This window comes from Embleya sp. NPDC050493 (assembly GCF_044458105.1).
GTDB lineage: Bacteria > Actinomycetota > Actinomycetes > Streptomycetales > Streptomycetaceae > Embleya.
In genome coordinates this window covers 123,224-238,288 of sequence record NZ_JBITHP010000013.1, presented here as the reverse complement: position 1 = coordinate 238,288, position 115,065 = coordinate 123,224, and the positions used below count along the sequence as shown (strand labels likewise).

General features: G+C 72.0%; 96 protein-coding genes and 3 pseudogenes. 44 read left to right on the top strand and 55 right to left on the bottom strand.

Annotated elements, in window-relative coordinates; translation table 11 throughout:
* Positions 1-264: 264 nt before the first annotated feature.
* Complete coding sequence (locus ACIBM5_RS25145) at positions 265-678, bottom strand: PPOX class F420-dependent oxidoreductase (RefSeq protein WP_396008880.1); 414 nt, start codon at positions 676-678, stop codon at positions 265-267.
* The gene (locus ACIBM5_RS25140) at positions 564-1,289 is read right to left on the bottom strand and encodes a YitT family protein (protein WP_396008879.1); all 726 of its coding nucleotides are present in this window, start codon (positions 1,287-1,289) and stop codon (positions 564-566) included. The genes ACIBM5_RS25145 and ACIBM5_RS25140 overlap by 115 nt, the downstream gene beginning before the upstream one ends.
* A gap of 143 nt (positions 1,290-1,432) precedes the next feature.
* Between ACIBM5_RS25140 and ACIBM5_RS25135 the strand changes: the two genes are divergently transcribed.
* A complete protein-coding gene (locus tag ACIBM5_RS25135; protein ID WP_396008878.1) occupies positions 1,433-1,903 on the top strand; it encodes a MarR family winged helix-turn-helix transcriptional regulator in 471 nt (156 codons plus the stop codon).
* Positions 1,904-2,077: 174 nt separating this feature from the next.
* On the opposite strand, the gene ACIBM5_RS25130 is transcribed toward ACIBM5_RS25135, so the two are convergent.
* Together ACIBM5_RS25130 and ACIBM5_RS25125 are read right to left on the bottom strand one after the other, a co-directional pair.
* Positions 2,078-2,509 (bottom strand): nuclear transport factor 2 family protein, encoded by a 432-nt coding sequence (locus ACIBM5_RS25130; protein WP_396008877.1) that lies wholly within the window; start codon positions 2,507-2,509, stop codon positions 2,078-2,080.
* Positions 2,510-2,583: 74 nt separating this feature from the next.
* Positions 2,584-3,129, bottom strand: a complete 546-nt coding sequence (locus tag ACIBM5_RS25125; protein ID WP_396008876.1) for a GNAT family N-acetyltransferase — start codon at positions 3,127-3,129, stop codon at positions 2,584-2,586.
* 149 nt (positions 3,130-3,278) lie between these two features.
* Here ACIBM5_RS25125 and ACIBM5_RS25120 point away from each other — a divergent pair, with 149 nt between their 5' ends.
* The 4 genes from ACIBM5_RS25120 (at position 3,279) to ligD (ACIBM5_RS25105) (ending at position 6,532) form a co-directional block, all read left to right on the top strand.
* Positions 3,279-4,778 (top strand): pyridoxal phosphate-dependent decarboxylase family protein, encoded by a 1,500-nt coding sequence (locus ACIBM5_RS25120; RefSeq protein WP_396008875.1) that lies wholly within the window; start codon positions 3,279-3,281, stop codon positions 4,776-4,778.
* A gap of 64 nt (positions 4,779-4,842) precedes the next feature.
* Positions 4,843-5,013 (top strand): DUF5670 family protein, encoded by a 171-nt coding sequence (locus ACIBM5_RS25115; RefSeq protein WP_391587688.1) that lies wholly within the window; start codon positions 4,843-4,845, stop codon positions 5,011-5,013.
* A 258-nt stretch (positions 5,014-5,271) separates the two neighbouring features.
* On the top strand, positions 5,272-5,550 hold the full coding sequence (locus tag ACIBM5_RS25110; protein ID WP_396008874.1) for a hypothetical protein: 279 nt from the start codon (positions 5,272-5,274) through the stop codon (positions 5,548-5,550).
* Positions 5,551-5,650: 100 nt separating this feature from the next.
* On the top strand, positions 5,651-6,532 hold the full coding sequence (gene ligD, locus ACIBM5_RS25105; RefSeq protein ID WP_396008873.1) for a non-homologous end-joining DNA ligase: 882 nt from the start codon (positions 5,651-5,653) through the stop codon (positions 6,530-6,532).
* 136 nt (positions 6,533-6,668) lie between these two features.
* On the opposite strand, the gene ligD (ACIBM5_RS25100) is transcribed toward ligD (ACIBM5_RS25105), so the two are convergent.
* Positions 6,669-7,619 (bottom strand): non-homologous end-joining DNA ligase, encoded by a 951-nt coding sequence (gene ligD / locus ACIBM5_RS25100; RefSeq protein WP_396008872.1) that lies wholly within the window; start codon positions 7,617-7,619, stop codon positions 6,669-6,671.
* Between the two features lie 173 nt (positions 7,620-7,792).
* A complete protein-coding gene (locus tag ACIBM5_RS25095) occupies positions 7,793-12,457 on the bottom strand; it encodes a hypothetical protein (protein ID WP_396008871.1) in 4,665 nt (1,554 codons plus the stop codon).
* 357 nt (positions 12,458-12,814) lie between these two features.
* On the opposite strand from ACIBM5_RS25095, the gene ACIBM5_RS25090 reads away from it, so the two are divergent.
* From ACIBM5_RS25090 to ACIBM5_RS25080, 3 genes are all read left to right on the top strand, one after another.
* A complete protein-coding gene (locus ACIBM5_RS25090; protein ID WP_396008870.1) occupies positions 12,815-13,924 on the top strand; it encodes a glutamate--cysteine ligase in 1,110 nt (369 codons plus the stop codon).
* An 89-nt stretch (positions 13,925-14,013) separates the two neighbouring features.
* A complete protein-coding gene (locus tag ACIBM5_RS25085) occupies positions 14,014-15,843 on the top strand; it encodes an NAD-binding protein (protein ID WP_396008869.1) in 1,830 nt (609 codons plus the stop codon).
* 221 nt (positions 15,844-16,064) lie between these two features.
* Positions 16,065-17,858 (top strand): amidohydrolase, encoded by a 1,794-nt coding sequence (locus tag ACIBM5_RS25080; protein ID WP_396008868.1) that lies wholly within the window; start codon positions 16,065-16,067, stop codon positions 17,856-17,858.
* Positions 17,859-17,912: 54 nt separating this feature from the next.
* Here ACIBM5_RS25080 and ACIBM5_RS25075 read toward each other — a convergent pair whose 3' ends face one another.
* Positions 17,913-18,458 carry a YbaK/EbsC family protein gene (locus ACIBM5_RS25075; protein WP_396008867.1) on the bottom strand — a complete coding sequence of 182 codons (546 nt, stop codon included), beginning with the start codon at positions 18,456-18,458 and terminating at the stop codon, positions 17,913-17,915.
* A gap of 175 nt (positions 18,459-18,633) precedes the next feature.
* Positions 18,634-19,311 (bottom strand): hemerythrin domain-containing protein, encoded by a 678-nt coding sequence (locus ACIBM5_RS25070; protein WP_396008866.1) that lies wholly within the window; start codon positions 19,309-19,311, stop codon positions 18,634-18,636.
* Positions 19,312-19,484: 173 nt separating this feature from the next.
* Between ACIBM5_RS25070 and ACIBM5_RS25065 the strand changes: the two genes are divergently transcribed.
* The gene (locus tag ACIBM5_RS25065) at positions 19,485-22,994 is read left to right on the top strand and encodes a BTAD domain-containing putative transcriptional regulator (protein WP_396008865.1); all 3,510 of its coding nucleotides are present in this window, start codon (positions 19,485-19,487) and stop codon (positions 22,992-22,994) included.
* Between the two features lie 222 nt (positions 22,995-23,216).
* Here ACIBM5_RS25065 and ACIBM5_RS25060 read toward each other — a convergent pair whose 3' ends face one another.
* The 5 genes from ACIBM5_RS25060 to ACIBM5_RS25040 form a co-directional block, all read right to left on the bottom strand.
* A complete protein-coding gene (locus ACIBM5_RS25060) occupies positions 23,217-24,959 on the bottom strand; it encodes a GMC oxidoreductase (RefSeq protein ID WP_396008864.1) in 1,743 nt (580 codons plus the stop codon).
* 139 nt (positions 24,960-25,098) lie between these two features.
* Complete coding sequence (locus ACIBM5_RS25055) at positions 25,099-25,329, bottom strand: DUF5302 domain-containing protein (protein ID WP_355547702.1); 231 nt, start codon at positions 25,327-25,329, stop codon at positions 25,099-25,101.
* A gap of 180 nt (positions 25,330-25,509) precedes the next feature.
* Positions 25,510-26,154 carry a TetR/AcrR family transcriptional regulator gene (locus ACIBM5_RS25050; protein ID WP_396008863.1) on the bottom strand — a complete coding sequence of 215 codons (645 nt, stop codon included), beginning with the start codon at positions 26,152-26,154 and terminating at the stop codon, positions 25,510-25,512.
* A 134-nt stretch (positions 26,155-26,288) separates the two neighbouring features.
* Positions 26,289-27,893, bottom strand: a complete 1,605-nt coding sequence (locus tag ACIBM5_RS25045; protein ID WP_396008862.1) for a DHA2 family efflux MFS transporter permease subunit — start codon at positions 27,891-27,893, stop codon at positions 26,289-26,291.
* 107 nt (positions 27,894-28,000) lie between these two features.
* On the bottom strand, positions 28,001-28,450 hold the full coding sequence (locus ACIBM5_RS25040; RefSeq protein ID WP_396008861.1) for a MarR family winged helix-turn-helix transcriptional regulator: 450 nt from the start codon (positions 28,448-28,450) through the stop codon (positions 28,001-28,003).
* Between the two features lie 104 nt (positions 28,451-28,554).
* On the opposite strand from ACIBM5_RS25040, the gene ACIBM5_RS25035 reads away from it, so the two are divergent.
* Entirely contained in the window at positions 28,555-28,947 is a 393-nt protein-coding gene (locus tag ACIBM5_RS25035; protein WP_396008860.1) for a nuclear transport factor 2 family protein, read from the top strand.
* Between the two features lie 42 nt (positions 28,948-28,989).
* Here ACIBM5_RS25035 and ACIBM5_RS25030 read toward each other — a convergent pair whose 3' ends face one another.
* Positions 28,990-29,694, bottom strand: coding sequence for a hypothetical protein (locus ACIBM5_RS25030; protein ID WP_396008859.1), 705 nt, complete (start codon positions 29,692-29,694; stop codon positions 28,990-28,992).
* A gap of 373 nt (positions 29,695-30,067) precedes the next feature.
* On the opposite strand from ACIBM5_RS25030, the gene ACIBM5_RS25025 reads away from it, so the two are divergent.
* The 3 genes from ACIBM5_RS25025 to ACIBM5_RS25015 all read left to right on the top strand — a co-directional run bounded on the left by ACIBM5_RS25025 (position 30,068) and on the right by ACIBM5_RS25015 (position 34,328).
* Positions 30,068-30,289, top strand: a complete 222-nt coding sequence (locus tag ACIBM5_RS25025) for a hypothetical protein (protein WP_391587705.1) — start codon at positions 30,068-30,070, stop codon at positions 30,287-30,289.
* 383 nt (positions 30,290-30,672) lie between these two features.
* The gene (gene leuA / locus ACIBM5_RS25020) at positions 30,673-32,592 is read left to right on the top strand and encodes a 2-isopropylmalate synthase (protein ID WP_396008858.1); all 1,920 of its coding nucleotides are present in this window, start codon (positions 30,673-30,675) and stop codon (positions 32,590-32,592) included.
* Between the two features lie 323 nt (positions 32,593-32,915).
* Positions 32,916-34,328, top strand: coding sequence for an erythromycin esterase family protein (locus tag ACIBM5_RS25015; protein WP_396008857.1), 1,413 nt, complete (start codon positions 32,916-32,918; stop codon positions 34,326-34,328).
* On the opposite strand, the pseudogene ACIBM5_RS25010 reads toward ACIBM5_RS25015, so the two are convergent.
* Positions 34,321-34,892: pseudogene (locus ACIBM5_RS25010) on the bottom strand (IS5 family transposase); the annotation flags it as partial. The gene ACIBM5_RS25015 and the pseudogene ACIBM5_RS25010 overlap by 8 nt on opposite strands.
* Before the next feature lie 126 nt (positions 34,893-35,018).
* On the opposite strand from ACIBM5_RS25010, the gene ACIBM5_RS25005 reads away from it, so the two are divergent.
* The 3 genes from ACIBM5_RS25005 to ACIBM5_RS24995 all read left to right on the top strand — a co-directional run bounded on the left by ACIBM5_RS25005 (position 35,019) and on the right by ACIBM5_RS24995 (position 38,446).
* Complete coding sequence (locus ACIBM5_RS25005) at positions 35,019-35,711, top strand: FadR/GntR family transcriptional regulator (RefSeq protein ID WP_391587707.1); 693 nt, start codon at positions 35,019-35,021, stop codon at positions 35,709-35,711.
* Between the two features lie 840 nt (positions 35,712-36,551).
* A complete protein-coding gene (locus ACIBM5_RS25000; protein ID WP_396008856.1) occupies positions 36,552-37,670 on the top strand; it encodes an LLM class flavin-dependent oxidoreductase in 1,119 nt (372 codons plus the stop codon).
* A gap of 137 nt (positions 37,671-37,807) precedes the next feature.
* Entirely contained in the window at positions 37,808-38,446 is a 639-nt protein-coding gene (locus tag ACIBM5_RS24995; protein WP_396008855.1) for an FMN reductase, read from the top strand.
* Positions 38,447-38,567: 121 nt separating this feature from the next.
* Here ACIBM5_RS24995 and ACIBM5_RS24990 read toward each other — a convergent pair whose 3' ends face one another.
* The 4 genes from ACIBM5_RS24990 to ACIBM5_RS24975 form a co-directional block, all read right to left on the bottom strand.
* Positions 38,568-39,533, bottom strand: a complete 966-nt coding sequence (locus tag ACIBM5_RS24990; RefSeq protein WP_396008854.1) for a phosphotriesterase — start codon at positions 39,531-39,533, stop codon at positions 38,568-38,570.
* A gap of 86 nt (positions 39,534-39,619) precedes the next feature.
* Entirely contained in the window at positions 39,620-40,423 is an 804-nt protein-coding gene (locus ACIBM5_RS24985; RefSeq protein WP_396008853.1) for an SDR family oxidoreductase, read from the bottom strand.
* Positions 40,420-41,175, bottom strand: a complete 756-nt coding sequence (locus tag ACIBM5_RS24980; protein ID WP_396008852.1) for an SDR family oxidoreductase — start codon at positions 41,173-41,175, stop codon at positions 40,420-40,422. The genes ACIBM5_RS24985 and ACIBM5_RS24980 overlap by 4 nt, the downstream gene beginning before the upstream one ends.
* Positions 41,172-42,398 (bottom strand): acyl-CoA dehydrogenase family protein, encoded by a 1,227-nt coding sequence (locus ACIBM5_RS24975; RefSeq protein WP_396008851.1) that lies wholly within the window; start codon positions 42,396-42,398, stop codon positions 41,172-41,174. Before ACIBM5_RS24975 ends, ACIBM5_RS24980 begins: the two co-directional genes overlap by 4 nt.
* 161 nt (positions 42,399-42,559) lie before the next feature.
* Here ACIBM5_RS24975 and ACIBM5_RS24970 point away from each other — a divergent pair, with 161 nt between their 5' ends.
* Positions 42,560-43,195: a TetR/AcrR family transcriptional regulator gene (locus ACIBM5_RS24970; RefSeq protein ID WP_396008850.1), complete on the top strand. Its 636-nt coding sequence runs from the start codon at positions 42,560-42,562 to the stop codon at positions 43,193-43,195.
* 70 nt (positions 43,196-43,265) lie between these two features.
* Positions 43,266-43,916, top strand: a complete 651-nt coding sequence (locus ACIBM5_RS24965; RefSeq protein WP_396008849.1) for a GNAT family N-acetyltransferase — start codon at positions 43,266-43,268, stop codon at positions 43,914-43,916.
* A 23-nt stretch (positions 43,917-43,939) separates the two neighbouring features.
* Here the strand turns inward: ACIBM5_RS24965 and ACIBM5_RS24960 are convergent.
* Both ACIBM5_RS24960 and ACIBM5_RS24955 read right to left on the bottom strand, forming a co-directional pair.
* Positions 43,940-44,092 (bottom strand): annotated as a pseudogene (locus ACIBM5_RS24960) (Scr1 family TA system antitoxin-like transcriptional regulator); the annotation flags it as partial.
* Positions 44,093-44,131: 39 nt separating this feature from the next.
* Positions 44,132-45,037: a LysR family transcriptional regulator gene (locus ACIBM5_RS24955; protein ID WP_396008848.1), complete on the bottom strand. Its 906-nt coding sequence runs from the start codon at positions 45,035-45,037 to the stop codon at positions 44,132-44,134.
* A 154-nt stretch (positions 45,038-45,191) separates the two neighbouring features.
* Here ACIBM5_RS24955 and ACIBM5_RS24950 point away from each other — a divergent pair, with 154 nt between their 5' ends.
* On the top strand, positions 45,192-45,737 hold the full coding sequence (locus tag ACIBM5_RS24950; protein WP_396008847.1) for a dihydrofolate reductase family protein: 546 nt from the start codon (positions 45,192-45,194) through the stop codon (positions 45,735-45,737).
* Between the two features lie 382 nt (positions 45,738-46,119).
* Here the strand turns inward: ACIBM5_RS24950 and ACIBM5_RS24945 are convergent, their stop codons facing one another.
* The 3 genes from ACIBM5_RS24945 to ACIBM5_RS24935 all read right to left on the bottom strand — a co-directional run bounded on the left by ACIBM5_RS24945 (position 46,120) and on the right by ACIBM5_RS24935 (position 48,753).
* Positions 46,120-47,007: a S8/S53 family peptidase gene (locus ACIBM5_RS24945; RefSeq protein ID WP_396008846.1), complete on the bottom strand. Its 888-nt coding sequence runs from the start codon at positions 47,005-47,007 to the stop codon at positions 46,120-46,122.
* A 420-nt stretch (positions 47,008-47,427) separates the two neighbouring features.
* Positions 47,428-48,387, bottom strand: coding sequence for a hypothetical protein (locus ACIBM5_RS24940; protein ID WP_396008845.1), 960 nt, complete (start codon positions 48,385-48,387; stop codon positions 47,428-47,430).
* A 114-nt stretch (positions 48,388-48,501) separates the two neighbouring features.
* A complete protein-coding gene (locus tag ACIBM5_RS24935; RefSeq protein ID WP_396008844.1) occupies positions 48,502-48,753 on the bottom strand; it encodes a hypothetical protein in 252 nt (83 codons plus the stop codon).
* 858 nt (positions 48,754-49,611) lie between these two features.
* Between ACIBM5_RS24935 and ACIBM5_RS24930 the strand changes: the two genes are divergently transcribed.
* The gene (locus ACIBM5_RS24930) at positions 49,612-49,887 is read left to right on the top strand and encodes a hypothetical protein (protein WP_396008843.1); all 276 of its coding nucleotides are present in this window, start codon (positions 49,612-49,614) and stop codon (positions 49,885-49,887) included.
* A 79-nt stretch (positions 49,888-49,966) separates the two neighbouring features.
* Here ACIBM5_RS24930 and ACIBM5_RS24925 read toward each other — a convergent pair whose 3' ends face one another.
* Both ACIBM5_RS24925 and ACIBM5_RS24920 read right to left on the bottom strand, forming a co-directional pair.
* Positions 49,967-50,401 carry an ester cyclase gene (locus ACIBM5_RS24925; RefSeq protein ID WP_396008842.1) on the bottom strand — a complete coding sequence of 145 codons (435 nt, stop codon included), beginning with the start codon at positions 50,399-50,401 and terminating at the stop codon, positions 49,967-49,969.
* Positions 50,402-50,760: 359 nt separating this feature from the next.
* Positions 50,761-50,958: a DUF397 domain-containing protein gene (locus ACIBM5_RS24920; protein WP_396008841.1), complete on the bottom strand. Its 198-nt coding sequence runs from the start codon at positions 50,956-50,958 to the stop codon at positions 50,761-50,763.
* 169 nt (positions 50,959-51,127) lie between these two features.
* On the opposite strand from ACIBM5_RS24920, the gene ACIBM5_RS24915 reads away from it, so the two are divergent.
* Entirely contained in the window at positions 51,128-52,339 is a 1,212-nt protein-coding gene (locus ACIBM5_RS24915) for a helix-turn-helix domain-containing protein (RefSeq protein WP_396008840.1), read from the top strand.
* 23 nt (positions 52,340-52,362) lie between these two features.
* Here the strand turns inward: ACIBM5_RS24915 and ACIBM5_RS24910 are convergent, their stop codons facing one another.
* Positions 52,363-52,560, bottom strand: coding sequence for a DUF397 domain-containing protein (locus ACIBM5_RS24910; protein WP_396008839.1), 198 nt, complete (start codon positions 52,558-52,560; stop codon positions 52,363-52,365).
* A 35-nt stretch (positions 52,561-52,595) separates the two neighbouring features.
* A pseudogene (locus ACIBM5_RS24905) lies at positions 52,596-53,105 on the bottom strand (DUF5753 domain-containing protein); the annotation flags it as partial.
* A gap of 761 nt (positions 53,106-53,866) precedes the next feature.
* On the opposite strand from ACIBM5_RS24905, the gene ACIBM5_RS24900 reads away from it, so the two are divergent.
* From ACIBM5_RS24900 to ACIBM5_RS24885, 4 genes are all read left to right on the top strand, one after another.
* Positions 53,867-54,322 carry a hypothetical protein gene (locus ACIBM5_RS24900; RefSeq protein WP_396008838.1) on the top strand — a complete coding sequence of 152 codons (456 nt, stop codon included), beginning with the start codon at positions 53,867-53,869 and terminating at the stop codon, positions 54,320-54,322.
* Positions 54,323-54,393: 71 nt separating this feature from the next.
* Positions 54,394-54,519, top strand: coding sequence for a hypothetical protein (locus tag ACIBM5_RS24895; RefSeq protein ID WP_396008837.1), 126 nt, complete (start codon positions 54,394-54,396; stop codon positions 54,517-54,519).
* The gene (locus ACIBM5_RS24890; protein ID WP_396008836.1) at positions 54,516-55,643 is read left to right on the top strand and encodes a hypothetical protein; all 1,128 of its coding nucleotides are present in this window, start codon (positions 54,516-54,518) and stop codon (positions 55,641-55,643) included. The genes ACIBM5_RS24895 and ACIBM5_RS24890 overlap by 4 nt, the downstream gene beginning before the upstream one ends.
* A 250-nt stretch (positions 55,644-55,893) precedes the next feature.
* A complete protein-coding gene (locus ACIBM5_RS24885) occupies positions 55,894-56,610 on the top strand; it encodes a hypothetical protein (protein ID WP_396008835.1) in 717 nt (238 codons plus the stop codon).
* A 79-nt stretch (positions 56,611-56,689) separates the two neighbouring features.
* Here the strand turns inward: ACIBM5_RS24885 and ACIBM5_RS24880 are convergent, their stop codons facing one another.
* From ACIBM5_RS24880 to ACIBM5_RS24855, 6 genes are all read right to left on the bottom strand, one after another.
* On the bottom strand, positions 56,690-57,844 hold the full coding sequence (locus ACIBM5_RS24880) for a hypothetical protein (RefSeq protein WP_396008834.1): 1,155 nt from the start codon (positions 57,842-57,844) through the stop codon (positions 56,690-56,692).
* Positions 57,845-57,883: 39 nt separating this feature from the next.
* The gene (locus ACIBM5_RS24875) at positions 57,884-59,224 is read right to left on the bottom strand and encodes a class I SAM-dependent methyltransferase (protein WP_396008833.1); all 1,341 of its coding nucleotides are present in this window, start codon (positions 59,222-59,224) and stop codon (positions 57,884-57,886) included.
* A gap of 149 nt (positions 59,225-59,373) precedes the next feature.
* Complete coding sequence (locus tag ACIBM5_RS24870; protein WP_396008832.1) at positions 59,374-60,180, bottom strand: amino acid ABC transporter ATP-binding protein; 807 nt, start codon at positions 60,178-60,180, stop codon at positions 59,374-59,376.
* Positions 60,177-61,094, bottom strand: coding sequence for an amino acid ABC transporter permease (locus tag ACIBM5_RS24865; RefSeq protein ID WP_396008831.1), 918 nt, complete (start codon positions 61,092-61,094; stop codon positions 60,177-60,179). The genes ACIBM5_RS24870 and ACIBM5_RS24865 overlap by 4 nt, the downstream gene beginning before the upstream one ends.
* Positions 61,095-61,209: 115 nt before the next feature.
* Positions 61,210-62,115, bottom strand: a complete 906-nt coding sequence (locus ACIBM5_RS24860) for an ABC transporter substrate-binding protein (RefSeq protein WP_391587726.1) — start codon at positions 62,113-62,115, stop codon at positions 61,210-61,212.
* A gap of 264 nt (positions 62,116-62,379) precedes the next feature.
* On the bottom strand, positions 62,380-63,303 hold the full coding sequence (locus ACIBM5_RS24855; RefSeq protein ID WP_396008830.1) for a UbiA family prenyltransferase: 924 nt from the start codon (positions 63,301-63,303) through the stop codon (positions 62,380-62,382).
* Positions 63,304-63,494: 191 nt separating this feature from the next.
* Here ACIBM5_RS24855 and ACIBM5_RS24850 point away from each other — a divergent pair, with 191 nt between their 5' ends.
* The 3 genes from ACIBM5_RS24850 to ACIBM5_RS24840 are packed head-to-tail and all read left to right on the top strand — an operon-like array spanning position 63,495 to position 66,084.
* Positions 63,495-64,550, top strand: a complete 1,056-nt coding sequence (locus ACIBM5_RS24850; RefSeq protein ID WP_396008829.1) for a type III polyketide synthase — start codon at positions 63,495-63,497, stop codon at positions 64,548-64,550.
* Positions 64,551-64,555: 5 nt separating this feature from the next.
* On the top strand, positions 64,556-65,074 hold the full coding sequence (locus tag ACIBM5_RS24845) for an isoprenylcysteine carboxyl methyltransferase family protein (RefSeq protein WP_396008828.1): 519 nt from the start codon (positions 64,556-64,558) through the stop codon (positions 65,072-65,074).
* On the top strand, positions 65,071-66,084 hold the full coding sequence (locus tag ACIBM5_RS24840) for an NAD(P)/FAD-dependent oxidoreductase (RefSeq protein WP_396008827.1): 1,014 nt from the start codon (positions 65,071-65,073) through the stop codon (positions 66,082-66,084). Before ACIBM5_RS24845 ends, ACIBM5_RS24840 begins: the two co-directional genes overlap by 4 nt.
* Here ACIBM5_RS24840 and ACIBM5_RS24835 read toward each other — a convergent pair.
* Positions 66,068-67,567: a PLP-dependent aminotransferase family protein gene (locus ACIBM5_RS24835; RefSeq protein WP_396008826.1), complete on the bottom strand. Its 1,500-nt coding sequence runs from the start codon at positions 67,565-67,567 to the stop codon at positions 66,068-66,070. The two genes, ACIBM5_RS24840 and ACIBM5_RS24835, sit on opposite strands and share 17 nt — an antisense overlap.
* A 127-nt stretch (positions 67,568-67,694) precedes the next feature.
* Here ACIBM5_RS24835 and ACIBM5_RS24830 point away from each other — a divergent pair, with 127 nt between their 5' ends.
* Complete coding sequence (locus tag ACIBM5_RS24830; RefSeq protein WP_396008825.1) at positions 67,695-69,188, top strand: MFS transporter; 1,494 nt, start codon at positions 67,695-67,697, stop codon at positions 69,186-69,188.
* Between the two features lie 140 nt (positions 69,189-69,328).
* Here ACIBM5_RS24830 and ACIBM5_RS24825 read toward each other — a convergent pair whose 3' ends face one another.
* On the bottom strand, positions 69,329-70,168 hold the full coding sequence (locus ACIBM5_RS24825) for an SAM-dependent methyltransferase (RefSeq protein WP_396008824.1): 840 nt from the start codon (positions 70,166-70,168) through the stop codon (positions 69,329-69,331).
* 354 nt (positions 70,169-70,522) lie between these two features.
* On the opposite strand from ACIBM5_RS24825, the gene aspS reads away from it, so the two are divergent.
* Entirely contained in the window at positions 70,523-71,830 is a 1,308-nt protein-coding gene (aspS, locus tag ACIBM5_RS24820; RefSeq protein WP_396008823.1) for an aspartate--tRNA(Asn) ligase, read from the top strand.
* A gap of 79 nt (positions 71,831-71,909) precedes the next feature.
* Here the strand turns inward: aspS and ACIBM5_RS24815 are convergent, their stop codons facing one another.
* The 4 genes from ACIBM5_RS24815 to ACIBM5_RS24800 all read right to left on the bottom strand — a co-directional run bounded on the left by ACIBM5_RS24815 (position 71,910) and on the right by ACIBM5_RS24800 (position 77,970).
* Complete coding sequence (locus tag ACIBM5_RS24815) at positions 71,910-73,427, bottom strand: RNA polymerase sigma factor (RefSeq protein ID WP_355548087.1); 1,518 nt, start codon at positions 73,425-73,427, stop codon at positions 71,910-71,912.
* 1,011 nt (positions 73,428-74,438) lie between these two features.
* Positions 74,439-75,293 (bottom strand): NAD(P)H-binding protein, encoded by an 855-nt coding sequence (locus ACIBM5_RS24810; protein WP_396008822.1) that lies wholly within the window; start codon positions 75,291-75,293, stop codon positions 74,439-74,441.
* Positions 75,294-75,546: 253 nt separating this feature from the next.
* Positions 75,547-76,416 (bottom strand): AraC family transcriptional regulator, encoded by an 870-nt coding sequence (locus ACIBM5_RS24805; protein ID WP_396008821.1) that lies wholly within the window; start codon positions 76,414-76,416, stop codon positions 75,547-75,549.
* A 9-nt stretch (positions 76,417-76,425) separates the two neighbouring features.
* A complete protein-coding gene (locus tag ACIBM5_RS24800; RefSeq protein WP_396008820.1) occupies positions 76,426-77,970 on the bottom strand; it encodes an acyl-CoA carboxylase subunit beta in 1,545 nt (514 codons plus the stop codon).
* 428 nt (positions 77,971-78,398) lie between these two features.
* Between ACIBM5_RS24800 and ACIBM5_RS24795 the strand changes: the two genes are divergently transcribed.
* The 3 genes from ACIBM5_RS24795 to ACIBM5_RS24785 all read left to right on the top strand — a co-directional run bounded on the left by ACIBM5_RS24795 (position 78,399) and on the right by ACIBM5_RS24785 (position 81,253).
* Complete coding sequence (locus tag ACIBM5_RS24795; protein WP_396008912.1) at positions 78,399-79,280, top strand: SIS domain-containing protein; 882 nt, start codon at positions 78,399-78,401, stop codon at positions 79,278-79,280.
* Between the two features lie 67 nt (positions 79,281-79,347).
* Entirely contained in the window at positions 79,348-80,280 is a 933-nt protein-coding gene (locus tag ACIBM5_RS24790) for a 1-phosphofructokinase family hexose kinase (protein ID WP_396008819.1), read from the top strand.
* A 115-nt stretch (positions 80,281-80,395) separates the two neighbouring features.
* On the top strand, positions 80,396-81,253 hold the full coding sequence (locus ACIBM5_RS24785; protein WP_396008818.1) for a class II fructose-bisphosphate aldolase: 858 nt from the start codon (positions 80,396-80,398) through the stop codon (positions 81,251-81,253).
* A gap of 252 nt (positions 81,254-81,505) precedes the next feature.
* On the opposite strand, the gene ACIBM5_RS24780 is transcribed toward ACIBM5_RS24785, so the two are convergent.
* The 7 genes from ACIBM5_RS24780 to ACIBM5_RS24750 form a co-directional block, all read right to left on the bottom strand.
* Positions 81,506-82,885, bottom strand: coding sequence for a cytochrome P450 (locus ACIBM5_RS24780; RefSeq protein WP_396008817.1), 1,380 nt, complete (start codon positions 82,883-82,885; stop codon positions 81,506-81,508).
* Positions 82,882-83,502, bottom strand: coding sequence for a GTP-binding protein (locus ACIBM5_RS24775; protein WP_396008816.1), 621 nt, complete (start codon positions 83,500-83,502; stop codon positions 82,882-82,884). The genes ACIBM5_RS24780 and ACIBM5_RS24775 overlap by 4 nt, the downstream gene beginning before the upstream one ends.
* Positions 83,483-83,833 (bottom strand): DUF742 domain-containing protein, encoded by a 351-nt coding sequence (locus ACIBM5_RS24770; protein WP_396008815.1) that lies wholly within the window; start codon positions 83,831-83,833, stop codon positions 83,483-83,485. Before ACIBM5_RS24770 ends, ACIBM5_RS24775 begins: the two co-directional genes overlap by 20 nt.
* Positions 83,830-84,216, bottom strand: coding sequence for a roadblock/LC7 domain-containing protein (locus ACIBM5_RS24765; protein WP_391587741.1), 387 nt, complete (start codon positions 84,214-84,216; stop codon positions 83,830-83,832). Before ACIBM5_RS24765 ends, ACIBM5_RS24770 begins: the two co-directional genes overlap by 4 nt.
* A gap of 17 nt (positions 84,217-84,233) precedes the next feature.
* Entirely contained in the window at positions 84,234-85,703 is a 1,470-nt protein-coding gene (locus ACIBM5_RS24760; protein ID WP_396008814.1) for a sensor histidine kinase, read from the bottom strand.
* A 953-nt stretch (positions 85,704-86,656) separates the two neighbouring features.
* Entirely contained in the window at positions 86,657-88,594 is a 1,938-nt protein-coding gene (locus tag ACIBM5_RS24755) for a phosphocholine-specific phospholipase C (protein WP_396008813.1), read from the bottom strand.
* Between the two features lie 359 nt (positions 88,595-88,953).
* A complete protein-coding gene (locus tag ACIBM5_RS24750; protein WP_396008812.1) occupies positions 88,954-89,553 on the bottom strand; it encodes a CGNR zinc finger domain-containing protein in 600 nt (199 codons plus the stop codon).
* A 442-nt stretch (positions 89,554-89,995) separates the two neighbouring features.
* Between ACIBM5_RS24750 and ACIBM5_RS24745 the strand changes: the two genes are divergently transcribed.
* Positions 89,996-90,523, top strand: a complete 528-nt coding sequence (locus ACIBM5_RS24745; protein ID WP_396008811.1) for a hypothetical protein — start codon at positions 89,996-89,998, stop codon at positions 90,521-90,523.
* A 251-nt stretch (positions 90,524-90,774) separates the two neighbouring features.
* On the opposite strand, the gene ACIBM5_RS24740 is transcribed toward ACIBM5_RS24745, so the two are convergent.
* Positions 90,775-91,593 (bottom strand): IclR family transcriptional regulator, encoded by an 819-nt coding sequence (locus ACIBM5_RS24740; RefSeq protein WP_396008810.1) that lies wholly within the window; start codon positions 91,591-91,593, stop codon positions 90,775-90,777.
* A 288-nt stretch (positions 91,594-91,881) separates the two neighbouring features.
* Here ACIBM5_RS24740 and ACIBM5_RS24735 point away from each other — a divergent pair, with 288 nt between their 5' ends.
* The 7 genes from ACIBM5_RS24735 (at position 91,882) to ACIBM5_RS24705 (ending at position 98,256) form a co-directional block, all read left to right on the top strand.
* Positions 91,882-91,989 (top strand): putative leader peptide, encoded by a 108-nt coding sequence (locus ACIBM5_RS24735; protein ID WP_391587748.1) that lies wholly within the window; start codon positions 91,882-91,884, stop codon positions 91,987-91,989.
* Positions 91,990-92,333: 344 nt separating this feature from the next.
* The gene (locus tag ACIBM5_RS24730) at positions 92,334-93,512 is read left to right on the top strand and encodes an ABC transporter substrate-binding protein (RefSeq protein ID WP_396008809.1); all 1,179 of its coding nucleotides are present in this window, start codon (positions 92,334-92,336) and stop codon (positions 93,510-93,512) included.
* Complete coding sequence (locus tag ACIBM5_RS24725; protein WP_396008808.1) at positions 93,505-94,545, top strand: ABC transporter substrate-binding protein; 1,041 nt, start codon at positions 93,505-93,507, stop codon at positions 94,543-94,545. Before ACIBM5_RS24730 ends, ACIBM5_RS24725 begins: the two co-directional genes overlap by 8 nt.
* Positions 94,542-95,402 carry an ABC transporter permease gene (locus ACIBM5_RS24720; protein ID WP_396008807.1) on the top strand — a complete coding sequence of 287 codons (861 nt, stop codon included), beginning with the start codon at positions 94,542-94,544 and terminating at the stop codon, positions 95,400-95,402. The genes ACIBM5_RS24725 and ACIBM5_RS24720 overlap by 4 nt, the downstream gene beginning before the upstream one ends.
* Positions 95,399-96,265 carry an ABC transporter ATP-binding protein gene (locus tag ACIBM5_RS24715; RefSeq protein ID WP_396008806.1) on the top strand — a complete coding sequence of 289 codons (867 nt, stop codon included), beginning with the start codon at positions 95,399-95,401 and terminating at the stop codon, positions 96,263-96,265. Before ACIBM5_RS24720 ends, ACIBM5_RS24715 begins: the two co-directional genes overlap by 4 nt.
* A complete protein-coding gene (locus ACIBM5_RS24710) occupies positions 96,266-97,180 on the top strand; it encodes an ABC transporter substrate-binding protein (protein WP_396008805.1) in 915 nt (304 codons plus the stop codon).
* Positions 97,177-98,256 (top strand): LLM class flavin-dependent oxidoreductase, encoded by a 1,080-nt coding sequence (locus ACIBM5_RS24705; RefSeq protein WP_396008804.1) that lies wholly within the window; start codon positions 97,177-97,179, stop codon positions 98,254-98,256. The genes ACIBM5_RS24710 and ACIBM5_RS24705 overlap by 4 nt, the downstream gene beginning before the upstream one ends.
* Positions 98,257-98,377: 121 nt before the next feature.
* Here the strand turns inward: ACIBM5_RS24705 and ACIBM5_RS24700 are convergent, their stop codons facing one another.
* Positions 98,378-99,169, bottom strand: coding sequence for an SDR family oxidoreductase (locus ACIBM5_RS24700; protein WP_396008803.1), 792 nt, complete (start codon positions 99,167-99,169; stop codon positions 98,378-98,380).
* A 226-nt stretch (positions 99,170-99,395) separates the two neighbouring features.
* Here ACIBM5_RS24700 and ACIBM5_RS24695 point away from each other — a divergent pair, with 226 nt between their 5' ends.
* The gene (locus ACIBM5_RS24695) at positions 99,396-100,001 is read left to right on the top strand and encodes a TetR/AcrR family transcriptional regulator (RefSeq protein ID WP_396008802.1); all 606 of its coding nucleotides are present in this window, start codon (positions 99,396-99,398) and stop codon (positions 99,999-100,001) included.
* Between the two features lie 61 nt (positions 100,002-100,062).
* Positions 100,063-100,758 carry a glycerophosphodiester phosphodiesterase gene (locus ACIBM5_RS24690; protein ID WP_396008801.1) on the top strand — a complete coding sequence of 232 codons (696 nt, stop codon included), beginning with the start codon at positions 100,063-100,065 and terminating at the stop codon, positions 100,756-100,758.
* Between the two features lie 72 nt (positions 100,759-100,830).
* Here the strand turns inward: ACIBM5_RS24690 and ACIBM5_RS24685 are convergent, their stop codons facing one another.
* The 3 genes from ACIBM5_RS24685 to ACIBM5_RS24675 all read right to left on the bottom strand — a co-directional run bounded on the left by ACIBM5_RS24685 (position 100,831) and on the right by ACIBM5_RS24675 (position 104,594).
* Positions 100,831-102,330: an MFS transporter gene (locus tag ACIBM5_RS24685; protein WP_396008800.1), complete on the bottom strand. Its 1,500-nt coding sequence runs from the start codon at positions 102,328-102,330 to the stop codon at positions 100,831-100,833.
* A 53-nt stretch (positions 102,331-102,383) separates the two neighbouring features.
* Complete coding sequence (locus tag ACIBM5_RS24680; protein ID WP_396008799.1) at positions 102,384-102,998, bottom strand: TetR/AcrR family transcriptional regulator; 615 nt, start codon at positions 102,996-102,998, stop codon at positions 102,384-102,386.
* A 102-nt stretch (positions 102,999-103,100) separates the two neighbouring features.
* Positions 103,101-104,594, bottom strand: coding sequence for an MFS transporter (locus ACIBM5_RS24675; protein ID WP_396008798.1), 1,494 nt, complete (start codon positions 104,592-104,594; stop codon positions 103,101-103,103).
* Between the two features lie 257 nt (positions 104,595-104,851).
* Here ACIBM5_RS24675 and ACIBM5_RS24670 point away from each other — a divergent pair, with 257 nt between their 5' ends.
* Positions 104,852-106,672, top strand: a complete 1,821-nt coding sequence (locus ACIBM5_RS24670) for a serine/threonine-protein kinase (RefSeq protein WP_396008797.1) — start codon at positions 104,852-104,854, stop codon at positions 106,670-106,672.
* Positions 106,673-106,789: 117 nt separating this feature from the next.
* Here ACIBM5_RS24670 and ACIBM5_RS24665 read toward each other — a convergent pair whose 3' ends face one another.
* The 3 genes from ACIBM5_RS24665 to ACIBM5_RS24655 all read right to left on the bottom strand — a co-directional run.
* Positions 106,790-107,956 (bottom strand): hypothetical protein, encoded by a 1,167-nt coding sequence (locus ACIBM5_RS24665; protein ID WP_391587762.1) that lies wholly within the window; start codon positions 107,954-107,956, stop codon positions 106,790-106,792.
* A gap of 29 nt (positions 107,957-107,985) precedes the next feature.
* Positions 107,986-110,589 carry a right-handed parallel beta-helix repeat-containing protein gene (locus tag ACIBM5_RS24660; RefSeq protein ID WP_396008796.1) on the bottom strand — a complete coding sequence of 868 codons (2,604 nt, stop codon included), beginning with the start codon at positions 110,587-110,589 and terminating at the stop codon, positions 107,986-107,988.
* The coding region (locus ACIBM5_RS24655; protein WP_396008795.1) for a hypothetical protein at positions 110,582-115,065 on the bottom strand (4,484 nt) is incomplete at its 5' end. The genes ACIBM5_RS24660 and ACIBM5_RS24655, both read right to left, overlap by 8 nt.

Genomic DNA, 115,065 nt, shown 5'->3' with positions numbered 1-115,065 from the left:
TCCTGTGTTCGCCGCCACCACAAAACCCCGGCGAAACTCTACGTCGTGCCGGGACCTGGACCAATTCCCGCGCCCGCGGGCCCGGGTGCGCCGGCGTTCGGGCACTCGCGCATCACGCACCGCCACGGCGCCGGTGCGGGCGGCGCGCGCCACGGCTTGCCGGCCCCGCGCGGTGCCGGCGCGTCGGCGCGGACCCCTCGACCGCGCGAGTCGCGCCCCCGGACCCCCCGTGTGGCCCGGGGGCGCGACGTTCTCGGGCGTGGCTCAGGTGCGGGACCAGCCGTAGGTGCGCTCGACGGTGATGCGGATGACGACGCGGTGCTCCGCGGCCATCACGGCGCGGTACTCGGTCCAGTCCGGGTGCTCGCCGACGATCCGGCGGTAGACCTCGACCAGTTCGTCGGCCGTCGGATCGTCGGGGGAGCGGCATTCGGCGCCGATCTCGGCGAGGCCCTCGGCGACCAGGTAGCCGGCGTAGTCGGGAGCGGTGACCAGGAAGCTCGCGCGCGGGTCGCGGGCCAGGTTGCGGGTCTTGGCCCGGTCCGCGGTGGCCGAGATGCGGATCAACCGGCGGTCCGGCTCCCAGAGGTAGGAGACCGGGGAGAGCTGGGGGCGGCCGTCCCGCTTGAGGGTGGTGAGGACGCCGCGTCGGTCGGTGCCGAGGAGTTCCGTGTCCATGGGTGCGGGCTCGCCTTCGTTACGGGCCTCAGCGTCAGCCGGGGCAGGAACCAGTGGGCCAGTGGCCCGATGGAGAGGGTGAACACGACCGTGCCGATGCCGACCGTCCCGCCCAGCAGCACACCCGCCAGCAGGACGCTCGCCTCGATCACGGTGCGGCCCACCCGGATCGAATGGCCGCGGGCGGCCCACCCGGTCATCAGCCCGTCGCGCGGGCCCGGGCCCAGGCCGGCGCCGATGTACAACCCGGTGGCGATCGCGGTCACCAGGACGCCGGCGACCAGCAGCGCCGCCCGCACCGGCAGGTTCTCCGGCGCCGGCAGCAGCCCCAGCAGCGCGTCCACCACCAGGCCGACCACCACGACGTTGGCGATCGTGCCGATCCCGGGTCGTTGCCGCAGCGGGATCCACAACAGCAGCACCAGGACGGCGGTGCCGATCACGATCCGCCCGAACGGCAGCCCGGTGCGCTCCGCGACGCCTTCGTGCAGCACGTTCCAGGCGTCCAGGCCCAGCCGTGCCCGCACCATCAGCGCGATGCCGACACCGAACAGGGCCAGGCCGAGAAACAGCCGGACCAAGCGATTCGGCAGGCGATCGAGTGTGCTCACGGAGCATCCGGCCTTCCTGGGCACACCGCCGGCGCCGACGTCACGGACATCGGGGACGTCGAGTCGGCGGAAGTAGTTGATGTGTCATGTAGATCGTCCCGGGCAGGTACATGACATGTCAAGTAGCTGCTAGATTGGCGGCCATGGCCCGTATCGAGGAGACACCCTGGCTCGACCCGGGGCAGCAGCGCGCGTGGCGGGGATATCGCCGATTGCGGCTGCTCGTGGACACCCGGGTGGCTCGTGATCTGGCCGTCGACTCGGGTCTGTCCGATCCCGACTACGACGTGCTGTCCGAACTCTCCGAGGCGGCCGGACATCGGCGCAGGCTGGGCGAGTTGGCGGAGCGCATGTTGTGGTCGCAGAGCCGGATGTCGCACCACGTCAAGCGCATGCAGCAGCGCGGCCTGGTCCGGCGCGAGGAGTGCGCGCGGGACGGGCGCGGCGCCGAGGTCGTGCTGACCGCCGAGGGACTGCGGGTGATCGAGGAGGCCGCGCCGCGGCACGTCGCCTCGGTCCGACGGAACCTGATCGACCTGCTCAGCGCGGAGCAGATCGCGATGCTGGAGCAGATCGCCGACACCGTGGTCGAGCGCATCGAACCCCGCACCTGACCCGCGGCCCGGACGCCCGCCGGCACCCGGGACGCCCACCCGCGGCCCGCACGGGCGCGAGCCGCCCGCGACCGAGGGCGTGGGCGGCGCGCGGGAGACGGCCTCCGCCCGGGAATGCCTCGACGGTGACCGTGTTGCCGCGCGACCCGATCTCCCCGGCGCGGGCGACGCCCGTCAGGCGCCCTGCGCGTAACCCTTGGCGACGTGTTCGAGCCACCACTGCGGCGCGGCGTTCATCAGCGTGCCGAAGTCCCAGTAGTCGTGCCAGCGCACGATCTTCCCGTCCCGGAACTCGTGGATCGACACGAACGGCAGGACCACCTGCTCGCCGCTCTCCCAGTGCCACTCCTCCGCGTGTTCGGTGACCACCAGATCGCCTTCCGCGACGGTGCTCCTGTGGTGATGGATGTAGCCGGTGAGCATCTCCAGGCCCAGCCGCAACCGGGCCTCGACGGCGGCCGGCCCGGTCGCGCCGGGTCCGGGCGCAGCGACGTCCGTGTAGTGGCCGTCGGCGGCGAAATAGGCCGCGACCTTGGCGAAGTCGCGGGCGTACAGGTCCTGCCAGAACTGCTCGATCAGCCGCTTGTTCGCGGTCGCGTCACTCATGGCGCGCACCCTACGCACGGGCGCCGAAACTAAACAGAGGCAAGCTTCTCGGTGGCAGGCTTCTCGGCGCGGGGTCAGCTCCGGTCGAGCAGCAGCGCGGTGAGCAGCGGCGCGTCCGGCCAGGCCGGACGCAGGTCGCCGAGCACCCGGTAGCCCCACCGCTCGTAGAGCGCCAGCACCCTCGGGTGGGTCGGATCCACCAGCAGGGTCACCCGCTGCTCGGTCCGGGCCGCCAGCAGCGTGTCGTGAATGGTGCGGGCCGCGCCCGAACCGCGCCACGGTTCGCGGACCATCAGCTCGTTGAGCGCGAACGTGCGCCGACCGTCCTCCTCGATGTCCACCGCGGGTACCGGATCGGTCAGTCCGATCCACCAGCGCGCACCGGCCTGGAGTGTGTAGCCGAACGCGTAGCCTACGGGGACGTCCCGGCTCCAGCCCACCACGCACTCGAAGCCCGGTGCGGCGGCGTAGCCGGCCAACCGCTCCGCGAAGCTGTGCACCGAGTGGAAGGGGCGGTCCAGATCGGCCGCGTACACCTCCGCGTAGACGTCGAGCAGCACCTGCCGGATCTCGTCGAGGTCGCCGCCCCGGTGATGGGTCCGCTCGATCTCGGTAGCCACGCTTCCTCCAGGTAGAGGTCATCGGCCCCCGGGCGGATCTTCCCCCGCCCCGCGCACGCCCACGCTCCGACGCCCTGATGAACCGTCAACGACCTTGCCCGGTACGGAAATACTCGACGCGGACCGGGTTCGCATGATCCCCTGCCGGTATGGCTGACCCCCTCCACGAACGCGACCTCGCCCGGCCCGCCCTCGACCTGGTGGCCAGGGCCGCCGGGCCCTATCTGGAGGCGCTTCCCGAGCTGCCGGTCCGGGATCCGGCCGCCGACGTGCTCTTCGACCGGCTGGGTGGACCGCTGCCCGAGCGCGGCGACGGCACGCTGGCCGGCGTCGAGGAACTGCTCGACATCGGCACCCGCGCCGCGATGCAGTCCTCGGGGCCCCGGTTCTTCCACTTCGTCGTCGGCGGCGCCACGCCCGCCGCCCAGGCCGGCGACTGGATCACCGCGCTGCTGGACCAGGCGGGCGGGCTGTGGGCCGCGTCGCCGCTCGCGACCGAGGCCGAGACGGTGGTGCTCGGCTGGCTCAAGGACCTGTTCGGGCTGCCCGACGCGTACGGCGGCGTGCTCACCCCGAGCGCCACCCTCGCCAATCTGACCGCGCTCACCTGCGCGCGCCACTGGTGGGCCGGGCAGCACGGCGTCGACGTGAGCGCCGACGGGCTCGCCGGACTGCCGACCATGCCGGTGCTGGCGAGCGGATACGTGCATCCCAGCAACCGCAAGGCCTTGCAGATCCTGGGCTGCGGGCGGGACACGCTGCGGGTGTGCGCGCGTGATGCCGCGGGCCGGGTGGACATCGACGCGATGGAGCGGGCGCTGATCGAGATCGACGGACCCGCGGTGCTGATCGCCACCGCGGGCGAGGTCGACACCGGCGACTTCGACCCGATCGACGCGCTCGCCGACCTGGCCCGGCGCTACGGCGCGTGGCTGCACGTGGACGGCGCGTTCGGCCTGTTCGCCGGCGTCTCGCCACGGCTGCGCCATCTGGTCCGCGGCGTCGAGCGGGCGCACTCGGTGGCCTCCGACGGGCACAAGTGGCTCAATGTGCCCTACGAGAGCGGCTTCGCCTTCGTGCGCGACGCCGAGCTGATGGGCAGGGCGTTCGGCGCGTGGAACGCCCCGTACCTGCCCGGTGCCGGCGACACGCACCTCAACTACGCCGCACTCGGGCCGGAATCCTCGCGCCGGGCCCGGGCGTTGCCGATCTGGGCCACGCTGCGCGCGTACGGCAGGTCCGGATACCGGGCGATGATCGAGCGGCACCACGACCTGGCGACCCACCTCGGCACGCTGGTCGAGCAGGCCCCGGATCTGGAACTGCTGGCCCCGGTCCGGCTGTGCGTGGTGTGCCTGCGCTACCGCCCGGACGCGGCGCTCGGCGAGGCCGAACTCGACGAGCTGAACCGCCGGCTCGGCGCCGAACTCAACGAGGACGGTCGGGTGTACGCCGGCACCACCGTGTACGAGGGCCGGGTCGCGCTGCGACCGGCGATCGTGAACTGGCGAACCACCGCGCCGGACGTCGAACTGTTCGCGCACGTGGTCCGGGAGATCGGTGCGCGGGTGACGGCGGACCTGCGTGCGGGTGTGCCGGCGCGCGCCGAGGAGCCGGCCCCGAGCGGCGACGCAGGCGCCCTCGAATAACTTTGCGACCGCACCGCGTGAACCGAGACTTCCGGGGCAGACGTCCGGGCGGAGGTGGTTCAAGATGATTCCGCTGCTTGTAGTGCTTTTGCTCGCTTTGATCCTGTTCGGTGCAGGATTCGCCCTCAAGGCTCTCTGGTGGATAGCCATCATCGTATTGGTGCTGTGGGCCCTCGGGTTCGTCTTCCGCAGCGCCGGCGCGGGTGGTCGTCGCGGGCGTTGGTACCGCTGGTAGCCGACGCGTCGCCGAACCACCGGAGACGGGGCCCGTCCAGGCGGCGGGCCCCGTCGCCGCGCCCGGAATCGGTCGATGCGCCGCGTGCCCCATCGGGCACGACGTGCCGTCGAAACGATGTTGCGCAAGGGTCTGGACGGCGGAACGGTAGGAGTACTTTGGGGAGACCGAGGGCACCTCGTATGCCGTCATCCATGGCGGCGTCGTCTGCGGCGATCCGGACATCCGCGCACCAGACCGACCAGAGGATTCGAACCCATGTACTCACAGCACTCGATCGCGGGACACCGCCGAAGCGCTCGACCGGAGACCACGGTCGAGATGACCTACGGCCTGGCCTGCACGATGTGCGGCCGCGACCTGCGGGCCACGGCGGAGCGACCCGCGCACGACGCGGTGCCGGTCGGACACGTGGAGGGGCGGCAGACCTTCGCGTGCCGAGGAGTGTGCGCCCGGTTCGCGAGCGGTTCGGCGGACGGGATCGCCGAGGAACCGGTGCCCCTGGACGAGCGGGTGGCGGCCTTCCCGACCGAGTGAGGTCCGCGAGGCCGACCCGGCGACCGCCCGATCCCGTGCGGCGAATCGGCGATCGGTCGACCCGATGCATCGAAACACGGCATCGGGGGACCTTTCCGATATGCCGGACCGCATCGCCACGACAGTCGAGGGACGCTCGCTGACGCTCACCCACCTGGACAAGGTGTGGTGGCCCCAGACCGGATACACCAAGGGCCAGGCGCTGGACTACTACGCCAGGCTCGCCCCGGTCCTGCTCCCGCACGTCGCCGGACGCCCGGCCACGTTCATCCGCTATCCGCACGGCGTGGACGGCGGCGGCCGCTTCTACAACAAGAACGTGCCGGCGGGCGCGCCCGACTGGGTGCGCACGATCGAGGTGATCGGCCGGGACGAGAACAGGCGGCACGTCGACGTCGACTCGCTGCCCACCCTGATGTGGGTGGCCAATCTGTCCGCGATCGAGCTCCACGTGCCGCAGTGGGGCGCCGACCCGGACGGCCACGACCGGCTCGTGCTCGATCTGGACCCCGGGCCCGGCGCGGGTCTGCCCGAGTGCCGCCGGGTCGCGCTGCTGGCCCGCGACCTGCTCGCGGCGGACGGGCTGACCTGCGTGGTCAAGACCTCGGGCAGCAAGGGGCTGCACCTGTACGCGGCCCTGGAACCGACACCGGAGGCGGCGGTCGGCGCGTACGCCAAGGCGCTCGCGGTGCGCCTGGAGCGGGAGCATCCCGAACTGGTCGTGCATCGGATGGCCAAGAACCTGCGCACGAACCACGTGTTCGTGGACTGGAGTCAGAACGCGAGCGCGAAGACCACCGCCGCGCCGTACACGCTGCGCGCGCAGCCCGAACCGACCGTGTCCACGCCGGTGTCCTGGGCCGAGATCGAGTCGGACGCGGACCTGGTGTTCGGCCCGGCGCAGGTGCTGGAGCGGGTGGAGCGGGACGGCGACGGATTCGCGCCGTTGCTCGCCGCGGAGACGACCGGCCGGCTGCCGTAGGCGTCACCGGGCGCGGGGTTCGCGGCGGAGGGGCGTCCGCGGGCGCCCGCGGGGCTTCTCCGGGGATTCCACCGGGCAAGCGGCTCGCGGACCCCGGTACGCCGGGCGCGGGGCCGCTCGGCCGGTCGGGTGTGATTCAGTCCTCGGCCAGGTCCGGGCGCAGGCGGTGCCAGGAGGGATGGCGCAACAGGCCCGCGCGGGTGCGCATCGCGTACCGGACCTCGCCGACCAGCCGCGGCAACACCCAGTGCGCGCCGACCACCGGCGGGCGCGGTGTGAACGGACACGTGTCGGTCGCGGACACCCGCAGGAACTCGCCGAGCACCTCCCGGTCCCGATCGCCGAAGCCGGTGCCCACCGCGCCGACGTAGCGCAACAGCCCCTCCTCGCGCACCCCCACCAGCAGCGCGCCGGGCAACCCGGTGAGCCGACCGCGCCCGGGCAGCCAGCCGCCCACGATCACGTCCAGGGTCTGCACGTGCCGGATCTTCACCCAGTTCGACGAGCGCCGGCCGGGTGTGTACACCGAGTCCAGGCGCTTGCAGACCAGCCCCTCCAGTCCCTCCGCCCGGGTCGCCGCGAGCGCCGTTTCGCCGTGGCCGACCAGCGCGGCCGGCGTCGACCAGTGCGGGCCGCGTAGATCGAGCCCTTCGAGCGCCCGGCGCCGATCGGCGTACGGGCGGTGGATCAGCGACCTGCCGGCCAGGAACAACACGTCGAACAGCAGCAGCCGCACGGGCACCCGATCGCGCATCCGAGCGGCCTCGGCCGGGTGATCGACCAGTGCCATCCGGGGCTGTAGGCGTTCGAAGTCGCTGTGTCCGCGCTCGTCCAAGGCGACCACCTCGCCGTCCAGCACGGCCGAGCGGGTACCGAGCACCGTGCGCAGTGCGTGCAACTCGGGATAGGCCGCGGTGATGTCCGCTCCCGAGCGCGAGCGCAACACCACCGTGCCGTCCCCCGGGAGGTAGCCGACACACCGTTGACCGTCCAACTTCGTCTCGTACGCCCAGCGATCGTCCTCGGCGGCCGGCGGCAGCCCGCCCGTGGTGGCGAGCATGGGCGGATACACCGGCAGATCGGCCATGGGGTGAACGTGGTCGGCACGGCCGCCCGGTACACGCCGGGTCCCCCGAACGGTCCAGGTGCCGCCCGGCGGGGTGCGCCGGACGGAACGCGGACCGCGCGGGCCGGGCCGGGCCGAGACCGGGTCCGCGCTCGGCCGCCCCCGGCGGATCGGCGGGCCGGCGGGTCGATGGGTCAGCGGGTCAATAGGGCCTCGATGGTGGAGCCCGGGGTTTCCGGGGACCAGGTGGGGTCGCAGCCGGCGAGGGCGGCGAATATTCGGGTCCATCGGGTCGGGTCGGTGCCCGGGTGGGCTTCGAGCAGTGCGGCGATCTCCGCGCGGGCCTCGTCCGCAGCGGCGCGGATGGCGGGTTCGACGCCGATGCGGTGGCCGGCCTCGGCGATCCAGCGCAGCACCGAGCCGGCGGCGCGGGCGACATGGACCAGGTCGTGGCCGGTCAGCAGACCGGCCGTGACCAGGTCGTCCAGGTGGGTGTACCAGGTGGCGTCGCCCGGGTCGCTGCCCCCGAAGGCCACCGAGGCCCGTGCCTGCTCCGGGGCCAGGGTCGCGGCGCTGCGGGCCACCTGGTAGTGCAACGGGCCCAGTTCCATCAGTCGCGCGGGCGAGTCCGGCTGGAGCACGAGGCGGTTCAGCACCGCCGCCGGGAACGGCTCCCGCTCGTGCTCGGCGACGATCAGGTCCCAGTCGCGCAGATACGGCAGGTCGAGCACCTCGTTGGTCTCGGCTGCCCCGGAGCACCTGCGCAGCTTGGCCACCAGTTTGTCGCCGGCCCGCTCGCGGTCGATCCGCTCGGTGAGCGCCGCGTCCGGATCGGCCGTCGCGAGTGCCTTGAGCACCACCCGGCCGGCGGTCGCGCCGAGCACGCCCTGCTCCACCAGGTCGCCGATCCGGTCCGTGCCGCCGTACCGCAACAGGCCTCGCAGGCCCAGGAGTCGGTCCAGCAGCGACGCCTTCTTGCCCAACTGGCGCAGCGCGTGCTCGATCAGCTCCGGGTCGGCCGCCTCGACCTTGATCCGCAGCGCCGGCAGCACCGACGCGGTGGGTCGATGGTCGGCCGACAACCGCTCGCGCAACGCCGGATCCAGCGGGAGCAGATCCGTGGGCCCGTTCGCGGGCCGACCCTGCGGCACCCGGGACAACACCGCGCGGCGCACCGCGACGTCCTCGCGCACCAGCGGTGACCCGTACAGGTCCGCGTTCAACCGCGGGTCGTCCAGCCGCAACAGCCGGTTCCGGACCACCGGATCGCGGTGCCGGGCCGCCAGGATCCGCAGCCCGGCCCGGTCGTTCGCCAGGAACGGGTACTCGTCCAGCGCGGGCGCGTGGTGCTCGACGTGGCGTGCGTACGCCGTCAGCGTCGGATAGGCGTGCTCGCCGAAGCGGGGCAGCAGGACCGCGAGCGCCTCGGGTGACGCACGCAGCAGCAGGTCGCCCGCCGGCCACCGCCAACCGCGCCAGATCCGCCAGGAGTTCTCGTGGGCCGCGGCGAACTCGATGGTGATCGGCGACCGGACCGGCTCCCAATCGCCGGCCCCGTCGTCACCGCCGTCGACCGTCGACTTCACGGCCGCGTCCAGGAGTTCGGGCAACGAGCGGTCGCCGGCCGAACCCATCGCGGTCAGCGCGGCCAGCCAGCGGTCCGGGTCGACGCCCAGCCGCTCGGCGACCAGCGCATCGATCGCCCGGTTCAGCGGACCCGCCAGGACCCGCGATCGCCACCTCCTGGGCAGCGGGGTCAGGGTCCGCGCGGGCAGCACGCCGAGCAGCTCGATCGGCCCGACGATGCCGTGCCGGTAGACACCCTCGGCCAGGAAGTCGCCGCCGCCACGCTTTGCTTCGTAGTACTCGCCGACCCAACTCAGAAACGAAGCGGGGTCGGCCGGGCTCGGCCAGGTGTCCCTGGTCGGGTACTGCTCCGGGCGTTCGGCGGGGGTGCCGGCCAGGATCGAGGCGATGCGATCCCTCGTCGGCTCCTCCAGGTCCTTGTTCTCGGCCATCGCCGCCAACACCTCGGGCTCGCCGAGGTCGATCAGGTCGTTGGCCACCGACTCGTCGAACACCCGGCGCCCCAGGGCCACCCGCGGCTCCACCGAATCGCTGCCGAAGCACGCCTCGTAGAGCCAACTCGGGTATTCGAAGCCCGGCGCGTCGATGATCCGCACCGACGCCAGTGCCGCGAGTACGCTCGGATCCGTCGGCACCGGAACCGACTCCGGCCCCGATTCCGGCCCCGAACCGGCACCCGCCGCCATCGTGCGCAGCAGATGCACCGCCACCAGCCGGGACGTGCGATCCTGCTCGACGGCCCGGACCGCACGGCGGCGGACCGTCGGCTCCGGCGCGGACACCGGCTCCTCGCTCGCGGTCTCGGCCGCCTCGCGCCGCGCGATCTCCAGCGCGACGGCGTCCGCGCGAGCGAGTTCCTCGGCCCCGGGACGCGGACCCGCGGCCTGGCCGGCCAGCACGATCAGCTCGGCGAGCGACCCGGCGAACCCGTCGACCATGGCGACCGCGACGGCCAACGCGTCGGTGTGGCCCGCGAGATGCTCCCGGCTCAGCTCGGCCAGTCGGGCCCGCAGCGGAGCCAGCACGGTCTCCGGGTTCAGCCCGTGCGCGGACGACACCACGGCCTGCGCCGGGTGGGCCACGTCGACCAGCCGGACCGGATCCAGCAGACCGTGCTCCACCGCCTCGTTCACCCAGCGCTCGTCCCGGTCGAAGGGCTCGGTGCGCAACCACTCCAGCGGCGGGGTGTCGATCGCCCGGCGCACGTGCGTGCGCAGGGCGTTGACCATCGCCAGGCGCAGGTACGCCCGATCCTCGTCGGTGGCGTGCTCGTGTCGGATCAGGTCGTCGATCGCTTCGTAGGCGAACGGCTGCTCGCGGTTGGCCGCCATCAGCAGCGGGAAATCGTGCGCGTACGGCTCGTGCACCAGGTCGCGGACCGTGGTGCGACTGGTCCGGGTCTGGAAGCGGTGCGGCAACGTGGCCGGATCCTCGTAGGGTTCGCCGCTCGCGCGCAGGTCGGCCAGGCCGTCCTCGGCCTTGAGCGCGGCCTCCACCCGCTTGCGGATCTGCGCCGCGGTGCCGGTCCCGGTGGTGTCCAGGAGCGTGCGTACGCCGGCCGGGCCGTGGCGCTCCCACACCTTGATGTAGGCGTACTGCTGGGCGACCTTGCGGCAGCCGAACCCCAGCGCCCGCGCGGCCAGTTCCGGTTCGCCGCAGGCCACCAGCGGAAGCAGGGTGCGCCGGTCGCCGTGCGCGAGCAGATCGCCGCGCAGGCCCGGGTCCAGCGGTGTGCGTCGGGCGATGGTGCGGCGCATCGACGGGGTCGAGCGCATGCCGAGATACGCGGCGGCGTCCACGGCCGGGACCCGCTTGGCGACCAGGCGGTCGAGTTCGCGGATGTCCAGGCCGATATTGCGGGCCAGCGCCTCCCACGCGCGCGGGTCGGTCGAGGTGATCGCCGCCTCGCGCACGTGCTGTGGGAGCACGCCGCTGGAGAGCAGGTCGCGCACCAGGCCGTCGGCCAGGTCGGGCAACAACGCGCGCAGGTCGTCCGGGTCGGCCGAGACGAGCAGGTGCCGAAACGGCTTGGTCAGCGTCGGGGGCGGGCCGCCGACCTGCTCCGGCGGCCCGGTGACGGTGCCTGCCGCGATGCCCGCGAGCAGGGTCGGCAGCGCGTCGCGGTGCCGGGGCAACACCGCACGCAGGGTGTTCCAGCGGTCCGCGCGGGTGCCCAGGTGCCGGTGCAACAACTCGCGCAATTCGGCGCAGTCCGGGAGTTCGACCAGCGTGGCGACCGCCGTCCGGGCGGGGCTCACCTCGTTGAGCACCCGGGCCACGTCGGCGGGCTCGGCCAGGTCGCGGGTGAGCGCGGCGATCCGGGTCAGCGCGGGGTGCCGGGGAGTGCCGATCGCCGCCCGCAGCACCGCGAGCGTCGGCCGGGCCACCGGGCCCACCGCCGTCGGATGCGCGGTGTACAGCGCGACGAGCAGGTCGTCGGGGCAGTCCGGGTCGGCGGCCAGGAGTGCGGCGGTGGCCTCCGGCAGCGGCTCGCGCCGGTGCTCGTTCCGCAGCGCGGCCCAGTCGATCTCCCGACGCCAGGGCGACGGATGAACCCCGGCGCGCAATTCGGCGATCAGCCCGGCGGGACCCTCGGCCTCGGCCACCGCGGCGGCAAGCCGGGCGACCTGCGCCTCGGTTGTGCCGTCGGCGGCCTCCGTCGTCTCGGCCGGCCGGCCGGCGAGCGCGGCCACCTCGGGCCGCACGTGGCGCAGCGCCTCGGGCAGCAGGTCGGCGCCGCCGTGCCGGCTCAGCGACAACAGGCCGCGCAGTTCCTCGGCGGCGGTCAGGGTGCCGGCGCACGCGCGCAGCGCGGGCGCGACCAGATCGGGTCGTTCGGCGACCACGGCGGCGGCCGGCCCGCGCGGCGGCTGCCCCGCCGCGGACTGTGCGAGCAACTCCTCGTGCAGTGCGGTCAACGGATGCGGGGTCTCGGTGTAGCGGCCGGGGGCGAGCACGGCCCGGCGCATCCAGCCGGTGGCCTCGGGATGTGCGTAGACGATCCGGTCGACCACCGGGTCCGGTTGCTCCAGGAGCGCGGCCAGGTCGGCCGGGGTGAGCAACCCGCCGTTGCGCGCGAGACTGCGGCGTACCCACGGGTCGGGGTCACGGGCGGCGAGCGCCCGCACGCCCGGTGTCGGCCGGTCGCCCAGGAGTGCGCCGATCACGTCGTCGCCGACGCGATGGCGGATCCGGCCGAGGTCGCCGACGGCGGCGCCCTCGAACAGCAGTCCGATCAGAAGGGCCTTGTTCGCGACCTGTACCCGTGACACCACTCACCCCGTACTCGCCCGTTCCGCTTGCGGGTTACACCCCATCACAGCGTCCGGACATCGGGCGCGCCGGCCCCGCCGCGTGGCCGCCCGGTCCGGACGCGGACCCGGGTCGACGTGTCGACCTGCGGTGGTTACGGGTACAACCGATCGAGTCCTCCCGAGTAGTACGGCCTGTCCGGATCTTGGTCGAGCACGTACTGCGTCGCGATCCGCCCTGCCTGGTGGGGTTCCGGGGCATTCCCGGGGCCGATGGGTGGCAGGGCACGGTCGGGGCGCATTACCGGCCGTGGACGGGTCATGTCCAGGCGGAGGCCATGCCCGGCGGGTTCGCCCGCTCGAAAGGACGGTTCGGTGATGACCACTCTGGGTGTCGAGGAGGAGTACCTGCTCGTGGACCCGGTCAGCGGGCTGCCGGTACCGGCGGCCGAGCGGGTCCGGGCCGAGGTGGGTCTGCGGCCCGGGTTCGACCTCGGCGACGTGCAGCCCGAGTTACTGAAGGCGCAGTTGGAGGTGGCGACGCCGGTGTGCTCCTCGCTCGACGAGATCGGCGGGCACCTGTACCGGATGCGGCACGAACTGTCGGCGGCGGCCGAGCGGATCGGTTGTCGGATGGTCGCCTGCGGTACCGCGCCCGCGGGCAACGGGAAGCCGATGGAGATCAGCGAGCATCCGCGCTATCTCGCGATCGCGGAGAACGCCCGGCGCCTGGCCGACGTGCAACTCATCCACGGCATGCATGTGCATGTGGCGGTGCCGGACCGGGAGACGGGGGTTCAGGTCGTCAACCGGATCCGGCCGTGGTTGCCGCTGCTGGTCGCGATGGGCGCCAACTCGCCGCTCTGGCAGGGGGTGGACACCGGTTTCGCGAGTTGGCGCACGATCCACTACGCACGCTGGCCGGTCGAGGGGCAACCCCCGGTGTTCGTGGACCTGGAGGAGTACGAACGCAGGGTGGACGCGCTGCTCGCGGTGGGGGTGATGCTGGACCGCGGTCAGGTGTACTGGCAGGTGCGGCTGTCCGAACGTTTTCCCACCATCGAGATCCGCTGCCCGGACGTGCAGTTGCGGGCGGACGATGCGGTGATGCTGGCCGGACTGGTCCGGGCGCTGGTGGTCACCGCACTGCACCAGCACGACGAGAAGGCGCCGTACGCCGCACCCGACCAGGAACTGCTGCGCGCCGCCTGCTGGTTGGCGGCCCGGGACGGACTGGACGGGGATCTGTTCGGGCCGGTGGGGCCGGCGGGAGCGGCCCGGCGGATGCAGGCCGGTGATCTGGTCGGCGAACTGCTCGCGCACGTCACCCCGGTGCTGGACGAATTGGGGGACACCACGCGGGTGTTCGCCCTGGTGGATCGGATGATCGTGCAGGGTACGGGGGCCGATCGGCAGCGTGAGGCGTTCGTGGCCGGGGGGTTGCCGAGCGTGCTGGACCTGCTGATTTCGGATACTTCGGCGACGTAGGCGACGGTCGGCGGTGACGGGGTGCCTGTTCGGGGAGGACGGGCGGACAGGGGCTGACGGGGGGAGGGCCCGGCAGGCAGGGTGGGGGTGTGTCGACACTTCCGCATCACCCGACTCCTCCGCCTCGGGCCGGCCACCTCGTGGTGTGCGGCGACGATGCGCTCGCCCAGCGGCTGTCGTACGAACTCGCGCACGTCTACGGGGAACATGTGACGGTGCTGCTGCCCTCGGTGCACCGCAACCACGGTCCACAGATCGATGATCTGGCGCGCGGCGGCGGACTTTCGGTGTCCGTGGTCGAGGCCGCCGAGCCGACCGACGACGCGCTGCGTTCGGCGGGCGTGTCGGGCGCGTCGGCGCTCGCGCTGGTCTATCGCGACGACCGGGCCAACATCCACGCGGCGTTGCGGGCCCGGCGGATCAACCCGCGGATCCGGCTCGTGGTGCGGCTGTACAACCGCAAGCTCGGTCGGCATCTGCAGGAACTGCTCGACCGGGCGGTGGCGGCCCGGGTCGGCGACGGCTCGGCCGGGGAGGTGACCACGACCGTGCTCTCCGACGCGGACACCGCCGCCCCGGCCCTGGTCGCCGCCGCGATCGCCGGTGCGGGCAAGGTCGTCCAGGCCGACGGGCTGTTGCTGCGCGCGGCCGAGCGACCCGCCGACGAGCGCGACCCCGCGCCGTACCTGTACACGCTCGCGCTGGCCTCGGACGAGCCGGGCGGCAGCCCGGAGTTGTTGCCCGACGACGCCGCGGCTGCCGCCGGCCGGGCCACCCGGGGCCGTACCGTCCTGGAGACGATCAGCCTGGAGGAGAGCCCCGCGACGCCGGTCAACCGGCCCCGATTGCCGCCGGGACTGCCGGTCGCCACGCTGTTCCCGCGGCGATTGCGCTACGCGATCCTCGGCCTGATCGCGCTGCTCTTCGTCTTCGCCGGGCTGACCTGGTGGGTCACCGGGGACCCACCGCTGCGGGCCGCCTATCGCTCGATCCTGGACGTCTTCGGGATGGGCGAACCGGCGCTCGGCGAGGGCACCGGGCGCCAGATCGTCCAGGTGTTGTCCGGACTCGCCGGACTGGCCCTGCTGCCGGTGCTGTTCGCGGTGGTGCTGGAGAGCCTGGGCACCTTCCGGACCGCGACCACCCAGCGTCCGCCGCCGCGGGCGATCGCCGACCACGTGGTGCTGCTGGGTCTGGGCAAGATCGGCACGCGCGTGTTGGATCGACTGTGCGACCTGGGCGTTCGGGTCGTGTGCGTGGAACGCGACCCACAGGCGCTGGGCATCACCACCGCGCATGCGCGCCGGGTGCCGGTGGTGATCGGCGACGTCACCCGCGAGGGCGTCCTGGAGGCCGCGCACATCGGCACCAGCCGGGCACTGCTGGCTCTGACCAGCGACGACGCGATCAACCTGGAGGCGGCCCTGTACGCCCGCGAGGTGGATCCGGAACTGCGGGTGGTGTTACGGCTGTTCGACGACGACTTCGCCAGGACGGTGTACGGGACGCTGCGCGAGTCCTACCCGAACGCGCTCACCCGCAGCCGCAGCGTGTCCTCGCTCTCTGCGCCGGCCTTCGCCGGCGCCGTGATGGGTCGGCAGATCCTGGGCGCGATCTCGGTGGAGCGCGAGGTGCTGCTGTTCGCGGCGATCGAAGTCGCGGGCCGCCCGGAATTGCAGGGCCGCACGGTGGCGGAATCGTTTCGGGCCGGGATGTGGCGGGTGCTCGCGCTGGACGTGGCCGATCCGGCGGACCGCCGGGCCGATCTGGGCACCGACGCGGCGCCGCAGCGCGATCTGGTGTGGGAACTGCACCCGGGCTACCTCCTCCGGTCGACCGACCGGGTGGTGCTGGCGGCGACCCGGCAGGGGTTGGCGGAGTTGTTGCGCGGGGATCGCGGCGGCATGCCGACGGGGTAGCGGCGCCGGCCCGGTCGGTCGCCCGCGTCGCCCCGCGGTCGGCCCGCGTCGGCCCGGCGCCGCTCCCGCCCCTGGCTCGCCCGGTCGGCCCGCCGGTCGGCCATCCGGGTCCTCCCGACAAGCACAGGATGTCCGAATTTCGCCTTCGATGTGACGGTCCGTCGCCGACAGACTGCGTAGCGACACGATCGTCGATGCAACGAAGGACAGGGTGAGCGGCGATGTCCGAGGGATTCGCGCCGGAAACGGACGCGGAAGCGGGTACGGGAGCCGGATCCGGCCCGGCCGAGGTGATCTTCCACGGCGGCGAAATCGAGACGGTGGCGGGCGGGCCCGGCCCGAGGGAGATCGTGGGGGAGGTCGGTGCGCGACCCGAGGCGGTCGCCGTCAAGGACGGCCGCATCGCCTTCGTCGGCGACCTGGACGAGGCGCTCGCGCAGTGGCGGGGCCCCACGACCCGGCTGTACGACCTGGCCGGCCGGGCGCTGCTGCCGGGCTTCGTCGACCCGCACGGCCACGTGGTGGGCACCGGCCTCCAGGAGACGATCGCCGACCTGCTTCCCGAACCGGACGGCGATGTCGGGGACATCGACACGATCGTGCGCAAGCTGCGCCGGTTCGCCGACGGCGAGGTCGGCCGGCGATCCGAGTGGATCGTCGGCTTCGGCTACGACGACGCGCTGCTGGACGGCGAGTCGCATCCGACCCGGGAGGACCTGGACCGGGTCTCCATGGAGCGGCCGGTGCTGGCCATCCACCAGTCGTTCCACCTGGGCGCGGTGAACAGCAAGGGGCTGGAGGTGCTGGAGTACAGCGCCGCCACGAAGGATCCCAAGGGCGGGCGGATCCGACGCGGCGACGAGTCGGTGCTGCCGTTCGGCGAGCCGGACGGGGTGTTGGAGGAGACCGCGTTCTTCCCCGCCTCCGGCCGCGCGATCATGGGCATCGCCGAGCAGGACCGGGCGCGCTTCCTGGACAAGGGCCTGAAGGCGGCGGCGAGTTACGGCTTCACGACCGTGCAGGAGGGCGCCGCGGAGTTGGCGGTGCTGGGTGACCTGCGGGCACTGGCCGCGGCCAAGGCGCTGCCCCTGGACGTCGTCGTCTACGTGAAGGCGGCCGACGCGATCAAGGCCCCACATCTGGTGGAGGCGAGCGCGGAGTACCTGAACGGTCTGCGGGCGGCCGGGATCAAGCTGCATCTGGACGGCTCGCCACAGGGCCGGACGGCCTGGCTGCGCAAGCCGTACAAGACTCCGCCGGGGGACTTGGGCGACGACTACTGCGGCTACCCGACCCTGGAGGAGGAGGTCGCCCTCGACCAGGTCCGGGCCGGCTTCGCACACGGCTGGCAGGTGATCGCGCACGTCAACGGCGACGAGGCGATCGCCCAGCTGATCCGCTGTGTGCAGACCGCCACCAAGGAGGCGAGGCCGGCCGATCGGCGCACCGTGGGCATCCACTGTCAGACGGCGGGTGAGGACCAGATCGAGGAGTTCCGCCGCTTGGGCATCATCCCGTCGTTCTTCTCGATGCACACGTTCTACTGGGGCGACTGGTACTACGAGACGGTGCTCGGTGAGGAACGCGCCGTCGACATCTCGCCCGCGGGATGGGCCCTGGCCCGCGGCATGGTCTACACCTCGCACCACGACGCGCCGGTGGCCCGGCCGAGTTCGCTCGCGATCCTGTCCAGCCAGGTCACCCGGAAGACCCGCAGGGGCATGACGCTCGGCAAGCACCAGTGCGTGTCGGGCGCGGACGCGGTGCGGTCGATCACCATCAACGCGGCCTACCAGTACGGCGAGGAGGGAGACAAGGGCAGCATCGAGGTGGGCAAGCTGGCCGACCTGGTGGTCCTGAGCGCGAATCCGGTGACGGTGCCGGGTGAGGCGATCGCGGAGATCACCGTCGAGGAGACGATCAAGGCGGGCCGTACGGTCTTCCCGCCGGTCGAGGAGACGCCCGTCCCGGTGCCCCCGGGGGTCGGGGCGAAGCTGTTCACGCACCACTGCTGATGGCGTGGTCCGTCCCGCCCGGGCCGGGTCGGCGCGGGCGGGACGACCCGACGGTCAGGCCAGGGGGACGCCGAGGTCGGGCAGCACTTCCGCGCCCGGGAGTTCGGCGAGCAGCCGGCCCGGCACCCACAGCTTGGAGCCGCGGATCCCGGAGCCGACCACGATGCGCGGGTGGGCGGCGACGGCGGCGTCGATCAGGATCGGCCAGTCCGCGGGCAGCCCGATCGGGGTGATCCCGCCGTACCGCATCCCGGTCGCGGCGAGCACCGCGTCCACCGGGGCGAACGACGCCTTGCGGGCGTCCAGGTGCCGGCGGACCAGGCCGTTCACGTCGGCCCTGGTGGTGGCGGTGATCAGACATGCCGCGTAGGTGACCGTGCCGCCGCGCTTGGCGGCGATCACCACGCAGTTCGCGCCGTCGGCCGGGGCCACGTCGTAGCGGGCGCAGAACGCGGCGGTGTCCGCCAGTTCGGGATCGATCGCGGCGACCTCGACCAGGCCGGCCGACTCGGCCGGCCAACCGGCCAGGGCACGGGCCACGGGTTCGGCGAGCAACTCGGGATGGGACAGCGCGGGATGAAGGGCGAGTGCGGAGGTCATGGGGCCATCCAACCCAATCGGCCGCGCCCGTGCGCGCGAGCACGCGGGAGACCGGCCTCGCCGCCCGGCGGGCGGGGTCGGCGGGACCGGACCCGCGGCCGGCGGGCGTGGTGCTCACCCCCGGACGCGGGCGGACGGCGCACCCGCGGCTCGGCGACACGCTCGCGCCGGGCGTTCACCCGCGGACGCGGCGGACGTGGCGGGCGTACATCGGGCGGCCGACCAGGCGCCAGATCAGCCGGGCCTGGAGCGGCAACCCACCGAGCATCGTGGCCCGCTCGGTGGTGTCCGCGTCCTCCAGCACCACACCCAGCAGAAGCAGGATCTGCGGCTTGGGCGTGGTCTCCACGAAGTGCTCGCCCATCGCGTTCCACTCCTGCGCGGTCAGCAGCCGCTGTGCCAGCGGAAGCAGCTCGGCCTCCTCCTCGTCGAGGTGCTCGACCAGCGCCGCGCGGTGTTCGACCAGCGCCGCCACCACCGCGTCGCGCTCGGCGGCCCCGGCGCCCGCCGCCCACGCCGCGATCAGCTCTCCTGCGGCGGTCAGCGAGCCGGCCACCCGCTCGTGCTGGGCCTCCATCCGCAACACCAGGTCGGCCTCCAGGTCGACGCGCGCCAGCAGCGGCGGCCACAGCAGCTCGTCCTCGCCGGTGTGGTGCCCGTGCAGGCCCAGCCGGTACAGGTCGAAGTGGTCGGCGAGCACCTTGGCCCGGGCGGTGTCGCCCGGCGCGACTGCGGCGATCAACTCGATCAGCAGGCGCGATTCGCGGCGCAGCCCGCGGTGGACGATCACCATTTCCCGGGTGTCGAAGCCGGCCGAGGCGGGGGAGACGGGCGAGGAGGACGAGGTGCTCATGGTGGGTGATCCCTTCGGTGGGCCCTCGACGCGGTGTCGCCGGGCATGCTCATAGCCTGGTCCCGGCGTCTTGGAGGAATCCTGGAAGGAACATGGAGCCGCCCGGCGGGGTTGTCCGGCGAGCGGCTCGCCGACGACGGGCCGCGCGAACCGGGTCGGGTGAAGGGGGAGAGATGGTGTACCTGCGCGTGCTCGGCCCGTTCGAGGCCGAGGTGCACGATGTGACCGTCCCACTGGGTGGTCCGCGCCAGCGCGCCGTACTCGCGCTCCTGGTGGCCGCCCGCGGCCGGGTCGTCTCGATCGACCGGATGATCGAGGACCTGTGGCGCGGCGAACCACCCGCCCAGGCCGTCACCTCCCTCCAGGCGTACGTGTCCAACCTGCGTCGTCTGCTCGAACCGGGTCGGCCGCGGCGGGCCCCGGCCACGATCCTGGTAAGCGCGGCGCCCGGCTACGCGCTGCGGCTGCCGGACGACGCGGTGGACGCGTGGCGCTTCGAAGGGCTGCTCCGGAGCGCGCGGGAGCGGGCCGAGACCGACCCGGCCCGGGCGCGGACCCTGGTCGAGGCGGCGCTGGCGCTGTGGCGCGGCCCGGCGTTCGCCGCCGCCTCGGACGAGCCGTGGGCCCTCGCGGAGGCCGCCCGGCTGAGCGAACTGCAACTGAGCGCACGCGAATTGCACATCGCCGCCGGCCTGCGCTCGGGCGCCGCCGCGGGCGCGGCGGCGGATGCCGAACGGCTCACCCTCGAGGCGCCGCTGCGCGAGGAGGGCTGGCGCCTGCACGCGCTGGCGCTGTGGGCGGACAACCGCCAGGCGGACGCGCTGGCCACGCTGCGCCGGGCCCGCGCGGTACTGGCGGCCGACGTCGGCCTGGACCCGGGTCCCGCCCTCACCGAGGTCGAGGCGGCGATCCTGGGCCGACACATGGACGTGCTCCGCGCGGCGACGGCGCCGGTGGCCTCGGCGGCCGGCGCCGACCTGCCCGCGACCGGCGAGGCGGCCGGCGACGCCGGCGGCGGTGCGTCGAGCCGGGCCGGCCGCGGGGGTGACCCGCCCGATGCCCGCGCCGGCCGGGACGGGGCCGACCGCGTGCCGAACCCCCCGGGGAAACCGGACCCGGCCGCGGAGCCGCGGGTGGGCACGATCCCGGTCGCCGACACCTACACGCAACCCGGCGGCCCCGGCGAGCTGTTCGTCGGGCGGGACGACGAACTCGCCGCGCTGCTGGGTGCGGCCGGGCAGGTCGCGTCGGCCGGCCTGCGGGTCGCGCTGGTCACCGGCGAGGCCGGATTGGGCAAGTCCGCGCTGCTCGGCCGGCTGAGCGCCGAACTGGAGCGGGCCGGGCTGCTCGTGGCCACCGGGCGCTGTCCCGAGGTGGACGGCGCACCGCCCGCCTGGGCATGGGTGGAGGCGCTGCGGTCGATCGCCGCAGTCGTGCCGCCGCCGCCCGAGTCGGCCGCCGCACTCGCGCCGCTGCTGGGCGACGACGCGGCCGAGGCACCCGGACCGGACACCGCGGCGGGCCGGTTCCGGCTGCACCGGGCGGTCTGGTCCTGGCTCGCGGCCGGTGCCCGGCGCCGACCGCTGGCCGTCCTGCTGGACGACCTGCACCGGGCCGACGCCGAGACGCTGGCCCTGCTCGCCGCGGCGGCCGACGGCGACGCCGCGGGGGCGCCGGTGTTCGTGGTCGCCGCGTACCGTCCCGACGAGGTGGACGGCCGGCTCACCGAGACCCTGGCCGGCCTGGCCCGCCGATCGCCGGTCCGGCTCGCGCTGACCGGCCTGCCGGAGGCCGCCGTGGCCCGGGTCGTGGACGCCGTGTCGCAGACACCCGTCGACCCCGCGACGATCACCGCGCTGGCCGAACGCACCGGTGGCAACCCGTTCTACATCCGGGAGAGCGCCCGCCTGCTGGACAGCGAAGGAGCCCTGGTCGCGCTCTCCGACGTGCCCGAGGGGGTCCGGGACGTGCTGCGCCGGCGCCTGGCCCGGCTGCCCGACCCGGCCGTCGCGGTGCTGCGGCTGGCCTCGGTCGCGGGCCGCGAGGTGGACGTGGACGTGCTGGTGGACGCGGCCGAGGTCGACGAGGGCGGTGTGCTGGACGCCTTGGACGCCGGCCTGATCGCCGGCCTGCTCACCGAACCGGCCCCCGGCCGGGTGCGGTTCGTGCACGCACTGGTCCGCGACACGATGGTCGCCGACCTGAGCGGGCTGCGCCGCACCCGGATGCACACCCGAATCGCCGCCGCCCTGGAACGGCTCGGCACCGGGGACGTCTCGGCGCTGGCCTACCACTACGGCCACGCGGCCGGCGCCGGCACCGCCGCTCGGGCCGTCGAAGTGTGCATGGCCGCAGCCGAGTTGGCCGAGCGTCGCTTCGCCCACGACACGGCCGTCGACCTGCTCGCCCGCGCACTCGAATGCCTGGACCGGATTCCGGCCGACACCGCCGGCGACCGGGACGGCCGGCGGGCCGACCTGTTCGGCCGGCTGCTGCGCGCCCAGGTCCGCGCCGGTGACGTCGCGGCGGCCCGGCAGACCCGCCAACGCGCGTTCGACGCGGCCGAGTCGGCACACCGCGACGACCTGACGATCGCCGCGTTCACCGCGTGGACGGTGCCCACGCCGTGGCAGAGCCGGCCATACGGCGACCTGGACCTCGGCGTGGCGGCGGCGCTGCGCCGGCTGATCGCGCGGACCGACCTCGACCCGCAGACCCGATGCCGGCTGCTGGTCGGCTACGCCGGCGAGCTGAGGGGAGAGGACGTCGACCCGAGCCCGGGCGCGGCGGCCGAGGAGGCCGTCGCGCTCGCGGCCGACCTGGGCGATCCCGATCTGCGGGCACTCACCCTGACCACGCTCACCGGCAACCTGGACAGCCTGCCGGACGCGCCGGCCCGGGCCGATGTCTCCATCGAACTGGCCCGGATCGCGGACGAGTCCGATCTGCCGGAGTACCGCTGGTACGGCAGGTACAACCTGGCCACCGCCGCGGCCGACCACAACGACCCGGCCCTCGTGCGCCGGTTGGTGGACGAGAGCGCGGCAATCGCCGAGGTGTACCGGATGCCGGACGCGATCGGCGTCGGTGCCGTCGCGCTCGCGACCCTCGCGCACATCGACGGCCGCTACGAGGAGGCCGAGGAGCGCTATATCCGGGCCACCGAGCCGATGATCGCGCAGGGTTCGCTGCACGCGTACGGCCTGCGCCGGCTCGCCCTCGCCACGATCCTGCTCGGCCGCGGCCGGATCGGCGAACTGGCGCCGGAGGCACCGGAGATCCTGGCCGGCTTCGGGCCGTTCGTGGCCGACCTGTGTGCGCTTGCGCTGGCCACCGACGGCCGGATCGAGCAGGCGCGGGCGACCCGGTCGGTGATCGAGCCGATCCGCCGCGACTTCTTCCACACCCCGATGTCCGTCCTGCGCGCGGCGGCGGTGGTGGCGCTGGGCGAACACGACGAGGCCGCCGCGCTCTACCCGACCCTGCTCCCACTGCGCGACGCGGCACCGGCATGCGCGGGGCTGTCCCTGGCGATCCGGCCGGCGGCCCACACCCTGGGCGAACTGGCCCGCTTCCTGGGCCTGGAGGCGGAAGCGAACGAACACTTCGACCGCGCCGCCGAAATCGCCGACACCTGGGGCGCGAAGCACTGGGCGGCCGAGGCCCGCGCGGCACGGACATAGGCCCGGTCCGGCGGATCCTGGTGTGGCGACCCCACCGCGATCCGCCGGGCGGGCCCGGGACCGAACCGCGCTCACGGGCGTGGAGCAGCTGTGCCGCGACCGCGGCCGTACCCGCCGCGCCGGCGACGGCGCGCCCACGGCAGCCGATCCGACGACGGTTCGCCACGGGTCCCCACCCGCGAGACCCGCTTCGCCGACCGCCCCCGCCGACCCCGACCGCGGTCAGTCCTCCGGCCGCGGGCCCGACCGTACCTCCACGATCGGCAGGCGCAACGCTCCCGGCGCGTGCGCCGGGACCACCGGCGCGACCGGTGCGGTGCAGGGGATCCGCCGGTAGGCCGAGCCCAACTCCGGGCGGGCGTCGGCCTCTCCGCGGTTCGGCCACAGGGCCGTCGCGCGCTCCGCCTGGGCGGTGATGGTCAGGGACGGGTTGACGCCCAGGTTCGCGCTGACCGCCGCACCGTCCAGGACGTGCAGACCCGGGTGGCCGTACACCCGCTGGTACGGGTCGACCACCCCGGTCTCGGCCGAGTCGCCGATCACGCAGCCGCCCAGGATGTGTGCGGTCATCGGCACGTTGGCCAGATCGCCCCAGGTGCCGCCGGCCACCCCGCCGAGCCGCTGTGCGATCCGCCGGACGGCCTCGTGACCGGCCGGGATCCAGTTCGGGTTGGGCTCGCCGTGGCCCTGGCGGGTGGTGATCCGGGTCCGGCCGAACAAACCGCGCTTGCGGTACACGGTCAGCGAGTTGTCCCGGGACTGCATCACCAGCGCGATGATCGCCCGCTCGGACCAGTTGCGCACGTTCAGCAGCCGCAGCTTGGCCGGGTCGCGCAACGACTGGCGCAGCAGTTGGCGGACCCGGGGCCGGTCCCCGTCGGTGAGCAGGGTCTGCAACAGCCCCATCGCGTTGGAGCCCTTGCCGTAGCGGACCGGTTCGATGTGGGTGTCCGCGTCCGGGTGCCACGAGGACGTGATGGCCACCCCGCGCGTCGCGTCGATCACCCCGGTCCTCGGGGCGACCGCGCCGACCAGCGCCTCGGAGTTGGTCCGGGTCAACCGGCCGAGCGTGCCGGACAGGTGCGGCAGCGTACCCTCGGCCGCCATCCGGTGCAGGAGCCGCTGCGTGCCCAGCGTGCCGGCGGCGAACACCACCTGCTCGGCGGTCCAGGTGCGCGGCGCGCGCGGCGCCGTCGCGGGCCCGCTGTGTACGGTCTCCACCGCGTAGCCGCCGCCGGACCCGTCCGGATGCCGGGCCGGACCCAGCGGCCGGACCCGGCGCACCGTGCGCTCCGCATGCACCTCGGCGCCCGCCCGTTCGGCCAGGTACAGGTAGTTCTTGAGCAGCGTGTTCTTCGCGCCGACCCGGCAACCGGTCATGCACGAGCCGCATTCGGTGCACGTGGTCCGGCGCGGCCCGACCCCGCCGAAGAACGGGTCGGCCACGTCCTCGCCGGGCCGCTGCCCGTCCCCGGGGAACAACACGCCGACCGGCGCGAGGTGGAACGTGTCGCCCACGCCCATGTCCTCGGCGACGGCCTTCATGTGCTCGTCGGCGGGCGTCATGTGCGGGTTCGTCACCACGCCCAGCATGCGCTTGGCCTGGGCGTAGAACGGCGCGAGTTCGGCGCGCCAGTCGGTGATGCGACCCCACTGCGGGTCGTCGAAGAACGGCTGTGGCGGCTCGTAGAGCGTGTTCGCGTAGTTCAGCGAACCGCCGCCCACGCCCGCCCCGGCCAGCACCACCACGTCCTTGAGCACGTGGATGCGCTGGATGCCGGTCAGGCCCAGGGCCGGTGCCCACAGGAAGTCGCGCAACTGCCACGAGGTCTTGGGGAAGTCGGCATCGGCGAAGCGCCGTCCGGCCTCCAGGACACCGACCCGGTAGCCCTTCTCGGTCAGCCGCAACGCCGCGACCGAACCGCCGAAACCCGAACCGATGACCAGAACGTCGTAGTCGAACACGGGGGACCCTTCGCCGGGCGGGCAGGAGGCATGCCACGAGATCTCGCGATCCGGCGATCCTACTGCTCGGTAACCCGGCGAAGGCAGTCCCTCGCTGGTCCGATTCGGTGACGGGAATCGGTGCGCAGGGCGCTGGGACTCAGCCGCTCTTGCGGCGGAACGAGCGCTGCTGTGCGGCGGGCCCGTGTGCACCGTGGATCTTCGACCCGTCGCCGCCGGGACCGTCGCCGGTGCCGTCGGTCTTGGTGCCGCGCTTGCGGGCGAGCGCCTCGCGGAACTTGCGCTTGGTCTCGTCCTCGGGCGTCTCGGGCTCGGTGGCCTCGACGACCGTCTCCTCGGGTGTCTCGTTCGCGGGTGTCTCGTCAGCCATGGTGCGTTCCTGCTCTCGAACTGGATTCGATCCGTGGGGACACCCTTCCATGCCGGAGCCCGGGATGGCACGCCCGGACCGGGTGACGCCCGCGAGAGCGGACATACCGGTCGGCCGCCGAGCGGCGGGCCTCGAACAGCGGCCCTCCGGGCCGGCCGGGCGAGGTCGGCCCGGGCGAGGTCAGCCGGCCGAGGTCAGCCGGGCGGTACGGATCACCAGCGTGTCGATGAAGTCGGTCAGCGGCGGCCAGTCGAAGACGGGCGCGGTCATCCGCAGCAGGATCGCGCCGTGCATCGCCGCCCACACGGCCAGCGCGTCCTCGAACGGATCGGTCCCGGCCGAGTGGCCGGCCGCCGCCGCGGCGGCGATCGCGTCGATCAGGGTCTGGAAGACGTCCATGCGACTGGGCAGCGCGGCCGGCGGCGGAGCCGGCTCGGCCGGATCGGTGGCAGCCGGGCGCATCCGGTGGAACAGCGCGCGATAGCGGCCGGGGCGCTCCATCGCGAACCGGGCGTACGCGCGACAACCCGCGAGCAGCGAACGATCCGCCTCGGTCTCCTCGGCGGCGGCGGCCACGATGGTCGCCTGCAACTCGTCGAAGTAGCCGTTGAGCACGGTGTCCAGGATGTCGTCGAGATCGTTGAAGTGCGCGTAGATCGACGGAGCGGTGATCGCGGCCTCGCGCGCGATCCGGCGCAGCGTCACATCGCCGGAGTGTCCGTCGCGTTCGATGAGTGCGGTCGCCGCGGTGAGGATGTCGTCGCGCAGAAGCGCACCCTGGCCGCGGCGATTGCGTCGGCGGTTCGGCCCCTGATCGTCGTCCATGGTCGTCAGCGTACGAGGCGTGGAAGTGGCGCCTGCGGGCATGGTGCCTCCTCGGGTGTGTCGACGACGGTTCGCCGAACGGCGGATGCACGGCGACCGGGGTGCCGGTCGCCGTGCGCGGACGTGATGCCCCCTCAGGCAGCCTGTACCGCCCGGTTGTCGGCCGACTCGGTGGGCTGCCCGGCGGCGACCGGGGTGCTGCCCGCCCGGCGCGGGAGGCCGACGGCGACCACGATCGCGCCGAGCGCGGCGACCGCCGCGGCCACCAGGGCGCCGTTGTTCATCGCGGTGGTGAAGGCGTGGTCGGCGGCCGAGGTGAGGCGGTCGGCGGCTTCGGGGGACAGGTGCTCGGCCACGGCGTGCGCGCTGGGCAGGTCGTGTTCGGCGACCGCGGCGGGGCCGGTCAGGTGTCGGTCGGCCATCTCGCCGCGGTAGTGCGCGGAGACCAGGGTGCCGACCACCGCGATGCCCAGCACACCGCCGAGTTCGCGCACCACGCTGTTGAGCGCGCCCGCCATCGCCGAGAAGCGCACCGGCACCGACGCGGTGATCTCCATGCTCGCCGGGGCCATCATCATCCCCATCCCGGCGCCGACCAGAGCCATTTCCCCGGCCAGTGCGACGAACGGGGTGGTGCTGTCGGTGGTCAGACCGAGTACGGACAGGCCGACCGCGATCGCGCCGAGTCCGACGGTGAGCGTGCCGCGGATGCCCAGCCGGGCGGTGACCACCGGCGACAGCCCGGACATCGCGGCCATCGCCACGGCGAACGGCATCGCGGAGAGGCCGGCTTCGAGCGGGCTGTATCCGTGCACGAGCTGGAAGTACTGGGAGAGCACGAACAGCGTGCCGAAGAGCGCGAAGAAGGTCACCGCCAGCGTCCCGGCGGCGAGCACGAAGCCCCGGTTGGCGAACAGGCGGACCTGCACCATCGGTTCGTCGCGGCGCAGCTCCCAGGCCACGAACACCGCGGTGAACAGCACGAATGCGCCCAGCTCGAGGAGGGTGACCGGCGCGGTCCAGCCGCGCTCGGGCGCCTCGATGATCGCGTCGACCAGGGTGCCCAGGCCGGCGATGGACAACACCGCGGCGGGCAGGTCGAGTCGGGCGGTGTCCTGGCGCGGGATGCTCGGCACGATCCGCAGGATGCCGACGAGCGCGGCGAGCACGAGCGGGACGTTGATCCAGAACGCGCTGGACCAGGAGAAGTGCATCAGCAGCGCGCCACCGGTGACCGGGCCGATCAGCACACCCACGCCGGCCGCGGCCGACCAGACGGCGAACGCCTTGGGCCGCTCGACCGGCGGGAACATCCGGATGATGATGGCCAGCGTCGCGGGCATCACGAACGCCGCTCCCAGGCCCATCACCGCCCGCCAGGCGATGAGTTCGGCCGCGGTCGAGGACACCGCCGCGACGGCCGATCCGGCGCCGAAGAGCGCGAGGCCGCCGAGCAGCGCGCGCCGGGCGCCGAACCGGGCGCCCAGGCTGCCGGCGAGGAGCAGCAGGGCGGCGAAGACCAGCGTGTAGGCGTCGGTGATCCATTGCAGATCCGACGTCGACGCGTCCAGCCCCTTCGCCAACGACGGCAGCGCGGTGTTGAGCACCGAGTTGTCCAGCGTCACCGCGACCAGCGTCGAACTGAGCACGAGCAGCGCGGCCCACCGACGCGGGTGGCCTGCGGCTTCGGGAGCGTCGGTGGGGCCGGCGCCGGCCGATCGGGTTTCCGGGCTGCTCACGAGGTACCCCCTGATTTAACGGCTGTGTGCTTACGGGTGTAAACATAGGCCGTCGATATACGGCTGTAAAGCCAAGGATTGGCAAAGGCGGTTACCGCCTCGCGGTGCTACGCCTCCGTGAACGGCCCGTCCTCGACGAACCGGCGCAGGCCGCGGGCGAAGATCCGCGCCTCGTCGGCCGGCCACTGCGCGAGTGCGGCCTCCAGTCGCGCGGCAAGCCGCTCGCGCAGTTCGCGCACGCAGTCCGAACCCGCGTCGGTCAGGGCGAGCAGTACGGCCCGGCGGTCCTCGGGGTCGGGCTCGCGGCGGACCAGGCCGGCCTCCTCCAGGCGGGAGGCGCGGCGGCTGACGCCGGACCGGTCGATCCCGATCTCGCCGGCCAGGTCCGCCGCGCTGCACGGGCCGGTCCGGGCCAGGCCGCTGAGCACGGGATAGGTCACGTCGTCGACGGCCGGCCCCAGGCCCTCGGTCAGGTCCGCGTACAGGTTGGCGCGGGTGCTGCGGCGAAGCAGGCGACCGAGCGCGTCGGCCACCTCGTGTCCCGTCGAAAGTTCCATGTCCCCAGATTAGCGTGCGCTGCGCACGCATATGGGCTATCGTCAAAAGCGTGCGCAGCGCACGCATCACTGGGAAAGACCATTTCGATCGGAGCCGTCCCGCCATGTCTCGAACCGCAATCGTTCCCGCCCTCACCGACCTCCTGTTCCGTCCCGAGGTGGACCTCGACACCGCGATCGACCGGCACTTCGCGCCGGGTTACCGCCAGCGCACCGACGGTGTCTGGGCGGATCGCGCGGGTTTCGTCGAGCACATCGCGCACCTGCGCTCGATCGTGGCCGGCGGTGGGATCCGGCTGCACGAGGAACTGTCCGACGGATCGCGATACGCCGACCGGCACACCGTCGAGGTGTGCAAGACGGACGGCTCGACGGTGGAGATGGAGGTGTACCTGTTCGGCGAGTTCGCGCCGGACGGCCGGTTCCGCCGGATCGAGGAGACCACGCTCATGCTCTCCGGTTCGGCCACCGATCGCGGTCTGGGATCGGCCCGGTGAGGCCGCCCGCCGGCCCGCCCACCCGGGGCGGGCCGGCGTCGGTCAGAACTCCCGCGCCAGGTCCAGCGGTCCGCAGGACAGCGTGCCGCGCGCGTGGGGTGCGGCGATCCAGCTGTCCGTGCTGACGAAGTCCCGCCCCCGCTGGTGCGCCTCCCGGGCGGGCGTCGGGTCGTCCCAGGTCACCGTCAACGGCTTGTGCTCGACGTCCCACTTGGCGCCGCCGAGCGCGCGGTCGTCCGCGGAGGTCGCCTCCAGGTGGGTGAGCCGACCGGCGTCGGTGGCCAACACCCCCGCGTGCCAGAGCGTCACGCCCGCCTCGGTGTGCACGACCGCGGGCGGGGCGACCAGTGCCAACCCGGTGCCGTCGTGGCGTTCGGAGTCGAAGCGCAACACCAGGCGGCGCGGGATGGTCGGCAACACCACGTCCAGGACGAGATCCCCGTCCGGGACGTGGCCGAACAGACAGGAGGTGAACCGGATCGGCCCGGCCGACAGCGTCGTGGCCAGCGCCGAGTAGGCGAACCGGTCGCCCGAGCGGGTCACCGACACCCCGTACTGCCCGAACAGCGGCGGCGCCGGCGGCCGCGGACCGGCGGGTCGGGCCAGGGTCTCCAGGCCGATCGTGGTGTACAGACCGGCCGGTGTGCGCAGGATGCCGCCGTGGAAGACCCGTACCTCCTCGTGCGCGAGCAGGATTTCGGGCGGTCTGACCAGCTCGATGTCCACCGGGGCAGTGCTGTCGCTCATGCCGCGACCCTATCGGCGGACCGCGGCCGGAACGGGTGGTCGGGGACTGCCGCGGCGCCCGGTCGCGGCCTCGTCGTGACCGCGGTGGGGGTACACGAAGGGGTGCTTCGAGCGGGCGTCGGCGATGCGTTCGGACGTCGCCCGATCGGCCCAATCGGGTCTATCGGGGCGTTGTTCGCATAGGGTGCCAGCCCGGTCGGGGCCGGATCCCGCGTGACCTGCGGCAGAGTTGGGCGAGGGGCATTTCGGTCGGCTTCGAGGGGCGCATACGGGATTCGAACCGCCATATCGTGGGGACACTTTCCGGTTACGGCTTCGCCTATACCGCCCCCGAACGCCCCGCGCGTCACCCGACAGGAGCATACTGATGGGGATGACGACGTCAGCCGTGACCCGGCGCATTCTGCCCACCAGTCCCTTCAATGTCCCGGTCGCTCCCATCATCGAGGATTTCGACCTCGGTGCACGAGTGACGCACGATCAGTACGGACTCGGTCGGATCGTCGGTGTCGAAGAGGACATCGCGGTCACTGTCGATTTCGGGTCGCGTCAGGAGCGGATCTGCCGTCCCTACGCGAAGCTGAGCAACCTCTGAACATCCCGACTCCACGCGGTCGGCATAGGGGAGGCGCCCCCGGGTAACCGGGCCGGCGCCTCCTTTCGTTGCGTGGCACCGCCGCGGGGTCGCCGCGCGTCCCCGCCCTCGGCTCGTTGCGCGCCACCGCCCGGGCGCCGCGCCGTCCGTCGTGCATTTCCGGCCACGCGCCCCGAGCGGTACTCGTCGAATCCGGCTCCGTTCGGGGCAGCCGTACCGATTGAGACATCAGGTTGTCAGACAAGTTGTGATAGCGTCGTCGCCCATGAAGCTGCGCGCCCTCCTTCTCGGCCGCCGCGGCGGGGTCTGAATCGACCGGCACCCCGCCGCGGGGTTCGGTGCTGCCGGTCGACTCCTTCGAACGGCAAGGACGACTCCGCACCATGAGCGACCACACCTTCCCCACCCTGCGCACCCCGGCCGGCCCCATCCCCGATGGCCGACCGCACTGGAACCGGCAACGTTCGAGCGCGATGCCGCATCACCGCTACCGCCCGGCGCACGAGCGGGTTCGGGTCGAGATCGACCCGAATACCCGAACCTGGCCGACCCGGCGGATCGAACAGGCCCCGCTGTGGGTCCCGGTGGACCTGCGGGACGGCAATCAGGCCCTGACCGAGCCGATGGACCCGGCCCGCAAGCGGCGGATGTTCGACCTGCTGGTGGCGATGGGCTTCAAGGAGATCGAGGTCGGCTACCCGTCGGCGAGCCGCGCCGACTACGACTTCGTCCGGCACCTGGCCGAGAGCGACGCGGTCCCGGACGACGTGACGATCGTGGTCTTCACCGCGGCCCGCACCGACCTGATCGAACGTACCCATCAGTCCATCGAGGGCCTGCCGCACGCCGTCGTGCACATGTACACCGCAACCGCGCCGACCTGGCGCGACGTCGTGCTCGGGCACGACCGGGACGCGCTGCACGGCCTGATCCTGGCCGGCGCCAAGGACGTCGCCCGCGGCGCGGACGCGCGGCCGGGGGCGGACATCCGCTTCGAGTTCTCGCCCGAGGTGTTCAACCTGACCGAACCCGACTACGTCCTGGAGGTCTGCGACAGCGTCACCGAGCTGTGGGACGCGAGCCCGGACCGGCCGGTGATCCACAACCTGCCGGCCACGGTCGAGATCGCCACGCCGAACGTGTACGCCGACCAGATCGAGTACATGCACCGCCATCTGGCCCGCCGGGACGCGGTGATCCTGTCCGTGCATCCGCACAACGATCGTGGTACCGGGGTCGCCTGCGCCGAACTGGCGCTGCTGGCCGGGGCGCAGCGGGTCGAGGGCTGCCTGTTCGGCAACGGCGAACGCACCGGCAACGTGGACCTGGTCACGCTCGCGCTGAACCTGTACACGCAGGGCGTGGATCCGATGATCGACTTCTCCGACATCGACGAGATCCGGCGCACCGTCGAATACGCGAACCGGATCGACGTGCACGCCCGCCACCCCTACGGCGGCGACCTGGTCTATACCGCGTTCTCCGGCACCCACCAGGACGCGATCAAGAAGGGCTTCGCGCAGCATGCGCGGCAGGCCGAGCGGCTGGGTCGGTCGGTGACGCAGGCGCCGTGGGACGTGCCGTATCTGCCGATCGACCCGGCCGACGTGGGCCGCGACTACGAGGCGGTGATCCGGGTCAACAGCCAGTCCGGCAAGGGCGGCATCGCCTATCTGATGCAGAGCGCGCACGGTCTGGATCTGCCGCGCCGGCTCCAGATCGAGTTCTCCCGGGTGGTTCAGGAGGCCACCGACGACAGCGGCGAGGAGATCACCGCGGCCGAACTGGGCGAGCTGTTCGGGCGGGAGTACCTGGACCGGCGCTCGCCGATCGACGTCACCGGATGGCGGGCGGAGGAGGCCGCACCCGGGCGGCACGTGTTCACCGGGACACTGACCGACCCGGCCGGCGGGCGTCCGGTGGTCGGCGAGGGGAACGGGCCGCTGTCCGCGCTGACCTCGGCGTTCGAGGCGGCCGGGATGCGGGTCGAGATCCTGGACTACGTCGAGCACTCGATCGGTGCGGGTGCGGGTGCGGGTGCGGGGGCGGGGGCCGGCGGTGGCGGTGGCGACCGGCAGGCGGCGTCGTACGTGGAGTGCCGGGTCGACGGGGTCACCCGGTGGGGCGTCGGCATCGACACCTCGATCCTGGCCGCCTCGGTGCAGGCGACGGTGTCGGCGGTGAACCGGGCGCGAGCGGGGGAGCGGGAAGGGGCGGGCGTGCTTCCCGGCCAGGGCGCGTATCCAGTGAGATCAATAGGTGTCCCGGCTGCGGGCGTTGACCCGGATCATCGCGGCGCGTAAGGGGAGGCCCGGCGAGGTGGCTCTCGGGGGGCTTGTCGTACCTCGTGGCGATGCCGCGCCGGGCCGTGATCGCGCACCGTGCACCGCGCACGAACTTCGGCACCAGGTAGGTGAGTTCGTCCGGGCTCTCCGACCCCGGACCCGAGTACCGACCGGACGAGCCGAAGGAGGACTCCGGTCCTGGCACCGGCGGACGATGCGCGCCGAGAGCCCGGGTTCCTAGCTTGGGCGCCATGCCAAACACAACTCCGCGTGTATCGCGGACCGTCCCCAACCACCCGTCCGATCAACGGAGTCAGCCGCTTTCGCGGGCAGCCCGGCAGGTGCTGCGTACCTTCGTGCCCCTCGCGCTGTGCGTGGGTGCGACCGCCGGCGGGATCGGCACCGCATACGCGGGATCGGCGACCGACACCAACCGCCCGGCCACCGCGTCGGTCTCCGCCGACGTCGCCGCGTCCGCCGGCCCGGAGGACGCCGCGGCCGCAGCGTTCCGCTCTCCCGAGGCGGCCCTGGGCCGGGTGGCCCACCCGCTGCGCACCACCGAGCCACGCGGTGGCCTGGCCGATCTGCGTCCGTTCGGCCGCATGGTCGGCGACGCTCGGGTGGTGGGCCTGGGCGAGGCCACCCACAGCTCGCACGAGTTCTTCACCGTCAAGCACCGGGTCCTGCGGTACCTGGTCGAGGAGAAGGGCTTCCGGGCCTTCGCCCTCGAAGCCGCGTGGAGCACCGGACTGCGGCTCGACGCCTACGTCCTGCGCGGCGAGGGCGACTTGAAGCAGATCATGGACGAGGAGTTCCGGGGCTCCTACCGGTTGTGGAACAACGCCGAGTACCGCGATCTGATCCAGTGGATGCGCGCGTACAACGTCAAGCACCCGAAGGACCCGGTCCGCTTCGTCGGCGACGACAACGGGTTCGCCGGTGCCGAGCTGTACGACAAGGTGAGCGCCTACGCGGCCGCGGCCCGCCCGGAACTGGTTCCGCAGCTCGCCGAGACGTATCGGGGCCTGCGGCCCGCCACCGACGTCGACACGTACATCAACGAGTACCTGTCCAAGCCGCTGGCCGAACGCAAGGAAATCGCCGAGCGGACGGGCCGGGCGGTGGAATTGCTCGAGCAACGGCCCGGCACGGGCACCGACGCCGACGCGCACGCCTGGGCCGTCCGACACGCCACCGCGATCCACCAGATGACCACGCTGTACGCCTTCGACTGGGACGACCCCCGAACCATCCCCGACGCCATGTCCTACCGCGACCGGAGCATGGCGGAGAACGTCGCCTGGTGGCAGCGGCAGACCGGCGACAAAATAGTGCTCGCCGCCCACAACACCCATGTCGCCTTGCATACCTATGCCCCCGCCACTCATCCGAAAGTCCAGGGCGCCTTCCTCCGCGAGCAGTTGGGCGGCGGCTACCTGAGTGTCGGACTCACCTTCGACCGGGGCTCGTTCAACGCCTTCGGCCAGGACGGCGACCTCCACCGCTTCACCGTCGGCCCGGCCGCACCCGGCACCGCCGAGCACACCCTCGACCGGGTGCGCTACCGCGACTTCGTGGTCGACCTGCGCAACGCCCCGACGGAAGCCCGCACCTGGCTCGCCGAGCCGCACACCATCAAGAACATCGGCGCCACCTACCCCGGGATCGCGGACGCCCCGCAGATCCGACTCGCGAAGACACACGACGTCGTGATCCACCTCCGGCAAGTGAACGCGGCCGACATGCTCAACTAGGCCGCGTATCCAGTCGAGATCGACAGGTGCCCCGGCTGCGGGCGTCGACCCGGATCATCGCGGCGCGAAGGTGGAGGCCGGCGAGGTGGCTCTCGGGGTCTTGTCGTAGCGGGTGGCGATGCCTCGCCAGGCCTTGAACCTGTTTGTCAGGCGCTCGACGGTGTTCCGTTCCTTGGACAGGTCGGCGTCGTGGCCGATGGGCCGCCCGCCCCCATTGCCCTTCTCCTTGCGGTTGGCGGCCTGGTCCCGCTTCTCCGGGATCACCGCCTTGACGCGGCGTTTCCGCAGGTGGGCGCGGTTGCCGCGGGACGGGTGGGCCTCGTCCCCGGCGACCGCGTCGGGTCGGGTGCGTGGCCGCCCGACGGGCCCGCGGACCCGTACCTTCCCGAGGACGGGGACGAACTGCGGGCTGTCGGCGGCCTGTCCCGCAGTCGGGATCAGCGCCAAGGGCCGGCAGTCGCGATCCGAGGCGGGATGGATCTCGGAGGTCTGTCCGCCCCGCGAGCGTCCGAGCAGGGCGGCCCTCAGCCGGAGTCGGTGCCGGCGCCGGACACGTCGTCGTTCCTCCCGGTCCGGGGCGATTGCGGCTGGATACACGGCCTGGTGCCGCGACGGGGTGAACGTTGCCGGGCGCGGCACTAGGCTTCGTGCGATTCGTCGGACAACCTGAGACGTGAAGGTGACGGCACGATGACGTTCGGCCCCCTGCGCCGCAGCCCGCTGGTCGGCCAGGCGGCCGAACGGCTTCGGGACCAGATCGCCGCCGGGCGCTGGCCGGTGGGTACGAAGCTGCCCGGCGAGGTGGCGCTCGGCAAGGAACTGGGCATCGGCCGCTCGACCGTCCGCGAGGCGATCCGCGCGCTGGCGGGGGCCGGTCTGGTCGAGTCCCGGCAGGGGTCCGGCGTCTTCGTGATCGCCACCGAGCCGGCCGAGGACCTGCCCGCGCGGCTGCGGCGAGCCTCGGCGGTCGAGGTCTACGAGGTGCGCAACCTGATCGAGGTGCGAGCCGCGATGTTGGCCGCGGAGCGGCGTACCGACGAGGACCTCGCCGCGCTGGACGCCGGCCTGGCCGCGCGGGCGGCCGCGCTCGGCGACGACGCGGCGTACATCGACGCGGACATCGCCTTCCACGCGAGCATCGTCGCGGCGGCGCACAACGAGGTGCTCACCGACCTGTTCGCGGTCTTCCAGGTGACCATGCGACCGAGCCTGCTCGACCTGCTCGCGGTGATGGACGAGAAGGGCCTGCGGGGCGCATCGGCGGACCCGGGCGCCGACGCCCACGCAGCCATGGTCGCGGCGATCCGAGCCGGCGACGCGGAGGCGGCGGGCCGGGTCACCGAGGCGGAACTTGCGGTAAGCCTCCGCATCCTGCGCGACTAGCCACAGGAACGCCGCCCCTTTCGCCCCACCCGACCCCACCTCCCAGACCGCCCAACCCCGAGCCGGAACGGCAACCTCCCGCCGCGGCCCTGCCCGCCGCCGCCCCGCGCCCCCGCGCCGCGGCCCCCGACTCCTCGCCCCGCCTTTCGCCCCGCCCCGCCCCGCGCCGCTCCGACTCCTCGCCTCGCTGCGCCCCGCGCTGCCCCGGGGTGCGTCGCGCCTCGCGGCAGCGCCTCGCCGCCCTGACTCCTCGCGTCGCTGCGCTCTCGTTGCCGCTCTCCTTGCCGCGCTCGCCGCACCCCGCGCCGCCCCGGCCTGCCTCGTGCCTCGCGGCCTCGCCTCGCGGCAGCGCCTCGCCGCCCTGACTCCTCGCGTCGCTGCGCTCTCGTTGCCGCTCTCCTTGCCGCGCTCGCCGCACCCCGCGCCGCCCCGGCCTGCCTCGTGCCTCGCGGCCTCGCCTCGCTGCCCCGACTCCTCGCCTCGCTGCGCTCGCCGCGCGCCGCCCCATGCTGCACCCCCTCGCACCGCACCGCCCCCCTCCGCGCCCCACCCCTTCCGGCACTGCCCCGCTCCGCTCTCCGCGCCTCCCCGCCCTTCCATGCGCCGCGCCGCGCGTCTCGCCTCGCCCCGCGCCCCGCGCCCCTGCCCCGCCTCTCTCCGCGCCACGCCGCCTCACGCCTCGCACCTCCCGCCCCGCCCCGGCCCGCCACGCGTCTCGTTCCGCGCTGCCCCGGCCCGCCGCGTGCCGGGCCGGGCCTTGCGTGTTCTTTGGGAATAGCTCGGTCGGGATCTCGCTTTGAGTGGGTGATTGAGAGTTCAACTACTGAGAGAGTGATCATCGTGCAGTTCGGGATCTTCACCGTCGGAGACGTCACCGTCGACCCCACCACCGGCCGGGAGCCCACCGAGCACGAGCGGATCAAGGCGATGGTGGCGATCGCGCTCAAGGCCGAGGAGGTCGGCCTCGATGTGTTCGCGACCGGAGAGCACCACAACCCGCCGTTCGTGCCCTCGTCGCCGACCACGCTGCTCGGGTACGTCGCCGCGCGGACCGAGCGGATCATCCTCTCCACGTCCACCACGCTGATCACCACGAACGACCCGGTGAAGATCGCCGAGGACTACGCGATGCTCCAGCACCTGGCCGACGGCCGGGTGGACCTGATGATGGGCCGCGGCAACACCGGGCCGGTCTACCCGTGGTTCGGCCAGGACATCCGCCAGGGCATCCCGCTGGCGATCGAGAACTACGCGCTCCTGCACGAGCTGTGGCGCAACGACGTGGTCGACTGGGAGGGCCGGTTCCGCACCCCGCTCCAGGGCTTCACCTCGACCCCGCGACCGCTGGACGGCGTCCCGCCGTTCGTGTGGCACGGCTCGATCCGCAGCCCCGAGATCGCCGAGCAGGCCGCCTACTACGGTGACGGATTCTTCGCCAACAACATCTTCTGGCCCCGGGACCACTTCATCCGGCTGATCAACCTCTACCGCGACCGCTTCGAGCACTACGGCCACGGCACGCGCGAGCAGGCCATCGTCGGCGTCGGCGGACAGGTGTTCATGCGCAAGAACTCGCAGGACGCGGTGCGCGAGTTCCGTCCCTACTTCGACAACGCGCCGGTGTACGGCCACGGTCCGTCGCTGGAGGAGTTCACGGACCAGACGCCGCTGACCGTGGGCAGCCCGCAGGAGGTCATCGACAAGACGCTGACCTTCCGCGACTCGTTCGGCGACTACCAGCGCCAGCTGTTCCTGATGGACCACGCGGGGCTCCCGCTGAAGACCGTGCTGGAGCAGCTCGACCTGCTCGGCGAGGAGGTACTCCCGGTGCTGCGGAGGGAGTTCGCGGCCCGACGCGCAGCCGACGTGCCCGCGGGCCCGACCCACGCGGCGCTGGTCGCCCGGCGGGACGAGACGGCGGCGCAGGCCGCGGCGAACGAGGGCGCGCCGGCGCTCTGACCCGCCGTACCTACCGCGGTACGGGGTGCGCCGCACCGGTGCCGCACCGGTGCGGCACCAACCGCCGAACACACCGTCGAACACCCGACTCGAACACCCGACGAACACCCCACGCGGGAAAGCAGGAAGAGGTCACCATGGCGCAACCGGTCAAGCTCGTGGTCGTTTCGGCCGGACTGGGCAAACCCTCGTCCACCCGCATGCTGGGGGACCGACTGGCCGAGGCGGCCCGACGACAGCTGGTCGATCGGGGCGTCGAGGTCGACGTGCACACGGTCGAACTGCGCGACGTCGCGGTGGACATCGCACACAACCTGGTCACCGGCTTCCCGCCGCCGGGCCTGCGCGCCGCGATCGAGACGGTCACCCGCGCCGACGCCCTGATCGCGGTCACGCCGATCTTCACCGCCTCCTACAGCGGGCTGTTCAAGTCCTTCTTCGACGTGCTGGACAACACCGCGCTCGCCGGCAAGCCGGTGCTGATCGCGGCGACCGGCGGCACCGCGCGGCACTCGCTGGCCCTGGAGCACGCGCTGCGCCCGCTGTTCGCCTACCTGCGGGCCACGGTCGTACCGACCTCGGTGTACGTGGCGACCGACGACTGGGGCGCGGCGGCGGGGGCCGGCGGCGACGACCTGGCCGCGCGGATCGCCCGCGCGGGTGGCGAACTCGCCGACTTGGCGGCCGGACTGCCTCGGGCCGCATCCGCGCCCGCGGCGGAATTCGAGGAAGTGGTCCCGTTCGCCGAGCAGTTGGCCGCGCTGCGGCGCGGATGAGGACACTGCGGAGAGGGTCCCCGCACACGAGAACGACGTAGCCGGGACGGCCACCCGGCCGCCCGGCCGCCCGGGCGCCGAAGGTGCACTTCGGCGCCCGGGTCCACGATCGGCGCCCGCGTCAGGTGCGTTCGAACCACCGGCGCGGATTGTCCACCAGCATCGTGGTCAGATCCTCGTCGGGCACACCGTGCGCCCGCAGCGCCGGGATCACGTCGTTCAGCACGTGCCGGTAGTGCCAGTCCGGCAGCAGCGGCATCAACTCCGGATCGATCCAATCGATATGGCACGCCGCGTCCTGGGACAGCACCATGCTCGACGCATAACCCCGGCGGCACATCTCCACCACGATCGCGACCCGCTCCGCGAACGGCATCGTGGTGTCCAGGCCGAACCGGTCCATCCCCAACAGGTAGCCTTCGTCGGCTAGTTCGGTCAGGTGATCGGCATCGTCGGTGTCCCCGCTGTGCGCGAGTTGCACGCGTGCGGCGGGCACGGCCTCCTCGTGCAGCACCCGGCGTACGTGCGCTCCGGTCCGGGTGCGCGGGTGGGTGTGCACCATGATCGGCACATCCGTCTCCAGATGCGCTCGGGCGACCGCACGCAACACCCGCTCGACGCCGCCGGTCAGGCCCGGTTCGTCGATCGCGCACTTGAGCAGCGCGGCCTTGACCCCGGTGCCCTGGATGCCCTCGCGGATGTCCCGGACGAACAGGTCGACCATCGGATCCGGCAGACCCGGCAGCGCCCCCGGCCCTCGATGGCGGAAGAACGCCGGGACGTCGACATACGTGTAGATTCCGGTCGCGACCACGATGTTGAGGTCCGGGACCTGTTCGGCGATCCGCCGCACGCGCGGCACGTTCCGCCCGAGCCCGTCCACCGTGGGGTCCACGATCGTGGTCACACCGGCCGCGCGCAGCGCGCGCAACCGCTCGACCGCGTCCGCGACCCGGGTCTCCTCGTCCCAGTCCGGGGACCAGTTGGCCTGACTGTCCGGAGTCAGCACGAAGATGTGCTCGTGCATCAGGGTCGTCCCGAGCGCGGCGGTGGGCACCGGCCCGAGCACCGTCTCGATCTCGTTCACCGGCACCTGTGACTCCTTCGGCTGCGTCGGCTGCGTCGCGCCGGTCCGAGCCGGGCGGCACGGCGCCGCCGACTCGGACCGGGTGGTCAGCCTTCCTGCGCTCGGCCCTCCTTCGCAAACTCCAGACGGGTCTGGAGTTTGCGCATTCCGGCCAGCCAGCGGTCCGGATCGGCGGCCCGGGCCGCGTACATCCGGGCCACCTCGGGATGCGGCAGGACCAGGAACGGCGTGCCGTTCGTGACCGCCTCGGCGACCACGTCGGCGACCTCCGCCGGCTCGATCGCGCCGTCGTCGAGAATCACCCGGGCGGCCTCCCCGGTCGCGCCGAGCAACCGCGTGCGTACGCCCTGCGGGCAGACCGCCTGGACCGTGATGCCCTTGGCGCCGTAGGTGATCGCCATCCACTCGGCGAACGCGTACGCCGCGTGCTTGGTGACCGAGTACGCCGACGCGTCCAGCATGGTGAGCACGCCGGCGGCGGAGACCGTGGTGACCAGGTGGCCGCGGCCGCGGGCCAGCCAGGCCGGGGTGAGCAGTCGCGCCGCGCGTACGTGCGCCATCACGTTGACGTCCCACGAGCGGCCCCAGGCATCCTCGGAGGCGTCCAGGCCCATGCCCTCGCCGATGCCGGCGTTGGCGCAGTAGATGTCGATCTCGCCGCCGAGCGCCTTGCGGGCACCGGTGATCAGCGCCGTGACGCCGTCCTCGCCCGCCGCGTCGCCGGGCAGCGCGATGCCGTCGATCTCGGCGGCGACCGCGCGGCACGCGTCCGCGTCCAGGTCGTTGACCACCACCCGGGCCCCGTCCGCGGCGAAGCGCCGGGCCAGCGCCGCGCCGATCCCGGCACCGGAGCCGGTGATCACCACGTTGGCGCCGGCGAGCGCGGTCATCCGAGACCGCCGGACAGGCTCACGCCGCCGTCGATCAGCAGTGTCTGGCCGGTGATCCAACTCGCCTGCTCGGACAGCAGGAACGCCACCGCGCCGGCCACGTCCTCGGGCACGCCGAGCCGGGCCATCGGGTACGCCGCCGCGACCTCTTCCTCGCGGCCCTCGTACAGCGCGGTCGCGAAGACCGTCTTGACCACGGCCGGGGCCACCGCGTTCACCCGCACCCGCGGCCCGAGTTCGCTCGCGAGCTGGGCGGTCAGGTGGGTCAGCGCGGCCTTGCTGACGCCGTAGAAGCCGATTCCGTGCGCGGGCCGCGCGCCGGCGAGCGAGGACACGTTGACGATCGCGCCGCCGTGCTCGCCCAGCCAGGCCTTGTGCACGCGCTGGGTCCAGGCGAGCGCGGCGAGCAGGTTGACCTCCAGGATCTTGCGCCCGGCGTCCAGGTCGAGTTCCACCAGCGGGCCGTACACCGGGTTGATGCCTGCGTTGTTGACCAGCATGTCGATCCGGCCGAACGCCTCCAGGGTCGCGGTCACCGCGGCGTCCTGGTGGACCGGGTCGTGCGCCTTGCCGGCGACGCCGATCGCGTGCTCGGGACCGCCGAGCGAGGCGACCACCTCGGCCAGCGTGTCCGCGCCGCGCGCGGTCACGCAGACCCGGTCGCCGCGCGCGACCAGGGCCTGGGCGATGCCCAGGCCGATGCCTCGGCTCGCGCCGGTGACGATGGCTACGGGACGGGACGAGTCGCTCACTGGGCGGCTGCCTCTCGGTAGGACTTGAGCTCGCGGTGGGCGAGCGAACGACGGTGTACCTCGTCCGGGCCGTCGGCCAGGCGCAGCGTGCGGGCATGCGTCCACAACGACGCGAGCACGAAGTCCTGGGACAGGCCGCCCGCGCCGTGCGCCTGGATGGCCTTGTCCAGGATCCACTCGACGGTGAGCGGCGTGGCGATCTTGATCGACTGGATCTCGCGGTGCGCGCCGCGGTTGCCGACGGTGTCCATCAGCCACGCGGTCTTGAGCACGAGCAGGCGCAACTGCTCGATGCGCACCCGGGATTCGGCGATCCACTCCTGGATCACGCCCTGATCGGCGAGCGGCCCGCCGAACGCCTCGCGGGCGACCACCCGCCGGCACATCAGCTCCAGGCCGCGCTCGGCCATCCCGATCAGCCGCATGCAGTGGTGGATCCGGCCGGGGCCCAGCCGCGCCTGTGCGATGGCGAAGCCGTCGCCGGCGTTGCCGACCAGGTTCGCGGCGGGCACCCGCACGTTGTCGAAGACCACCTCGGCGTGGCCGCCGTGCGGCCCGTCGGTGTAGCCGAAGACGTGCATCCCGCGGCGGATCCGCACGCCCGGGGTGTCGCGCGGCACCAGGATCATGCTCTGCCGGCGGTGGCGCGGCGCGTCCGGGTCGGTCTTGCCCATCACGACCAGGATCTCGCAGGTGGGCGCCATCGCCCCGGAGGACCACCACTTGCGGCCGTCGATCACGTACTCGTCGCCGTCGCGGACGATGCGCGTGGTGATGTTGGTGGCGTCGGAGGAGGCGACGTCGGGCTCGGTCATGCAGAACGCCGAGCGGATGGTGCCCTCCAGCAGCGGCTTCAGCCACCGCTCCTGCTGCTCGGGCGTGCCGAAGTCGTGCAGCAGCTCCATGTTGCCGGTGTCGGGCGCGGCGCAGTTGAGCGCCTCCGGGCCCAGATGCGGACTGCGGCCGGCGATCTCGGCCAGCGGCGCGTACTGGAGGTTGGTCAGACCCGCGCCTTCGGCGCCCGGCAGGAAGAGGTTCCACAGGCCGCGTTTGCGGGCCTCGACCTTGAGCTCCTCGATCACCGGCGGCCGGCCCCACGGGTCCGCACCCGGCTCGGCCACCTGTTCGGTGAACACGGCTTCGGCGGGGTACACGTGCTCGGTCATGAACGCGAGCAGTCGCTCGCGCAGTTCCTCGGTCCGTGCGTCGTAGCTGAAGTCCACCGACGCCTTCCTCTCCCTGGTCGCGGACGGCGGGGACGTTTCGTGGCCTCGGGTTTCGTGGCCGTAGGGTGCGCGAAACGTGCCGTGCGCGAAATACGGTACCGACCGGTCGGTATCTTGGCTAGGGTAGCGTCGAACGCTCCCTCGAAAGGTTGGACACCATGGCGGCTAGAGGTCGCGACAACGCGGCACCGGTTCTGTCCGAGGCCGATGAGACACCCCTGCCGCAGCGGCTGCTGCGGATCGCCTCGCGGATGTTCGCCGAGCGCGGCTTCGAGAGCACCTCGGTCCAGGAGATCGTGGCCGCGGCCGGGGTGACCAAGGGGGCGATGTACCACTACTACGCGTCCAAGGACGACCTCCTGGTGGAGATCTACCACCGGGTGCTCGCGATGCAGACGGAGCGGCTGAACACCATCGCCGACGGCCCCGAGCCGGTCGTGGACCGACTGCGCGAGGCGGCGGCGGACGTGGTGGTCACCACGCTGGACAACATCGACGACGCGGTCGTCTACTTCCGCTCGATGCACCTGCTCGCACCGGACAAGCGGAACGAGATCCGGGCCGAACGGCGGCGCTACCACGAGCGTTTCCGTTCGCTGATCGAACAGGGCCAGCGAGAGGGCCTGTTGCGCGCGGACGTGTCGGCCGACATCGCCACGCACAACTTCTTCGGCGGCGTGCACCACCTGAACAGCTGGTACCAGCTCGACGGGCCGATGTCGCCGCGCGAGGTGGGCGACGTGTTCGCGGATCTGCTGCTGCACGGGCTGGCGCCGACGACGGGGGAGCGGTAGCGGGTGGGCGCGGCGGATACGGCGGCGGAATTCGCTCGCGGCCGACCGGGCATCCCGTCGAGAATCGACCATGCTCACTGACCATTGGCCGGTGTTCGGCCTACGGTTGACCACGCCTCGACTGGAGCTTCGCCCGGCGAGCCAGGACGACCTGGTGGCGCTCGTGGAACTGGCCGCGCGCGGCATCCACGCCCCGGACCGGATGCCGTTCAGCGAGCCGTGGACACGCCAACCGCAACCGGCCTTCGCCCGCAACGGCCTGAAACACTTCTGGGCCTCGTGGGCGAACTGGGAGCCGGACGACTGGCGACTGGTCCTCGCGGTCGTGCACGAGGGCGTGATCGTCGGTACGCAGGACTGCGGCGCCAAGGACTTCGCCCGTCGGCGGGAAGTCGGCTCGGGCTCCTGGCTGGGCCTGGCCCACCAGGGCCACGGCTTCGGCACGGAGATGCGCGCCGCGATGCTGGAGTTGGCCTTCACCGGCCTCGACGCCCGCTGGGCGATCTCCTCCGCTTTCCCGGACAACGCCCCGTCCCTCGCGGTCTCCCGACGCCTCGGCTACGCCGACGACGGCATCGAGATCCTCCCGGCCGACGAATCCGGCCGCCCCCGCCCACTCCGCCGCCTCCGCCTGACCCGAGAGGCATGGCACGAACACCGCACCATCCCCACCGCGATCGAGGGCCTGGACGGGTGCCGGGAGATGTTCGGCGTCGATTGAAACCAGACCTCTTCGCCGTCGAAGATCCAGAAATCCTCCACCGGCCACAGCGCGGTCCGATCCGCCGACAGCGGGACGATGCCGAGGCTGACGGAGGGCAACGACGCGAGGGAGAGGAGGTGGCCGAGTTGTCCGGCCATCGTGTCCGCCCGGTGTTCCGGGCGTCGAGGCCGAATTCGGGGTTGCCGTCGGCACGGAGCCCGCCGACGGAGCTGTCAGCGGATGGGCGTGGCGAGCTCGTGGACGATGTCGAGGTAGGTCGAGGCGACCGGGTTCAGGCCGGTGCGGGGCCACAGGAAGCCGTAGTCGATCGGTGGGGCGTCGTGCAGCGGGACGAAGGCCAGGCCCGGGCGGGAGTGGAAGTCCCGGGCGCGCATCGCCACCGTGCTGACGCCGACGCCCATGCTGACGTGGACCAGGACCTCGGGCCAGAAGCGGGTGGCCGGCCCCTGCGGGATCGGCCGGCCGGACGGGGTTCTTCGCGGGAAGTAGTAGTCCATCCAGTATTCGGGGATGTGTTCCGAGGCGATCGTGACCAGCGTCGTGTCGGCGAGGTCTTCCATCGAGACGGAGTCCTTGCCTGCGAAGGGGTGGCCTGTGGGCACCAGCAGTCCGCGCGGCTCGGCGAACATCAGCGGACCCTGCACGATGTCGGGCTCGTCGATGGGGAACTCGGTGAGCTGCAGGTCCACTTCGCCGGCCCGCATGCGGCCGAGCGGGTCGAGGAGCTGGATCTCCTGGATCTCCACCACGCTGTCCGGATGACGCACGCGGAACAGGTCGGCGGCCTTGACGAGCAGGTTGCCGCACCACGCCCCGGAGAAGCCGACGCGTACCACACCCTTGATGCGCACGCCGCGGGTCGTGGTGACCGCCTGTGCGAGCCCGGCGGCTATCTGGTCGTACGCGGGGCGCAGGTCGTCGCGCAGCTGCTCACCGAGCGCGGTCAGCGTCACCTTTCGGCTGTTGCGTTCGAACAGCGGGCCGCCGACGCGGCGTTCGAGCTTGCGGATGGTCTGGCTGATCCGGCCGGTCGTGACGTGCAGGCGTTCCGCGGTGCGCCCGAAGTGCAGCTCCTCGGCGAGTGTGAGAAACGCTTCGAGCTCCAGCCGTTCCAGCATGCCCACCCCTTGATCGTTTAATCGTGCTCAACCTAGCGTGGCTCGGTCGTGTCTTGTTGCGCCGCGCGCCGATCTTGCACGCTGAAGGGGTCGCGTCCGAGGGGCCCCGGGGCCTCGGAGCGGATTCCCCCTGCTGCGAAACGGAGACTTCCGCATGAGCAAGGTCGTTGCGGTCATGTACATCACGATGGACGGCGTGGTCGAGGACCCCGCCTGGACCGGCCCGTTCTGGAACGACGAGCACGCCAAGTACCAAAACGGCCAACTGCGCGCGAGCCGCGCCCTGCTGCTGGGGCGCGCGACGTACGAGAGCTTCGCGAAGGCCTGGGCCCCGCGCGACGAGTCGGACGAGTTCACCGCGCGGATGAACCACATCCCCAAGTACGTCGCCACCACCACGCTGCAGACGGCGACCTGGAACGCGGCGATCCTCGACGGCGACGTCGTCGAACAGGTCGCCAAGCTCAAGGCCGAGCCGGGCGGCGACCTCCTGGTCTACGGCAGCGCCACGCTCGTCAACACGCTGATCGAGCACGACATGGTCGATGAACTCAAGCTGTTCCTCCACCCGGTGACCGTCGGCACCGGCAAGCGCCTGTTCGTGGACGGCCTCGCCCCGAAGACCTGGACGCTCGCGGGCACCCAGTCCTTCAGCTCGGGCGCGATCGTCCTCGACTACCGCCCGGCCAAGGCGGCCTGACCCGCTGCCCCGCAGCGGGCACGGCGACCACACGCCCGCAACCGCGGCTGCGTCGTCGTAGCCGCGCCACAGTCCCACGCACGCGCGGGCGTGCCGCCGACCGATCGGCGGCACGCCCGTCACGTTCCCGAGCCCGGCTCAACGCGCGGTGCCGCGTTCCTGGTACGGGCCGCCGCCCGGCGTCAGACGTGTGCAGCGCCGTAGTCGCCCCCTGGGTCGCATGGTCTGTCACGCACCTTGAACGAGCCTGCTCCACGGGTTGCGTGTGCAGACCACCAACTTGCACGAACCTGCAGAGGAGGTTCCGACGCCCGTTCGGCTGCGAACGCGGAGTGGCCCATGGGGCCTGTTCACGGCACGAGCGTGAACCGAACGAAGACGGTCACGCCCGGTGGCCGCGGACGGCACACAGGAAGGTGTAGGCAGCCCAGGCGTCCAGCAGGGGCGGCACCACCGTCCGCCGCGACGCCGAGCCGCCCCGGAGCACGGCCGCGCGCACCTCGGCCGCCGACGCGCCCGGGAACTCCGACAACAGCAGGGCGACCGTGCCGGCGACGAACGGGGTGGCCGCACTGGTACCCGTGAGCGTGAGCGGACGGCCGTCGGTGCCGAGACTCACGATGCCCTCGCCGGGTGCGCCGACGCCGCCGCCGATCGATCCTCCCAGGTTGGACAGGTTCATCGGCCGTCCCCGCCGGTCGTACGCGACGACCGGAATCGTCCACGGGTGCCGAGTGATCGCGGATGTGCCGAGCCTGCCTTGGTTCCCGGCGGCGACGACCGTGATGACACCCCGACTCGCCGCGTGGTCCAGGGCTTCCTCCAACGCGCGGTGCCCCGTGCCGGAGGGCCGCTCCGGAGCGACGCTCAGATTCAGCACCCGGGCACCCGCGTCGACGGTCTCCACGATGGCGGCCGCCAACTCGTCCAGTCCCGCGCTGGGTGCCACCCGGCGGCCCGGTCGGTCCGCCGCGAAGATGGGGCGGACCAGCAGCGTGCAGCGCGGGCAGATGCCGGGCGCCGCCGAGGAACGGCCGGCGCTGAGGACACCGGCGACGAAGGTGCCGTGCCGGCACGAGGAACCGCCTCCCGCCGCACCGCAGTCTTCGCCGCGGCCGCCACCGGCCCGGTGCAGCACGACGATCCTCCGGCCGGCCAGCCCCGGATGCTCGGCGGCCACCGATCCGTCGACCATCCCCACCCCGACGTCCGCCCGGCCCGAGGTGCGGGCCATCAAGGGAGCGAGCCTGATCAGATCCAACGGTTCCACCGGTGCACCGTCCCTGTGAGGTGATCCGAATGATCGCTCCGGTCCGAATCCGGCCCGCCGCGATCCGACCCGCTGCCATCTCCGCCGGTGCGATCCGCCCCGGCCCGATCCGACCCGCTCCGGCGCTTGATCAGCCGAGGAATGGGGACTCGCACTCGTTCACGCAATCCTTTCGGCAGTCCCGGCAGGCCCTGCTTCCGGGGTGCCGCATGCAGATGCTCCGGCAGATCTGCCGGCACTCCAGCTCGCAGATCGACGAAAGAACCTCACCCTGCGGTCCGACGGCAGGATGGCTCGCCGCGAATCCGTACCGACCCGATCGATAGTGTCCGCCTGTTCGGTAGAGCGCCGACTGGGCGTTGAAGCCTGGAATTCGCACGTCTGCTCACCTCTGCTTTCGTTGCTCGCCTCGTACGCCGTTCAGCGGTCGTAGTACGGCGACAACTTGGTCACCAGGAAGGGGAACTCCTCGGTGACGTCCACGCGTACGAAGCACTTCTCCGTGACGTCCGTCCGGCGACTCGTGTACGAGAACAGGACGTCGATGATCCGTCGGGTGCCGCTCAGCCGGGAGTCGCAGAAGCCGACCGCACTCAGGGAAGCGTCCGCCGCGTGCGCTTCCACGGTCTTCTGGTAGATCCGCGGATAGCGGACCGCCAGGTAGTTCAGGGCGCGATGCTCGTCGGTGTCGCCGGCGTTGTCGCCCAACTGCATGACCCGCCGCAGCAGGTCGTGGGAGGCCGGCTCGAAGTCCTCGGCGCTCATCTGCTCGGGCCGCTCGATCGCCTTAACCAACTCCCCGGTGTCGAAAGAGAAGATCTGGTCGAAGGTCACGACGGGGATCGTCAGACCGTTGCAGAGACCGGGTGGGGCAAGCGGCCCGCGAAGTCCGATGACCAGGTCCAGGTCGGAGGCGCGGGGCTCCGGGCGAACGGCCTCGATCAGCAGATCGAGCTCGACCGGATCGCGCGGGCGCAGCAGGTACGTGTCGATCCCCTGAACGCTCAGCACATAGCACAACTGCCGTGCCAGGTACCGGTTCTCGGGCTGCGAGATGACCGCACGGACCGCCTGTCGGTCGGTCAGCTTCTCGGTTTCGGCCCGCCCCACATTCTGAGCGACCTCCTTCTCGACCGACAGGCTCGGGAACCGGAAGTCGATCCGGCCCAGCACATAGACGTAGGAGGGCGTCGGAGGGTCGAGCCCCGGAGCGTCCCGCCCCGGTCTCTCGCCGCAGGCCCGCAGTTCGCCTCGGCAGCCACAGTCGGGCGCGGAGGCCGCAGCCTCGGCTGCCTCGGCAGGTCGGAACCGGTCGGGCCCGTCTGTCGTTTCGCCGTCCACCGGGTCCTGGTATTCCTGGTCCTGGTATTCCTGCTCCATCAGTGACTCCTAGAACTGGGTGACTCGGAACCCAGAAGCCGAACTCGGTAACTCCCGGACCGCGGGCCCGGATTACGCCCCGGCACCACCCGAACTCCCGGACTTGGGCCCGGATTACGCCCCGGCACCACCCGAACTCCCGGACGGCGGACCCGGATTACGCCCCAGCACCACCCGGCGATTGAGTGCGGCCGCGCGCCGCTCGCAACCACCGCAGGGCCGCCTGACCCCCATCGCGTACGTCACGCGCTTGACGGCGTCGCCGAGGCCGATCTCCTCGTCCCGGATGAACCCGGGGATCCGCACCCGGCGTGGCCGAACCTCGCCGCTGCGAACAGGGCCGCCCTGCGGCTCGTCCTTGCTCATCTCCCGCACTCCTCAGTGGGCACGCGCTCCTCGATGGGTGCGCGGTCACAGCGGGCGACGGACCGGACGTCACGCGGTAGTGGGTCGCCCGTACTCTCCGGGTCGCCCGCACTTTCAGCCTGCTCCGCTTCGCCCCGGTACGCACCTCGGAGCCCCGGCCGATCCTCGCGGCGCAGTTTTCGATCGACGGTTCGGGCGGGTCCGCGGGCCGCTGCCCGGGACGGCCGGGTGTTGCCGCCGCGGCCGGCAGCCGGGCAGGCCCGGCGAGCGTAATGTTGACAGGGAGGGGCCGGTCGCGCGGACGGCACTCGGGGCGTTCGGCGCGTCGCCGCCGGCCGACCGGTGGCCGAGGGCTTCGGTGCTCGGCCACGCAGACGGGAGCACCACTATGACCACGCCCGGGTTCCATGCCGAAGCGTCCGTCTACCGCAGTGCCGGCCGGTACATGACGGGCCCACCGACCGTCGCCGTCGCCGACTCGATTGTGCCCATGGGGACTCCGGAGGAGGAGATGGCCTGGGACATCTGCTTCAGCCACAACATGCGGTGTGAGAAGTGGTGTATTCGGTACATAGATTTCGACACTTACCAAGAGTGCATGACGGGCTGTATCGACCCCAACTGCTGAGTGTCTTGATCCCAGGCGTGGAAGCCATGTCGACCCTGGGGGCGACTACGACCCACCGGACTGCGGTCCACAGTCGAACTCCGGCTAGCAGCAGCCTCGTTGCCTGCCTCGGGGCCGGAGGTCTCGGCAGCATCGAGTCGCTCAGTGCGCAGGTGCCGTCCGATCGGTGGCGCCGACGCCGTTGTAGTCGATCCCCGGCACCCGGACACCAAGCAAGAGGGAGCACCGTCATGTCCATACCCGGCTTCCGAGCCGAAGCATCCGTCCGTCGGAGCGCCGGCTGCTACACGTCGCGCGCACCGCGCGCAGCCGCCGACGACCGGATCGTTCCGATGTGGACCGAGGAGGAGAGGCAACTGCTGATCATGTGCGGCCAACGCTACGACTCCTGCGAGAGCGAGTGCGCGGTCTTCACGGAGTATCCGCAGTGGCAGGACTGCAACATCGCCTGCAACCAGCAGTACGACGAGTGCGCCGCCCCCGTCCTGTGGCCGAGCAATCGCTGATGGTGCCTTGTCCGATGGGCTGCGGTTCATGCTCTCCGGCGTTCCGTTCGCCGGGTCCGAGGTTCCGGTGTCGCTCGGACTACTCCGGCGTATCGCCAGGCGTCGGGATGACGCCGAGCTGCTGGAGGAAACCGAAAACGTCCTTGTCCGACCACTTCTCCGCGAGCCTGCCGTTTTCGATGCGGTGAATCACCGTCGCCGTCATCGTGAGCCGGTTACCGGTGGCGGGAATGCCGGGAAGGTCTCCCTCGTGTACTCCGTGGGCCGTCAGCCGGGTCACCACCTTGTCGCCCTCCGCGATCTGGTCCTCGATCTCGTGGGTCCCGGGCGTGGCCTCCCAGAAGAGACGGAACGCCTGCTTGAGCCCTTCGCGACCGGACCCGAGCCCCGGAAACGGTGGCGGTGAATGGTCCTGGTAGTCCTCGGCCACGAGGTCGTCCATGGCCTCGATGTTGCCCTTGTCGATCTCCGCGTAGAAGCGGCGAACCAATCTCTTGTTCTCTTCGCTCGACACGGGACTCCTACACGCACGTTCTGTACCGCCGGAACCGGCATGACGCCGAAAGCATGACCGTCCGGCCGGGGGACGACGCCACAGGCGCGCCGTGCTTCCGCGCGCGATCACCCGGAAGCAGCCATGCGCGTGATTCGGTACACTGGCACGGCGAACGTCGCCTGACGCGGCACTGGACTTCCGGGTGTCGTCGAGGCCGACGGAGGTCGTCCGGCACGAAGGGATGCGGCTACCACGCCACATCCCGCCGAGTCGTCGCAGACATCGCTTCCCGCGAGCGCCACAGGTCGACGCCGCTCCTGGCTCTCGCCGACCGCTTGCGCATTGCGTCGTAGGACGCGGGTGCGGCCGGGGTCGAGTCAGCCCCGGAGAGCGTCGGTCAGTGCAGTCCAGGATGCCGCGCCGACCGTCAGGTGCCCGATGCTCGGGTCCTTCGAGTCGCGTATCGGGACGAGGCCCGGGAGATCATCGCGGACCTCGACGCAGTCGCCTTGATCCGCGTTGCTGTACGAGCTCTTGCGCCACGTGGTGACGTCTGCGTCTTCGGTTCCGTACATGGCTGCAGCTCCTTGATGGTTGCCCGGATGATCGCTGCCGACTGCTGCGGGAAAGGGCATGGGCGCGTAGCCAATCGTAGGACGCGAACCGGTGGTCGGTTCCCGCAATTTTCGGCCGATCTGCGGGCGTATCGTGGGGTGAGCGCCTACCTCGCCGGGAGTCGGAACCATGCAAGACAGCATCGGGGATCGCATCGCGCGGTTGCGCGTGCGCAGGGACCACACCCAGGATTCGCTTGCCGCCGTTGCGGGAGTCTCCATCGACGTCGTTCGCAAGTTGGAACAGAACCAACGACTCACGGCCCGACTCTCCACGCTCAACGCACTCGCGAGGGCGCTCGACGTGGAGACGTCGATCCTGATTGGGCAGCCGACCACGTTCGAGGGCGCGGCGCACCGGGATCCACTACCCAGCCTGTTGGCGCTTCGGCGGGCTGTGACCCCGGTCTCCGAGTTGATCGAAGACGAAATGGAGGTCGCCGACGGGGAATCGCCGTCCGTCCTGGATCTGCGGGCGTCGCTGAGGTCGACGGAGGCGATCCGGCGCGAAGGGAAGTTGTCGGAGATCGCCGCCGTATTGCCGCGACTCATCTCGGATGCTCGCTCCGCGACGCGCGAACACTCCGGGGCCGACCGCGCCGCCTCGTTCGCCGTCCTGGCGGAGGCATACCAGGTCGCGGCGACGACTCTGGCCGCGCTCGGCAAGGAGGACGCCGCATACACGGCGATGGAGCGGGCCAGGATCGCGGCCGGGCGCTCCGACGACCCCCGACTCGAAGTGATGGGCATGTCGACGCTGTCGTGGATCTTCAGCAAGCAGGGGCGGATAGACGACGCACAGCGGGTGGCCGAGGCAACCGCGGAGAAGATCGAGCCGTCGTGGACGAAGACACCGCTGATCGACGTAGCCCTGTGGGGCATTCTGCTCCTACGCGCCGCCTCGGCCGCTGTACGCGCGGAGCGCAAGGACACCGCCGGTGAGCTCCTGCGGCTCGCGAATGCCGCCGCCGCCCGGATCGGCACCGACCGCATCGGCTACGCCACGCCGTTCGGCCCTACCAATGCCGGCGTCGCCACGGTCAACGCCTTCGTCGAAATGGACCGGCCCGAGCAGGCGTTGGTCCAAGCACGGCGCATTACCGACCTGACCAGCCTGCCGCCCACGTGGCAGGCGCGCTACTACGTCGACCGCGCCCTCGCCCACATCGACCTCGCCAACGACGACCGGGCAACCCGCGCCATGCTCAAGGCAGAACACACTGCCCCCGAATGGATGCGCTACCACGCGACGTCTCGCCGAGTAGTCGCAGACCTCGCTTCCCGCGAGCGCCACGGGTCGACGCCGCTCCTGGCTCTCGCCGACCGCTTGCGCATCGCGTAGAACCCGGGGCGGCCGGGGTCGAGTCAGCCCCGGAGAGCGTCGGTCAGTGCAGTCCAGGATGCCGCGCCGATTGTCAGGTGCCCGATGCTCGGGTCCTTCGAGTCGCGTATCGGAACGAGGCCCGGGAGATCATCGCGGACCTCGACGCAGTTGCCCCCATCCGAGTTGCTGTAGGTGCTCTTACGCCATGTCGCGGCGTTTGCGTCTCGGGTTCCTTGCATGATTCCAACTCCTTGATGGCCGCCCGGATCATCTCGGCCGACTCCCTGGGGGAGAGGGCGTAGGCGCGTAGACAATCGTATGCCGCTTGGTGGTCTGCGACAGTAGCGGAATCCTCACGCAACTGGCCGGTGTGGCTACCTTCGAGATATGCAACCGGCTCGCTGTCCGGCAGCGTCAGCAACGTCAGCGATCCGCCCAACTGCGGGTGGGCTCCGGAGTCGAACGGTAGAACTTGGATCGTGCCGTACCGCGTGTCCATCCGGGGCAAGAGAACTTTGAGTTGCGCGCGCATGACGGCTGGGCCACCGATCACGCGGCTGATGGCGGCCTGGTCAAGGACTGCGCCGTAGCGCGGCGGGTGTTCCCGGGTGAAGATGCTTTGCCGATTGACGCGTGCGGCGACCTTCAGTTCGATCTCGGCGTCCGACCACCTGGGTACAAACCTGCTGAACTGTGCGCGGGCATAGGCAGGGATCTGCAACAACCCAGGCACGGTGAGCGCCGAGTACTCCAGGATCGCCTCCGCCTTCGCCGCCAGAGCCATGAACCCGCGATAACGGTCCGGGAATTGGTCGTGCTCCACCATCTGGTAGAGCCGTACGAACAACCCATCCGTCTCCAACGCGATATCCAGTTTTGCCGGCAGGTCCGGTGGGATGGTGCTCTCACCGGTCTCGTATCGAGACATCGCGGCCTTGCTGTAGCCCAGGATCGATGCGCACGCCGTCAGTGACATGCCCATGCCGTTGCGCTTGACCCGAATCTCACGTCCGAACATCTGCCGTGGCGAGCCTTGGGGTTCGAGGTCTTTCTCTTGATATCGCACGGGTGTTCCCTCTTCCGTTCCACCGTAAATCGGTAACGGTGCCGAGATGCACAGGCTAGCTCTCCCACCTCATGATGGGGACGCAGAGTGACAGACTGCGTACGGAATGGAGAGACAACTCCCCTTGCTCAAAACGTCGCAGGCCGAAGGAAGGGGCTGCGACGGGCGTAGGGAGTGGGGCTCAACTTTGGCGAGTCGCCCCACTCCCCGCGTGCCTCACAGAAAGGACACGTAGCCACGATGACACATCAATTCGGGTGGACTCAACGCGCTTCGGTACCTGTGCCGGTGTCGGATCGCGACTGGCAGGACGAGCGGTTGAGCCTGCTGATTCGGGAGTGGGTCGGCGGGATGGATGCCGATGCTCGCGCGTCCACCCCACCTCCGCGGCCGCGAGTTCGGTCGCACCTTCGTTCGTTGTGGACCTGGCGGTTGTCGATCCGGATCCGCGTGGTGCGCCCGAGCGCAGGGAACGTCCGATGACCACGAGACAGCGGGCTTCGGGGAGTACGCAGGGGGATCTCGATCGGGGGCGGGCGTTTTTCGAGCGCTATCGGCACGCGTGGTGTCGCAACGCCTATTCGGGCCGCGAGGGTGTGCTTATGGACGTGCAGGGGCGGCAGGTTCACCTGCGGTTGCGTAGTGGGATCGAATTCGCGTGCAGCGTAAGAGACTTGGTCATTCTGCGACCCCCTCCGCCGATTCTGTACCGGAGCGTGCGGTACGTCGGCGCGGGAGACGTGGCCCTTCGGCCGGACGGCACGCTTACGGAATTGTGCGCCGTGGACAAGGGCATGTTGGCGACCGTTCAACCGCCGGACGGCCCCGAGTGGTTCGCATTGTTGGCCGACCTCGAACGCGTCGGCTGCCTGTTGGGTGCGGTGGCCGATTGGTCGGAACCACCGTTCCTGTTCGATGAAGAGCAGGGGCAATGACGCCGATACCGATACCGATACCACCACCGACCGACGCCGGCTCGACACGCACCAATTCGGGAGAAGCGACGATGGCGAACCACGCCAAGGACGACAAGGACGGGGACGCCAAGACTCCCCGACGGCAGCAGGACGGCCAATGGGACAGGCCCGTGCCGCCGAAGGACCAGGACCGCGACAAGGAGAAGGACAAGTGAGCACCTCGGTCGACTGGGACGGCGTGTTCGCGGACACGCCCCGGAGCGCGTATGTCCCGGCGGTGGTGTGGGGGAGTGACGATGCCCGGATCGACCGCGACAAAGACCCCGAGGCGTGGGCGGACGCCGTTGCGGCCGACGCCCCGCTTGTCACCCAGATGGATGACGGCATGCCGGATGGGAACCTGATCCCGACATCGTCCTCGTCGCAACCCTCGCTCGTGCGGCTCATGCTCGAACAACTCGACGTCGCCTCGGATCACCACATCCTCGAAATCGGGACCGGCACCGGATGGTCCACCGCGTTGTTGTCCGCCGCGCTCACGGGCGGCCGGCTGACCTCGGTCGAGGTGGATCCCCTCGTGGCGATCCAGGCACACGAGTCCTTGCGGGCTGCCGATCCGATGCCGACCCTGATCGTCGGCGACGGGTTGCACGGGTACAAGGAGGGCGCCCCCTACGATCGCCTCATCGCCACCATGGCGGTACGGAACGTGCCCTACGCGTGGGTGGAGCAGGTTCGGCCCGAAGGGGTGATCCTCACGCCCTGGGGCACGGCGTACCACAACTCCGGGCTCCTGCGGCTGGTCGTCGCGGGCGACGGAACGGCGTCGGGCCGGTTCGTGGGGAACGTCAACTTCATGTGGGCCAGGTCGCAGCGACCGAGGTTCGAGGCCCGGCGGTTCGTGGGCGACGTGATCGCGGACCCGAGCGCGTGCAGGGTCCGCCACACGGCGACGGATCCGCGACCCCTCCAGGAGGAGCACGCGGATTTCGCGATCGGGCTTCGGCTGCCCGATGTCGAGCAACGTACGTTCTTCGGATCGGGCGCGCACGCAGGGGAGTTCACCACGTGGTACGCCGACGGGGAGTCCTGGGCATCCGTCGACTACGTGCCGGACGCGGCCTCGTTCGAGGTGAACGAGGGCGGCCCCCGCGATCTTTGGCGAGAGATCGAGGCCGCGTACCAGGCGTGGCGTGCGCGGGGTGAACCCCGACGCGAACAGCACGGCGTCACGGTGACCGGGGACGGCCAGTGGACATGGCACGCCGGGTCGCGCGGTCGGGTGGACTGCGGGTCGTCGAACCCTTGGAAGGCTTCCTGGAACGTCTCTTCGATGTGAGTGTCGGAGCCGGAGCAGGGTCGCCGCCAGGGTGATCGTGGCGGTGTACGAGGCTGTGGTCTTGGCGCAGCAGTCGGGTGGCGGGTGGCGGGTGGCGGTGCCGCGGAACTCTTCGGCCGGGGCGATTTCGTTCCGGAGGACGTCGGTCGGTGTTGTTCGGGATGCCGCGCCGATTGTCGGGCGCCCCGGGGGAGATCGGCGGTGGGAGGCCCTGTGTCGGGCGCCGCCGGTGGGTGAATAGAGTCGGCCCGTGGCGACGCAAATTCCCTCCCCGGAGGACCCCTTGCCGCCGGTGCCGAGCTTCGGTGTGCGCGCGGACGAGGAGGCGTACGAGTACCTGTCCCGAATCGTCGAGGCGATGACTCGGGAGTTCGGAGTTCCCGCAAACGAGGCCCACATCCGGGTGGACCGCTACTTCCGGCCCTATCGTTGGGACTTCACCGACGAGAGTGACCAGTGCACCCTGTTCGAGGACTACCCGGAGTTCTGGGCCGGCACGATCTACTTCGACGTGGATCCGTGGCGACAGAAGAATGCGGCCGACTGGAGCCGACTGCGGCCGCGCCCGCTGCCCGAACCCGGTGACCCGGCGTTCGGTGGGCTCGCCCTGGGGGAGCACCCGCCGCCTGTCGTGTACCGCGTGGTGTGGGACGGTGAACTCGACCTGCTCGCCTCGGTCGTGGCCGGCTGCCGACAGGTCACCGGCGGCTGGGTTGCTCGCCTGGAGAACGACCGCATGACGGTCGCCATCCGTCCGGGGCCGGTGGACCCCGACAGACTCCTTTCGGGGGCGGAAGACCCCGACGACGGACTGTGGGACGTCTCGTGTACGCCCGAGCCCGACGCCCCGTGGCAGGACGTGTCCGCGGACCTGCGGGCGATCATGTTCCGGCTGCGCGCGGCGGGGTTGGTGTGCCGGCGCGTGTCGGTGCCCGGTCACGGAAGCCCGATCGCGATCCTGGACTGACCTTGTGGGCTGCGCCGCCTTCAGGCGCCGCAGCCCACGGCGACCGCCCGACCCGATTCGACCGCCGAACCCGACCCGGTCAGTCCGCGGAATCCGCCATGTCGACGCTCATCCGAATCGCCCCCACCCGCTCGACCCGCCATGCGATGCTCCGCAGCGCCACCGTCACGTCGTGCCAGGTCGCGTCGGCTCGGGGCGTGCAGGTCAGCAACCGGCCGCCGGCCTCGACCGGGCCCAACGCCACCTGTACGGAGGGTAGTTCGAGCACGTCGTGTGAGCCGGCCGGCACCGACGCCCCACCCGTGATCGTCGCCGCGAGCTCGTCGGCCGTAGGCTCGGCGCCCGCAGGCCATTCCAGCCGGCAGGTCAGCGCGGTCCCCCATTCGCCGATCGCCTCGGCGACCTGCCCGCGATCGACCGGCTCGGGGGCCTGCGCGGGTGGGAACGCGGCCTGCTCGACCAGGTCGGCGAGGCCGTCCGGGTCGTCCCTGCCGGCGTCGAGCAGATCGGCCCAGTCGAGGGCACTGCCTCGGTCGAGGAAGCGCATGCCCTCCGCGCGGGTCGCGCCGGCCACGAAGGGCAGAATCGCCCACTCCACCCAGCGGAACGCGTCGCCGGGCCACCAGGCGTGGCCGTCGACCAGCGCACGGACGATCGCCGTCAGGGCTCCGCACACCGGATCGCCGGCCGGCACCGTGGCCCCGCCCGTCACCCGTCCCGGCCCGAACCCGCCCGCCTCGACCCTGGCCTCCGCGATGCGCAGTGCCATCGCGTCCTCCACGAAGAAGCAGTGCATGATCGTCGACGCGTATTCGGCGGGCACCTCCAGCGGGTACGGTCCGACCTGCACCCGAACCTCGTCGCCGTCCGGGTCGAAGCCGATCTCCGCGAACCAGCGAGGAGCCTCGAGGTGGTCCGAACGGGTCCATCGCGGTTCCAGGTGGGAGATGTCCACCCCGAAGACCGGGTCACCGGGCCGGACGCACACCAGCACGATGCGGTAGGCCGCGGCGTCCTCGACCGCCGTGGCGACCTCCTCCACCGGGAGATCGACCATGGCCGCCGTCTTTCGCAGCCCGTCGGGGCCGCCGCCACAGCGTTCCACCAAGGCCGCGAGCGAAACGACGCGACCCGCGGTCAAACCGTTGTAGCCCACCGACGGCACGGCCCGGAACCGACTCGGATCGTCCGCCCGCTCCGCCCCGCCGTCGCCCGCCCCGATCCCGTCCGTCACCCCGCGACCCTATCGCCCCCAACTGCCCGCCCCCGCCGCTCACATGGTCCGGGTCGGCGGCATCCCCGAGCGTCCCGAGGCCGGCGTCTTGATCGCCAGGATCTGGTTGACGCCGATGCGGTTCTGTTCGAAGGCCAGGGCCGAGGCGGCCATGTACAGGCGCCACACGCGCACCCGGCCGGGGGAGGCCAGGCGTTCGGCCTGCTCCGCGGCGGCCTCCAGGTTGGCCACCCACGCGCGCAGCGTGGTCGCGTAGTGCTCGCGCAGCGCGTGCACGTCGCGGATCTCGAAGCCCGCCTCCTCCAGGACCGAGACCGTGCGGCCCACCGGTGCCAGTTCGCCGTCGGGGAAGACGTAGCGGTCGATGAACTCGTCGACCTGGTAAGCGGCTTCGTTCGGAGCCGGGCGTCTGGCGATCTGGTGGTTGAGCAACCGGCCGCCGGGGCGCAGGAGTTCGTAGAGGATGTCGGCGTATTCGCGGAAGCGGATCCGGCCCACGTGTTCGGCCATGCCGATCGAGGAGATCGCGTCGTAGGGGCCGTCGGCGTGTTCGCGGTAGTCCTGGATCCTGATCTCGACCCGGCCGGTCAGGCCCGCCTCGGAGACACGTTTGCGGGCCAGGTCGGCCTGTTCGCGCGAGATGGTGATGCCGACCACCTGGACGCCGTAGTGCTCGGCGGCGTGCAGCGCCATCGAGCCCCACCCGCAGCCCACGTCCAGCAGCCGCATGCCCGGCCCCAGGGCCAGCTTGCGGCAGATCAGGTCGAGCTTGGCGCGCTGGGCGTCCTCCAGCGTCGCGTCGGGGCGGTCCCAGTACGCACACGAGTAGACCATCGAGGGGCCCAGGATCAGCCCGTAGAAGTCGTTGCCGACGTCGTAGTGGTGCCGGATCGCCTCCTGGTCGCGGCGCAGGCTGTGCAGTATGCCCCGGCGGCGGCGGACCTCCTCGACGGGCGCCGGCGGCGGTACCGGCAGTCCGGTCAGGGTCAGTGCCTCGCCCACCGGGCGCAGCATGCCCAGCGCGGCGCGCGCGGACGGGCGCGGGCGTTCGGGGCGGCGGTCGCGGCCTGCGGGGCCCCGGACCGCGCCGGCGCTCTTGGGCACCGCTTCGTCGCGGTGCAGCGCGATGCCCGCCAACCGGTCGAGCGCGTCGTAGAGGTCACCGTCCACGTCGAGGTCGCCGGACACCCAACCGCGCGCGAAGCCCAGCTCGCCCGGCTTCCACATCAGTCGGCGCAGCGCTCGTCGATTGCGGACGACCAGCGCCGGGCCGTCCGGCGGTCCGGCCTCGCTGCCGTCCCAGGCCCGGATGCGGATCGGGGTCGGGCGGCCGAGTACCTGCTGGGTCAGCGCGGCCAGGCGGTCGGCGGTGTGCGGCATGACGGATTCCTCCGCGGTGTGGGTCCCCGGGCTCCCGTGCCGGGTGACACCCTGCCCTTACCCCACCCGGCCCGGATCGCGAACGGAATTGCTCCGTCCGGGGTGGATGACCACCCCGGACGGAGCACGACACGCGAAACCGAGCGGCGTCACAGCACCTTGGACAGGAATGCCTTCGTGCGCTCGTGTTGCGGGTTGCTCAGCACCTCGCGCGGCACTCCGGCCTCGACGACGAGTCCGTCGTCCATGAACACCAGCGAGTCGCCGACCTCGCGGGCGAAGCCCATCTCGTGGGTGACCACGATCATCGTCATGCCGTCCCTGGCGAGGTCGCGCATCACGTCCAGGACCTCGCCGACCAGTTCGGGGTCGAGCGCGGAGGTCGGCTCGTCGAACAACATCAGCTTGGGGTCCATGGCCAGTGCCCGGGCGATGGCCACCCGCTGCTGCTGGCCGCCGGAGAGCTGGGCGGGGTAGGCGTTCGCCTTGTCGGCCAGGCCGACCCGGGCCAGGAGCTGGTGGGCGCGCTCCCGGGCTTCGGGCTTGCTTATGCCCTTGACCTGGGTGGGCGCCTCCATGATGTTGCCCGCCGCGGTCATGTGCGGGAAGAGGTTGAAGCGCTGGAACACCATGCCGATGTCGCGCCGCTTGAGCGCGACCTCGCTGTCCCGGAGTTCGTAGAGCTTGCCGTCCTTCTCCCGGTAGCCGACGAGTTCGCCGTCCACCCACAACCGCCCGGCGTTGACCTTCTCCAGGTGGTTGATGCAGCGCAGGAAGGTGGACTTGCCGGAGCCGGAGGGGCCGACGATGCACATGACCTCGCCGGAGCCGACCTCCAGGTCGATGCCCTTGAGCACTTCCAGCGTGCCGAACGACTTGCAGACGTCCTCGGCCTTGACCATGGGTCGCGCCGGGTCCGCCGCCCCGGGCGTGGGCTTGTCGAAATTGGTCGTCATCGGATCTCGGCTCCCGGACGCCGGGTGGGGAACAGGTTGGCCCTGATCCGCTGGAGCGGGGTGGGCGGCAGCGCCCGGCTGGCCCCGCGCGAGAAGCGGCGTTCCAGGTAGTACTGACCGATGCTGAAGACGGTGGTCAGCAGCAGGTACCAGAAGCAGGCCGCGAAGAGCAGTTCCATCACCGCGAGGTTGTTGGTGTACACGTCCTTCGCCTTCTGCAGCACCTCGGGGTACACCACGACGCTGGCCAGCGAGGACGTCTTGAGCATGTTGATGAACTCGTTGCCGGTGGGCGGCACGATCACTCGCATCGCCTGCGGCAGCACGATGCGCCGCAGGGTGCGGCCCTTGGACATGCCGAGCGCGTGTGCGGCCTCGGTCTGACCCTCGTCCACGGACTGGATGCCCGATCGCACGATCTCGGCCATGTACGCGCCCTCGTTGATGCCGAGGCCGAGCAGCGCCGCGATGGTCGGGGTGATCACGTCGTTGGTGTTGTGGCCCAGCATGGTCGGGAAGATCAACGCGAGGTTGCCCCAGATGAGCAACTGGACCAGGACCGGCGTGCCGCGGAAGAACCAGATGTACAGCGACGAGACGGTCGAGGTGACCGGATTGCCGGAGAGTCGCCCGATCGCGGCGAGCACGCCGAGCACGAGCCCGAGCGCCATCGAGTAGAGGCTGATCTTGAGCGTGTTGACGGCGCCCTTGATGATCTGCTCGTCGAACAGGTAATCGCCGGTCACACTCCAGTGGATCTTCGCGTTCGCGAACGCGTTGATCAGGAGGCCGACCAGGGCCAGGACCACGACGGCCGCGACCCAACGACCGTAGTGCGGCACCGGGATCGCTTTGATGTGTTCCCGACGGGCCGGCTGTTTGTCGGAGGCGGCGGGGGGTGGGGGTGTGGTCACGGGAAGGTGACCTCCTCTTGGAGCACGAGTGCGGGCGCGGGCGCGGGTGGACCGATGGGGGGACGGTCCGCCGGGTCCGGCCCCGCCGCTCGGGGCGACGGGGCCGGACCTCGGATCAGGAAGTGCCGCCGTTGATGGTGACCTCGGAGACGGCGCCGGCCTCGACCTTCCAGTTGGCCAGGATCTTGGCGTACTCGCCGTTCTTGATCAGGGCCTCCAGGGCCGACTTCAGCGCCTGCTGGAGCTGGGTGTTGTCCTTGCCGACGCCGATGCCGTAGAGCCCGGCATCGATCTGATCGCCCGTGACCTCGAAGTCCTTGCCGTCACCGGAGGTCTGCGCGTTGTACGCGGCGACCGGGAAGTCGTTGAGGTCGGCGACGGCGGCGCCGCTCTTGAGCTTGAGCAGGGCCTCGCCGTCGTGCTCGTACTTCTGGATCGTGATCGCGCCCTTGCCCGACTCCTCGCACTTCTTGGACTGGGCGATCGCGACGTCCTCGTTGGTCGTCGCCTGCTGCAACGCGACGATCTTCCCGCACAGGTCGTCGAGGGACTTGATGTTCTGCGGGTTGCCCTTCTGCACCAGGATCGAGGTACCGGCGCGGAAGTAGTCCACGAACGCCAGGCCCTGGCCCTGCCGCTCCTTCTTGTCGGTCATCGCGGACATGACCATGTCGAAGCGCTTGGAGGTGATCCCGGTGATGAGCGAGTCGAACGGGGAGTTCTTGTACTCGTACTTGACGCCGAGCTGCTTGCTGAGGGCGGCGGCCAGCTCGGGGTCGACACCGACGGCCTTGCCGCCCTTCATGAACTCGATCGGCGCGTACGCGATCTCCGAACCGATCTCGAGCTTGCCGGACTTCTGGACGTCCGGCGGGAGCATCTTGAAGAACGGCGCGTTCTCGTCCTTCTTGCCGAGCGCGCTGTCGCCGCCGTCGTCCCCACAGCCGGTCAGGAGCATGGAGCCCGCGATCAAGGTTGCGGCGCAGGCGATCAGGCGGCGGTGGGTAAGGCGTCCGCTCATGTGCGGGTTCCTCCAGGTATGAGGGGACAACAGGGGGGCCGGCACGGTACGAGCTGGCTCGCGGTGCCCGATCTGCGGGCGGTTTGGGTGAATCCGGGATCGAGCTATGGGCATGAATGATTTCCTGGTGCTCTGAACTGGACAATGGGACAGATTGTTAAATACGAAGATCCAATTTGACAGAATGTCAAGCAGTGATCGGTGTATATCACCTCATCGGGCGCTTTTCCAGGGCATACCGAAACCGCTCTGGCAGGCCACGGTCTACGCGCATTGGCGTGATGATCGTCGGACCCCGCGTAATCCGCGTCCGCGTGCGGCGATGCCGGCACCCCGACGCAGCAGCAGGGCCACGTCGATCGCGGCGACGGCGATCGCGGCGGCGAACGGGGCGCCGGGCCGCCGGCCGCCGAGCAGCGCCCCCGCGCCGGCCAGGACACCGGCGCCGACCAGGGCGAGCCGCCCGGACCGGTCCGGGCGGCCGTACGCGAGCAGCGCGGTGGCGCCGAGCAGCGGCAGCGGGGCGAGCGCCCGGATGCCGGCCGGGCCGAGTCGGTGCGGCAGACCGCGCACGCCGCCCGCGTGGTCGACGTCCAGATCCGGCAGCGCGTCGGCCAGGTGCGCGCCGCAGCCCAGCAGCGCGGCGGCGGTGACGATCCACCACGTGGGCGCCGGCCGCCCGGGCAGCCCGAACGCCACGAACGCCGGCAGGCTGCCGAAGCCGACCGCGTAGGGCAGCCACGACCAGGCGGTGCCCTTGACCCCGAGGTCGTAGGTCCACGCGGCGGCCACCCCGACCACGTGCGCGGTGCCCGCAGCCGGCCCCGATGCGTAGGACAGCGGCAGGCACAACACCAGCGCGGAACCGGCGGCGAGCGCCACCCGCTCGGCCCCGACCAGGCCGGCGACCACCGGCTTGCCGGTCCGCCCGGCGGCGCGGTCGCGGGCGGCGTCCACCGCGTCGTTGCACCACCCGACCGACAACTGCCCGCTGAGCACCGCCGCGCCGACCAGCGCACAGCCCCCGGCGTCCCGGCCGGCCGCGGCGGCCAGGGCGGTCACCAGGGCCGTGACGGCGACGGTCGGGCCCGGGTGGCAGGCGAGCACGAGGCCGACGGCAGGCGCCCGTTCGCGGGGGCGCGCGGGGGCGGTCACGGGCGGGCGGCTCGGCGCTGCGGCTTCGCTCACGGGGGTGACCTTTCCGGGGGTCGGCGCGGGACGGGCGCATGCGGGGCGTGTGCGCGGGCAAACGACGTGGGTTCGGTGTTCCCGCTGGGCACTGTTCCAGCGTTCCCGCACCCGTTCGGCGCAACCGCCCCAGCAGCCACACCCGTTCGCCGTCCAGCATTCCCGTCGCCTCACCCAGCCGGGGGTTCGCCGTGACCCGCATCGCCGCCGTCCGTGGTGCTCTGCCGCCGCACCGATATCCACAAGCCGAGATCACCGAGGCGTTCGCGGGGCTGTGTCTGCCAATCGGCGCCGATCGCCGCGTCCTGGACCGGCTGCACGCGAGCGCCCGGGTGGACACCCGCCATCTGGCGCTGCCCCTGGACCACTACGCCAAGCTGGACGACTTCGGCGCGGCCAACGACGCCTACCTGGACGTCGCCGTCGACCTCGCGGCCGAGGCGATCGAGTCCGCCCTCGGCGCCGCCGGGCTGAGCGCGCTCGACGTGGACCTGATCATGTTCACCACGGTGACCGGCCTCGCGGTGCCCTCGATCGACGCCCGCCTGGTCGGCCGGCTCGGCCTGCGCCCCGACGTCAAACGGCTGCCGGTGTTCGGCCTGGGCTGCGTCGCGGGCGCCGCCGGGATCGCCCGGGTGCACGACTACCTGCGCGGATGGCCCGAGCACGTCGCGCTGCTGGTCTCGGTCGAACTGTGCTCGCTCACCCTCCAACGCGCCGACGCCTCGATCGCCAACCTGGTCGCGGGCGCCCTGTTCGGCGACGGCGCGGCGGCGGTGGTCGCCTGCGGGGACGCACGCACCGGGCCGGGGCGCGGCCCCAGAGTGGTGGCCGGCCGCAGTCGCATGTATCCGGACTCGGCCCGGGTGATGGGCTGGGACGTGGGCGGCTCCGGGTTCCGGATCGTGCTGGGCCCGAACGTCCCCGACGTGGTCCGCGAGTACCTGGCCGGCGACGTGCGATCCTTCCTCGCCGAACACGACCTGAGCCCGGCCGACATCACCGCGTGGGTGTGCCACCCGGGCGGCCCCAAGGTGCTCGAAGCCGTCGCCGAGACGCTCCAACTCCCGGCCGGCGCCCTCGATCTGACGTGGCGTTCGCTGGCCGCGACGGGAAACCTGTCGTCCACCTCGGTGCTGCACGTGCTGCGCGACACGATCGCCGCCCGACCCGAACCCGGTACACCGGGCCTGATGATCGCGATGGGCCCCGGGTTCTGCTCCGAACTCGTCCTCGTGGAGTGGTAGGCGCGATGTACTGGTACTTCGTCCTGGTGGGCCTGGTCGCCCTCGAACGCCTCGCCGAGTTGGTGGTGGCCCGCCGCAACCTGGCCTGGAGCCTGGCCCGGGGCGGCGTGGTCAGCGGCCGGCGGCACTATCCGCCGATGGTCGTGCTGCACGTCGGCCTGTTGGCCGCGTGCGTGCTCGAAGTGTGGGCGGGCGAGCGGCCGTTCGTGCCCTGGTTCGGCTGGACCATGGTCGTCCTCGTGGTTGCCGCGCAGGCGCTGCGCTGGTGGTGCATCATCGCGCTCGGTCCGCGCTGGAACACTCAGGTGGTGGTCGTGCCGGGGCTGCCACTGGTGCGCAGCGGGCCGTACCGGCTGACCTGGCTGCGGCACCCGAACTACGTCGCGGTCGCGGTCGAGGGCCTGGCGCTGCCCCTCGTACACGGCGCGTGGGTCACCGCGCTCACCTTCACCGTGCTCAACGCCGCGCTGATGGTGGTCCGGATCCGCTGCGAGTCGGCCGCGCTGTCGGCGGCGACCGCGTGATCGACCTGCTCGTCGCGGGCGGCGGGCCGGCCGGCCTGGCGACCGCGATCCACGGTGCGCTCGCGGGGCTGCGCGTGGTGGTGGTGGAGCCGCGGCCGGCGCCGGTGGACAAGGCCTGCGGCGAGGGACTGATGCCCACGGGCGTGACCGCGCTCGCCCGACTGGGCATCACGCCCGCCGGACGGCCGTTGGCCGGAATCCGGTACCTGGACGCCCGACACGCGGTCGAGGCCCGGTTCCGGGCCGGGCCGGGGCTGGGCGTCCGGCGCACCACGCTGCACACCGCGCTGTACGAACGGGCGCGCGTACTCGGGGTCGAGCACCGGGTCGGCCGGGTCGGCGCCGTGCACCAGGACGCACACGGGGTGACCGCCGCCGGACTGACCGCACACTGGCTGGTCGCGGCGGACGGCCTGCACTCGCCGATCCGGGCCGCCCTGGGGCCGCCGCCGCCGGATCGGCGCGCTCGGCGATACGGACTGCGCCGGCACTTCGCGGTCGAGCCGTGGACCGACTTCGTCGAGGTGCACTGGTCGCCGCACGGCGAGGCGTACGTGACGCCGGTCGGGCCGGACCTGGTCGGCGTCGCGGTCCTGGGCCCGCGCGGGCGGCCCTACGACGAGCACCTGGCCGCGTTCCCCGCACTGCGGGCCCGGCTGGCGGGCGCGGCGGCCGGCGACGTGCGCGGCGCGGGGCCGCTGCGCCGTCGAGTTCGTACCCGGGTCGAGGGTCGCGTCCTGCTGGTCGGCGACGCGGCCGGCTACACCGACGCGCTCACCGGCGAGGGCATCGCGCTGGCCCTGGCCTCGGCCCGGGCCCTGGTCGCCGCCCTCGTCGCGGGTTGCCCCGAGCGCTACGAAGCCGACTGGCGCCGGCTGTCCCGCCGGCACCGGGTCCTCACCGAAACCCTCCTCACCGCCCGCGCCCGCCCGCACACGGCCCGCCTGATCGTCCCCGCGGCCCACCGCCTGCCGACGGTGTTCGGCACGATCGTCAACGCGCTGGCTTAGGCCGTGTCGGGCCCGGGTCGGCCGAGCCCACCGCGGGCCGGGCAGGCCGGGCCTGCTTCTGCGCCGCCGCCCGCAGCGAGCGGCACAGCGCCTCGACCGCCGCCGGGTACGAGTGGTCCGGGGGAGTCGCGTATCCGACCACCAGGCCGTCCGGGGCCGGGCCCGTCGCGTCCGGGTGGCGGAAGTCGGCGAGGCCGTCCAGGGTCAGGCCCTGGCGGGCGGCGGCCTCGACCGTGGCGGGTTCGCTGCCGCCCGGCAGCCGCAGCACGGCGTGCAGGCCGGCGGCGATGCCGGTCGCGACGACGTGCGGGGCGTGTTCGGCCAACGCGGCGAGCAGGTGGTCGCGCCGGTCGCGGTAGCGCCGGCGCATCCGGCGGATGTGCCGGTCGTAGTGGCCGCCCTCGATGAAGTCGGCGAGGGTGAGCTGATCGGTGACGCCGGCCCATGCCTCGCGCACGCCCTTCACCGCCAGGACGTCGTCCACCAGGTGTTCGGGGAGCACCATCCAGCCGAGCCGGATCGCCGGGGACAGGCTCTTGCTGACCGAGCCCACGTACACCACCCGGTCCGGATCCATGCCCTGGACCGCGCCGACCGGACGCCGGTCGTAGCGGAACTCGCCGTCGTAGTCGTCCTCCAGCACCAACCCGCCCCGCGCTCGCGCCCAGTCCAGCACCGCGAGCCGCCGCTCGGGCGACAGCGGCCCGCCGGTGGGGAACTGGTGAGCCGGCGTCAGCACCGCCACGCGGGCGCTCGGCAGGGCGGCCAACGCGTCGGTGTCGGCGCCGTGTTCGTCGATGCCCAGGGGCAGCGTCCGGATCGACGCGGCGGCCAGGATCGAACGATGGAAGGCCAGCCCGTACGACTCCACGGCGGCCGGCCCGCGCAACACGCCGGCGAACAGCAGCCGCAACGCGTGCGCGAAGCCCGAGCAGATCACGATCCGGTCCGGGTGGGTGCGCACCCCGCGCACCCGCGCGAGGTAGTCGGTCAACGCGAGCCGCAACTCCGGACGCCCCTGCGGATCGCCCGGCCCGAACGCCTCGTTCGGCGCGGCGTTCAGCGCCCGCCGGGCGGACGCGGCCCACGCGGTACGCGGGAAGGACGCCGCGTCCGGCTGCCCCTGGCGCAGATTGTGCGTTGCCCCGGCGGGCCGTGCCGGCAGCCCGGTTCGGACCCGGCGGCGCGGCGCGGCGAGCGGTTCGGCCCGTCGCGCGACTCGGGTCCCGGAGCCCTGACGCGCCGTCAGCCAGCCCTCCGCGACCAGCTCGGCATACGCGTCGGCGACCGTGTTCCGGGCGATGCCCAGATCGACCGCGAGCGACCGGTACGGCGGCAGCGGCGTGTCCGGAGCCAGCCGACCGGTCCGGATCGCCTCGCGGATGGCGCGGATCAGCACGGCCCGCCGACTACCCGTACCGGACAGCTCCAGATGCAGGTCACGGCCGATCCAGCGGGCCGAATTGACCTCGATTTCCGACATGGAAATGAACCCTATACCCGGTCGTTTGCCCGCCTAGATTAGTTGTCATGAGCAGCGCGCACCACATCTCGAACCGAATCGCGATCGGCGTCGCCGAGCGCGTCGGCACGGACGAGCGGGGACACCGATGAGCATCACCACCACCCGAGGCGGGACCGCCGGCGGCACCGGCACCGGTACCGACGCGAAGACCACCGGCACCGGCGCCCGTCGGTCCGCGCTGGTCCTGGCCCTGCTCGCCTTCGCCCAGTTGATCATCTCCGTCGACTACAACATCGTCTACGTCGCACTGCCCGAGATCGGCGACGGCCTCGGCTTCACCGCGCAGAGCCTGCAATGGGTGGTCAGTGCCTACGCCGTCGCGTTCGGCGGCCTGCTGCTGCTCGGCGGCCGGGCCTGCGACCTGTACGGACCACGCCGGATGTTCGTCCTGGGCCTGGCGCTGTACGCGGGTTCCTCGCTGGCCGGCGGGCTCGCCGGCAGTCCCGGGCTGCTGATCGCGGCCCGCGCCGTGCAGGGTGTGGGCGGGGCCTTCCTGTTCCCCGCGACGCTGACCCTGGTCGGCACCCTGTTCGCCGAGGGCAGGGAGCGCAACCGGGCGTTCGCGGTGTGGGGCGCGGCGGGCGGCAGCGGGATGATCGTGGGCTCGCTGCTCGGCGGGGTACTGACCCAATTCCTGGGCTGGCAGGCGGTCTTCTACGTCAACGTCCCGCTCGCCGGCGCCGCGGCGCTGACCGCACTGCGGCTGATCCCCGCGGACGGCGCCCGGCGCGCGGACCGCCGCTTCGACCTGGCCGGCGCGCTCACCTCGACCGTGGGCACCATCGCGATCGTGTTCGCGTTCGTCCAGGCCCCCGAGTCGGGCTGGACCTCCGCGCCGATCCTGGCGAGCGTCGCCTTCGGGGTGGTCCTGATCGGCGCCTTCCTGTCCATCGAGCGCCGCAGCCCGGACCCGCTGATGCCGCTGCGCCTGCTGCGCGGTCGCAACCTGAACACCGGCATGGCGGTCACCTTCCTCTACATGGCGACGATCGGCACACTCGCCTACTTCCTCACCGTGTACTTCCAGGAGGTCAAGGGCTACACCGCGCTGGAGACCGGCCTGGCCTACCTGGTCCCGATGCTCGCGATCACCGCGGGCTCGCTGCTCGGCGGCCGGGCGGCGACCCGCTTCGGAACGCGCGCCGCGATGATCGCGAGCCTGCTCGTCGGCGCGGCGGGCACCGTCGTGGTCGGCCTGTCGATGTCCGCCGCCGCCTCGTACCCGTCCATGGTCCCCGGCTTCGTCATCCTGGGTCTGGGCCAGGGCGCCGGCTACACGCTGATGTTCGGCGCGGCCGCGGTCGGCGTGGCCGGGCACGAGCAGGGCATCGCGTCCGGCATGGCCTCCACCGCCCAACAGATCGGCGGCGCGGTGGGCCTGGCGATCCTGGTCGCGGTGGCCAACGCCCACGCGTCCACGCCGGCCGGGCTGCGTACGGCGGTGCTGATCGCCGGCGCGGGTGTCGGCGCGACCGCACTGGTGGCGCTGCGCTTCGCCCGCGGCACCTCGGCCGCGGAGCCGGTCGCGGCCGGCACCCCGACCACCGAAGCGGCGGCGATGATCCCGGCCACCCGGTGACCGCAGGCGGCTCGCCCGCCCCACCCCGACCCCACGGCCCGCAGGCGGTTCGCACGCGCGAACCGCCTGCGGGCCGTATCGCGTCGTCCGCAGACCGCCGGGGCCTGCCGACGCGGGATCGAAGACAGGCGCCGGACCCGCTACGGCTTGCGGGCCACCGCCCCCAGGACCAGGCGCTGGGTGACCGACAGGCTCGCCTCGTCCACCGGCTCCTCCGGGCGCCACAGGTCGATGTAGACCAGGCCCGGCTCGGCCGGCTCCAGACCGTCCAGGTAGGCCGCGATCTCCGCGCGCTCGCGGAAGCGCCCGCTCTTGTGCGAGCCCTGCATCACCTGCTCCATCCGCTCCGACTCCGGGCCGCTGCGCAGGAAGTGGGTCAGGAACAGCCAACTCCCGGACGGCAACGCGTCGAGGTAGGTGCGCAACAACCCGGCCGGATCCTCGTCGTCGTTGATGTGGTGGATCACCCCGAGCAACATCAGCGCGACCGGCCGATCGAAGTCGATCAGGCGCAGCACGTCCGGGTTCTTCAGGATCGACTCGGGCTCGCGCAGGTCGGCGGTGATCACCGTGGTCCGCTCGTTCTCGGCGAGCAGCGCACGACCGTGCGCGAGCACGATCGGGTCGTTGTCCACGTAGACCACGGTGGCCTCCGGCGCCACCGCCTGGGCGACCTGGTGGGTGTTCTGCGCGGTCGGCAACCCGGACCCGATGTCGACGAACTGCCGGATGCCCTGCTCGACCAGGAAACGCACGCCGCGGTGCAGGATCCGGCGATGCGCGCCGGCGTCGTGTTCGAGGTCGGGCGCCACCTCGATCAACTTCCGGGCCACGGCACGATCGGCGGCGTAGTTGTCCTTGCCGCCGATCAGGTAGTCGTAGATGCGCGCGACGCTCGGCACGTTGACGTCGATGCCGGCGGGCGGTCGCTCGCCGGCGGGCTCGGTCGACCACACTCGGTCTCCAGCGTTCTCGGACATGATCTCAACACCTCGGGGCCGCCGATCGGGGGTGGGTGCGGCACACCGCCGATGGTAAACCGCAGGTAACGCCCCCCGTGATCAATTGCCGTGCCGTCGAAGGCAGTTCGCGATCATGCGAACGGACAAGTCGGGTGATGTACGGCCCTGCCGGTTATCTGCACCGGCCTGAATCGCCGGCCGCGGCCCGGCAGACCCGGCGCAGGCGGACCGGCCCTCCCGCGTCCCCGGCCGTCGCTAAATCCGGCGACACCGCCGACCAGGCCACCTACGCTGACGATCTCCTCGGGTGGCCGTCTACCACCCGCCGTACCCGGCGCGACCAACGCGCCCGCAACCAAGGGAGTTGCCGCCATGCCGCGCACCCTCGTCCGCGACCTGTCCGAGCATCTGGGCGAGCGGGTCACCGTGCACGGCTGGATCGATACGCTCCGGTTGCAGCGCCGCATGCAGTTCGTCGTGCTCCGCGACCACACCGGCCGGGTCCAGGCCGCGCACGCCCGCGCCGGCGCCGACGACCCGATCGAGGCCGCGTTCGAGCGGATCACCGTCGAATCGGCGGTACGGATCACCGGCAGGGTGGTGGCCAACGAGACGGTCCGCCTGGGTGGCCTGGAACTGCTGCCGGAACGGGTCGAGATCCTCTCGGCCGCCGAACCCGGCCTGCCGATCGACGCACACACCGGCCCCGACCGCCGCCTCGACTGGCGCTTCCTGGACCTGCGCCGCCCCGACCGGCGACTGGTCCTGGACGTACAGACCACCGCCGAGCAGGCGATGCGCCGGGTCACCGCGGCCGAGGGCTTCACCGAGCTGCACACGCCCAAGCTGATGGGCACGGCGTCCGAATCCGGTGCCGAGGTGTTCACCGTCGACTACTTCGGCCGCCCCGCCTACCTGGCCCAATCGCCGCAGTTCTACAAGCAGATGGCCATCGCGGCGGGCATCGACAGGGTCTTCGAGATCGGCCCGGTCTTTCGTGCCGAACCGTCGTACACCTCCCGACACGCCACCGAGTTCACCGGCGTCGACGCCGAACTCGCCTGGATCGACGGCGTCGAGGACGTGATGGCCTTCGAGGAGCGACTGCTGCGGGCGGTACTGGCCGACGTCCGAGCCGAACACGGCGCGACGATCGAGGAGCTGCTCGGCGTCGAGGTCACCGTCCCGGAGCGGCCGTTCCCACGGATCACCATGGCCGATGCGCTCGCCCGACTGCGTGCCCGGGGCTGGGACCCGGCGGGCACCAGGGTCGACCTGGACCCCGAGGGCGAACGGGCGCTGTCCGCCCTGATCGCGGCGGAGACCGGACACGAGTTCGTCTTCGTGACCCGCTTCCCGGCCGGGATCCGGCCGTTCTACCATCTGCGCCCGGACGACGACCCCACCGTCACGGAGAGCTTCGACCTGCTCTGGAAGGGCGTCGAGATCACCACGGGCGCGCAACGCGAGCACCGCCACGACCGGCTGCTCGCACAACTGCGGGAAAAGGGCATGGACGCGGCACCGCTCGCGTCCTACCTGGACTGCTTCCGCTACGGCATGCCGCCGCACGGGGGCCTGGGCCTGGGGCTGAGCCGACTGCTGATGCTGCTCCTGGACCTGCCCTCGATCCGGGACGCGACGTTCCTGTTCCGCGGCCCGCACCGTCTGGCACCTTGACCGGCGGCACGGCCGGGGTGTGGCGCCGGGTACGGACGGAGGCCGCCGAGGGGCGGTCCGTCCGTACCCGGGGTCCTGCCTAGTCCAGGTAGTCGCGCAGCACCTGGGAGCGGGACGGGTGGCGCAGCTTCGACATGGTCTTCGACTCGATCTGGCGGATCCGCTCGCGGGTGACCCCGTAGACCTTGCCGATCTCGTCGAGCGTCTTGGGCTGACCGTCGGTGAGCCCGAAACGCATCGAGATCACGCCGGCCTCGCGCTCGGCCAGGGTGTCCAGGACCGAGTGCAGCTGCTCCTGGAGCAGGGTGAAGCTGACCGCGTCGGCCGGGCGGATCGCCTCGGTGTCCTCGATCAGGTCACCGAACTCGCTGTCGCCCTCCTCGCCGAGGGGGGTGTGCAGGGAGATCGGCTCGCGGCCGTACTTCTGCACCTCGACGACCTTCTCCGGGGTCATGTCGAGCTCCTTGGCCAGCTCCTCCGGGGTGGGCTCGCGGCCCAGGTCCTGGAGCATCTGGCGCTGCACGCGGGCCAGCTTGTTGATCACCTCGACCATGTGGACCGGGATGCGGATGGTCCGCGCCTGGTCGGCCATGGCCCGGGTGATCGCCTGACGAATCCACCAGGTCGCATAGGTGGAGAACTTGAAGCCCTTCGTGTAGTCGAACTTCTCGACCGCACGAATGAGACCGACGTTGCCCTCCTGGATCAGGTCCAGGAAGAGCATGCCGCGGCCGGTGTAGCGCTTCGCCAACGAGACCACCAGGCGGAGGTTGGCCTCCAGGAGGTGGTTCTTGGCGCGCTTGCCGTCCTCGGCGACGAGCTCCAGCTCGTGCCGGAACTGCGGCGTGAGGCCGGGCTCGGAGTCCAGCTTCTCCAACGCGAACAGGCCGGCCTCGATGCGCTTGGCGATCGACACCTCCTGCTCGGCGTTGAGCAGCGAGACCTTGCCGATCAGCCGCAGGTAGTCCTTGACCGGGTCCGCGGTGGCACCCGGTGTGGTCACCTGCTGCTGCGGGGCGTCGTCCTCGTCCGTGGTGAGGACGAAGCCGCTGGGTCCGACCTCGGGGGCCGCGGCCTCGGCGGGCTCGTCGAACAGGTCTTCCTCGACCAGTGCCTCGTCGCCGTCCTTGGGGGCGGGCGACTCGACGGCGGTCGTCTCGGTGGCGGTGGTGGTCTTCTTGGCCGCCGTCTTCTTCTTGGCTGCAGCCTTCTTCGGCTTCGGAGCAGATTCCACGACGGACTCTCCCGATTCCGTTGCCGCGGGCGTGACTTGCGCGGGCAAGGTCTCTGTGTTCTTGACACGGGTTGAGCGCGTGGATAGCGTCTTCTTGACAGATCGCCGAGTTGTGGCTACGTCTCTCCGTTGGGTCTCTTTGACCGGGTTGACGGTCAACGTCACACCGGCCTCATCGAGGACCTCGTTGAGGCTACGGAGGATGCTCTTCCACTGCGTCGCAGGGATGGCATCGGTTTCGAAGGCTCGGCGTATGTCCTCGCCGGTAATCGATCCTTCGGCACGGCCACGCTCGATGAGCGCCACCAGAGATTCCGATTCGGCGATTCTGTTGGGAAGCGTGCTGGACGAGCTCGGGGTCACAAATAACCTCTCGGTTCACGCGGGCATGCTGCGGCGCCGCAACTACACCGAATCGATGACGGATCCGCGGGACCGGACCCGTCGGCGCTGCCGGCGCCACTCAAGGCATCGCTCCGATCGGCAAAAGTGTTACGCCCCCGCGAGCGTGACCTGGGTCACGTCGGCCCGCAGCGGCTTCGAGCGGTGGGTTCCCCAGTGTGCGGGACGGCCCGGTGATCTGCACGGTCGCGCCGGTGGCCCCTGGGTTCCGGGGTCGGCGCCGCCGTCGTGGCCGCGGATCGACGGTATCCGAGCGCCGGTGGCAGTGGGTCGGATTTTTCCTGAGGGTGCGGGTGGGGTCGGGCACCGGCGTCGGTCCTACGGTCCTGAACCTGTCTTGAGAATGCCCGCCCTCCGCCGCGTTACGCACGGGACGGGCCGGCGCGCCGTGCCGCATGTGACTCGGCCGCTCGCTCGGCGGCCCGCTCGCCGCCGGCTCGGGCGGACCGGCCACGGGTGCGGCGGGGGGTCGGCCGGAAAGCGGCGGGCGGATTCTTCGGGCCCGGTGCACCGGTAATGGACGGGCCGGCGGGGTGGTCGGTAAATCCCGGGGCCGGGTTTTGCGATTTTGTCGGCCGTCCGAGTGAAGACGGTCTGCGATGTTCGCCGGCGCCGGATGGAATATCGCGCGCGGGGCGAATCGGGAAAGATCATTCCCCGGGTATTCGCCAATCGACACGGCGCCCGGTGATCGATCGCAATGGATCGATTCGACAAAATCGATCGGGATTCGGCCGCGCGGGATTGATCGGGTGCGGGAGATGTCACGCGTCGATGTTCGTGCGGCCGCACCGGCGGCGGATATGCGCGCCGTGAATCGTTGTCGAATTCGATCATCGCCAAGCTTTACGACGGGCTGGAGCGCCCGGTGCGCCGGCCGGGCGAAGGAAGCCGGGGCCGGGGCTCGGCGGGATCGTGCCGCGGGCGGCCGGCGATCGGGTCGTCGGCCGCCCGGGGGGTGGGGCAGGCGGGTCAGGCGGTCCAGGCGCCGGTGGGGGCCGCCGTGCGGACGAACTCGGTGAAGTCGCGGCCGGGGCGACCCAGGGCGCGCGGGATGCCGTCGGAGACCTTGGCCTCCAGACCGCGCAGGATGCCGTTCAGGGCCGAGGTCCAGATGGCCGCGTCGAGTTCGGACATGCCCTGGTCGACCAGCGCGGCGGTGTATGCGGCGGGCTCGACCGGGATGTAGCGGGCCCGATGGCCGGTCGCGGCGGCGATCTCGGCGAGGGCCTCGTCGAAGGTCACCGCGCGGGGGCCGGAGAGCTCGTAGGTCCGGCCCGCGTGGCCGGGGTCGAGCAGGGCCGCGACCGCGACGGCGGCGATGTCCTCGGTGTCGACGAAGGACACCGGGGCGGTGCCGGCCGGCAGGTACAGCTCGCCGGATCGGATGTCGTCGCGGAAGAAGCCCTCGCTGAAGTTCTGCGCGAACCAGCCGGGGCGCAGGATCGTCCACTCGGCGCCACTGTCGCGGACGGCCGCTTCGAGCTCCAGGCGCGCCTGGTTGGCCGGGTCGTCGGCGGCGAAGTAGCCGGGAGTGTCGACGCCGCGCGCGGAGAGCAGGACGATCCGTTCGACCCCGGCGGCGGCGGCCTGCCGGACGAAGGCCGGGCCGGTGGGCATGCCGTCCAGCGGGACCAGGTAGACCGCGGAGACGCCGGCCAGCGCGGGGCCCCACGTGGAGTCGTCGGACCAGTCGAAGTGGTGTTCGGTGGAGCGCGAGGCCGGCCGCACGGCGGCGCCTCGGGCGCGGAGCGCGTCGACCACCCGGCTGCCGGTCTTGCCGGTGCCGCCGAGAACGAGGATGGGGTGCTGCGTCGGTTCTGTCATGGCTCCAGCCTGGGCGCGGCCGGACCGGGCGACCATGGGCGAGAAACCGGGGGACATGTGCGTACGTCCGGTCAGCCGTCGCTTCGACACGGCGGGTCCGCGGCGCGCGCACGTTCCCATTCGTCCAAGACCGGTGCGCGCGCCGCGCCCGGACTCGGCAGGGTGGGATTCGCGCGATCGCGATCGAAGGAGCCGATCATGCCGCAGGCCGTCACACCGCAGTCGGTGGGTGGCCGAGCCGGGCCCGACCTGGTCAGGCCGCGCGGGTGCTGCGGTAGGCCGTCGGGCTCAGGCCGCGGACGCGTTTGAAGGCGGTGCTGAACGCGAACGGGTCGGCGTAGCCGACCCGGCGGGCCACGGCGGCGACCGTGGCGTCCCGCTCGGTGAGCAGGTCGGCGGCCAGGGCCATCCGCCACTCGGTCAGGTAGGTGAGCGGTGGCTTGCCGACCCGGGTGGTGAAGCGTTCGGCGAGCGACGTGCGCGAGACGCCCGCCTCCGCGGCCAGGGCGGCGATCGTCCACGGCCGGGCCGGTGCGTCGTGGACCGCACGCAGGGCGGCGCCCACGACCGGGTCGGCCAGGGCCAGGTACCACGCGGGCGGTTGTGCCTCGGGGCGGTCGAACCAGGCGCGGAGCGTACAGACCAGCATCCAGTCGAGCAGGCGGTCCAGGACGAACTGTTGGCCCGGTTTGTCGGCGGCGACCTCGGCGGATACGAAGCCCAGGACCGCGTCGCAGCCCTCGTCGTCCGGGACGAGCAGGGCCTGGGGGAGTGCGGCGGGCAACCGGCGGCCGATGTCGGCGTGTGCGCGGTAGGCGCCGGAGAGCAGTTCGGTGGTGGCGTCCGTGTCCCGGTTCGGCTTCGGTGACGCGTCCCGATCCGGCTGGGCGTCGGCGACGAACGTGACCGGGGGGCAGCCGCGGACCAGGGCGGTGTCGCCCGGGCGCAGCGGCAGCGCCGGGCCGCCGTCCGGGACGAGCCGGCCGCTGCCCCGGATCACCGTGTACAGGGTCAGCGGCGCGCCGGAGGCGACCTCGGCGGATGCCTCCGGCGGCAACAACCGTCGGTCGAACAGCGCGCCGTCCGCCCTGATCCCGCGCAGCAGGTCACCCAAACCGTCCATGCGGTGAGCCTAAGGCAGCAGGTCGGGGCGCCGATCCGGCTCTACCGGACCGGTCAGCCGGGCCCGGGCGCGGGTCAGGCCGGCGAGCAGGGCGTCGCGGACCTCGGTCGGCGCGATCACGTCGTCGTAGGAGAGCGCGTTCGCCGAGCGCCACGGGCCGCTCGCCTCGTTCGCGGTGAGTCGGCGTGCCGTGTCCGCGTCCTGCTTCGCGGCGGCGGCGCCGGCGGCGGCCGGGATGCCGCCGAGGGTGACGCCCGGGAGCGCGTACGCGACGGTTTGCGCGTCGAACGGGTTCATCGCCATCACCGAGCTGCCGAAACCGAACGCCTTGCGGAGCGTCAGGTGCAGCTTCGGGACCCGCAAGCGGTGCTGGGCCGCGAACAGTCGAGCCGCCGCGCGCAGGACGCCCGACCGCTCGGCGGCGGTGCCGGCCAGCACGCCGGGGTTGTCGGCGAGGAAGACCACCGGGAGGTGGAACGCGCCCGCGATCCGGACGAAGCGGGCGGCCTTGTCGGCGGCGTCGGTGTCGATGGTGCCGGCCCGGACCGCCGGCTGGTTTGCCAGTACGGCGACCGCGTGGCCGCCGAGGCGGGCGAGCGCGGTGACGATGGAGGCGCCGTGTGCCGGTTGCAACTCCAGGACCGTGCCCGCGTCGAAGACCTCGGTCAGCACGGCCCTGATGTCGTACGGGCGACGCGCGTCCGGCGGGATCAGGTCCAGGAGCGCCTCGGTGCGGCGCGGGCCGACGTCGGCGTTGCCCGACTCCGGTCCCGCGTACGGCGGAAGTTGCCAGGCGTGGGACGGGAAGTAGGAGAGGTATCGGCGGGCCAGCCGGAGCGCCGCCGCGTCGTCGGGGACGGCGTTGTGCGCGACGCCGCTGACCACGCAGTGCACCCGGCTGCCACCGAGGGTGTGCTTGTCGACGCGTTCGCCGGTCGCGGCGGCGACCAGTGGCGGGCCGGCGGTGAACAGGGCGCCGGTGCCCTCGACCATGATCACGAAGTCGGACAGCGGTGCGGTCAGCGCGCCGTGTCCGGCGGAGGGGCCGTGCACGATTGCGACGGTGGGGACCAGGCCGGCGAGGTCGACCAGGGCCTGGAGGTCGTTGGGCGTGGCGGTGTGCCCGGCGAGCGCGTTGCCCGCGCGGTGGCCGGCGCCTTCGAGCAGGGTCAGCAGCGGTGCGCGTTCCTGGCCGGCCAGCCGCACGAGCCGGGCCCGCTTCGCGGCGGCACCCGGGCCGATCGAGCCGCCCTGGACGGTGAAGTCCTCGGCACCCACGAACACCGGGCGGCCGTCCAGCAGCCCGGACCCGGCGACGAACGCGTCGGAGGGGATCTCGGCGCCGCCGGCGAGCGTGCCGATCTCGGTGAACGAGTGCTCGTCCAGGAGCGCGGCGATCCTGGCCCGGGCGGGCAGCCGACCGGGGACCGCCGCCGCGTAGCGGGCGACCTTCGCGGGTCCGCCCATGGCCCGCGACCCGGTCCGACGCTGTTCGAGATCGGCGATCAGCGGCTGCCAGGCGGCTCGGTTGTCCGACTCGGGACGACCTCCCATGTGCACGGATCCCCCGTCGTTCGAGCGTCGCGGGGCGACGCGTGACCGTGCGGCGCCGTGTGGCGCGTGGTGCGTGACGCCGCGCGGCGCGTGGCGAGGGACGCGTGTCGCATGGCGCACCGGTGGAGGCGGGCCGCCGCGTGAGCCGGGCCAATGTAGCGCCGGCCGCGCGCGGGTGACAGAGCTGTCGGGGAGTCGGCCCGAGGCCCGGGTGGTGCGTGGTTGCGCCGGCTGCGGGGTGTTCCTGGGCTCGGTGGGCGGCTCACGGGAGGGGAGATTACTGGATGAAAGGTGTGAATCGCGCCTTGTCGGCGTGCGCGGCATTGCTCATTCGTGCTTGAAACTGCTATCAAATGAATAGTTTCAAGCATGGGAGTGCAGCAGTGCGCACTCCGTACCGTCCAGGACCCGGGAGCGCCATGACGACCGTGAGCCACACCTCTGCCGAGATCGCCACCCAGCCCGAGCTGTGGGCGCGGGCCGCCGAGCTGGCCGTGGACTGCGCAGGATTGCCCAAGTCCGGTGAGCGGGTCGCGATCGTCGGGTGCGGCACCTCGTGGTTCATCGGCCAGGCGTATGCCGTGCTGCGCGAGCGGGCCGGACTCGGCGTCACCGATGCCTTCGCGGCGTCGGAGTTCCCGGGCGTCCGGGACTACGACCGGGTGATCGCGCTGACCCGCTCCGGCACCACCACCGAGGTGCTGCGGCTGCTGGCGGACATCCGGGGCACCGTCGCGACGACCGCGATCACCGGAACCCCGGGCACGCCGATCATGACCGCGGCGGACGAGATCGTGATGCTCGACTTCGCGGACGAACAATCGGTCGTGCAGACCAGGTTCGCCACCACGGCACTCGCGCTGCTGCGGTCGCACGTGGGCGAGGACCTGACGGCGGCGATCCGGGACGCGAAGGCGGCTCTCGCCTGGGTGCCCGAACCGGAGTTCGTGGCGGCGGAGCAGTTCAGCTTCCTGGGTACGGGGTGGTCCACCGGGCTCGCCGCGGAGGCCGCGCTGAAGATGCGCGAGGCCGCGTGCGCGTGGACGGAGAGCTACCCGGCGATGGAGTACCGGCACGGGCCGATCAGCATCGCCGCGCCGAACCGGATCACATGGGTCTTCGGGCCCGCGCCGGAGGGCCTCGCCGACCAGGTCGCGGCCACCGGTGGCACGTTCGTGGCCGGTGCGCTCGACCCGATGGCGGAACTGGTCCGGGTGCAGAAGCTCGCGGTCGCGGTCGCGGAGAGCCGGGGGCTGAACCCGGACGAGCCGAGGCACCTGACCCGGTCCGTGGTGCTGGACGCGTCGTGAGGGACCGCATCGGCGACGCCGTCGAGCGGATGGCCGGCGGCGGGGTCCGGAACGGGGGGGAGGCTTCGTGATCCTCACGGTGACGCCGAATCCGGCCTGGGATGTCACGTACCACTTGGAAGAGCTGATCCGGCACGGCGCGAACCGCCCGCACTCGGTCGGCGGGCGGGCCGGCGGCAAGGGCATCAACGTCGCGCGCGTGCTGCGCTCGCTGGGGGTGGCCGTCGCGGTGGTGGCCCCTCTGGGCGGCGGGACGGGTGAGCGAATACGGGCCGACCTCGCGGCGGCGGACATCGCGTTGACGGTGGTACCGGTGTCCGGCGAGACCCGCTGCACCACCACGATCGTGGAGACCGGCTCGGGCGGTGCGACATCGTTGAACGAACTCGGCGCCGCGCGGACCGTGCGGGAGTGGGCCCGAGTGGTTGCCGCCACGGCCGAACTCCTGCCCGACGCAACGGTGTTGGTGCTTTCGGGGAGTCTGCCGCCGGGGATCGCGGTGGACGGCTACGCGGAGTTGGTGACGCTCGCGCGGGCCGCGCGGGTGCCGGTGGTGCTGGACGCGTCGGGGCCGGCACTGGTCGCCGGCGTCGCGGCCGGGCCGGACGTGGTCAAGCCGAACGCCGACGAGTTGGTCGCGGCGACGGGCGAGAGCGATCCGCTGCGGGCGGTGGCCCGGCTGCTGCGGGAGGCACGGGCCGACACGGCGGTGGTTGCCTCGTTCGGTCCCGAGGGCATGGTCGCCGGGACCGGCGCGGGTTGGTGGCGAGCCGTACCGCCGGCCTCGGTACACGGCAATGCCACCGGCGCGGGCGACGCGGCGGTGGCGGCACTGGCGCGCGGGCTGGCCGAGGGCAGCCTGTGGCCGGATCGGCTGCGGGACGCGGTGGCCCTGTCGGCGGCGGCGGTTGCCGCGCCGGCGGCGGGGGACGTGGACGGCGAGCTGTACCGGACCTGGCGGCCGAGGGTGCGGGTCGACGCGGTGGAGCCGCCGCGATGAGGTACGGCCGACGGTCCTGCGGGACGTGGGTCGGAGTCCGGGCGGGCCGCGCGGATGCGGGTGCGGGCGGGCTCGGGGTTGATGGTGGTCGGGATCGTTCACGAGGAGAGATGACATGCCGTTGACCTCGACGGGGATATTGACCGACGCGGCGCTCGCGGACGGAGTGGGGGTGGCCGCCTTCAACGTGATCACGTTGGAGCACGCGGAGGCGGTGCTGATCGCGGCGGAGGCGGCGGGGCTGCCGGTCGTGGTGGCGATCAGCGAGAACGCGGTGAAGTTCCGGCGGGGGCGGCTCGGTCCGCTCGCGGCCGCGTGTCGGGTGCTTGCGGAGGAGGCCGCGGTACCGGTCGCGCTGCACCTGGACCACGTCGAATCGGTGGACCTGTTGCAGGCCGCCGAGGGCACCGGGATCAGCTCGGTCATGTTCGACGCGTCACGGCTGAGCTACGCGGACAACGTGGCGGCCACCTCGGACGCGGTGGCCTGGGCGCACGAACGCGGGATCACCCTGGAGGCCGAACTCGGCGAGGTCGGCGGCAAGCCGGGCCATCCCGCGCTCGACGCACACGCGCCGGGGGCGCGCACGGATCCGGACGAGGCCGCCGCGTACGTGCGGGCGACCGGTGTCGATGCGCTGGCCGTGGCGGTCGGCAGCAGCCACGCGATGCTGGATCGCACCGCCACGCTCGACCACGACCTGATCGCGCGGTTGCGGGCGGCGGTGAACGTGCCGCTGGTCCTGCACGGGTCCTCGGGTGTGCCGGACGCCGAACTGCAAAGAGCGGTGGCCGCGGGGATGACGAAGATCAACGTGGGTACGGCGCTCAACATCGCCTACACCGGGACACTGCGGTCGCGGCTGGTCGCCGAGCCCGGGAAGGCCGATCCACGGCCGGCACTGGACGCTTCGCGCTCGGCGGCGGCGGATGTGGTCGGGGACCTGTTGCGGGTGATCACCGGGGGGTCGTGAACCCGCGTGTGCCCACGACTGTGGTGTGGGGGCGTGGCCTTGTTGTCCTCAAGCGCCGGACGGGGTGAAGAGGTTGTTCGTGTCGGGCGCTGCGGTAAGGGGGACGGGGTCTTGTCGTCCTCAAGCGCCGGGCTGAGGGGGTTCGTGCCCCGTGCTGCGATGTCGGGGACGGGGCTTGGTTTGTCCTCGAGCGCCGGACGGGCTGAGGGGGTGTGTGGGGGCTCAGCCCGTCCGGGGCGGATCTTTTTGGGGTCAGCCGAAGAGCCAAGTGGTCAGGCGGGTCCACCAGTTGGTGGGTAGGGGGTCCAGTGGTGGTGCCGGTGGGGTGGTGGGGCGTGGTGGGCGGAGGGGGCGGGTCCATTCGGTGGGCTCGACCAGGGGGACCGGGGTGAACTCGACCGGCAGCGAGGTGAGGTAGCGGGCCCAGGTGGCCGCGTGCCAGGCCGGTGGGCGGTCGGGGTGGGCCAGGCGGATGTCGGGAAGCCGGCTGTTGAGCGTGTCGATCGCGGTGTCCGTGATGGCGCGGCCGATGTCCTGTCCCGGACACAGGTGCGCACCGCCGCTGAACGCCAGGTGGGCGCGGTTGTTGTGGACCGGGACGGTGAGGTCGGTACGGATCTGCGGGTCGACGTTGCCGGCCATCACGCCGAGTACGAGCAGGTCGCCGGCCTTGATCCGACGTCCGCCCAACTCGGTGTCCACAAGCGCCCAGCGACCCGGGATGACCCACAACGGCGGTTCGTCCCAAAGGACTTGCTCGACCGCGTCGGGAAGCGTCAACCGCGCGCCGGCCAGCGAGGCGGCGAAGCGGTCGTCGGTCAGGACCACCCGCAGCGTGTTCGCGATCAGCGCGATGGTCAGCTCGTTTGCCGCGACCATCACCAGCCGGAGGTGGTGCAGGACCTCGTCCTCGGACAGCTTGTTCGGATGCTCGATCAGCCAGGACGGGAAGTCGGCGGCCGGTTCGGCGCGCTTGCGGTCGGCCAGGTCGCGCAACGTCTGCAGGATGAACTCGTTGCATTCGAGCGCGCGTTCACCCTGCATCATCAGCTCGGCGCTGGCCTCGACCAGGCGTGCGCCCATCTCGTCGGGCAGACCGTAGAGCTGCGCGATGACCAGCATCGGCAACTGCTGTGCGTACTGGGCGACCAGGTCGGCGTGGCCGTCGGCCGCGATCCGGTCGATCAGTTCGTGGGAAAGTCGTTGCACGTGCTTGCGGATGCCGCGGCGATCGAACCGGTCCAGGCTCTCGGTGACCACGGTGCGCAGCCGCTGGTGCTCGGCGCCGTCGCTGGACACGCAGTCCGGGCGGTACTCCATGATCGGCAGGATGGTGGCGTCCGGCGGGATGCGACCCTCGCGCCAGTCGCGCCAGTTGCGCGCGTCCCGGGAGAATCGGCTCGGCGTGCGCATGACCTCCAGGTTTTCCCGGTATCCCAGTACCAGCCAGCCCGGGAAGTCGCCGTCGACCAGGATCGGTGCGACCGCTCCGTACTCGGCGCGCAACCTCTCGTACGCGGCACCCGGGTCCGCGATGGTCTCCGGGCCGTACAACCTGGTGATGCCCTCGGTGGCCGTCGCGCCCGCGTGCGCGGGGCAGCCCGGCGGCGGAACGGGGGGAGGAGCGGTCATTGCATCTCCCGGTTCGTGGTGAGCGTGTAGAGGTATTGCATGAGGGCCATCAGGACGTCCCGGCTCGAACCCCGGCTGCGGGCGTCGCAGTCGACCATCGGTACGGACTCGTCCAGGTCGAGTGCGCTGCGCAGTTCGTCCATCGAGTGGATCGGCGACTCGGGGAACGTGTTGACCGCGACCACGAACGGCACGCCGCGATCCTCCAGCCGGCCCATCACGTCGAAGCACACCTCCAGGCGCCGCGTGTCGACCAGGACCACGGCACCGAGGGCGCCGTCGAACAGGCCGTTCCACAGGAACCAGAAGCGTTCCTGGCCGGGGGTGCCGAACAGGTAGAGCACCAGCCGCTCGTTGAGGCTGATCCGGCCGAAGTCCATCGCCACGGTCGTGGTGGTCTTGGCCTCGATGCCCGCGAGATCGTCGATTCCGACGCCCGCCTGGGTCATCGTCTCCTCGGTGGTGAGCGGCCGGATCTCGCTGACCGCGCCGACCAGGGTGGTCTTGCCGACGCCGAATCCGCCGACGACCACGACCTTGACCGCGGCGGCGGCCGTTGCGGGCAGCATGTCCTCGGGGCGCGGCCCGGCGAGGGTCTCAGAGCCTTTGTAGTCCATGCATCACCGCCTTGAGCAGATCGATGTCGGGCAACGAAGCGGCCGGGATCGGTGCCCTGGCCTCCAGGTGGTCCGTGCGCACCATGTCCAGCAGCACCAGCGTCAGCACGCTGGTCGGCAGCCGCATGTGGGCGGAGATCTCCGCCATCGACAGCGGCTGTTCACACATCCGCAGGATCGCGGCGAGTTCGGGAGCCATCCCGCGCCTCGGTTCGTGCTTGGCGACGAACAGCGTGACGAGGTCCAACCGGTGCTGGGCATCGGGGTGTTCCCCGACCATGTACAGCCGTTCGGGGTGTGGATCGCGCCGTGAGCGCCGCGGCACACTCACGGAAAGGCCCCGTCGCGGCGCGGCGGACTGGTCAGGTGTTCGCCGATCCGGATGACCAGGTCGCGCATCCGGTGACCGAGCAGGCCGGTGTCCACCTGGCCGTCGGCCAGTACCGCGAGATAGGCGCCGGCGCCGGCGGCCATCATGTAGAAGTAGCCGCCGTTGACCTCGATCACGACCAGGCGCATCCGGCCGTCCCCCTTGGGGAATTCGGACGCGATCGCGGCGGCGAGGCTCTGCAGGCCCGCGCACGCGGCGGCGAGCCGGTCGGCGGTGTCCGCCGCGGTGTTGTGCTGGGCCATCCGCAGGCCGTCCGCGGACAGCAGCACGATGTAGCGCGTGAACGGCACGCTCTTCGCCAGATCGGCGAGCATCCAGTCCATGTTCGGTCGGTACCCCGTCATCGATATCCCCCGTTGTCCCACGAATCGTCCCCGGTCTCGGATCGCCGTTCGGTGGGCGGAAGTTCGCCGTTGATGCCACTGAGGAAGGCGTCCAGCCCGAGTCCCGGCGGGGTGTCGTCGACGCTCGGCACGGCGGGCTTGGACGCGGTCGCGCGGTGCTCGCCGCGGGGTGCCGCGGCGCGCGGGACGGTGCCCAGGCTGCGCCGACGGCGTTGCGGGAGCCCGTTCGCCCCCAACTCGGTGCCGACGGGTGTGTCGGTCATCATGTCGTGCAGGGACGGGAGTTCGTCCAAGTGCTGGAGGTGCTCGGGCATCGGGTACATCGGCGGCACGTTCGCGGTGATCTGGTTCTGTGGGATGACCACGACGGCGCGCACGCCGGAGTAGGCCGACGGGCGCAGCATCACCTTGAAGTTGTTGGCGTGCGCGAGGCGGGCCACCACGGTCAGGCCCAGGCGCGGGGTCTCGCCCAGGTCGTTGAGGTTGAGCGGCGCGCCGTCCAGGGACAGGATGCGCTCGGCCCGACGGCGGGCCTCTTCGCTCAGGCCGACGCCGGCGTCCTCGATCTCGACCGCGATGCCGGTCTGCACCTCGGTGGTGCTCAGGTGCACGGTGGTGGAGGGGGGTGAGTATCGGGTGGCGTTGTCGAGCAGTTCGGCGATCGCGTGGATCAGCGGCTCGACGTGCTGGGCGATGACCGCGACCTCGACGACCGAGTGCAACTTGACCCGGCGGTAGTCCAGGATGCGCGACATCGCGCCGCGCAGCACGCTGTACATGCCGATGTCGGTTTCCCACTGGCGACCGGGGCGGGCGCCGCCGAGCACGGCGATGCTGTCGGCCATCCGGCCGATCAGCGCGTTGCCGTGGTCGAGATGCAGAAGGTCGCGGAAGACGACCGGGTCGTCGCCGTGCCGGTCCTCCATGTCCCGCATGTCCTGGGCCTGTTGGTGAATGGTGGCCTGCACGCGGCGGGCGATGTTGACGAACGCGCGCTGGGCGGATTCGCGCAGGTCCTCCTCGGCGCTGACGGTGTCGATCACCGAGCGGATCACGTTGCGGTGCGCGACCGCGAACTCGGTCGGGTCGTCCGGTTGCGGGGCGACCTTGCGCATGACCTCCGGTACGGGTTCGCCGGCCTGGAGGCGGCCGATGGCCTCGGGCAGCAACTCCTCGGCCAGCCGGACCGTCTCCACCTCCTGCGCGGCGAGTCGACGGCGCAGCCCGACCTGTTGCTGCTGGAGCCGCATGTGCAGTTGGGCGATGATGCGCCCACGACGGCCCGCCTCGGCGGCGCACACGGCGACGGCGACGGTCGCGAGTCCACCGCACAAGGCCACCGCGGGGCGAGCCTGGGAGGAGACCGCGGCCACGGCCGCGGCCGCGCACGCGGCGGTCACGAGGAGGGGGAGGACCCACGCGAGGGCCGGCCGTCGGCCTCCGGGGGACGATCCAGCGAGAACCATCGGCATCCTCGAAAAGTCGGAATCGAATCGTGCGGGTGTCCTGCGGACCGCACGGCGGACTCTTTTCCGGCCGCCGGCGGGGATGGTCGGGTGGTCCCGTGTGGGCGGGGCAAAGCCTCGTCGGGCAGGGGAAGTACCGTCGCGGGCGCCAGGCTACGCGGACGCGTGGGGCGGATCGGGCGTGCGACGCACAAGCCGCTCGAACGGGTGAATCGATGGGGAATGGGACATCACCGATCCCAAACGCGATATTGGGCCGGGGGGTCGGGCGGGGCGAGCGGCGAGGGCCGGGGCGGGATGAGGCGGGCCCGATTCGTGTTCGCGTTCGAGTTACCCGTCCGCCCGCGAGCGTGGCGGCGGGCGTGTGTCGCGGGCGGTGCCGTAGAAGGTCGAACGTCCGCTCCGCGACCGGTGGCGCCATTCGTTGCGCGTCAGGGGTGCTCGGCCGCCGCGCGCCCGGAGGGGTAGGTGTGTCTCGCGGCCCTGTTGCTCGCCAGGGCCTTCCGTCCGGTCGCGGATCGGCTGCGGTCGGCGACCGGGTCTTCCCCGGGTTGCCGTGTTCGGCCCCGTGCCGTTGCGTCAGCGCCCCCGACGCGGGTGAGACCTCGTGATCGACGCGCGAAGCGCGAAGCGCGGAGAGCGGCGGCGCCGCAAGCGTGGACGGTGTGGCCCGGAGCGAAGCGGACGGACACACCGTCCCGAGCGAGGGGCCGCTTCTTCTCGGAGGAGCTTGCGGGGGAGAGGAAAGCGGTGCCTCGCGAGCCGGCGCCGAAGGCGCACGACAAGCAGCAACGCCGCGCTCGCGCTTCGGGCCACCGCGACGTCATGTCGGCGACCCGGGCCCACCGCGACTTGTCACGTCGGCGACCCGGGCCGCCCCGCCCTGCGGCGTGCGCGACCCGGGCCGCCCCGCGCCGTCGCTTCCGGCTCGGCGTTCCCGGCCCCCATACCCCTCAGTGGTGGAGGCGGCCGGTGAAGTGGCGGGTGAAGTTGTCCTGGGTGTCGGCTGTGACGGTGATGTCGTAGTGGCCGGTGGGGTCGGCGGGGGCCGGGACGTGGCTGGTGGTGTGGGGCGGGACGAGGAGGGTGCGGGGGGTGCCGATGCCTTGGATCGTGAAGGTGATCGGTGCGCCGCCGGAGTTGGTGAGGGTGAGGTCGAGGGTGCGGCCGGGGCGGTCGACGGCGGTTGCCTCCGGGTGGCCCTTGGTCGGGTCGGTCCAGGTGCGGACATCGCCCTTGAAGCCGCGCAGGTAGCCGTCGGGCCCGTGTACGTCGATGTCGTACGGCCCGCCGCTGACGCTCTGCGCGCTGAAGAAGTCCTCGACCGCGCCGCCGACCGGCACGGTGTACTGCCACGCGCCGAACTTGCGGTGGTTGACCGTGTAGATCGAGAAGCCCGCCCCCAGGCGGCCGGTGTTCTCGATCCGGATCCACAGCAGGCCCTTGTCGGCCTCGGTACGCGAGGACGTGGCGAACCCGTAGTCGATCGGCAGCGCCGGCCGATCGCCGCTCTCCTGGACCGGCTGCCGCTGCACGATCGGCGGGATCAGCGGCGGCAACTTCCACTTCTGCCGGGCGAGATCGTCGAGCAGCGCACGGGTGTCGGGCAGCGTCGGGAACGAGACGTCCTTGTCCGTGAACGTGAACGCGCTCATCAGGTCCCCGCACACGGTGCGCCGCCACGCGGAGATGTTCTCCTCGCGTACGCCGGTCCAGTTCTCCAGGAAGCGCAACACCGAGGTGTGGTCGAAGACTTCCGAGCACACCCGACCGCCGTGGCTCCACGGCGAGATGACGATCATCGGCACGCGCGGGCCGAGGCCGATCGGCGCACCGGAGATGTACTCGTCGGGCGTACCGGGCGGCGCGGTGGGCGGCACGACGTGGTCGTAGAAGCCGTCGTTCTCGTCGTAGTTGAGCAGGACCACCGTCTTGGCCCACACCTCGGGGTGCGCGGCGAGGGCGTCGAGTACGTAGGTCGCGGTGAAGTGCGCGCCCTTGGCCGGCGGATAGTTCGGGTGTTCGGACTCCTCGGTGGGCGCCACGATCCAGCTCACCGCCGGCAGCGCGCCGGCCGCGACGTCGTCGGCGAACGCCTTCGGGCCGCGCCGCGCCATGCCGTTCACGTACAGCGGTGAACTCTGCGGCGCGGTGCGGAAGGCGTCGAACCAGGCGAGTGCGTTGTCGTCGTAGTTGTCCTCCTGCTGGTAGACCCGCCAGGAGATGCCCGCGGCCTGGAGCCGCTCCGGGTAGGTGGTCCAGCGGAAGCCCGGTTCGCTGTTGTCCACGACCGGCCCGCCGGCGCGGCCCGCCGGATCCACGGTGCCGGTCCACAGGTACAGGCGGTTCGGGTTGGTGGAGGCCATCGCGGACGAGAAGTACTGGTCGCACACGGTGAACGCGTCGGCGAGGGCGAACTGGTACGGGATGTCTTTGCGTTGGTAGTGGCCCATGGTCAGCCACGACTTGGCCGGGATCCAGTTGTCGTACCGCCCGTTCGCCCACGCGCTGTGCCCGCCGCCCCAGGAGTGGTCCAGGCCGGGTACCTGTTGGGCGTTGCTCGTCGCGGTGTCCAGGTGCCAGGGCAGCAGTGTGGTGCCGCCGGCCGGTCCGAGCAGCCGCTGGTGCAGTACGTCGCCGCCGCCGGGGAAGCGGACCAGCGAGCGGTCGCCGTAGCCGCGCACGCCGCGCAGTGTGCCGAAATAGTGGTCGAACGACCGGTTCTCCTGCATCAGGATCACCACGTGCTCGACGTCGTCCAGGGTGCCGGGTGTCCCGGCGGTGGCGGCGACGGCTTCCGCGACGGCGGGCGAGACACCCGAGGCGACGGCGAGTCCGGCGCCGGATGCGGCGGCGGCCCCGAGAAAGCCACGACGGGAGAGGGGAGACATGCGGGCGGACCTCCAGGACGAGTCGGCAGCCGAGCCGGCCGAACCGACCGGAGCGGGCGAGTCGAGCACGGACGCCGTCCATCCTGACGGTCCGTCAGCTGCCGGTGGGAGACCCTGGGGTTAACCGATGGGTAACATTCCGGCGGCAGCCATCCCGTCGTCGCCCCACGGTGCGCCCGCGCCCCGCCACCTCGGCGTCGTGCGGCGACGTGCGGAGACGTGCGGAGACGTGCAGCCTCTCCGGCATATCACTCGTGATCCACATATTCGGGGCAAGGGCGAGGGCAAGGCCGACGCCAAGGTCAAGGTGAACCAAGGTCAAGGCCGAGGGCACCTGCGGTTCGGGGCGAGCGCGCCGTCTACGCCCCGGGCGCGTTCTTCGTGCGCCGGTAGTGCCGGGCCACCCGGGCGCGGTTGCCGCAGCCCGCGGAGCACCACTCGCGGCGCGGGTTGTTCTTGACGAAGTGCAGCACGCACCCCGGACCGTGACAGGGCCTCAGCTCGGCCCGGTCGGGACCGGTGACCAGGTCGATCGTGGCATCCGCCAACTCGGCCAGGACCGCGGCGATCGGCGCGGCCTCGGTACGCGTGCTCGCCGTCGGCCAGGTCAGCTCGCGCCAGTGCGGGGCGGCGCGGGTGTACGCGTTGAGCCGGGTCGGCACGTCGGCGGCCGGCGCGGTGCCCGTCATCGCGGCCCGCAGCAGCGCGGCGATGCACTCGCGCAGGTCGAGCGCCGCCGCCAGGTCCGCCGCGTCCACCGCGAGCAGCGCGGCGTCGGAGGGCGGGCCGGCCAGGCGCGGGGCGATGTCGCGCAACCAAGCGGCCAGGTGCTCCGGCTCGGCCAGGCCCTCGTGCGGTACACCCCGTACCGCGTAGCGGGTGTTGGCCAGCTCCACCGGAAGCGGCTCGCCGAGCAGGGGCGCTCCGCCGGTGTCGAGGTCCGCGATTCGTGTGCTCACAAACTAATGCTACCGGCTTGGCTCACCCATGTGGATCGACGTGCTCCGCCGACCTTGGCCTCGACTCGGCGACCGGGGGGTGGCCCGGCGGAAGCCCCGGTGCGTGCGCGGGCAATGGTCGCCGCGTGTGAGTGACTTGGCACACACAGTGTGATGTGACGAGGCAGACATCGCTGCCCGGTCGGAGTCGGAAGGAGCGCCCGAAGGTCGTGATCGACGGAAATCGCGGGAATTCTTGGGAGGTTTTCCACCGTATTGTCGGTTGAGTTTGCCCGGTGCCGGTCACGGTTGTGTTCGCACCACCCGGAGGCGGGCCGCCGTGTGAGGGGTGGGGCCAGCCCCACCGGGAGAGGGAAGTGAGCACCATGGGGAATGCGTTGCGCGATCCCTAGGTTTGAACCAGACGGGCCGACAGGGCTCGCAGGGGGTCAAGGAGAGTCACGTGAACAACCGCAGCCGGGTCGCAGAGCAGGACACCACTCAGCCGTCGACGCCCGGCACGGTCGCCTCCTTCGCCCGCTTCGTGGTCTTCGGTGGCGGCACGGGGCTGGCCTCCAGCGCCGCGCTCGTCGCGCTCTCCGGGCACCTGCCGATCGCCGTCGCCAACGCGGTGATCACCGTGGCCGGCACCATCCTGGCCACCGAGCTGCACAGCCGGTTCGCCTTCCGGGCGGGCCGCGCCGACCTCAAGGCGCACTTCCAGGCGGGCGGTTCGGCGGCGGTCGCCTACCTGTTCACCACGGCGGCGGTGCTCGGCCTGCACGCGGTGCAGACCGCGCCGAGCATCATGGTCGAGCAGGGCACCTACCTGACCGCCTCGGGCATCGCCGGACTGGCCCGGTTCGCCTTCCTGCGGCTCGCGGTGTTCGCCGGCCCCAAGGCCAAGACGGGGTCGATCGCCACCGCGACCGTCACCGCTGCCGGCCGCACCCGCGTGCTCGGCCGCGACGCACTGGTCGCCGCCGCGTGACCGACCCTCGAACCCGGGCCCGCCCCACGACTTCCGACCGAAGCCGTGGGGCGGACCCCGTTTCGCGCCCCTCCGACCGAAGCCGGTGGGGCAGGCCCCGCTCCGACCGAAGCCGGTGGGGCGGCCCGTTTCGCGACCCCCGACCGAAGTCGTGGGCCGGGTTCATTCGCGACTTCCAACCGAAGCCGGTGGGCCGGGCCCGTTCACGACCTCCGACCCAAGGCGTCCTGCGGACCCGCTTCGTGCCGGGCCTATTCCGTCGGCAGCCCGGACTCGCGCAGTCGACGGCGATGCGGCGGCAGCAGCAGTACTTCCAAGGCGTCGGCGCACGCCTGGGCCCGGTCGCGGAACCACGGGATGCGTTCGTCGGTCATCACGGCGGGCGTGGACCGCACGGCCAGCGCGGCGTGTGCGTGGCCGGCCCGGTTCAGGATCGGCACCGCCAGGGTGCGTACTCCCGGGACCGACTCGCCGTCGTTGAGCGCGTAGCCGATCGCCCGGGCCGCGTCCAACTGGGCCTGGAGCGCGACGGGGTCCACGATGGTGCGCTCGGTCTGCGGGGCCAGTGGCAGCAACGGCTCCAGGCCGCCGTCCGCCGGATCCGCCCAGGCCAGCAACACCTTGCCCAGCGCGGTCGAGTGCAGCGGGCGGCGCAGTCCGAGGCCGGTGCCCGGCTGCACCGAACTGCCGACCAGGACCAGCGCGTGCCGGCCGCTGCGGATGGCCAGGTCGGAGGTCGCCGAGGTACGCCGGGACAACTGCTCCAACTCGGGTGCCGCGTGGTGCAGTCCGCGTTGGTGGTAGGCCAGCAGACCGAGTTCGGCGACCACCGGGCCCAGGCGGTAGCGGCTGGTGCGGTCGTCCTGATCGAGGAAGCCCGCGCCGACCAGGGTGCGGGCCAGACGGTGGGCGGTGGACACGGACAGGTCCATCCGGCGGGCGATGTCCGACGCGCTCAGGTCGGCGCCGGTCGCCCGGAAGCAGTGCAGGATGCCGAGGGCCCGCTGTACGGCCTGTGCCCCGGACGGTGAGGAGGCCGCGCGCGGCGCGTTCGTGTCCACCGTGCCCATGGGCATCCCCCGACTCGCCGTTCGACCGGAAGTTTTCACCATACGGCAAGCCCGTGGACGACTGTCTGCCACGGTCCGCATCGGAGCGCATTCGGATATCCCACATCGTGGGAAAGTTTGATCGTGCGGCGCGGACCGTGCCAGGATCCACCCGAAGCACCATTCGGTGCACCGGTGATGCACGTACACCGGTTGTGGACATGCGCCGGTGATGCATCTACGCCGGTCATGGACATGCGCCGGTGAGCGACCCGAACCGGTGATCGACGAAACGAGAGGGAGGCCCCGGTGTCCGCAGACGCGTTGTACACCGCGCCGCTCTCCACCGCCCGCGCGCTGCTCACCAGCCGCCGGCACATCGACCTCGCGCGCGTCGCCAGCGCCGGCTGTCGCTGACCCACCGCCGCACCGAACCTCCGTACGCCCGCGCCCGACCGAGCAATCCGGTCGACTCGATCGGCCGGACCGATCCGGTCGGCCGGTCGGCCCGGTTGAATCGATCGACCCGGCCGCCCTCGGCGCTCGCGCACACCCCCGGTCGTCGCGGCGCCCGCGAAGCGTAGGTCTCCCAGCGTGCATCACACCACGCATCATCCGTCGACCCCTGCCCGGACCGATTCGGTCCCGGGTCGATCCGCGCCGTGCCCAGTGCCGTGCGTGCCCGGTGTCATGACCGGAATCGCACCGGCGGGGCCGCGCGGACCCCCGCCGCCGCTACGAACGCGAACGGAAGTATCGCCATGACCGCCGTGACCGGCGCCCGCCCCGACGAACTGTGGTTCACCCGCTGTCCCGTCCCCACCGCAACCGGCATCGCGGCCGATCTGGGCCTGCTCGACGCCGAGTTCGCGGCCGAGGGGATCACCGTGCGCTCGCTCCAGGACGTCCCGGCCGACGTGGCCGCCGATCACCACTACACGCACGCGCTGCCCGGGCTCTTCCGCGAGGGCGGCAACGTGCCCGCGCTGTGGGCGCGGTCGCGCGGCGAGGCGACCCGGCTGGTCGGGCTGACCTGGATCGAGGAGAGCCAGGCGATCCTGGTCCGCGCGGAGAGCGGCATCACCGCACCCGAGCAGTTGCGCGGGTTGCGGTTGGCGATTCCCCGGCACGACATCGCAATCGACTTCTGGCGGGCGATGGCGCTGCACGGCTTCGCCGGGGCGCTCTCGCTGGCCGGTGCCGAACTGGCCGACGCGCGCCCGGTCGAGGTGCCGGCGGCGCGCGGAATCGGGCAGTGGGAGGCCGAGTTGGCCGCGCTCGACCGTGGCGAGGTGGACGCCGTGTATGTCAAGGGCGCGCTCGCGGTCGAGGCGGCCGTACGGCACGGCGCGGTGGTGGCGGTCGACCTGGATGCGGCGAGCGATCCCGGCGCCCGGATCAACAACGGGACGCCGCGGCCGATCACGGTGCACCAGGATCTGCTGGACCACCACCCGGAGTTGGTCACCCGGTTCCTCGCGGTGCTGGTCGAGGCGGCGGACTGGGCGCCCGGGCATCCCGCCGAGGTGGCCCGGATCCTGGGTGCCGAGACCGGGGCGGGTGCCTTGGGGGTGGCCGGCGCGTACCGCGAACTCGGCCCGGACACACTGCGGATCGACCTGTCCGCGGAGCGGCTGGACCTGCTCGCCCGCCAGGAACGATTCCTGTACGGACAGGGCTTCCTGGCCGCGCCCGTGGATGTGCACGCGTGGGCGGCCCCCGAGCCGCTGCGGCTGGCCCGCGAACTCGCCGACGCACGCCGCGCGCAGGCCGACGCACGCCGCCCCGAGGCCGACACTCCGGCCCGACCGCCGCGCCTCACGCCCGAATCGTCCCGGCCGCTCGGCCACACACCCACATCCACGCCCACACCCACATCCGCACCGTCGCTCGACCCCGAACAGTCCCGCATATCCACGCTGGAGGCATCCCATGAGTAGCCGGCCCCCTCGCCGTACCCGTCTGCTGTCCGCCGTCGCAGTCGCGACCGCGACGCTGATCGCGCTGACCGGCTGCGGCTCCTCGTCGAAGAACGCCGAGGCGTCGACGGCCGGCGACGCCAAGGGCGGTGTCACGCTGCGGATTCCCGACCCCGGCAACAACGGGGTGCTCGCGCTCGGCAAGAAGGACGGTTCGCTGGACGCGGCGTTGGCCAAGGTCGGCGCCAAGGTCTCCTGGACCGGTAGCGCGGGCCCGTTCGCACCCGCCGCGCAGGCCATCAACGCGGGCCAACTCGACGTCGCGCTCGGCTCGATCACCTCCGCCGTGGCCGCCCTCGGGCAGAAGCCGAGCTTCAAGCTGTTCGGCGCCACCGCCCCCGACCTGGCGGGCGAGGGCATCCTGGTGAAGAGCGACTCGAAGATCCACTCGATCCGCGACCTGATCGGCAAGAAGGTGGCCTGCTCGCAGGGCGGCACCAGCGAATACCTGCTCCTGGCCGCGCTCGAACAGGCCGGCATCCCGGCCGACAAGGTGGAGCGGGTCTACCTGCGGGCCGACCAGACCGCACCGGTGTTCGCCGCCGGTCAGGTCGACGCGTGGGCCACCTGGGCCACCTACTCGGTACCCGCCCTGGCCTCCGGCAACGCGCGCTTCCTCGCCGACGGCCGCGCGCTCGGCTCGGACAACTACTCGGTCTGGGCGGTGCGCAACGCGTTCGCGGACAAGCACCCCGAGGTGATCAAGGCCTTCTACGCCTACCTGCACGAGGCCGGCACCAAGGAGATCGCCGACCCGACCGCCTACATCAACGTCTTCACCGACACCGGCCCCACCGCGTACGGCGCCGAACCCAAGCGGATCCAGGTCGAGTTCACCAAGCAGGGCGCGACGGTGGAGCCGATTCGACCGGCCGACGTGGACCGTTTCGGCAAGGTCGCCAAGTTCTTCCTGGACCAGAAGGTCACCCCGAGCCTGGTCGACGTCAAGCCGCACCTGCTGGACGTGGCCACCCTGGCGGGAGCGAGCGGATGACCGCGCCCACCCTGGTCGAGGCCGAACCCCGGGAACGCGCGTATCCCGGCCTGGTCACCCCGCGCCCACGGCTGCCGCGTCCTCGGCCACGTTTCCTCAGCCCGGCACTGCGCGCGATCGGCCCACTCGTGCTGATCGGCGGCTGGGCCTGGGCCTCGCACAGCGGCGCGCTCAGTCCCGACCTGCTCGGCTCGCCCGCCGACGTCTTCCGGGCCGCGCGCGAGATGTGGGACAACGGCCAACTCCCGGACGCGCTCCGGGTCTCGCTGGGCCGCGCGGGCCTGGGCCTGGTCTTCGGGCTGACCATCGGACTGGCCCTGGGCGTACTCACCGGCTTCTCCCGGCTCGGCGAGGAACTCCTCGACTCCTCGGTTCAGTTGCTTCGCACGGTGCCCTTCCTCGCGCTGGTCCCGCTGTTCATGGTGTGGTTCGGCATCGGCGAATCCGCCCGGGTGATCCTGATCGCGGTGGCCACGGCGTTCCCGATGTACGTCTCCGCCTCCGGCGGCGTGCGCAACGTGGACCGCAAGCTGGTCGAGGCGATGCGCAGCTTCGGCGTCGGCCGGATCGCCCTGGTGCGCGAGGTGGTCCTGCCGGGCGCGCTGCCCGCGCTGCTGTCCGGACTGCGACTGTCCATGACGCTGAGCGTGATCGCGCTGATCGCGGCCGAGGAGATCAACTCCACGGCCGGGATCGGCTATCTGATGAGCCAGGCGCAGAGCTTCTCGCGAACCGACATCCTCACCGTCTGCATCCTGGTCTACGCGATCCTGGGTCTGCTCGCGGACGTGATCGTACGCATCCTCGAACGGGTGCTGATGCCGTGGCGCGGCCAGGGACACGGAGCGGGCCGATGAGCGTCGAGACTGCGGTACACATCGAGGGACTGCGCCGGGTGTTCGGCACCCGCGCCGTCCTGGACGGCGTCGACCTGGACATCGCCCGCGGCGAGTTCGTCGCGCTGCTCGGCGCGAGCGGCACCGGCAAGACCACCCTGCTGCGCATCCTCGGCGCGCTCGATCGCAGCGACGGCGGTACGGTCCTGGTCCCCGAGGCCCGCACCATCGTCTTCCAGGAACCGCGCCTGGTGCCCTCCAAGCGGGTGTTGGGCAATGTCGTGGTCGGACTCCCCCGGGGCCGGGCCACCCGGGAGATCGGGCTGCGCGCGCTGACCGAGGTCGGTCTGGAGCGGCACGCCCAGGCCTGGCCGGCGACCCTGTCCGGCGGCGAGGCACAGCGCGTCGCGCTCGCCCGCGCGCTGGTGCGCGAGCCGGAACTGCTGCTGCTGGACGAGCCGTTCGCGGCGCTGGACGCGCTGACCCGGATGCGTATGCAGGACCTGGTGGGCGAGTTGTGCCGGCTGCACCGGCCCGCCGTGCTCCTGGTCACGCACGACGTCGAGGAGGCGATCCGACTGGCCGATCGGGTCGCGGTGTTGCGCGACGGAAACCTCGTCACCGACGAGGTGGTCGCCGTCGACCGGCCCCGCGACCCCACCGATCCGGCCTTCTCGGCGCTACGGCGGCGATTGCTCGCCGACCTGGGGGTGCACACCACGGAGACCGCCGCCGTCCCCGTCGCCCCCGCTTCCTCCGACGGCCGCTCGTCCTCGCGTTCGCCGTCGTCCGCGCCCTCGGCTGCCTCCGCGTCACACCCGTCTCCGTCTCCCTCCTCCTCCCTGTCCCTCTCCTCCTCCCCGTCTTCGACCGGAGTGATCTGAATGACCGTCACCATCGGTGTCCACGGCAGCAACCCGTCGCTGTACCTGCTCGCGCGCCTGGGGATTCTCGAACGCGCCCTGGAGCCGCTGGGCGAGACCGTGACCTGGGTGCCCGTGGAGGGCACCCGGGTCGGCGAACTGCTCGGCGACGGCACGATCGACTTCGGCGGGACCGGTTCGACGCCGCCGATCGTCGGTCAGGCGCAGGGCCACGATCTCGTCTACGTCGCGGTGTCCGCGCCGCGGCCCGAGCACGGCGCGCTGTTGGTCGCCGACGAGGGGCCGGTGCGCGCGCCGGTGGACCTCAAGGACGGCACGGTCGTGTTGAGCATCGGCTCCTGGCAGACCCACTTCGTGGCCAAGGCGCTGAACGACGTCGGACTGTCCTACCGGGACGACATCACCGCGGTGCGACCGGAGGCGGGCCGGGACCAGGCCGCGCGGCTGCGCTCCGGCGAGATCGCCGGCTGGGTCGCGCAGGGCCCGGAGCTGGTCGCCGCGCGGCGCGAGCCCGGGCTGCGGGTGCTGCACCGGGTCGGCGAAGTGATCACCGACCGCTCGGTGTTCTTCGCGAGCCGTGCGTTCGTCGAGGAGCGGCCCGACCTGGTCTCGATCGTGGTGGCCGCGCTGCGCCGGGCCGACGAATGGGCGGCCGCGCATCTCGACGAGGCGGCCGCCCTGCACGCGGCCGAGCTGCCGGGGACGCAGGCGGACTGGGCCGAGGCGCTGGCCGCGCTGCCGTGGCGGCTGGAGCCGGTACCCGCGTCGTTCATCGCCGAGCAGCAGGAGGCCGCGGACATCTTCGCCGCCAACGGGTTCATCGACCGGCCGATCACCGTGGCCGACGCGCAGGCGGACGCGTTGACGCCGGTCGTGGCCGCGGTGCTCGCGCCGGCCGACGGCGGTGCGCGATGAGCACCGAGGTGCTGTGGTACGTGATTCCGCGCGAGGGTCCCTATCCGTGGGAGCCCGCCGGACGGCGTGCGGTCGATGCGGACTACCTGCGGCAACTCGCGGGTGCGGTGGACCGGTTGGGCTTCAGCGGCGCGCTGCTGGCGACCGACCTGTACGACGTGTGGACGCTGGCCGGCGTGGTGGCCGCCGCCGCGCCGACGTTCCGGCCGCTGCTCGCGGTGCATCCGGGGCTGATCGCGCCGACGCTGCTGGCGAAGATGGCGCTGAGCTTCGAGGCGTTGTTCGGGGCGGGTCGGCTGCGCTTCAACGTGGTCAACGGTTCGACCGAGAGCCTGCGCGAGTACGGCCTGCATCTGGACCACGACGAGCGCTACGAACTGAGCGCCGAATACTGGTCGATCGTCAAGCGGCTCACCGCGGGCGAGGTCTTCGACCACAAGGGCAGGTTCTACGACCTGCGGCAGGCCGGCGCGGGTCTGCGCGAGTTGCACCGGGACGGCGGGCACGTGCCGATGTGGTTCGGCGGTTCGTCGCCGGCCGGCATCGAGATGGCCGCCGAGCATGTCGACGTCTACCTGACCTGGGGCGAACCGCCGCACCTGCTCAAGGAGAAGCTGGAGCGGGTACGCGAACGTGCCGCCGCGCACGGGCGGGCCCTGCGGGTCGGCCTGCGGTTGCACCTGATCGTTCGGGAGAGCGAGAACGAGGCGTGGGCGGCGGCGGATCGGCTGCTGGAGGTGACCAGCCACGCGACCTACGCCCGGCAGCTGGGCCAGGCGGCGGACGCGGACGGGGTGGGCTGGGAACGACAGTTCCGTCAGCACGGTGGCCGGGTCCCGGCGCGGGCCCGGGAGTTGGAGGTGTACCCGAACCTGTGGCCGGGGATGGGGCTGTTCCGGCCCGGGCCGGGCACGGCCGTGGTGGGCAGTACGGCCCAGGTGATCGAGCGGCTCCAGGAGTTCGAGGCGATGGGCGTGGACACGTTCATCCTGTCCGGCAATCCGCTGCTGGAGGAGGCCTACCGGGTCGGCGAGACGGTGTTGCCGGCGCTGGGTGTGCGACCACGGGTGGCCTGAGGACGGACGGGCTGAGGACGGACGGACCCGGCGCGCCGGTGCCGGTGTCGGATGCGACGTGGCCCTCCTCGGGGAGGGCCCCGTCGCACCTTTTCGGCCGTCTTGAGGAGGGCCCGTCGACTCAGGCGGCCTTGAGCGCACCGCCGTCCACGAGGTGGTCGGTGCCGGTCACGCTGCCGGCGAGCGGGGAGGCCAGATAGGCGACGGTGCTCGCCACCTCGGCGGGTTCGACGAAGCGGCCGGTGACCATGCCGGTCGCGCCGGGGAGGGCGGCGAGCAACTGCTCGTGGGACAGGCCCATGGACGCGGCCAGTTGCGCGCCGTAGCCGTCCGGCGCCTCCCACATCGCGGTACGCACCGCGCCGGGGGAGACCGTGTTGACCCGCACACCCTGCGGGCCGAACTCCTCGGCGAGGGCCTTGCCGAACGCGGTCAGCGCGGCCTTGGCGGTGGTGTACGGCACCGGTCCGCTGTGCGGAGCCCGGGCGCCGAGCGAGGAGATGTTCACGATCGCGCCGCGCGCGTCGATCAGTGCGGGCAGCGTGGCGCGGGTGGTACGCACGGCGGCCAGGAAGTTCAGCTCGAACGAGTTCAGCCACTGCTCGTCGGTGAAGCTCAGGAAGCCGCCGGTCTGGTCGTTCCCGCCCGCATCGCCGCCGCCGACGTTGTTGACCAGGATGTCCAGCCCGCGGAACTCGGCGGCGGCGCGTTCGGCGAGGCGGGTCGGCCCGTCGGGCCGGGCCAGGTCGACGGACATCGTCCGGGCGCCGGTCGCGACCAGTTCCGGCGTGATGGTGCGGGCGGCGGCCAGGACGCGCACACCCTCGTCGACGAGGGCGGACACGATCGCCAGGCCGATGCCTCGGCTTGCGCCGGTCACCAGGGCGGTCTTGTCGTGGAGGCGCAGGTCCATGGGGACTCCTTTGTCGCGGGGTGGGTGCGGTCCGAGCCGCGCTGTATCGGCCGAGTACCGAACGAGCCGGTGCCGAACGAGCCGGGTGGCGCATGTGCCGGATGCCGCGCGATGAGGTGGGTACCGCACGGCTTAGATGAAGCTTGTGTGATGCCGTTAATCTAGAACATGCGTCATTCATGTCGCAAGTAGGAAGGGAATGGCGACTCTGTCGTACAGTTCGGGGGTGACTTCCACGGCAGGCGGGGCCAGTGACCGGGTGCGACCGCTGCGAGCGGACGCCGAGCGGACCGTACGGGCGATCCTGGAGGCGGCGGAGCGAGTGCTCAGCGCCAATCCGGCGGCGACGATGGAGCAGATCGCGGAGGCCGCCGGGGTGGCCAGGACGACGGTGCATCGGCGCTTCGCGACCCGCGAGGCATTGATCGTGGCGATGACCGGCTGGGCCACCCGACAGTTCCACGACGCGGTGAACGCGGCTCGCCCGGAAGCCACGCCCCCCGCGGTCGCGCTCCACCAGGTGACCGCGAACGTGCTGCGGGTGAAAATCGCGTGGGGCTTCGCGATGAACGCGCTGCGCACCGACGACCCGGAGGTGGCGCACGTGCACACCGATGTGCTCGACCGCTGCGATCGGCTCTTCCGGCGGGCGCGCGAGACCGGGTTGTTGCGGCCGGACGTCGACCTGGACTGGACCCGACGCGCCTACTACGCGCTGATCCACGAGGCCGCCCAGGACGACCGGGGCGAGGACGCCGACGTGCTCGCGACCCGGATCGTGGACACCCTGCTGCACGGATTCGGCACGCCGGACGGCCGCTCCGGGCGATGAGGAAGGGTCGGCCGGCCGGCGTGTACGGTGTGCCCGCCGGTCCCCGATCGAGAGGATTGTCGTGACCCTGGCCGTGGCCCACCGAGGCGACCCCCGGCGCTTTCGGGAGAACACTCTGCCGTCGTTGGCCAGCGCGCTGAACCGGGGCGCCGACCTGGTCGAGATCGACCTGGAGATCACCCGGGACGGGCACCTGGTGCTGTTGCACGACGCGACGCTGCGCCGATTGTGGTGGCGCAACGCGCACGTGCGCGAGCTGACCTTGGCTCAGGTCCGCGAGATCGGCCGGCGCGGGAAGTATCGGGTGCCCAGCTTCGACGAGGCGTTGGAGCTGATCAAGGGCTCCAAGGGCGGGTTGATGGTCGACTTCGGCGAGATCGAACTGGCCGAACCGGCGGTCGAGGCGGTCGCCCGGCACGGCGTGAACGAACAGATCCTGTACGTCGGTGGACCGGTCGCGATGGGCCGGGTGCGCGAGCACGCGGCGGACGCGCACATCGGGCTCAGCGGCGACTCGTTCGCCCGGGTACCGGACGCGGCGGTGCTGCGCGACCTCCGGCCGGAGTACATCAACCTGCGCTGGCGCGCCTACGACGCGGCCTCGGTCGCCCGCTGCCATGCGGACGGGTACGGGGTGAGCGCCTGGACGGTGGACTCACCGCGGGTGATGCGCCGGCTGCTGGACATGGGCGTGGACATGATCATCAGTAATCGCATCGGTCGGCTGCTCGGCGTGCTGGCGGAGCGGCAGGGCTGAGCGACCGCCGAGCGAAGGCCGACCGGAACGCCGCTTCGCCCGGTGGTCGTGCGCCCCGACCGGTGGGCGGGTTCACATGTGCACGACGGGGGCCGCGTCCGGGTCGGTTTTCGGGGCGCCGGGGCGGAAGAGTACGGCCGTGACGACCAGGCCGACCGCAAAGAACGCGGCGGACCAGCGGTAGGCGGTCGCGTAGCTTTCCAGTGCGGCGTGGGCGAAGGCCTCCGGGCTGGGTTGACGGTGCTTCAGGTAGTCGGATCCGGCCGTGGCGGACAGCGTGCTCAGGAGCGCCACTCCCACCGAACCACCCACCTGCTGCACGGTGTTGACCGCGGCGGAGGCCACCCCGGAATCCTCCGCACGGACGCCGAAGGTGGCTGCGCTCATGCACGGCGCGATCACCAGTCCCACGCCGGCGCCGAACACGATCAGGCCGGGCATCAGGTCGCCGGCGTACGAGCTGTCCAGGTCCAGGCGGGTCAGGTAGAGAAGTCCCAGAGCGGCCAGGCCCATTCCGGTCGGCACGATCGGCTTGGGACCGAACCGGGGCAGCAGCACGACGGTTGCGCTGGTCGCGGTGAACATGATGCCGAACACCATGGGCAGGAACGACAGTCCGGTCCGGACCGGGCTGTAGTGCAGGGTCTGCTGCATGTAGTAGGTGAGGAAGAGGAACATGCCGAACATCCCGGCGCCGGAGATCAGCATGCCGAGCAGCGCGGCGCCCCGGTCGCGGTCGACGACGACCCGAAGCGGCAGCAGCGGATTGGCGACGGAGCTCTGGATCCGGGTGAACACGGCCAACAGCACGACGGCGGCGATGAGGCAGCCGTAGGTGAGCGGGTCGCTCCAACCGTCGCTCTCCGCACGGGAGAAGCCGTAGACGAGGGCGAACAGTCCGGACGAGACGGCCAGTGTGCCGGGGAGGTCCAGGCGGGGGCGGTCGGCGGCGGGTTCGTGCCTGCCGAGCAGGAGCACACCGCCGATGATGGCGGCTCCGGCCAGGATCAGGTTGACGTACAGGCACCAGCGCCAGTCGAGATGCTGGGTCAGCAGGCCGCCCAGGAGCAGGCCGACGCCACCACCCGCACCGGCCACGGCGCCGAACACGCCGAACGCCTTGGCGCGTTCGGCCGGATCGGTGAACGTGGTGGTGAGCAGGGACAGCGCGGCGGGCGCGAGCAGGGCGCCGAAGACGCCCTGGAGCGCGCGGGCGGCGACCAGAACCTCGAAGTTCGGTGCGGCGCCACCCGCGGCGGAGGCCAGTGCGAAGCCGAACAGGCCGATCAGGAAGGCGTTTCGGCGGCCGAACAGGTCGGCGATCCGGCCGCCGAGCAGGAGCAGACTGCCGAACGCGAGGGCGTAGGCGGTGACCACCCACTGCCGGTTGCCGTCGGAGAAGCCCAGATCCCGTTGTGCGGAGGGGAGGGCGATGTTGACGATCGTGGCGTCCAGGACGACGGTGACCTGCGCGAGCGCGATCACCGCGAGGATCAACCAACGGCGGGGGAGGGGGCCGGAGCCGGCCGGGGCGGGTGGAGCGACGGTGGAGGCGGCGGTGCTTTGCGACATGGCGAAGCTGCTCCTGTCGAGTGGAAGGAGATGCGCGTCGGGCGGCCGGCGGGTCAGGGCCGGCGCAGCACCGGAAGCACGACGGCGTCGATGTAGCGGTGCAGGTATTCCTCGTCGGCGATGCAGCCCTCGATCAGCGGCCGGCCGGTCACCGCACCGATGAGCAGGTGCGCCAGCAGGCCCACCGCCGGGTTGTCCGGGGCGATTTCGCCGCGGTCGACTGCCCGGGCAATCACTTGGTCGAGCACCACGCCCTCGGGATCGACGATGGTTTCCCTTACTGCCAGGCCCAGTTCGGGGTCACCCAGGATGGCGTGCGCCATGGCGGCGAGCAGTGCGGTGTCGGGGGCCGCCCCGTGCGCGACCCGGCGCGCGGTTTCGTGCAGGTCGCCCCGCAGCGAACCGGTGTTCAGGCCGACCAGGGACATGCGCTTGTTGTGCCGCAGCGCAGCCGCGACCAGGCGCGGCTTGCTCTGCCACTGGCGGTACAGGGTCGCCTTGCTGGCCTTGGCCCGCGCGGCGACGGCCTCCATGGTCAGGGCGGCGTAGCCCGTCGTACGGAGCAGGTCGAGCGTGGCCACGTGGATCTCGGCCTCGCGCTCGGGGGTCAGCCGGGAACGCCGGTTGGTGGGTGCGGAGTCGGTGGTCCCGGCCGAATCGGTGTGCATGCGCGCGTACCTCGGTTGGCGAAACGATGGCGTTTCGATAACGCTAGAGGTCGACGAAGCGAAACGCAAGCGTTTCGATAGCCGGGGCGGGGTGCCTCGGTCTCAGGCGTCCTCCGCCGGGGCGACCGTGCGCGAGCGCGGCGAGAAGAGCACGGCGGTCGCCATCAGGGCGAGGACGAGCAGCACCCCGGTCCACTCGTACACCGGTACGAGCCGGGCGCTCACGCCGGCCGTCGACGGCACCATCGGATTCCCGTCCCAGTTCGGGCCACCGCTCAACCGGAACGTGTCCCCCCTGGCCCGGGCCAGTACGGACACCCCGATCGCGGCGCCGAGCACATACGCGCCGACCGTCGCTCCCGCGCCTGCCCCCACCGCCCGGACGCCGTCCACGGCCACACTCACACAGGGCCCGAACGCCAGACCGGCGCCGAATCCGATCAGGAGCAGCGCCGGGACCACGTTCGTCGGGTACGAACTGTTGTGGTCCACCGCGTACAACAGCACGAAGCCGACACAGCACAGGCCCAGGGCGATCGGCACGATCGTCTTGGCGCCGAAGCGGCGGAGCAGGAGGCCGGCCGCGAGTGGCGCGGTGAGCAGCAGCGGCAACACCAGCGGCAACAACCGGGGCCCCACCTGGGAGTCGGTGAACCCCGGGCCGCCGCTGCGCAGATGGATCGTCACGAAGCGAACCGTCACGGTGATGGCGATGCCGCACACCGCGAGGCCGAGCAACGCCGCGCCGCGATCGCGGTTCAGCACGATCCGCGGCGGCAGCAGCGGGCCGACCGCGAGCGTCTGCCGACGGACGAACACGGCCGACAGGATGCCGCCGGCGGCCAGGAACAGCCATGTCGTGGTGTCCCGCCCACCGTGCGTCTCGAACCGCAGGCAGCCGTACAGCACGCAACCCACGCCGGTCGTCGCGGCGAACACGGCCGGCAGGTCGAGACCCGGGATCCGGACGCGGGCCGGCTCGGGATGCCGGGCGAACAGCCGAAGCGTGCCGAGAGCGAGGGCGACGAGCAGGACCGCCTGCGCACACGGCAGTACCCGCCAGTAGCCGTTCGCCGTGGACGCGCCGGCCACGAGCACGCCCAGGCCGCCGCCCGCCGCGGCGACGCCGGCGTACACGCCCAGTGCCCAGCGGCGTTCGGCGCGGTCGGTGAAGGTGGCGGTGAGCAGGGCCGGGCCGGCGGTGAGCACGAGTGCGCCGAAGCCGCCCTGGAGCGCCCTACCGGCGAACAGCGGGCCCGGTCCGCCGGCGGTGCCGACCACGAGCGAGGCGCCGGCCACGCCGATCAGCCCGACGGTGAACGTGCGGCGCGGGCCGACGAGGTCGGCGAGTCGGCCGGCCGGCAGCAACAGCGCACCGAGGGCGAGCAGGTGCGCGCGACCGACCCACGCGATGTCATCCGGATCGATGCGCAGATCGGCGGCCGACGGCGCCGGCACGGTGTCCGGCAGCGATGCCCCCAGGACGACGGGTAACTGGGCGAGCACGACGACGAGCAGCAACCACCGGCGGTATCCGCCGGTCGGGGCGGGCGTCCGGGACGTGCCCGCCGGGGTGACGGTGCGATCGAGTGCCATGATGCCTTCCGGCTGGGGCCGACAGGACCGGGCGACGACGATCCGGGACGTTTCCCGGCCGAGTCGGAGCGGGCCCCGCCGGCCGGGGTGGGCCGGTTCGGATCCGGTCGATCGGACCGTGCGTCGTGGATCGGGAGCGCTCCGTGCTTCCCCCGCTGCGACGAGTCTCGACCCGAACTCGGTTCCCGACGAGGGATCTGCCCACGATCCGGCCGCCGATTGCCGGGATGGGAGTCCGGATTTGTAGGGTGTGCCGCATGACCCCGGGTATACCTGGCAGACGCGTGATCGACGGCCGCTTCGAGTTGCTGGAGCGGCTCGGTGGTGGCGGCATGGGCTTGGTCTGGCGGGCTCGCGATCTGGCCCTGGAACGCGAGGTGGCGCTCAAGGAGGTCCGGCCGCCCGACCCGGCGCTGTTGGAGGACGACCCGACCGCCGCGCGGATGTTGCGCGAGCGGGTGCTGCGCGAGGCCAGGTCGTTGGCGCGGCTGAACCACCCCAATGTGGTGACGATCCATCACATCGTGGACGCCGCCGAGGTTCCGCACCCGTGGCTGGTGATGGAACTGGTCCCCGGAGGCTCGCTGCACGACCGGCTGACGAGCGGCCCGATCGGGCCCGCCGAGGCCGCCGCGATCGGCCGGGGGGTGTTGTCCGCGCTGAGCGCGGCACACGCGGCCGGGATCCATCACCGCGACGTCAAGCCGGGCAATGTGCTGTTGCGCGCCGACGGCAGTCCGGTGTTGACCGACTTCGGCATCGCCGCGCTGCGCGAGTCGACGAGCCTGACCGCGACCGGCGACCTGATCGGCTCGCCCGAGTACATCGCACCCGAGCGCATCCGCGGCGAGGAGGACAACGCCGCGTCCGACCTGTGGTCGCTCGGGATGATGTTGTACGTCGCGGTGGAGGGACAACATCCGCTGCGCCGGGCGACCAGCCTGGCCACGCTCGCCGCGGTGCTGACCGAGACGGTGCCGCCGCCGACCCGCGCGGGCGCGCTGGCCCCGGTCCTGGACGCGCTGTTGGTCCGCGACCCCGCGGCCCGCCCGGACGCGGCGCACCTGGACCGGCTGTTGGCCGCGGCGGCCGGTGAGCCGACCGGCCGGCCCTCGTCGCAGCACACCACGTCGGCACTGCCGGTCGCGGACGCCCTCGCCTGGCAGCCTGCCGACCTCGGCGGCGGTCGCGCGGCAGCGGGCGGAGCGGCGGACGGCGGCCCTGCCGACACCGGACCGGCCTGGTCGGGCGCGGACCGGGTCGGCGCCGAAGCGAACTCCGGTTCCCGGAAAGCGTCTTCGACCCCGCCACCACCGTCCGCCCCGCCCTCCTCGCCCTACGGCACGCCGTTCACCCCGGCCGAACCCGGCTCGCCGGACCGGCTGCGCGCGCACCGGATCCGGATCATCACCGGCTCGGCGGTCGGCACCGCCCTGGTCGGGGCCCTGGTCGCGGTGGTCCTGGTGTCCCAGTTCGACGGCTCGGATTCGGATCGGGACGCGAACGCGGCCGGCCCCGGCAAGAAGCCGGCAGCCACGAACAGCGCGAGCCCCACCCGGTCACCGAACGCGCCGGTGGACCCGGTGGACGAGACGCCGATCCGGCCGTCGGCGACGCGCACCGGCAAACCCGCCGCGGATACGGAGAACCTGCTCACCCCGACCGCCATCCGCGGCGTGATCGAGGCGATGGCCCCGACGATCGGGGGCACCAGGGTCAAGGACTTCAGCGTGCACGACAAGTTCGCGTCGGTGAAGGCACCCACAGCCGGCGACGCCCGCCTGTACGACCGGTTCTCGTACCGCGACGGCGTCACCACGAAGGACGCCGGCTCCGGAACCGACCGGGACGACAAGACCATCGACCTCACGAAGGTCAACTGGGATGCGCTCCCGGCCCTGATCGCCAAGGCCGACAAGGAACTGGGCATCACGGCGCCCAAGAACCGCTACGTCATCCTGGACATGGGGCTGACCGACCGGGTACCGGCGTTGAAGGTCTACGTGAGCGACGACTACGGAGGCGGCTATCTGCGGGCCGACCTGAACGGCAAGGTCGTCAAGATGTATCCCCGGTGAGCGACGGGAGGCCCTTCCGGAAAGTCCGGAAGGGCCTCTTTCGCACGCCCGGGAGGGCGGGCGGCCGAACGCCGGCCGGGTCCGCGAACGGTCCGGCCGGCGCAGGCGGTCGCCGGTTCAGCGGTCGTAGCAGAGCACCCGCGCCTGCCCCGCCGCCAGGTGTGCGTAGTTCTTGGTCGGGCCGACCCAGTCCTCGCCCCGGTTGACCATCCGCAGCACGACCTTGCCGTCCTTGACCGGCAGGCTCACACCCTGGATCCAGGCGCCTCGGTGCGCGGTCTGGTCGACGGTGAAGGTGGACCGGACCGGAGCGGAGCCGCTGTCGGTGTCCAACACCTGGTAGAACGCGGGCTTGCCGGCCGCGTCGCGCCAGGTCGAACCGCCGGGGACATACACCTGCACCGAGCAACTCTTGGCCTTGGCACCGGCGTTCCAGGTCCACACGGCCGCGACGCTGGGGTCGTCCTTGGTCTTGGAACCGGACATCGGGATCGCCCAGAAGTCGTCCCCGCACCCGGCCGTGCCCAGCCCGCCGCTGCCGACCTTGTACCAACCCTCCTTGCCGTCGCTGTACTCGCCCTGCACCCGGAACCCGGCGCCCGAGTTCGAGCAACCCAGGCCCGCGTAGCCGTTGTAGACCATCTGCGGGCCCTGGGCAGGCGCGATCGGCGGCTTGGCCGGGGTGCTCGCCGGGGGAACGGGCGGACGGGCCGGTGACGTTCCGCCGCCGGCGTTCGTCGCCGGGATGCCCGGGACGGATCCGCCGCCCGGAGTGCCGCCGCCGACCGCGCCACCACCACCGGCACCGCCGCCGCCGACCGCGCCCCCGCCACCCGCCGCGCCGCCGCCGGAGCCGTTGTTGTACTGCACCGAACCACCCGACCCGGTGCCCGAACCACCGACCGGCGGGTAGCCCACCGGTGCGCCGCCGGGCGGGCCCTGCGGCACGGGCGTGCCGTCCGGGCCCACCGGAACCCCCTCGACGGGGGCCGGTTCGGCGCTGCCCGGGGTACCCCAACCGGCGGGTGTGCCGGGCAGCGCGGCGTTCGCCGCGACGTGCGCGACGTCGCGACGCGAGTGCGAGGCCGCACCGGGGGCGGCCAGCAGCGGCACCAGCACGATGGCGCCGGTGGTCAGCGCCGCGGCGCCGCCGAGGGTGCCCCAGACCCGCGCGCCGGGCACCGGGCCGCGGGCGCCGGTGCCGGGCCGGCGGGCGAAGGTGGCCGCGAAGCCGTTCCGGTCGTCGGGCGAACCACCGTTGCGTGGGCGGTTGTTGGCGGACACGAGGACTCCAGGTGTTGGGGGGAGGGTGCTCACGCGGTCGCGCCTGCCAGGGACGCGGGCAGATCCGCGACCTCCAGGGCGATCAGTTGTGCCGCGTCGGGGTTGTCGAGTTCGGCGACCCGACCGGCCTGACGTTCCGTCATCTCCTGGAACGCCTGCCGGGCCGAGCGCCCGTTGCCGAAGCCGCCGCCGCGAGTCATCCCGGCGAACAGGGCGAGCAGTTCGGTGCGTGCGGCGGGGGTCAGTTCGTAGCGGTGGCGCTCCGCCTGGTGCTCGACGATGGCCACGAGCTGCTCGGCGTCGTAGTCCTCGAACAGCAGGGTCCGGGTGAACCGCGAGGCCAGACCCGGGTTGGAGGACACGAAGCGGTCCATGTCGTCGGGATAGCCCGCGGCGATCACCACGACGTCGTCGCGGTGATCCTCCATCAGCTTCACCAGCGTGGCGATCGCCTCGGAGCCGAAGTCGTTGCCGCCCGCGAGCGGCGACAACGAGTACGCCTCGTCGATGAACAACACACCGCCGATCGCCCGGTTGAACGCGGCGGCGGTCTTGGGCCCGGTGTGGCCGACGTACTCGCCGACCAGCGCACTGCGGTCGACCTCGACCAGGTGTCCGTGACCGAGCAGGCCCAGGGCCTTGAGCAGCCGGCCGTACAGCCGGGCCACCGTGGTCTTGCCGGTGCCCGGGTTGCCGGCGAAGACCAGGTGCCGGCTCAGCGGCGGCGCGGGCAACCCGGCCTCGACCCGGAGCCGGACCGTCTGCATCAGCTTGGCCATCGACGCGACATCGCGCTTGACGCCGTCCAGGCCGACCAGTTCGCCGAGTTCGGCGAGCAGGTCGGGCAGGCTCTCCTCGACCACGTCGGGCAGTTCCGGGGTGGGCGCGGCGGCGGCCGGACCCGGTGCGGCACCCGCGGCCGCGGCGGTCGCGGGCTGCGCGGCGGCGATCCCGCCGAGCGCCGGATCGCAGTCGTCGAACACCGGCGCGGCGTCCGGCTCGGTGCTCAACGCGTCGGCGCACTCGCGCACCCGGCAGCGGCGGAACAGCGGATCCGCGCCGCCGCCCACGTGCAGCGCGGCATAGCCGGCGCCGATCACGTCGCACCCGGTGAAGGTGCCGCCGGCCTGCTCGGCGACGTACAGGCCGTTCTTGCCCGGCCGTTCGATCCGCAGGCCGTGCACGTTCGGCCGGGCGCCGGTCCACACCACCAGGCCCGAGCCGGTGCAGTCCTCGATCGAGCCGCCGGCCAACTCGGCGCGCGAACCCGCGTCGAACACGATGCCCGCGGCCCCCGCCCCGGTGACCCGATTGCCGGTCAACTCGGCGACGCCCTCGCCGGTGACCTCGATCCCGGTCCGCCCGGCCGAGCGCACCGTGCACCCGGACACCCGCGATCCGGTCGGCGAACCGATCCCGATCCCGGTCGCGGTCTCCGCGACCAGGCAGCCGGAAAGTGCCGCGGAGGAGCGGCCGGTGACCGAGATCCCGGTCATCGCCGCGGCCGAGACGGTGCAGTCGGTCAGTTCGGCCCGGGCGGTGTCCGTGGTGTGCACGCCGTGTTCGGGCGTGCCCCGCACCCGGCAGTCGGCCAGCTTGAGCACGGCGGTGCCGGCCGCGTGGACCGCGCCGTAGCCGGAGTCGAGGATGCGACAGTCGGACAGGTCGGCGCCCGCGCCCTCGGTGAGCAGCACGCCGTTGGTCGCCGAGCGGCGCACCGCGCAGCCCTGCGCGACCACCCGCGCGGAGCCGTCGAGCACGATCCCGGCCGCGGCCGCGTCCAGGATCCGGCAGTCGGTCAACTCGGCCCGGGCGCTGCCGCCGAGCCGGATGCCGGCCGCCCCCGGCGCGCTGACCCGGCTCTCGCCGGCCACCGCCGAGGAGGCGTCCTCCAGGAGCAGCCCGACCCGCCCGCAGCCGTTCAGCACCGAATCGCTCAGGCGCAACATCGCCCGCCCGCGCAACCGGATCCCGGAGCCGGACGTGGCGTCCAGACGCAGCCGCGTGATGCCCACCCGGGCGCTGCCCGACACCACGATCCCGGTGCCCTCGATCGCGCTCACCTCGACATCCTCGACCCGGGCCCGCGCGTCACCGGACACATGCAGGCCCGCGAGCCGCGCGCCGCCGATGCGGGTGCCGGTGAGCAGCAGCGCCGAGGTGGTGCCGCCGGCCGTCGGCGGCGCGTCCAGGTCCGGATCTCCGCCGTCCTCCGCGTCCCGATCCGGCCCGCCGCGCACCTCGATCCGGCCGCCGGTGACCGCGCAGTCGGCCAGGATCAGACCGGCGCCCGGACCCACGCTGACCGCCGGCGCATCGGTGCCCGCGCCGTGCAGGCCCAGCCCGCGCACCACGCAGTCCGCCGCCTCGACGGTGACCGCCGGGCCCTCCGCGCTCGCGGTCACCACCACCTCGCCGCCGCCCGGTTCCGGGCACAGCGTCACCGGCCGGTCCAGCACCAGCGATTCGGTGTAGTGACCGGCCGCGATCAGCACGGTCGCACCGGGGGCGGCGGCGCGGACCGCGTCCGCGATCCGGCGATGCGTGCCCCGGCCCTTGGCGGCCACCCGGACATCCGGCGCGGTGGAGCCGGTCGCTCGACGGTCGACGCTCGACATCTGTGCGCTACGCATCCTTGTGTCGGTACCAATCCGGGTTGATTCCCGCGCGTACCTGCGGCAACAGCCACCCGTTGAACATCTTTTCGCCGATCTTGAAGCCGATGTTGAGCAGGAACTCGGTGACCCCCTGGCGGTGGAAGAACCGGCCGCCGGCGGCGTTGAGGAAACCGATGCGGGCGAGCGAGACGCTGCCGGTGCTGATCACGCCGGACAACGACGAGATCGCACCGTCCCCCAGCGCCTCCCAGCCGGAGAGCTTGTGGGTGACGCCGTCGGCGTCCTTGACGCCGAACACGCTCGCGTTGATGCTGCCGTTGACCAGACCGGCCAACAGGCCGACGCCGGCGCTGTAGCCGAAGTCGTAGGTGCCGCTGCGCCAGCGCACCGCGGTCTCGTTGCCCGCCCACTCGTTGGCCCACGTCTTGTCGTGGTTGCCCGGCCGCCGGTTCCAGTGCTTGCCGCCGTCGATGTTGCCGTAGCCGCTCTTGAAGTCGCCGAGCTTGCGGAAGCCGTCCATCCTGTTCTCGTGCACGAAGGCGCCCACGCCGCCCTTGACCACGCCGCCCACCGCCGCGTTCAGCGCGGCCTTCTGCCAGTCGGTTTCCGCCAGGGTCTTGCCCTGGGCCTTGGCGTTGATGTCGGCCACGACGATGTTCGCGGTGAACTCGATCGCGAACTCCTGGGCGAACTCCAGCGCGAGCTTCTTGACCAGGACCGACTTCCCGTAGCTCTGGTAGGCGGCCTCGGCCAGGGTGATGGCGCCGGTACCGGTGGGCGAGATGCCCGGGAGCCCGGCCAGTGCCGAACGGAACCGCGTCGCGTCGATGCCGAGGGGGCTGCCCGACCACGGCATGCGCTGACCCTCGCGGATGCGCCGTACCCAGCCGCGCACCTCGGTCACCTGGCCGCGGAAGTCGTACTCGCTGCCGATCACCCGCCACCGGTTCAGCGAGTCGTTGACGATCACCGCACCGCCGTCGGTGCGCCGGGCCAGCAGGACGCCGTTCTCGTTGTAGCGCCGCCACTGGCCGCGCCACGCGTCCGTCTCCAGGTAGTGGTTGCGCCCCTCGGGCGTGGTCTTGACCTCGCGGGTGCGAACGGTGGTGCCGTGGTCGAACTCCTTCCAGGTGGCGGTCTCCGGCGAGGCGCCCGTGTTCGGCCCGTACTCGCGCACCCGCGCCGGTGCGCCGGTGATGTGCGGCGGGGTCTCGTGGATCACCGACGTCACGCCGCCGTTCACCGTCGTGTCGCGGAAGAGCAGGTTCCTGCCGTCGAGCGGGGTCGCCTGCCAGGCACCGGCGCCGTTGTCCGCCTTCGGGTTCCACCAACTGCGTACCCGGTCGCCCTCACTCGGGACGATCGCACCGGCCCGGTTGTACTTCTGCCACGTCCAGGCGTCGGTGCCGGTGAGTCGGGACGAGTCGACGTACCGACCGCTGTCGAGCATGCGCCGCTCGCGCACCAGGTTCTTCGCCGCATCGAAGTCCCGGAACGAGTCGTCGAACGGCAGCTTGGGGTCGTCCGCGCCGCGGAAGAGCACACGCTTGCCGGACTCCTGGACCTCCCCGGCGGCGTTGACGCGTTCCCACCGCCAGGTCTGCGCGGTCGAGGAGCCGCGCGCGACGATCGTGACCGGTTCGGCGCCCTCCAGCCGCCAGGTGTCCTTGCGGCCGGCCACGTATCCGTGACTGTCGTACTCGACCCAGTCGCTGCGCGGGTCGGCCGCGTGGCCGGTGGACCCGGCAGCGGGTGGCTCCGGTGTCGTGTAGTGGCGGACGTTGCCGTTCGGGAAGCCCTCGCGCACCACCGCCCACCGGGTGGTGCCGTCCGCGCCCACCACCGGACGCAGGTCCTGCCAGATCGCCTCGCCCGGTCCGTTGTGGGGGGTCTCCAGCCGGTAGCCGACCTCGTCGCCCCGGCTCCACGGGGTCGCCCCGGCGGGGGACGAGGGGTGCGGCGTCACCGAGTCGCCGACCTTGAGCGTCGTACCGTCGGCCAACTTGGTCTGCGAGCGGGCGAAACCGCCGTCGGCCAGGATGTCGAAGGAGCTGCCGTCGTCGCCGACGAAGCGCACGCCACTGCTGTCCGGGACCAGCTGTCCGTCCGCGCCGGGGACCGACTTCTCCCACGTGAACACCTGGTAGCGGGTGTCGGAGGCGAGGAACGAGTGGGTGCCGGTGGGCTCGACCCGGTGGTTGCTCAGCCACTTGCGGGCCCACTGGGGCGGACGCTGCTCGGAGATGCGGGTCGTGGTGAACGTCGAGCCGTCCGCCTTGACCTCGTGCTTGCCGGTCTCCTTGCCCTGCGGCGAGTGCTCGTCCCAGGACGCCTTGCGGATGCCCGCGTTGTCCAGCGGGTGTTCGAGGTAGTGCCGGGCATGGTCGGTCCGGTGCATCGGACCCCACTGCTTCTGGACCACCTCCCCGGCGTGTGTGCCGGCCGCCGGCCCGTGCCGGTCGCTCCAGCCGCCGTCGCGGTGCGGGGTACGCGGACCGCTCGCCAGTTCCCGGCTCGCGCCGTCGTAGCGATGCCAGGTCCAGCCGTCGGCACCCTTGACGCCCAGCGTGTGTCCGGCCCGATCGCCGAACTTCTGGAGCGTGTCCCGGAATTCACGCACCGTGACGAAGCGCTCGTTGACGTCCGTGTAGCCGAAGCCGGACGTGTCGAACCTGCGCGAACCCCGGTCCAGTGGGACACCGTCGGTGCCCCACTCGACCCACTTGGTGCGTTGGCTGAACGCGCCGAAGCCGTTGAGGTCGGTACGCCGGAACGCGTCGAGCGTGTGCCCGTTCGGCAGCAGCCGGCGTTCGAAGACGACCGCCTTCCCCGGGGTGTTCGACTTGAGTTGGATCCGACCGTTGGCGGCGCCGTGCAGGTCCACCGTGCCGTGTTGGAAGTCGTTGGGGGTGAATCCCCGATCGGCGGTCCGACCGGGCCGGAAATCCTGGCGCCAGGTGGGTGTCGGTCCGGTGTGGTCGACGATGTACTGATGTTTGGTCAGTCGACCGTCGTCGAGCACGTTGAAGCCCTCGCGGGTGACGTTTCCGTTCACCCCGAACTCGTGGAACTCGCCGTTGCGCACGGTGTTCGGGTGCACGACCTCGACCCGGTAGCCGGTGTGCGCGCCGTTGGTGTCGGTGAGCCGGGTGAGTCGTTGCTCCGGGGGGAGCGGGGTGCCGTGCAGGTCGGTGAGGGTGTCGCCCGCCACGAACCTCGTCCCGCCGGTACCGCCCAGCGCGGTGCCGTGTTCGAAGGTGCCGGTCGTGGTGTCGTAGCGCACCGAGTGGCCGGTGGCGGGGTCGGTGACCCGGAAGCCGTTGTCGACGCTGGAAATGTGGCGATCGGTGACCCGGGTGCCGTGCACGTCGGTGAGGACCCGGTTCGTGTCGTCGCCGACCACGAAGCGCGCCTCGCCGGGGCCGCCGACGGCGATGCCGTGGTCGGCGATCGAACCATCGGCGAGATAGCGGGTGGACCGGCCACTCACCGGCTCGGTGACCCGGAAGCCGCCGCCGTCGAGCGCGGCGACCTCGACGTCGGCGACGCGGGTGCCGTGCATGTCGGTGAGGATGTGGTCGGCGTCGCCACGGGCGACGACGAAGCGCGGCTCACCCGCGCCGCCGAGCAGGGTGCCGCGTTCGAAGGCGCCGGTCGTGGTGTCGTAGCGCACCGAGTGGCCGGTGGCGGGGTCGGTGACCCGGAAGCCGTTGTCGACGCCGGTGAGGTTGCGGTCGCCGACCGGCGCGCCGTGCATGTCGGTGACGCTGCGCCCGGCGCCCTCGCCGACCACGAAACGGGCTTCGCCGGGGCCGCCGAGTGCGATGCCGTGTTCGGCGACCCAGCCGTCCGCGGTGTAGCGGGTGCTGTGGCCGCCGACCGGTTCGGTGACCCGGTAGCCGCCGCCGGTGAGCGGGGTGATCTCGACGCCGGCGACGGGGTTGCCGTGTACGTCGGTGAGCACGTGGCCGGTGTCGCCGCCGACGATGAAGCGGGGCTCGCCGAGTTCGTTCAGGGCCAACCCCCGGTCGAGCACTGTGCCGTTGCCGGCGTAGCGGACGGAGTTGCCGTTCGCGGGGTCGGTCACCCGGTAGCCGTTGTCGATCCGGGTCAGGGTCTGGTGGGTGATCGGCTTGCCGTGCACGTCGGTGAGTACCGGGGGCCGGTTGTCGCGGAACACCACGAAGTGGCCCTCGCCGGGACCACCCAGGGCGATGCCGTGTTCGGCGGCGCTTCCGTCGGCGCGGTAGCGGGTGGTCTGGCCGCTGCCGGGTTCGGTGATGCGGTAGCCGCCGCCGTTGACGGCGGTGACGTCGACACCGGTGACGGGGTTGCCGTGGATGTCGGTGAGCACATCGCCGTGAGTGATGAAGTGGGCTTCGCCGGCGCCCTGGAGGGCGATGCCGTGTTCGGCGATGCGGCCGTTGCCGGTGTAGCGGGTGGATTGGCCGCTGCCGGGTTCGGTGATGCGGTAGCCGCCGCCGTCGACGG

Excerpts from the sequence above, each read along its gene's own strand:
- ACIBM5_RS25030 (WP_396008859.1), bottom strand. The coding sequence starts at position 29,694 with ATGAGCGACAGCACTGCCCCGGTGGACATCGAGCTGGTCAGACCGCCC.
- ACIBM5_RS24670 (WP_396008797.1), top strand. The coding sequence starts at position 104,852 with ATGACCCCGGGTATACCTGGCAGACGCGTGATCGACGGCCGCTTCGAG.
- ACIBM5_RS25130 (WP_396008877.1), bottom strand. The coding sequence starts at position 2,509 with ATGAGTGACGCGACCGCGAACAAGCGGCTGATCGAGCAGTTCTGGCAG.
- ACIBM5_RS24950 (WP_396008847.1), top strand. The coding sequence starts at position 45,192 with ATGAGCAAGGTCGTTGCGGTCATGTACATCACGATGGACGGCGTGGTC.
- ACIBM5_RS24680 (WP_396008799.1), bottom strand. The coding sequence starts at position 102,998 with ATGCACACCGATTCGGCCGGGACCACCGACTCCGCACCCACCAACCGG.
- ACIBM5_RS24825 (WP_396008824.1), bottom strand. The coding sequence starts at position 70,168 with ATGTCCGAGAACGCTGGAGACCGAGTGTGGTCGACCGAGCCCGCCGGC.
- ACIBM5_RS24910 (WP_396008839.1), bottom strand. The coding sequence starts at position 52,560 with ATGCAAGGAACCCGAGACGCAAACGCCGCGACATGGCGTAAGAGCACC.
- ACIBM5_RS24895 (WP_396008837.1), top strand. The coding sequence starts at position 54,394 with ATGGCGAACCACGCCAAGGACGACAAGGACGGGGACGCCAAGACTCCC.
- ACIBM5_RS24940 (WP_396008845.1), bottom strand. The coding sequence starts at position 48,387 with ATGGAGCAGGAATACCAGGACCAGGAATACCAGGACCCGGTGGACGGC.
- ACIBM5_RS24755 (WP_396008813.1), bottom strand. The coding sequence starts at position 88,594 with ATGTCTCCCCTCTCCCGTCGTGGCTTTCTCGGGGCCGCCGCCGCATCC.
- ACIBM5_RS24775 (WP_396008816.1), bottom strand. The coding sequence starts at position 83,502 with ATGGACTACAAAGGCTCTGAGACCCTCGCCGGGCCGCGCCCCGAGGAC.
- aspS (WP_396008823.1), top strand. The coding sequence starts at position 70,523 with ATGCCGCGCACCCTCGTCCGCGACCTGTCCGAGCATCTGGGCGAGCGG.
- ACIBM5_RS24830 (WP_396008825.1), top strand. The coding sequence starts at position 67,695 with ATGAGCATCACCACCACCCGAGGCGGGACCGCCGGCGGCACCGGCACC.
- ACIBM5_RS24715 (WP_396008806.1), top strand. The coding sequence starts at position 95,399 with ATGAGCGTCGAGACTGCGGTACACATCGAGGGACTGCGCCGGGTGTTC.
- ACIBM5_RS25050 (WP_396008863.1), bottom strand. The coding sequence starts at position 26,154 with ATGGACGACGATCAGGGGCCGAACCGCCGACGCAATCGCCGCGGCCAG.
- ACIBM5_RS24675 (WP_396008798.1), bottom strand. The coding sequence starts at position 104,594 with ATGGCACTCGATCGCACCGTCACCCCGGCGGGCACGTCCCGGACGCCC.
- ACIBM5_RS24845 (WP_396008828.1), top strand. The coding sequence starts at position 64,556 with ATGTACTGGTACTTCGTCCTGGTGGGCCTGGTCGCCCTCGAACGCCTC.
- ACIBM5_RS25090 (WP_396008870.1), top strand. The coding sequence starts at position 12,815 with ATGACCACTCTGGGTGTCGAGGAGGAGTACCTGCTCGTGGACCCGGTC.
- ligD (WP_396008872.1), bottom strand. The coding sequence starts at position 7,619 with ATGGCCGATCTGCCGGTGTATCCGCCCATGCTCGCCACCACGGGCGGG.
- ACIBM5_RS24725 (WP_396008808.1), top strand. The coding sequence starts at position 93,505 with ATGAGTAGCCGGCCCCCTCGCCGTACCCGTCTGCTGTCCGCCGTCGCA.
- ACIBM5_RS24810 (WP_396008822.1), bottom strand. The coding sequence starts at position 75,293 with ATGACAGAACCGACGCAGCACCCCATCCTCGTTCTCGGCGGCACCGGC.
- ACIBM5_RS25040 (WP_396008861.1), bottom strand. The coding sequence starts at position 28,450 with ATGGAACTTTCGACGGGACACGAGGTGGCCGACGCGCTCGGTCGCCTG.
- ACIBM5_RS24995 (WP_396008855.1), top strand. The coding sequence starts at position 37,808 with ATGGCGCAACCGGTCAAGCTCGTGGTCGTTTCGGCCGGACTGGGCAAA.
- ACIBM5_RS24800 (WP_396008820.1), bottom strand. The coding sequence starts at position 77,970 with ATGGGAGGTCGTCCCGAGTCGGACAACCGAGCCGCCTGGCAGCCGCTG.
- ACIBM5_RS24660 (WP_396008796.1), bottom strand. The coding sequence starts at position 110,589 with ATGCGTAGCGCACAGATGTCGAGCGTCGACCGTCGAGCGACCGGCTCC.
- ACIBM5_RS24915 (WP_396008840.1), top strand. The coding sequence starts at position 51,128 with ATGCAAGACAGCATCGGGGATCGCATCGCGCGGTTGCGCGTGCGCAGG.
- ACIBM5_RS24705 (WP_396008804.1), top strand. The coding sequence starts at position 97,177 with ATGAGCACCGAGGTGCTGTGGTACGTGATTCCGCGCGAGGGTCCCTAT.
- ACIBM5_RS24740 (WP_396008810.1), bottom strand. The coding sequence starts at position 91,593 with ATGGGCACGGTGGACACGAACGCGCCGCGCGCGGCCTCCTCACCGTCC.
- ACIBM5_RS24700 (WP_396008803.1), bottom strand. The coding sequence starts at position 99,169 with ATGGACCTGCGCCTCCACGACAAGACCGCCCTGGTGACCGGCGCAAGC.
- ACIBM5_RS24985 (WP_396008853.1), bottom strand. The coding sequence starts at position 40,423 with ATGACCGCGCTCGCCGGCGCCAACGTGGTGATCACCGGCTCCGGTGCC.
- ACIBM5_RS24710 (WP_396008805.1), top strand. The coding sequence starts at position 96,266 with ATGACCGTCACCATCGGTGTCCACGGCAGCAACCCGTCGCTGTACCTG.
- ACIBM5_RS25075 (WP_396008867.1), bottom strand. The coding sequence starts at position 18,458 with ATGACCTCCGCACTCGCCCTTCATCCCGCGCTGTCCCATCCCGAGTTG.
- ACIBM5_RS24955 (WP_396008848.1), bottom strand. The coding sequence starts at position 45,037 with ATGCTGGAACGGCTGGAGCTCGAAGCGTTTCTCACACTCGCCGAGGAG.
- ACIBM5_RS24730 (WP_396008809.1), top strand. The coding sequence starts at position 92,334 with ATGACCGCCGTGACCGGCGCCCGCCCCGACGAACTGTGGTTCACCCGC.
- ACIBM5_RS24875 (WP_396008833.1), bottom strand. The coding sequence starts at position 59,224 with ATGCCGCACACCGCCGACCGCCTGGCCGCGCTGACCCAGCAGGTACTC.
- ACIBM5_RS25080 (WP_396008868.1), top strand. The coding sequence starts at position 16,065 with ATGTCCGAGGGATTCGCGCCGGAAACGGACGCGGAAGCGGGTACGGGA.
- ACIBM5_RS25070 (WP_396008866.1), bottom strand. The coding sequence starts at position 19,311 with ATGAGCACCTCGTCCTCCTCGCCCGTCTCCCCCGCCTCGGCCGGCTTC.
- ACIBM5_RS24870 (WP_396008832.1), bottom strand. The coding sequence starts at position 60,180 with ATGACGACCAATTTCGACAAGCCCACGCCCGGGGCGGCGGACCCGGCG.
- ACIBM5_RS24780 (WP_396008817.1), bottom strand. The coding sequence starts at position 82,885 with ATGACCGCTCCTCCCCCCGTTCCGCCGCCGGGCTGCCCCGCGCACGCG.
- ACIBM5_RS24935 (WP_396008844.1), bottom strand. The coding sequence starts at position 48,753 with ATGAGCAAGGACGAGCCGCAGGGCGGCCCTGTTCGCAGCGGCGAGGTT.
- ACIBM5_RS24920 (WP_396008841.1), bottom strand. The coding sequence starts at position 50,958 with ATGTACGGAACCGAAGACGCAGACGTCACCACGTGGCGCAAGAGCTCG.
- ACIBM5_RS25065 (WP_396008865.1), top strand. The coding sequence starts at position 19,485 with ATGGTGTACCTGCGCGTGCTCGGCCCGTTCGAGGCCGAGGTGCACGAT.
- ACIBM5_RS25135 (WP_396008878.1), top strand. The coding sequence starts at position 1,433 with ATGGCCCGTATCGAGGAGACACCCTGGCTCGACCCGGGGCAGCAGCGC.
- ACIBM5_RS24720 (WP_396008807.1), top strand. The coding sequence starts at position 94,542 with ATGACCGCGCCCACCCTGGTCGAGGCCGAACCCCGGGAACGCGCGTAT.
- ACIBM5_RS25035 (WP_396008860.1), top strand. The coding sequence starts at position 28,555 with ATGTCTCGAACCGCAATCGTTCCCGCCCTCACCGACCTCCTGTTCCGT.
- ACIBM5_RS25055 (WP_355547702.1), bottom strand. The coding sequence starts at position 25,329 with ATGGCTGACGAGACACCCGCGAACGAGACACCCGAGGAGACGGTCGTC.
- ACIBM5_RS25120 (WP_396008875.1), top strand. The coding sequence starts at position 3,279 with ATGGCTGACCCCCTCCACGAACGCGACCTCGCCCGGCCCGCCCTCGAC.
- ACIBM5_RS24835 (WP_396008826.1), bottom strand. The coding sequence starts at position 67,567 with ATGTCGGAAATCGAGGTCAATTCGGCCCGCTGGATCGGCCGTGACCTG.
- ACIBM5_RS25005 (WP_391587707.1), top strand. The coding sequence starts at position 35,019 with ATGACGTTCGGCCCCCTGCGCCGCAGCCCGCTGGTCGGCCAGGCGGCC.
- ACIBM5_RS24970 (WP_396008850.1), top strand. The coding sequence starts at position 42,560 with ATGGCGGCTAGAGGTCGCGACAACGCGGCACCGGTTCTGTCCGAGGCC.
- ACIBM5_RS24965 (WP_396008849.1), top strand. The coding sequence starts at position 43,266 with ATGCTCACTGACCATTGGCCGGTGTTCGGCCTACGGTTGACCACGCCT.
- ACIBM5_RS24760 (WP_396008814.1), bottom strand. The coding sequence starts at position 85,703 with ATGGTTCTCGCTGGATCGTCCCCCGGAGGCCGACGGCCGGCCCTCGCG.
- ACIBM5_RS24765 (WP_391587741.1), bottom strand. The coding sequence starts at position 84,216 with ATGGACTGGATGCTCGCCGATCTGGCGAAGAGCGTGCCGTTCACGCGC.
- ACIBM5_RS24685 (WP_396008800.1), bottom strand. The coding sequence starts at position 102,330 with ATGTCGCAAAGCACCGCCGCCTCCACCGTCGCTCCACCCGCCCCGGCC.
- ACIBM5_RS25115 (WP_391587688.1), top strand. The coding sequence starts at position 4,843 with ATGATTCCGCTGCTTGTAGTGCTTTTGCTCGCTTTGATCCTGTTCGGT.
- ACIBM5_RS25110 (WP_396008874.1), top strand. The coding sequence starts at position 5,272 with ATGTACTCACAGCACTCGATCGCGGGACACCGCCGAAGCGCTCGACCG.
- ACIBM5_RS24785 (WP_396008818.1), top strand. The coding sequence starts at position 80,396 with ATGCCGTTGACCTCGACGGGGATATTGACCGACGCGGCGCTCGCGGAC.
- ACIBM5_RS24900 (WP_396008838.1), top strand. The coding sequence starts at position 53,867 with ATGACCACGAGACAGCGGGCTTCGGGGAGTACGCAGGGGGATCTCGAT.
- ACIBM5_RS24805 (WP_396008821.1), bottom strand. The coding sequence starts at position 76,416 with ATGGACGGTTTGGGTGACCTGCTGCGCGGGATCAGGGCGGACGGCGCG.
- ligD (WP_396008873.1), top strand. The coding sequence starts at position 5,651 with ATGCCGGACCGCATCGCCACGACAGTCGAGGGACGCTCGCTGACGCTC.
- ACIBM5_RS24860 (WP_391587726.1), bottom strand. The coding sequence starts at position 62,115 with ATGAGCGGACGCCTTACCCACCGCCGCCTGATCGCCTGCGCCGCAACC.
- ACIBM5_RS25145 (WP_396008880.1), bottom strand. The coding sequence starts at position 678 with ATGGACACGGAACTCCTCGGCACCGACCGACGCGGCGTCCTCACCACC.
- ACIBM5_RS24930 (WP_396008843.1), top strand. The coding sequence starts at position 49,612 with ATGTCCATACCCGGCTTCCGAGCCGAAGCATCCGTCCGTCGGAGCGCC.
- ACIBM5_RS25025 (WP_391587705.1), top strand. The coding sequence starts at position 30,068 with ATGACGACGTCAGCCGTGACCCGGCGCATTCTGCCCACCAGTCCCTTC.
- leuA (WP_396008858.1), top strand. The coding sequence starts at position 30,673 with ATGAGCGACCACACCTTCCCCACCCTGCGCACCCCGGCCGGCCCCATC.